At 70.8% G+C, this 114166-nt stretch carries 102 protein-coding genes, 1 tRNA gene and 2 pseudogenes (1 of these 105 cut by a window edge); 69 read left to right on the forward strand and 36 right to left on the reverse strand.

All coding sequences use genetic code 11. The annotated features are described in order from the left end of the window. Positions 1-358 precede the first annotated feature (358 nt). Both ACIP8W_RS11515 and ACIP8W_RS11520 read right to left on the reverse strand, forming a co-directional pair. Entirely contained in the window at positions 359-559 is a 201-nt protein-coding gene (locus ACIP8W_RS11515; RefSeq protein ID WP_401948643.1) for a DUF397 domain-containing protein, read from the reverse strand. Continuing rightward, entirely contained in the window at positions 556-1428 is an 873-nt protein-coding gene (locus ACIP8W_RS11520; RefSeq protein WP_401948646.1) for a helix-turn-helix domain-containing protein, read from the reverse strand. The genes ACIP8W_RS11515 and ACIP8W_RS11520 overlap by 4 nt, the downstream gene beginning before the upstream one ends. A gap of 320 nt (positions 1429-1748) precedes the next feature. Between ACIP8W_RS11520 and ACIP8W_RS11525 the strand changes: the two genes are divergently transcribed. From ACIP8W_RS11525 to ACIP8W_RS11555, 7 genes are all read left to right on the forward strand, one after another. Continuing rightward, on the forward strand, positions 1749-2189 hold the full coding sequence (locus ACIP8W_RS11525) for an ATP-binding protein (protein ID WP_401949488.1): 441 nt from the start codon (positions 1749-1751) through the stop codon (positions 2187-2189). Between the two features lie 220 nt (positions 2190-2409). Next, complete coding sequence (locus tag ACIP8W_RS11530) at positions 2410-2823, forward strand: DUF6302 family protein (RefSeq protein ID WP_402151701.1); 414 nt, start codon at positions 2410-2412, stop codon at positions 2821-2823. 87 nt (positions 2824-2910) lie between these two features. Next, entirely contained in the window at positions 2911-3699 is a 789-nt protein-coding gene (locus ACIP8W_RS11535) for a hypothetical protein (protein WP_402202780.1), read from the forward strand. Continuing rightward, positions 3696-4454: an aKG-HExxH-type peptide beta-hydroxylase gene (locus ACIP8W_RS11540; RefSeq protein ID WP_402151697.1), complete on the forward strand. Its 759-nt coding sequence runs from the start codon at positions 3696-3698 to the stop codon at positions 4452-4454. Before ACIP8W_RS11535 ends, ACIP8W_RS11540 begins: the two co-directional genes overlap by 4 nt. After that, the gene (locus ACIP8W_RS11545; protein WP_401948654.1) at positions 4451-5122 is read left to right on the forward strand and encodes a putative 2OG-Fe(II) oxygenase; all 672 of its coding nucleotides are present in this window, start codon (positions 4451-4453) and stop codon (positions 5120-5122) included. The genes ACIP8W_RS11540 and ACIP8W_RS11545 overlap by 4 nt, the downstream gene beginning before the upstream one ends. Continuing rightward, on the forward strand, positions 5119-5694 hold the full coding sequence (locus ACIP8W_RS11550; protein ID WP_401948657.1) for a hypothetical protein: 576 nt from the start codon (positions 5119-5121) through the stop codon (positions 5692-5694). Before ACIP8W_RS11545 ends, ACIP8W_RS11550 begins: the two co-directional genes overlap by 4 nt. Positions 5695-5726: 32 nt before the next feature. Continuing rightward, the gene (locus ACIP8W_RS11555) at positions 5727-5963 is read left to right on the forward strand and encodes a hypothetical protein (protein WP_401948660.1); all 237 of its coding nucleotides are present in this window, start codon (positions 5727-5729) and stop codon (positions 5961-5963) included. Between the two features lie 129 nt (positions 5964-6092). On the opposite strand, the gene dnaE is transcribed toward ACIP8W_RS11555, so the two are convergent. Together dnaE and ACIP8W_RS11565 are read right to left on the reverse strand one after the other, a co-directional pair. Continuing rightward, on the reverse strand, positions 6093-9683 hold the full coding sequence (gene dnaE, locus ACIP8W_RS11560; protein WP_402151695.1) for a DNA polymerase III subunit alpha: 3591 nt from the start codon (positions 9681-9683) through the stop codon (positions 6093-6095). 244 nt (positions 9684-9927) lie between these two features. Continuing rightward, positions 9928-10104, reverse strand: coding sequence for a hypothetical protein (locus ACIP8W_RS11565; RefSeq protein ID WP_401948665.1), 177 nt, complete (start codon positions 10102-10104; stop codon positions 9928-9930). Between the two features lie 274 nt (positions 10105-10378). Here ACIP8W_RS11565 and ACIP8W_RS11570 point away from each other — a divergent pair, with 274 nt between their 5' ends. The 4 genes from ACIP8W_RS11570 (at position 10379) to ACIP8W_RS11585 (ending at position 14373) form a co-directional block, all read left to right on the forward strand. Beyond that, positions 10379-11608 carry an NYN domain-containing protein gene (locus ACIP8W_RS11570; RefSeq protein ID WP_402154443.1) on the forward strand — a complete coding sequence of 410 codons (1230 nt, stop codon included), beginning with the start codon at positions 10379-10381 and terminating at the stop codon, positions 11606-11608. A gap of 93 nt (positions 11609-11701) precedes the next feature. Beyond that, positions 11702-12673 carry an ABC transporter ATP-binding protein gene (locus ACIP8W_RS11575; protein WP_401949493.1) on the forward strand — a complete coding sequence of 324 codons (972 nt, stop codon included), beginning with the start codon at positions 11702-11704 and terminating at the stop codon, positions 12671-12673. Between the two features lie 172 nt (positions 12674-12845). After that, positions 12846-13676: an ABC transporter permease gene (locus tag ACIP8W_RS11580; RefSeq protein ID WP_401948670.1), complete on the forward strand. Its 831-nt coding sequence runs from the start codon at positions 12846-12848 to the stop codon at positions 13674-13676. Between the two features lie 49 nt (positions 13677-13725). Next, complete coding sequence (locus ACIP8W_RS11585; RefSeq protein WP_401948672.1) at positions 13726-14373, forward strand: DUF2567 domain-containing protein; 648 nt, start codon at positions 13726-13728, stop codon at positions 14371-14373. Between the two features lie 27 nt (positions 14374-14400). Here ACIP8W_RS11585 and ybaK read toward each other — a convergent pair whose 3' ends face one another. From ybaK to ACIP8W_RS11605, 4 genes are all read right to left on the reverse strand, one after another. Next, positions 14401-14931: a Cys-tRNA(Pro) deacylase gene (gene ybaK / locus ACIP8W_RS11590; protein ID WP_401948675.1), complete on the reverse strand. Its 531-nt coding sequence runs from the start codon at positions 14929-14931 to the stop codon at positions 14401-14403. A 95-nt stretch (positions 14932-15026) separates the two neighbouring features. Beyond that, positions 15027-15767: an LON peptidase substrate-binding domain-containing protein gene (locus ACIP8W_RS11595; RefSeq protein ID WP_401948678.1), complete on the reverse strand. Its 741-nt coding sequence runs from the start codon at positions 15765-15767 to the stop codon at positions 15027-15029. Between the two features lie 5 nt (positions 15768-15772). Further along, positions 15773-16042 carry a hypothetical protein gene (locus ACIP8W_RS11600; RefSeq protein WP_401948680.1) on the reverse strand — a complete coding sequence of 90 codons (270 nt, stop codon included), beginning with the start codon at positions 16040-16042 and terminating at the stop codon, positions 15773-15775. Positions 16043-16096: 54 nt separating this feature from the next. Then, positions 16097-17692, reverse strand: coding sequence for an oxidoreductase (locus ACIP8W_RS11605; protein ID WP_401948683.1), 1596 nt, complete (start codon positions 17690-17692; stop codon positions 16097-16099). Between the two features lie 222 nt (positions 17693-17914). On the opposite strand from ACIP8W_RS11605, the gene hisD reads away from it, so the two are divergent. The 11 genes from hisD to ACIP8W_RS11660 all read left to right on the forward strand — a co-directional run bounded on the left by hisD (position 17915) and on the right by ACIP8W_RS11660 (position 27889). Continuing rightward, on the forward strand, positions 17915-19237 hold the full coding sequence (gene hisD, locus ACIP8W_RS11610; protein ID WP_401948686.1) for a histidinol dehydrogenase: 1323 nt from the start codon (positions 17915-17917) through the stop codon (positions 19235-19237). After that, complete coding sequence (locus tag ACIP8W_RS11615) at positions 19234-20391, forward strand: histidinol-phosphate transaminase (protein WP_402202786.1); 1158 nt, start codon at positions 19234-19236, stop codon at positions 20389-20391. Before hisD ends, ACIP8W_RS11615 begins: the two co-directional genes overlap by 4 nt. Then, complete coding sequence (hisB, locus tag ACIP8W_RS11620) at positions 20388-20981, forward strand: imidazoleglycerol-phosphate dehydratase HisB (protein ID WP_401948691.1); 594 nt, start codon at positions 20388-20390, stop codon at positions 20979-20981. Before ACIP8W_RS11615 ends, hisB begins: the two co-directional genes overlap by 4 nt. A gap of 89 nt (positions 20982-21070) precedes the next feature. Next, positions 21071-21193 (forward strand): hypothetical protein, encoded by a 123-nt coding sequence (locus ACIP8W_RS11625; protein WP_401948693.1) that lies wholly within the window; start codon positions 21071-21073, stop codon positions 21191-21193. Next, positions 21190-21357 carry a hypothetical protein gene (locus ACIP8W_RS11630; RefSeq protein ID WP_401948696.1) on the forward strand — a complete coding sequence of 56 codons (168 nt, stop codon included), beginning with the start codon at positions 21190-21192 and terminating at the stop codon, positions 21355-21357. Before ACIP8W_RS11625 ends, ACIP8W_RS11630 begins: the two co-directional genes overlap by 4 nt. Continuing rightward, positions 21354-21989 (forward strand): imidazole glycerol phosphate synthase subunit HisH, encoded by a 636-nt coding sequence (gene hisH / locus ACIP8W_RS11635; protein ID WP_401948699.1) that lies wholly within the window; start codon positions 21354-21356, stop codon positions 21987-21989. Before ACIP8W_RS11630 ends, hisH begins: the two co-directional genes overlap by 4 nt. Then, positions 21989-22711, forward strand: a complete 723-nt coding sequence (gene priA / locus ACIP8W_RS11640) for a bifunctional 1-(5-phosphoribosyl)-5-((5-phosphoribosylamino)methylideneamino)imidazole-4-carboxamide isomerase/phosphoribosylanthranilate isomerase PriA (protein ID WP_401948701.1) — start codon at positions 21989-21991, stop codon at positions 22709-22711. Before hisH ends, priA begins: the two co-directional genes overlap by 1 nt. Beyond that, positions 22708-23124: a RidA family protein gene (locus ACIP8W_RS11645; protein WP_401948704.1), complete on the forward strand. Its 417-nt coding sequence runs from the start codon at positions 22708-22710 to the stop codon at positions 23122-23124. The genes priA and ACIP8W_RS11645 overlap by 4 nt, the downstream gene beginning before the upstream one ends. Further along, the gene (gene hisF / locus ACIP8W_RS11650; RefSeq protein ID WP_401948707.1) at positions 23121-23888 is read left to right on the forward strand and encodes an imidazole glycerol phosphate synthase subunit HisF; all 768 of its coding nucleotides are present in this window, start codon (positions 23121-23123) and stop codon (positions 23886-23888) included. The genes ACIP8W_RS11645 and hisF overlap by 4 nt, the downstream gene beginning before the upstream one ends. A 243-nt stretch (positions 23889-24131) precedes the next feature. Beyond that, a complete protein-coding gene (locus ACIP8W_RS11655; protein ID WP_402153028.1) occupies positions 24132-25070 on the forward strand; it encodes an alpha/beta hydrolase in 939 nt (312 codons plus the stop codon). A gap of 101 nt (positions 25071-25171) precedes the next feature. After that, the gene (locus tag ACIP8W_RS11660) at positions 25172-27889 is read left to right on the forward strand and encodes a LuxR C-terminal-related transcriptional regulator (RefSeq protein WP_402202789.1); all 2718 of its coding nucleotides are present in this window, start codon (positions 25172-25174) and stop codon (positions 27887-27889) included. Between the two features lie 269 nt (positions 27890-28158). Here ACIP8W_RS11660 and ACIP8W_RS11665 read toward each other — a convergent pair whose 3' ends face one another. After that, positions 28159-28794: a TIGR03085 family metal-binding protein gene (locus ACIP8W_RS11665; RefSeq protein ID WP_401948716.1), complete on the reverse strand. Its 636-nt coding sequence runs from the start codon at positions 28792-28794 to the stop codon at positions 28159-28161. Between the two features lie 83 nt (positions 28795-28877). Here ACIP8W_RS11665 and hisI point away from each other — a divergent pair, with 83 nt between their 5' ends. The 11 genes and pseudogenes from hisI to lgt all read left to right on the forward strand — a co-directional run bounded on the left by hisI (position 28878) and on the right by lgt (position 37772). After that, positions 28878-29237, forward strand: coding sequence for a phosphoribosyl-AMP cyclohydrolase (gene hisI / locus ACIP8W_RS11670; protein ID WP_401948719.1), 360 nt, complete (start codon positions 28878-28880; stop codon positions 29235-29237). Between the two features lie 52 nt (positions 29238-29289). Continuing rightward, complete coding sequence (locus ACIP8W_RS11675) at positions 29290-30777, forward strand: anthranilate synthase component I (RefSeq protein WP_401948721.1); 1488 nt, start codon at positions 29290-29292, stop codon at positions 30775-30777. A 23-nt stretch (positions 30778-30800) separates the two neighbouring features. Next, positions 30801-31463, forward strand: coding sequence for a TIGR02234 family membrane protein (locus tag ACIP8W_RS11680; protein ID WP_401948724.1), 663 nt, complete (start codon positions 30801-30803; stop codon positions 31461-31463). 97 nt (positions 31464-31560) lie between these two features. Beyond that, positions 31561-31800: pseudogene (locus ACIP8W_RS11685) on the forward strand (HGxxPAAW family protein); the annotation flags it as partial. Positions 31801-32016: 216 nt separating this feature from the next. Beyond that, on the forward strand, positions 32017-32436 hold the full coding sequence (locus ACIP8W_RS11690) for a DUF2752 domain-containing protein (RefSeq protein WP_401949496.1): 420 nt from the start codon (positions 32017-32019) through the stop codon (positions 32434-32436). Positions 32437-32591: 155 nt separating this feature from the next. After that, positions 32592-33401 carry an indole-3-glycerol phosphate synthase TrpC gene (gene trpC / locus ACIP8W_RS11695; protein ID WP_401948726.1) on the forward strand — a complete coding sequence of 270 codons (810 nt, stop codon included), beginning with the start codon at positions 32592-32594 and terminating at the stop codon, positions 33399-33401. A gap of 9 nt (positions 33402-33410) precedes the next feature. After that, the gene (gene trpM, locus ACIP8W_RS11700; RefSeq protein WP_401948728.1) at positions 33411-33581 is read left to right on the forward strand and encodes a tryptophan biosynthesis modulator TrpM; all 171 of its coding nucleotides are present in this window, start codon (positions 33411-33413) and stop codon (positions 33579-33581) included. Between the two features lie 133 nt (positions 33582-33714). Continuing rightward, the gene (gene trpB / locus ACIP8W_RS11705; protein ID WP_401948730.1) at positions 33715-34953 is read left to right on the forward strand and encodes a tryptophan synthase subunit beta; all 1239 of its coding nucleotides are present in this window, start codon (positions 33715-33717) and stop codon (positions 34951-34953) included. Continuing rightward, positions 34950-35762: a tryptophan synthase subunit alpha gene (gene trpA / locus ACIP8W_RS11710; protein WP_401948732.1), complete on the forward strand. Its 813-nt coding sequence runs from the start codon at positions 34950-34952 to the stop codon at positions 35760-35762. Before trpB ends, trpA begins: the two co-directional genes overlap by 4 nt. A gap of 90 nt (positions 35763-35852) precedes the next feature. Continuing rightward, entirely contained in the window at positions 35853-36737 is an 885-nt protein-coding gene (locus tag ACIP8W_RS11715) for a DsbA family protein (RefSeq protein ID WP_401948734.1), read from the forward strand. A 69-nt stretch (positions 36738-36806) separates the two neighbouring features. Next, positions 36807-37772, forward strand: a complete 966-nt coding sequence (gene lgt / locus ACIP8W_RS11720; protein WP_401948737.1) for a prolipoprotein diacylglyceryl transferase — start codon at positions 36807-36809, stop codon at positions 37770-37772. A 105-nt stretch (positions 37773-37877) separates the two neighbouring features. On the opposite strand, the gene ACIP8W_RS11725 is transcribed toward lgt, so the two are convergent. Together ACIP8W_RS11725 and ACIP8W_RS11730 are read right to left on the reverse strand one after the other, a co-directional pair. Further along, the gene (locus ACIP8W_RS11725; protein ID WP_401948740.1) at positions 37878-38126 is read right to left on the reverse strand and encodes a hypothetical protein; all 249 of its coding nucleotides are present in this window, start codon (positions 38124-38126) and stop codon (positions 37878-37880) included. Beyond that, positions 38123-39328 (reverse strand): ADP-ribosylglycohydrolase family protein, encoded by a 1206-nt coding sequence (locus ACIP8W_RS11730; protein ID WP_402202794.1) that lies wholly within the window; start codon positions 39326-39328, stop codon positions 38123-38125. The genes ACIP8W_RS11725 and ACIP8W_RS11730 overlap by 4 nt, the downstream gene beginning before the upstream one ends. Before the next feature lie 838 nt (positions 39329-40166). Here ACIP8W_RS11730 and ACIP8W_RS11735 point away from each other — a divergent pair. The 6 genes from ACIP8W_RS11735 to ACIP8W_RS11760 all read left to right on the forward strand — a co-directional run bounded on the left by ACIP8W_RS11735 (position 40167) and on the right by ACIP8W_RS11760 (position 51839). After that, a complete protein-coding gene (locus ACIP8W_RS11735) occupies positions 40167-40895 on the forward strand; it encodes a VIT1/CCC1 transporter family protein (RefSeq protein ID WP_401948749.1) in 729 nt (242 codons plus the stop codon). Between the two features lie 566 nt (positions 40896-41461). Beyond that, positions 41462-46021, forward strand: a complete 4560-nt coding sequence (gene gltB, locus ACIP8W_RS11740; protein WP_401948752.1) for a glutamate synthase large subunit — start codon at positions 41462-41464, stop codon at positions 46019-46021. Beyond that, positions 46014-47474 (forward strand): glutamate synthase subunit beta, encoded by a 1461-nt coding sequence (locus ACIP8W_RS11745; RefSeq protein WP_401948755.1) that lies wholly within the window; start codon positions 46014-46016, stop codon positions 47472-47474. Before gltB ends, ACIP8W_RS11745 begins: the two co-directional genes overlap by 8 nt. Before the next feature lie 349 nt (positions 47475-47823). Continuing rightward, a complete protein-coding gene (locus ACIP8W_RS11750; protein WP_402202796.1) occupies positions 47824-49800 on the forward strand; it encodes a GDSL-type esterase/lipase family protein in 1977 nt (658 codons plus the stop codon). A 245-nt stretch (positions 49801-50045) separates the two neighbouring features. Further along, a complete protein-coding gene (locus ACIP8W_RS11755; protein ID WP_401948761.1) occupies positions 50046-51179 on the forward strand; it encodes a methyltransferase domain-containing protein in 1134 nt (377 codons plus the stop codon). Positions 51180-51287: 108 nt separating this feature from the next. After that, the gene (locus ACIP8W_RS11760) at positions 51288-51839 is read left to right on the forward strand and encodes an EF-hand domain-containing protein (protein WP_402150275.1); all 552 of its coding nucleotides are present in this window, start codon (positions 51288-51290) and stop codon (positions 51837-51839) included. Positions 51840-51944: 105 nt separating this feature from the next. Here the strand turns inward: ACIP8W_RS11760 and ACIP8W_RS11765 are convergent, their stop codons facing one another. Beyond that, positions 51945-52151, reverse strand: coding sequence for a DUF397 domain-containing protein (locus tag ACIP8W_RS11765; protein ID WP_402150272.1), 207 nt, complete (start codon positions 52149-52151; stop codon positions 51945-51947). Next, positions 52135-52974, reverse strand: a complete 840-nt coding sequence (locus tag ACIP8W_RS11770) for a DUF5753 domain-containing protein (RefSeq protein WP_402150269.1) — start codon at positions 52972-52974, stop codon at positions 52135-52137. The genes ACIP8W_RS11765 and ACIP8W_RS11770 overlap by 17 nt, the downstream gene beginning before the upstream one ends. A 226-nt stretch (positions 52975-53200) precedes the next feature. Here ACIP8W_RS11770 and ACIP8W_RS11775 point away from each other — a divergent pair, with 226 nt between their 5' ends. The 7 genes from ACIP8W_RS11775 to ACIP8W_RS11805 all read left to right on the forward strand — a co-directional run bounded on the left by ACIP8W_RS11775 (position 53201) and on the right by ACIP8W_RS11805 (position 57643). Further along, the gene (locus tag ACIP8W_RS11775; RefSeq protein WP_401948773.1) at positions 53201-53509 is read left to right on the forward strand and encodes a hypothetical protein; all 309 of its coding nucleotides are present in this window, start codon (positions 53201-53203) and stop codon (positions 53507-53509) included. 1 nt (position 53510) lies between these two features. Then, positions 53511-53969, forward strand: a complete 459-nt coding sequence (locus tag ACIP8W_RS11780) for an ATP-binding protein (RefSeq protein ID WP_402150266.1) — start codon at positions 53511-53513, stop codon at positions 53967-53969. Positions 53970-54039: 70 nt separating this feature from the next. Then, positions 54040-54537, forward strand: a complete 498-nt coding sequence (locus ACIP8W_RS11785) for a pyridoxamine 5'-phosphate oxidase family protein (protein WP_402202799.1) — start codon at positions 54040-54042, stop codon at positions 54535-54537. Between the two features lie 263 nt (positions 54538-54800). Next, on the forward strand, positions 54801-55004 hold the full coding sequence (locus tag ACIP8W_RS11790; RefSeq protein ID WP_402202801.1) for a cold-shock protein: 204 nt from the start codon (positions 54801-54803) through the stop codon (positions 55002-55004). Between the two features lie 108 nt (positions 55005-55112). After that, positions 55113-56666 carry a DEAD/DEAH box helicase gene (locus tag ACIP8W_RS11795; RefSeq protein ID WP_402202803.1) on the forward strand — a complete coding sequence of 518 codons (1554 nt, stop codon included), beginning with the start codon at positions 55113-55115 and terminating at the stop codon, positions 56664-56666. A gap of 163 nt (positions 56667-56829) precedes the next feature. Beyond that, positions 56830-57219: a ribonuclease domain-containing protein gene (locus tag ACIP8W_RS11800; protein ID WP_401948784.1), complete on the forward strand. Its 390-nt coding sequence runs from the start codon at positions 56830-56832 to the stop codon at positions 57217-57219. A 37-nt stretch (positions 57220-57256) separates the two neighbouring features. After that, the gene (locus ACIP8W_RS11805) at positions 57257-57643 is read left to right on the forward strand and encodes a barstar family protein (RefSeq protein ID WP_401948787.1); all 387 of its coding nucleotides are present in this window, start codon (positions 57257-57259) and stop codon (positions 57641-57643) included. A 232-nt stretch (positions 57644-57875) separates the two neighbouring features. Here ACIP8W_RS11805 and ACIP8W_RS11810 read toward each other — a convergent pair whose 3' ends face one another. Then, positions 57876-59408, reverse strand: coding sequence for an ankyrin repeat domain-containing protein (locus ACIP8W_RS11810; RefSeq protein ID WP_401948789.1), 1533 nt, complete (start codon positions 59406-59408; stop codon positions 57876-57878). Positions 59409-59482: 74 nt separating this feature from the next. Further along, the gene (locus ACIP8W_RS11815; protein WP_401948792.1) at positions 59483-60379 is read right to left on the reverse strand and encodes a hypothetical protein; all 897 of its coding nucleotides are present in this window, start codon (positions 60377-60379) and stop codon (positions 59483-59485) included. Between the two features lie 385 nt (positions 60380-60764). Between ACIP8W_RS11815 and ACIP8W_RS11820 the strand changes: the two genes are divergently transcribed. Then, positions 60765-61541 carry a S1 family peptidase gene (locus tag ACIP8W_RS11820; protein WP_401948794.1) on the forward strand — a complete coding sequence of 259 codons (777 nt, stop codon included), beginning with the start codon at positions 60765-60767 and terminating at the stop codon, positions 61539-61541. Here the strand turns inward: ACIP8W_RS11820 and ACIP8W_RS11825 are convergent. The 3 genes and pseudogenes from ACIP8W_RS11825 to ACIP8W_RS11835 form a co-directional block, all read right to left on the reverse strand. Beyond that, the gene (locus tag ACIP8W_RS11825) at positions 61538-61822 is read right to left on the reverse strand and encodes a hypothetical protein (protein ID WP_401948796.1); all 285 of its coding nucleotides are present in this window, start codon (positions 61820-61822) and stop codon (positions 61538-61540) included. The two genes, ACIP8W_RS11820 and ACIP8W_RS11825, sit on opposite strands and share 4 nt — an antisense overlap. Then, positions 61747-62076 carry a beta-galactosidase gene (locus tag ACIP8W_RS11830; protein WP_401948798.1) on the reverse strand — a complete coding sequence of 110 codons (330 nt, stop codon included), beginning with the start codon at positions 62074-62076 and terminating at the stop codon, positions 61747-61749. Before ACIP8W_RS11830 ends, ACIP8W_RS11825 begins: the two co-directional genes overlap by 76 nt. Then, positions 62033-62220: pseudogene (locus ACIP8W_RS11835) on the reverse strand (beta-galactosidase); the annotation flags it as partial. The gene ACIP8W_RS11830 and the pseudogene ACIP8W_RS11835, both read right to left, overlap by 44 nt. Positions 62221-62476: 256 nt before the next feature. Here ACIP8W_RS11835 and ACIP8W_RS11840 point away from each other — a divergent pair. From ACIP8W_RS11840 to ACIP8W_RS11855, 4 genes are all read left to right on the forward strand, one after another. Beyond that, entirely contained in the window at positions 62477-63376 is a 900-nt protein-coding gene (locus ACIP8W_RS11840; protein ID WP_402202806.1) for a helix-turn-helix domain-containing protein, read from the forward strand. Further along, positions 63363-63719, forward strand: a complete 357-nt coding sequence (locus ACIP8W_RS11845) for a chorismate mutase (protein ID WP_401948801.1) — start codon at positions 63363-63365, stop codon at positions 63717-63719. Before ACIP8W_RS11840 ends, ACIP8W_RS11845 begins: the two co-directional genes overlap by 14 nt. Before the next feature lie 175 nt (positions 63720-63894). Further along, positions 63895-66402 (forward strand): aminopeptidase N, encoded by a 2508-nt coding sequence (gene pepN, locus ACIP8W_RS11850; RefSeq protein WP_401948803.1) that lies wholly within the window; start codon positions 63895-63897, stop codon positions 66400-66402. Between the two features lie 180 nt (positions 66403-66582). Beyond that, complete coding sequence (locus tag ACIP8W_RS11855; RefSeq protein ID WP_401948806.1) at positions 66583-68001, forward strand: lysine N(6)-hydroxylase/L-ornithine N(5)-oxygenase family protein; 1419 nt, start codon at positions 66583-66585, stop codon at positions 67999-68001. Positions 68002-68018: 17 nt separating this feature from the next. Here the strand turns inward: ACIP8W_RS11855 and ACIP8W_RS11860 are convergent, their stop codons facing one another. Further along, positions 68019-69824, reverse strand: coding sequence for a bifunctional metallophosphatase/5'-nucleotidase (locus ACIP8W_RS11860; protein WP_401948808.1), 1806 nt, complete (start codon positions 69822-69824; stop codon positions 68019-68021). 215 nt (positions 69825-70039) lie between these two features. On the opposite strand from ACIP8W_RS11860, the gene ACIP8W_RS11865 reads away from it, so the two are divergent. Both ACIP8W_RS11865 and pyk read left to right on the forward strand, forming a co-directional pair. Next, entirely contained in the window at positions 70040-70792 is a 753-nt protein-coding gene (locus ACIP8W_RS11865) for an SIMPL domain-containing protein (protein ID WP_401948810.1), read from the forward strand. Positions 70793-70911: 119 nt separating this feature from the next. Continuing rightward, positions 70912-72345, forward strand: coding sequence for a pyruvate kinase (gene pyk, locus ACIP8W_RS11870; RefSeq protein ID WP_402202808.1), 1434 nt, complete (start codon positions 70912-70914; stop codon positions 72343-72345). Positions 72346-72410: 65 nt separating this feature from the next. Here pyk and ACIP8W_RS11875 read toward each other — a convergent pair. Continuing rightward, a tRNA-Leu gene (locus ACIP8W_RS11875) sits at positions 72411-72493 on the reverse strand. Between the two features lie 95 nt (positions 72494-72588). Here ACIP8W_RS11875 and ACIP8W_RS11880 point away from each other — a divergent pair. After that, entirely contained in the window at positions 72589-73245 is a 657-nt protein-coding gene (locus tag ACIP8W_RS11880) for an ANTAR domain-containing response regulator (protein ID WP_401948815.1), read from the forward strand. A 77-nt stretch (positions 73246-73322) separates the two neighbouring features. On the opposite strand, the gene ACIP8W_RS11885 is transcribed toward ACIP8W_RS11880, so the two are convergent. The 7 genes from ACIP8W_RS11885 to ACIP8W_RS11915 all read right to left on the reverse strand — a co-directional run bounded on the left by ACIP8W_RS11885 (position 73323) and on the right by ACIP8W_RS11915 (position 82726). Then, positions 73323-74039 (reverse strand): ABC transporter ATP-binding protein, encoded by a 717-nt coding sequence (locus tag ACIP8W_RS11885; protein WP_401948817.1) that lies wholly within the window; start codon positions 74037-74039, stop codon positions 73323-73325. After that, a complete protein-coding gene (locus tag ACIP8W_RS11890) occupies positions 74036-74974 on the reverse strand; it encodes an ABC transporter ATP-binding protein (protein WP_401948820.1) in 939 nt (312 codons plus the stop codon). The genes ACIP8W_RS11885 and ACIP8W_RS11890 overlap by 4 nt, the downstream gene beginning before the upstream one ends. 5 nt (positions 74975-74979) lie before the next feature. Continuing rightward, the gene (locus tag ACIP8W_RS11895) at positions 74980-76686 is read right to left on the reverse strand and encodes a branched-chain amino acid ABC transporter permease (protein WP_401949502.1); all 1707 of its coding nucleotides are present in this window, start codon (positions 76684-76686) and stop codon (positions 74980-74982) included. A 5-nt stretch (positions 76687-76691) separates the two neighbouring features. Then, complete coding sequence (locus ACIP8W_RS11900; protein WP_401948823.1) at positions 76692-77627, reverse strand: branched-chain amino acid ABC transporter permease; 936 nt, start codon at positions 77625-77627, stop codon at positions 76692-76694. Positions 77628-77755: 128 nt separating this feature from the next. Further along, on the reverse strand, positions 77756-78985 hold the full coding sequence (locus tag ACIP8W_RS11905) for a branched-chain amino acid ABC transporter substrate-binding protein (protein ID WP_402202810.1): 1230 nt from the start codon (positions 78983-78985) through the stop codon (positions 77756-77758). A gap of 794 nt (positions 78986-79779) precedes the next feature. Beyond that, complete coding sequence (locus ACIP8W_RS11910) at positions 79780-80292, reverse strand: PaaI family thioesterase (RefSeq protein ID WP_402153410.1); 513 nt, start codon at positions 80290-80292, stop codon at positions 79780-79782. A gap of 121 nt (positions 80293-80413) precedes the next feature. Next, positions 80414-82726 carry an FdhF/YdeP family oxidoreductase gene (locus tag ACIP8W_RS11915; RefSeq protein WP_402202812.1) on the reverse strand — a complete coding sequence of 771 codons (2313 nt, stop codon included), beginning with the start codon at positions 82724-82726 and terminating at the stop codon, positions 80414-80416. A 153-nt stretch (positions 82727-82879) separates the two neighbouring features. Here ACIP8W_RS11915 and polA point away from each other — a divergent pair, with 153 nt between their 5' ends. Both polA and ACIP8W_RS11925 read left to right on the forward strand, forming a co-directional pair. Beyond that, positions 82880-85591, forward strand: coding sequence for a DNA polymerase I (gene polA, locus ACIP8W_RS11920; RefSeq protein WP_402202814.1), 2712 nt, complete (start codon positions 82880-82882; stop codon positions 85589-85591). Between the two features lie 153 nt (positions 85592-85744). Continuing rightward, complete coding sequence (locus ACIP8W_RS11925; protein WP_402202816.1) at positions 85745-87496, forward strand: lytic transglycosylase domain-containing protein; 1752 nt, start codon at positions 85745-85747, stop codon at positions 87494-87496. A 93-nt stretch (positions 87497-87589) separates the two neighbouring features. On the opposite strand, the gene hrpB is transcribed toward ACIP8W_RS11925, so the two are convergent. Continuing rightward, positions 87590-90106 carry an ATP-dependent helicase HrpB gene (hrpB, locus tag ACIP8W_RS11930; RefSeq protein WP_401948838.1) on the reverse strand — a complete coding sequence of 839 codons (2517 nt, stop codon included), beginning with the start codon at positions 90104-90106 and terminating at the stop codon, positions 87590-87592. A gap of 63 nt (positions 90107-90169) precedes the next feature. Continuing rightward, positions 90170-91045, reverse strand: coding sequence for a class I SAM-dependent methyltransferase (locus tag ACIP8W_RS11935; protein ID WP_401948841.1), 876 nt, complete (start codon positions 91043-91045; stop codon positions 90170-90172). Between the two features lie 347 nt (positions 91046-91392). Between ACIP8W_RS11935 and rpsA the strand changes: the two genes are divergently transcribed. The 5 genes from rpsA to ACIP8W_RS11960 all read left to right on the forward strand — a co-directional run bounded on the left by rpsA (position 91393) and on the right by ACIP8W_RS11960 (position 96803). After that, positions 91393-92901, forward strand: coding sequence for a 30S ribosomal protein S1 (gene rpsA, locus ACIP8W_RS11940; RefSeq protein ID WP_401948844.1), 1509 nt, complete (start codon positions 91393-91395; stop codon positions 92899-92901). Positions 92902-93169: 268 nt separating this feature from the next. Then, positions 93170-94693, forward strand: a complete 1524-nt coding sequence (locus ACIP8W_RS11945; protein WP_402202904.1) for a flavin monoamine oxidase family protein — start codon at positions 93170-93172, stop codon at positions 94691-94693. A gap of 88 nt (positions 94694-94781) precedes the next feature. After that, positions 94782-95726: a PAC2 family protein gene (locus ACIP8W_RS11950; RefSeq protein ID WP_401948847.1), complete on the forward strand. Its 945-nt coding sequence runs from the start codon at positions 94782-94784 to the stop codon at positions 95724-95726. A gap of 49 nt (positions 95727-95775) precedes the next feature. Next, positions 95776-96381: a dephospho-CoA kinase gene (coaE, locus tag ACIP8W_RS11955; RefSeq protein ID WP_401948849.1), complete on the forward strand. Its 606-nt coding sequence runs from the start codon at positions 95776-95778 to the stop codon at positions 96379-96381. A 56-nt stretch (positions 96382-96437) separates the two neighbouring features. Next, entirely contained in the window at positions 96438-96803 is a 366-nt protein-coding gene (locus ACIP8W_RS11960) for a tetratricopeptide repeat protein (protein WP_401948852.1), read from the forward strand. Between the two features lie 49 nt (positions 96804-96852). Here the strand turns inward: ACIP8W_RS11960 and ACIP8W_RS11965 are convergent, their stop codons facing one another. Both ACIP8W_RS11965 and ACIP8W_RS11970 read right to left on the reverse strand, forming a co-directional pair. Beyond that, a complete protein-coding gene (locus ACIP8W_RS11965; protein ID WP_402202818.1) occupies positions 96853-97218 on the reverse strand; it encodes a DUF6343 family protein in 366 nt (121 codons plus the stop codon). Positions 97219-97292: 74 nt separating this feature from the next. Then, complete coding sequence (locus ACIP8W_RS11970) at positions 97293-97634, reverse strand: hypothetical protein (protein WP_402202820.1); 342 nt, start codon at positions 97632-97634, stop codon at positions 97293-97295. A gap of 236 nt (positions 97635-97870) precedes the next feature. Between ACIP8W_RS11970 and ACIP8W_RS11975 the strand changes: the two genes are divergently transcribed. The 3 genes from ACIP8W_RS11975 (at position 97871) to ACIP8W_RS11985 (ending at position 103289) form a co-directional block, all read left to right on the forward strand. After that, on the forward strand, positions 97871-98884 hold the full coding sequence (locus ACIP8W_RS11975; RefSeq protein WP_402202822.1) for a slipin family protein: 1014 nt from the start codon (positions 97871-97873) through the stop codon (positions 98882-98884). A gap of 275 nt (positions 98885-99159) precedes the next feature. After that, the gene (locus tag ACIP8W_RS11980; protein ID WP_402202824.1) at positions 99160-102045 is read left to right on the forward strand and encodes an SNF2-related protein; all 2886 of its coding nucleotides are present in this window, start codon (positions 99160-99162) and stop codon (positions 102043-102045) included. Beyond that, on the forward strand, positions 102042-103289 hold the full coding sequence (locus ACIP8W_RS11985) for an SWIM zinc finger family protein (RefSeq protein ID WP_401948866.1): 1248 nt from the start codon (positions 102042-102044) through the stop codon (positions 103287-103289). The genes ACIP8W_RS11980 and ACIP8W_RS11985 overlap by 4 nt, the downstream gene beginning before the upstream one ends. A gap of 83 nt (positions 103290-103372) precedes the next feature. On the opposite strand, the gene ACIP8W_RS11990 is transcribed toward ACIP8W_RS11985, so the two are convergent. Together ACIP8W_RS11990 and ACIP8W_RS11995 are read right to left on the reverse strand one after the other, a co-directional pair. Further along, positions 103373-104518: a S1 family peptidase gene (locus ACIP8W_RS11990; RefSeq protein WP_402202826.1), complete on the reverse strand. Its 1146-nt coding sequence runs from the start codon at positions 104516-104518 to the stop codon at positions 103373-103375. Between the two features lie 327 nt (positions 104519-104845). After that, positions 104846-106057 (reverse strand): pyridoxal phosphate-dependent aminotransferase, encoded by a 1212-nt coding sequence (locus ACIP8W_RS11995; protein WP_401948870.1) that lies wholly within the window; start codon positions 106055-106057, stop codon positions 104846-104848. 86 nt (positions 106058-106143) lie between these two features. On the opposite strand from ACIP8W_RS11995, the gene ACIP8W_RS12000 reads away from it, so the two are divergent. From ACIP8W_RS12000 to ACIP8W_RS12010, 3 genes are all read left to right on the forward strand, one after another. Beyond that, positions 106144-106803, forward strand: coding sequence for a winged helix-turn-helix transcriptional regulator (locus ACIP8W_RS12000; protein WP_401948873.1), 660 nt, complete (start codon positions 106144-106146; stop codon positions 106801-106803). Between the two features lie 170 nt (positions 106804-106973). After that, positions 106974-109496 carry a SpoIIE family protein phosphatase gene (locus ACIP8W_RS12005; protein WP_401948876.1) on the forward strand — a complete coding sequence of 841 codons (2523 nt, stop codon included), beginning with the start codon at positions 106974-106976 and terminating at the stop codon, positions 109494-109496. A gap of 110 nt (positions 109497-109606) precedes the next feature. Further along, on the forward strand, positions 109607-110242 hold the full coding sequence (locus ACIP8W_RS12010) for a uridine kinase (protein WP_402202828.1): 636 nt from the start codon (positions 109607-109609) through the stop codon (positions 110240-110242). 82 nt (positions 110243-110324) lie between these two features. On the opposite strand, the gene ACIP8W_RS12015 is transcribed toward ACIP8W_RS12010, so the two are convergent. The 3 genes from ACIP8W_RS12015 to ACIP8W_RS12025 form a co-directional block, all read right to left on the reverse strand. Next, complete coding sequence (locus tag ACIP8W_RS12015) at positions 110325-111233, reverse strand: carbohydrate kinase family protein (RefSeq protein ID WP_401948882.1); 909 nt, start codon at positions 111231-111233, stop codon at positions 110325-110327. Beyond that, positions 111230-112153: a pseudouridine-5'-phosphate glycosidase gene (locus ACIP8W_RS12020; RefSeq protein WP_402202830.1), complete on the reverse strand. Its 924-nt coding sequence runs from the start codon at positions 112151-112153 to the stop codon at positions 111230-111232. Before ACIP8W_RS12020 ends, ACIP8W_RS12015 begins: the two co-directional genes overlap by 4 nt. A gap of 103 nt (positions 112154-112256) precedes the next feature. After that, on the reverse strand, positions 112257-112802 hold the full coding sequence (locus tag ACIP8W_RS12025) for a methylated-DNA--[protein]-cysteine S-methyltransferase (RefSeq protein ID WP_401948887.1): 546 nt from the start codon (positions 112800-112802) through the stop codon (positions 112257-112259). A 324-nt stretch (positions 112803-113126) separates the two neighbouring features. Here ACIP8W_RS12025 and ACIP8W_RS12030 point away from each other — a divergent pair, with 324 nt between their 5' ends. After that, positions 113127-114101, forward strand: coding sequence for an MHYT domain-containing protein (locus tag ACIP8W_RS12030; protein ID WP_402202832.1), 975 nt, complete (start codon positions 113127-113129; stop codon positions 114099-114101). A 51-nt stretch (positions 114102-114152) separates the two neighbouring features. Beyond that, on the forward strand, positions 114153-114166 hold the beginning of the coding sequence (gene uvrB, locus ACIP8W_RS12035; RefSeq protein WP_402202834.1) for an excinuclease ABC subunit UvrB. Its footprint extends 2107 nt past the window's final position; only the first 14 of its 2121 coding nucleotides appear in the window; it begins with the start codon at positions 114153-114155; its stop codon lies off the right edge, out of view.

The following is a 114166-nucleotide window of genomic DNA, read 5'->3' on the forward strand; positions in this document are numbered from 1 at the left end:
GGGGAGATTATCTGGCCGCCACCAGGGACACCCACGAGGCCACCAGCGGGGAAGATCACTGGCCGCCCACGGGGAGCACTACGAGGCCGTTGACACGGGGACGCCCTGTTCTTCAGGCGCGAGCGGAACCCGGATTCCCGTGTGCTGTGAGAGCGGTGGACGATGCGCCGCCGGACGAACCGCTGCCCGTCATGGGAGCCCGGAGAGCGGCTTTCCAGCAGGTGAAGGATCTCGGAGTTGATGAGCGCCGATCGGCTGTCCCCGCTGTGCTCCCAGGAGGGCAGGGAGTCGCTGCTGCATGGCGTTCCTTCCTCGTCGAGTCACTGACCGAGGAAGGGGAACGCTCCTGTTCGCTGGTTCAGTCGGCAACAGTGGGAATGAAGAGTGCCCAGGATGTGGGTGACATGGTCAGGGCGGGAAGGTTTATGTCCTTGGAGTCGCGTACCTTGACCGTGCCTGACGCGAAGGCGACCTCCACACAGGCGTTGCCGCTGCCTTCCGAGTAGGAAGACTTGAACCATGGGCGGTCGGGGAGGTGACGTATCTGTGTGTTGGTCATGTGATCTCTCGCGCTAGTTTTCGGATAAAATCTGGGGTTTCCTCCGGGGGGAGAGCGGACGCGGTGAGCCGCTCGAACCGTCGAGTGAAAACCCCTACATCGCGGGGCTTGCCGGACATCGACAGAGCACCCCACGCGGTATCCACCTGGACTTGGGACGGCAGCACGTCCCCCATGTCCAGAATGCTGAAGTCGCCGGCGAAGCGATAGCGCTTTCCGGCCGAGGGCAGGACCTGGATCGTCACGTTCTTGCTCTCCGAGAGCTTGACGATCTCCTCGCACTGTTCCCGTACGACATCAACGCTGCCCACGATGTGGCGGAACGCCGGCTCCCCGATGATGGCGTGCAGTGTCACTGGATCTTCGTCACGGGTGAGGAACTCGCGACGCCGCATCCTCAGCCTCACGGCCTTGTCCACGGACTCTGTTGTCACTTCCAGCACGGGTTGTTGCATCGCGAAGATGGCGCGTGCGTACCGCTCGGTCTGAAGACTCCCCCAGGGCAGCAGAGGGTGGAACGCCCGAATCATTCGGGCTCCTTCCTCGATACCCACGAACTTCGACATCAGGGGCGGTGTCATCGCGTCCTTGAAGTCCGCCACCCACTCCTCGCTCGATGCCTCCCGCTGGATGCTCAACAGCTCCTCGACGACCTCCTCGTCAGTGACTCCGTACCGTTCGAGGAGGTCACGCAGATGGCTGGACCGGCGCAGGGAGGAAAGGCCCGTTTCGACGCGTTGCAGCATCGCTTCGGAGAACGGCAGTCCGTCCGACGCGTCTTGCAGTGTGAAGCCGGTGGTTGATCGCAGGCGGCGGAGTTCCTGGCCCAGTGCGATGCGGCGGCCGGTTGGCCTCGGTCGAGCTGGCAACTGCTTCCCTCCTCAGCGTATGTGCGCGCCATCATCGCTGACACGCGCAGTCTGCTACCCCACGGGTTCGGTGTGCCGACCCATGGGCGGTCTCTGGCATTTTCCAGTTTAGTCCTCAGAGAGGATTCTGAGGGGATTCTCTTGAATCCTAATGACTCGTTGGGACAGTCTGGTGGAGCGACCTTCTCGGCACGAATCGTCCGGGTACGGGTAGTTGTCAGGCCGATCCGTTGCCCTGGCAACTACCGGTCGTATGGCTCTTGGAGATCCGAGAGCGGTCGGGTCTGGACCCGTCCGCCAGGGAGGGACCTGTGACCGTGATGAGAACCATGCGGATCGGCGCTGTGCCGGTGGCGCGCGTGTGGTCGACGGACTACGCCATGGTGGAGGGGTCGGTGGGTCTCGCCCGGATACATGTCCGCCGAAATCTGACGGCAATGGGTTGGGCCGGTGACGTGGAGGACATGGTCCTCATCGTTTCGGAACTTGTTTCGAATGCGATCAACCACGGCCGGATCGTCGGCGAAACGCTCACCGTACGCGTAGCCGTACTTGAAGAGGGTGGTCTTCTCCTCGATGTGTCCGACCGGCTTGCCGTGTTCCCACACTTTGACGAAGTGCTGGCCTGCCCGCCGGACGATGCCGAGGGCGGCAGAGGACTTCTGGTGATTCGGGCCGTAGGAGCCCAACTTGAGTGGTTCCCGTGCCGGGGCGGTGGCAAGACAGTACGTGCCCATGTAGTTGCCAGGAGGAGGGATTGACCAGAGACCGGATGGCTGCTGAGATCGTCCCGGCCTGTCCCACTCCGGCCTATCCCACCCCGGACTTCGCCGTACCTGTCAGGAAATGGAGTCACGACCTCGCCACTCTGGAACGCGTTCTGGCCCGGCTGAGGGAGTCGCCCTCTGTATCTTCCGCCCGGGACCTTGCCAGTAGGGATGACACCCAGTGAAGGCAACCGCCCCGAGCGTTCCAGCAGCAATGTATCCGCGATCTACGATCAAGGTATGGCCCGCACACGACGCCTATGACTACGAATACCTTGGCGCCGGGCTGGCTGACCGTCGTCTTTTGGACGACAGCGTTGCGATCCAGGTTTTCCGGGCCCCGTTGCTGGCTGTGCCGGTCGGTGGACGGCGACGTGGTGGGTACTTCATCGTCAGCGGTTTGAGTAACGCGAGGGCGGTATGCGATGTGCTTCGGGGCCGCCCCGGTTTTCTCCTGCCACGGCAGAGATGGGCTCCCGCTCCGGACTCGTACTACGTCGTGGAGTGGGGTGAGCGGGGTCCCCGGGGCGATACCGATACGCGAGCGCGATTTTACGGATACGCCGAGGAGGCGATCGTGACCGGGCGTGTCCAACTACCGCCGCTCCCACCTGATCCGTTCTCATAGCGGCTGGAAAGAATCGGTTCGAGAAGGGTCCAGACGAAACGGAATGTTGCACGCTCGCGCCATGCTCGGCTTACTCATGGAGGAACCATGACGCCATCCGTAATCGATGCTGATCAACAGGCCCTAGATACGCTGCTGCGTACTTTCTACACAGTTCCGCGTGTTGGGCGGGAGAAGTTGAGTGATGGTGGAGGACCCTTCGGGTTCGACATCGTCACCGCGATTCAGGTCGACTTCTTGATCCGTGCCTATGGGTGCGATGGAATTGCCGAGGCCGGTTGCTTTCTCGGTGACACAACCGAATATCTGGCCCGTCTCTACCCGCACCTTCCAGTACGCACGTGTGATGTTGATCCACGAAGCGCCGGATTTACACGCCAGAGGCTTCGATGCCGAGAGAACGTGGACGTCTATCTGGGCGACTCGGGCGAACTCATGCTGACCCTCCTCTCTGGCCTGGCGCGGCCTCTTGTGTATCTGGATGCGCACTGGAATTCCCGCTGGCCCCTTCAGGACGAGTTGATCTCCATCATCGCCGGCATCGTCGTCGTGGATGACTTCAACATCGGTCACGCGTCGTTCGGTTACGACCACTACGACGGACTGGTGTGCGGTCCGGAACTGGTTGCACGCACCCTTCCGGAAGTGGATGAGCTGTTCGTCGGGAACCCGTACGCCGGCTATCCCGTTCCTTGCCTTCAGACCGGTCGTCGCTCAGGCACCGGCTATCTCCCCAGATCCCTGGAGGCAGCGCCGCTCGCTCAGTCTCAGATGTTCATCCGTGTTCCTGTACGGCCCAGCGTGATGTTTCCTTCCTGGAAGATCTACGAGCACGACCGGCTGCGGCACACTGCATCGGCGAGGGAGCAGGTATGAGCACCCATCAAAGTCGCCTCGATCTGACGGCTCTTCGGGGTGTGCCCTTTGTCAACGATGACTTTGTGGTATCGAGACTTGCTTCCGCAGCGGTTGCCGTGCGGCAGTATCGCGCCCAGGAGATGAAGCTCACCGGCCTTCCCGGCAAGACTGACTTCGTTTCCTGGCTCTCCCCCGATACAGCAGTAAGGACACGTCCCCAAGCTGTCGTGGTTCAGTCCCGAGAGGTCTCCCGGATCAGGATGCGGAGCGTCGGGGAGGCCACGGAATATCTCTCCGGGATTGTCCCGGCTTGGCGTTCGCTGCTGAGCCTGCCGGTCCGTTATCGGTTGCTGGAGCGTTCGAACCCCGCTCTCTCCGCCTCCTTCTACCTGTGGCCGCAGCACATTCTGCTCTCCGATGCAGCGTTCGACGGCCAGCAGGTTTTGAGGGAACTCCTGCTTCATGAGCAGTGCCATCAATGGCTCTATCTCATTGAGGAACTGTGGCCCCTGGATGTTCCGGAGGCACGCCGTGTGACCCTGCCCTCCGGTACATCCGGTCGAGCGCCCCGAGAGGTCATCGGTGCCGCACACGTTGCCGCCAGCACTGTTCGCATGTACCGGGCGGCCGGTGGAGACTGCCCCGGGGCGGAGGAACGCATCGCATTCTTCACCGAGTACGGACGTGGCTGTCTCGTACTGCTCAACGGTCTGGACAAAGAACTGACCGACACGGGGAGAGCCCTGACCCGCTATCTCCAGGAGGCTTTATGAAGACGACTGTTGTTCCGACAGCGACGACATTCCTGACCTGGCCCACACCGTTCTATCAGGCGGACTTGGCTGCCATGGAAGAACCCGGTCTCGGCCCGGAGACCGTCACCGAGATGAACGACCAACTGCGTACATTGATCCTTGACGCCGAGAAGAAACAGGCGGAATACACCTTCGGCGTGATCGGTGCGCAGAAGTCCAGTCTTGACATTCTGCGTTGGGACCATCCCGCCGTGGACTGGCTGCGGGGACGTATCCTCTCCGCGATCCGTGATCTGACTCGTGACTGTCTCTCGGACAACGAAGAGCTGGCCGGCACTGTCTTCGACAAGTCGGAGATCGAAGCCGAGGGCTGGGCGGTCGTGTATCACGAAGGTGGTAGCCACCGGCAGCACACCCACCACGACTCCGTGTTTTCCGGCACGTATTACATCGAGACCGGCGGTGTCGGTCCCGATGCCGGATTGCTTCAGCTGCTCGATCCCCGTCCCGCAGCCGTCGCGCGCCAAGCCAGCCCTGGTGTCTATGCGGTACAGCCCCGGCCCGGGATCCTCGTCGGCTTTCCTTCCTGGCTGCCTCACTCGGTGAAGGCAACCCTGCATGGAGAGGGCACCCGTATCTGTATCGCCTGGAACGCCGGATTCGGGACGACGGAGGCCCTGTCATGAGTAGCCTCATCAAAACCGGCCCGAAAACGGTCACCCGTCTGTGGGAAACAGCATGTGCGGTCCGCACACTGGATTTGAGCGGCGTAGTTCAAGACCCGGCCCCGGTCATCAGTGTCGATGGCGCGCAGTGTGAAGCGGTTCCCCTCGATGGGCTGCTCCGCGACCCCGACGAACTCCAGGCTCAGTTCCTGGATGCGGTGAAGAGTCTCCAGGGGTATGGGGCCAATGGTGGTCTCCCCGCCATCACGTTTACACCGAGCATCCGTCTGACCGCCGAAATCTGGCGCCCCGGGCATGAGGTTCCACAGGATTCCTCGCCGGACGACCTGATCGGTTGGTGCTTCATCAGCGCGACCGGACCGCGCCATCAAGACTCCGGGTCCGTGGCCCTTCTCGATCCCCGGGCGGGGAGCGAGAGGACCGCGATGCCTGGTCTGCCCTGGGGGCGGGAGTTCACGTTCCGTCCGGTCCCCGGGCTGCTGGCGGTTGCACCTGGCTGGCTCACCAGCACGGTGCGACCGCTGGAAGACGGCCAGACGGCCGTTGTGGTGGTTGCACACGTGACCATCTGACTCGCACATACACCGCACAGAAGGAGACGGATATGAGCGCTTTCGCCACTGGCGATGTTTCAGGCATCGTTGAACCGAAGCCCCTGAGCCTCGACGCACCTGGCCTCGGAGTGACAGCCGCCGATGTGGATGCTTATACAGAACTGGCCTCCATCGGCATCATCGGGGCCGGTGCCAACAACTGCGGTGCTGTCCAGGACAACGCCGCTCTCAGGCCGGAGACCACGGTCAGCCTGAAGTCATCGCTCGCCCGACCCTCCGGACAGTAAGACTCGTGGCACAGAGGCGCGCGCTGACAGGACGTACCTGTCAGCGCGCGCTTTACTTCACCGTTCTTCGTTCAGCCGTTTTCGTACTCGGCCTTCGGCCGAGTCACATCGGCTTCGTACCGCTGTGGTTCACGCGATACCGATCCAGGCGTCCGTTCCGAAGGCTCCCTTGATGTCGGAAGCAACGGCATTGGGGTCGACCAGGTATCCCAGCTCGTACACGACGGTCTTCGCTGGTGTCTGGACGCGCATCCTTACTGGGCTTTCGCCCCTGTGAGCTGTGAGGATGCGCTTCAGCTCGGCTACCGCAAGCTCGTTGACCCGATGTGCGTGGAACGCGAGCTGCACAGGAGGTCTGCCGCCGTGCTCGGCTGAGGAGACGTCGATCACCTTGAGTTCCTGACCGTAGATATTGACGACCCCGTCCCTCTCATTGAGCCGGCCCTCCACCGAGACCACGGTGTCCTCGATCAGGGCCGCCGCGATGAGGTTGTAGACCGCGGGGAAGAAGAGGACCTCCATCGCGCCGTCTCGGTCCGCGAGGTTCACGATTGCCCAGGCGTTGCCTTGCTTGGTCATACGGCGATCCACTCCGGTGATGAGCCCGGAAAGTTTCACGACACCTTCGGTGCGGCCCGAGCCGAGAAGTTCGCTGATCGTCGTGTCTCGGTGGCGGGACAGGATGTGTTCGGTTCCGTCCAGCGGGTGTGCCGAAACATAGAGGCCAAGCATCTCCCGCTCTGTGGCCAAGAGCTGTTTGCGGGGCCACTCGCCCTCATCGATGGCAAAGTCGAGACCGAATGAAGGACCGTCGTCGCTACCCCCACCGATCCCTGCGAATAGATCATCCTGGCCGAATGAGGCAGCCTTTTTCACCGGGATGACCGAGTCGATCGCGTCCTCGTGTACAGCCGACAATCCCTTACGGCTGTGCTGGAGTGAGTCGAAGGCGCCGGCCTTGATCAGGGACTCCACCGCCCGCTTGTTCAGCGCGGCGATTTCGGCCTTGTCGAGGAAGTCCGGGAAGGAAGAATACTTCCCCTTGGACTTCCGGGAGGCGACCAGAGACTCGATCACTCCTTCGCCGACGTTGCGTACCGAGCGGAGGCCGAACCGTACGTTGTCGCCGATGGCGGTGAAGTCGGCAACGGACTCGTTGATGTCCGGGGGAAGAACCTGAACCCCTAGCTTTCGGGCATCAGCCAGATAAATGGCAGCCTTGTCCTTGTCGTCTCCGACCGAGGTGAGCAGCGCGGCCATGTACTCGGCCGGGTAGTTTGCCTTGAGGTAGGCGGTCCAGTAGGAGACGAGTCCATACCCTGCGGTGTGGGACTTGTTGAAGGCGTAGCCCGAGAACGGGAGCATGACGTCCCACAGAGCCTTGATGGACTCCTCGGAGTAGTTGTTGTCCTGCATTCCTCCGTGGAATTTCTCCCACTCGGCTGCCAGTACCTCGGGTTTCTTCTTTCCCATGGCGCGGCGCAACAGGTCGGCGCCACCGAGGGTGTAGTTGGCGAGCTGCCGGGCGATGGCCATGATCTGCTCTTGGTAGACCAGCAGATGGAACGTCGTGCCGAGAATGGGTTCCAGAGCGGACTCAAGCTCCGGATGGATGGGGTCGATGGTCTGACGACCGGTTTTACGGTGCGCGTAGTTGGTGTGAGCGTTGGCCGCCATCGGACCCGGACGGTACAGCGCGAGTGCTGCCGCGATGTCCTCGAATCGGCTCGGCTCCATCAGCTTCAGCAGTGTGCGCATACCGCCGCCGTCGAGCTGGAACACGCCGAAGGTGTCACCGCGTGCCAGCAGTTGGAAGGTGGTGGCGTCGTCCAAGGGAATCGACTGGGCGCCGTTCTGCGGGACAGCATCTGTCGTGATGTTGACCCCACGGTTTTCGCGGACGTTCTGAATCGCCTGATCGATGACGCCCAGGTTCCTCAGGCCAAGGAAGTCCATTTTGACCAGCCCCATGTCCTCGCAACTGGGGTAGTCGAATCCGGTGATTTTCACGCCGTCCTTGGCGCGCATGTGCAGCGGGATACGTTCGGTGAGTTTGGTCTTCGACAGGATGACCGCTGCGGCGTGAACTCCGGTGTTACGGATCAGTCCCTCTACGCCCTTTGCTCCGTCAATGACCTTCCTGACGTCCGGTTCGTTCTCGTACAGTGCCCGGATCTCGCTGGCCTCGCCGTGCCGGGGGTGGCTCGAATCAAAGATTCCGTTGATCGGGATGCTTTTTCCCATGACATCCGGAGGCAGGGCCTTCGTGATCCGTTCGCCATGTGAGAAGGGGTAGCCGAGAAGTCGCGATGTATCTTTGATCGCGTTCTTTGCCTTGAGCTTTCCGAAGGTATTCACCATGGCGGTGTATTCATCGCCGTACTTCGAGACGACATAACGCACCATGGCATCGCGCTGGCGGTCGTCGAAGTCGAGGTCGACATCCGGAGGGTTGATGCGCTCGGGGTTCAGGAACCGCTCGAAAAGAAGTCCGTGCTCCAGCGGGCACAGCTCGGTGATACGGGTGGCGTACGCGACGATCGAACCGGTGGCAGATCCACGACCGGGACCGACGGGGATCTTGTTGTCGCGGGCATGTCGACAGATGTCGGCGACAACAAGGAAGTACGAGGAGAAACCCATCGGGCCGATGACCGTCATCTCGGTCTCGAACCGTTCCATGACATGATCGGGGATCGGTGACCCGTAGCGCATCTCAAGGCCCTTGAGGACATCCTTGCGCAGCCACGATTCCTGGGTTTCCCCCTCGGGGACATCCGGGTACTGCGGCATCTCGTCCTCGGGGGTGAAGACCTCTTCGTACGACTCGATGCGCTCTGCGATCAGTAGTGTGTTGTCGCATGCCTCGGGAAGTTCGGAGAACAGCTCCCGCATCTGGGCGGCCGTCTTGAGGTAGTAGCCGCTGCCGTTGAACCGGAAGCGATTCGGGTCGTCCTTGTTCTTTCCCACGCCAATGCACAGGAGGTTGTCGTGGGCGTCAGCGTGCTCTTCGAGAACGTAATGAGCGTCGTTCGTGGCCAGCAGCGGAATATTGAGATCCTTTGCCAGTCGCAAAAGATCGGCGCGGACATTGCGCTCCAAGTCCAGTCCGTGGTCCATCAGTTCGAGGAAGTAGTTTTCTTTCCCGAAGATGTCCTGGTATGCCCCGGCGACTTCCCGGGCCTCGTCGTATTGGTTCAGGCGCAGCCTGGTCTGGATCGCTCCGGAAGGACAGCCGGTTGTCGCAATGATTCCGCTGGAGTTCTCGGAGATCAGCTCCATGTCCATGCGAGGCTTGCCGGCCGGGAACTGGCCCGTGTACGACGCTTCGGTCGACATGTAGAAGAGGTTTCGCAAACCCTGGACATTCTGTGCCCACATCGTCATGTGGGTAAAGCGACCGCCTCCGGAGACATCCTTCGATCCCTCGCCGTCGTCAGACATCGCCCGGACTCCACCAGGTCCCCAGAACTCCTGCTTGCGGTTGCGGCGTGATGACGGCGCGACGTACGCCTCGATGCCGATGATCGGCTTCACACCGTCGAACTTCTTGGCCACCTGCTGGAACTCGTACGCTCCGAACATGTTGCCGTGATCGCTCATGGCGATCGCCGGCATCTCCTGACGAGCGACCTCGGCGAACATCGGACCGAGCCGCTGGGCGCCGTCGAGCATTGAGTATTCGGTGTGATTGTGCAGGTGAACAAAGCTGTCGGCCACCGGACGGGCTCCTCCGAGGAAGGTTCGTGGGAAGCGCCCACCCTATCCCTCGGTTCCCGGTGAAGCCCTGAGCCCCAGGGGCCCCGAGGCGACCGCCGGGACGGTGAAACGGTGACCTCGGACTATCACGCAAAGTTGCTCCGGGGCTCTTGCGTGTAGCGACCCGGCCGGGCGGACATCGGTACGGCGGTGAGGGGCGCGCCCGGTTGTGGGCGCGCCCCTCATCCGTATGGGCGGGTCGGCGTCAGTTGTGGCCGAAGCGCTTCTGCCGCTTGTGTGCCACGTCCGTCGGCGCTATCTGCGACAGCCGTTGTTCGGAGCGGTCCTCCATGGACGAGGTCTTCGAATCCTCGGATCCACGCTCCGCTTCCGAACGCGGGTTCTGTTTATTGGCGCGATCGCGATTCTTGTGCTTGGCCATGGTGATGCCTCCTGCGGGTATGTTCGAGGGACGTCGGCCGCATTCAGCCTCACATAGCCCGCTAAACGCCGCATTTTGGATCATCACCGTGTGGAGTGGCACCTCTTCATCGGAGCGGACCGGTAATACGCCACGCCGATGATCGAGTTCCGGACGTTAAGCATCTCGCGGTCGGGCAGACTCCAGGGAAACCCTGAGTAACCCCGGACGATTGACCCCCAGCCTCCCGATCTTCGGGTCCCGAGGTTCCGAAGCCCGAGGTTCCCGAAAGAAGGTGGAACACGTGGACCGCTGCGTCGTCCTGGTGGACGCCGGATATCTGCTGGGTGCCGCCGCGAGTCTCCTCGCCGGAGAACCGGCCCGTTCCCGCATCACCGTCGACCACGCCGCCCTCATCCAGGGACTGCGAGAACGGGCCGAGGCGGATACGGAACAGCCGCTGCTCCGTATCTACTGGTTCGACGGCGCCCCCGACCGGGTCCCGCAGCCCGAGCACCGGAGGCTGCGGGTGATGCCCCGCGTCACCGTCAGGCTCGGCGCGCTGACCCGCAGCGACGGGCGCTGGGCACAGAAGGGCGTCGACGCGGCGATGCACGCCGAGCTGACCGAGCTGGCCAGGAACCGCGCCTGCTCGGACGTGGTGCTGGTGACCGGTGACGGCGATCTGCTGCCCGGCCTGATGTCGGCGAAGGAGCACGGCGTCGCCGTCCACCTCTGGGCCGTACAGGCCGCCGACGGCGACTACAACCAGTCCGAGGACCTGGTCGCCGAGGCCGACGAGCGGCGGGTCCTCGACCGGATCTGGATCACCAAGGCCGTCCGGGCGAAGGAGCTGGGCGGGATCTGCGCGCCCTCGCCGGTGCCGCGCCCGGAGATCGCGGCGATCCTCTCCGCGCCGCTCCCCGAGTCCGGGCAGAGCGGCGGCGGCGAGCGCGACGGCTCGGCCGCGCCGGTGGAGCCGCCCGCCGAGGACAGCCCCGAGAGCCGCTCGGCGAAGGGGGTCGTTCCCACCCCCAAGGACCTGGCGGCCCTGCGCGCCCCCGGCGCCCAGTTGTCCGCCCCCCAGCCCCAGCCCACGGGCGCCACCCTGCGCTGGTCCTCCGACAAGGGCTGGGTCGAGCGCCCCGGCAGCGGTACGGCGGGCGAGCCGCCCGAGACGGCGTCGCTGCCGACACTGGCCCAGCTCACCAGCGCGGAGCAGCGCTGGGCCGACCGCGAGGAGGACATCACCACGGTCGGCGGCGACCCGTTCGAGGTCGGCCAGGTCTTCGCCCGCCGCTGGATGGAACGGCTCCCGGAGACGGGGCACGTACAGAAGCTGTCCGTGATGTACCCGCGCGTCCCGCACCGCATCGACGGCGAACTGCTGCGGTACGCGGCGCGCTTCGGGCTGCTGGCGCACAAGGACGACCAGATCGACGAGCACGACCGGTACGCGATCAGGGCGGGCTTCTGGCGCGAGATCGACGTACGGGCCGACGCGGAGGTGCCGTCCGGCGGCTGAGAGCCGGGTGCTGAGGCCCGGTCGCGGCAGGGAACGGCACCCCCGCCGCCATCGGACGGCGCCGCACCCGTAAGGTCGTTGTTCGTGAGTACGGTGTGTGTGGTGCGCGATCTGGTCAAGACGTACCCCGCCGCGCGCGGCAGGCGAGGGACACCGGCGACGCCGGAGGTACGGGCCACGGACGGCATCTCGCTGGACGTACGGCGGGGCGAGGTCTTCGGGCTGCTCGGCCCCAACGGCGCGGGCAAGTCCACGCTCGTACGGCAGCTCACCGGTCTGATGCGGCCCGACTCGGGCGAGGTCGAGATCCTCGGCCACGATCTGGTGCACCACCCGGAGCGGGCCTCCCGGCTCATCGGCTATCTGGGACAGGAATCGACCGCCCTCGACGAACTGACCGTCTCGCTCGCCGCCGAGACCACCGGCCGGCTGCGCGGGCTCACGCTCGCGGCGGCCCGCGCCGAACGGGACGAGGTCCTCGACGAGCTGGGGCTCACCGAGATCGCGGGGCGGCCCCTGAAGAAGCTGTCCGGCGGTCAGCGCCGGCTCGCCTGCTTCGCCACGGCGCTGGTGGGGGAGCGGCCCGTACTCGTCCTGGACGAACCGACCACCGGCATGGACCCCGTCGCACGGCGGGCCGTGTGGGCGGCGGTGGACCGGCGCCGGGTGGAGCGCGGCGCGACCGTACTGCTGGTCACCCACAACGTCATCGAGGCGGAGACCGTGCTCGACCGGGTCGCCGTGCTGGAGCGCGGCAAGGTCATCGCCTGCGACACGCCGTCCGGGCTGAAGCAGGAGGTCGCGGGCGAGGTACGGGTCGAGCTGGTGTGGCGCGAACGCGCCCCGCTGGAGGTCCCCGAGGTCGCCGCGCTGCGCGGATCCGCGCAGGAGTCGGGGCGCCGCTGGGTCCTGCGGCTCGCCCCCGACGAGGCCCGCGCGGCGGTCGCCGCGGTGACCGGCGGCGCGGCCTTCGCGGCGCTGGACGACTTCACGCTCGCGACACCGAGCCTGGAGGATGTCTATCTGGCGCTCGGCGGCCGGGCGCAGGGGCTGGTGAAGGCATGAGCGGCCGGGCAGGGGGCCGCGCGGAGGGTGCGGGCGGCCGGGCCCGGGGTCCCGGGCGGTCCCCGGGGACGAGCGCGCGGGCCGGGTGCTCCCTGCCCGGGTGGGGCCGGGAGGCCGGTTCCCGTGGCAGGGTGGGGCCCGTCGAGGCCGTAACGACAAGGAGCAGCGCCAGGTGAGCATCGTGCCCGCGGAGGCAGTGTCCCGGAGGATCCGGACCGCGACCGCGCGAGAGAACCATGCCGAGCCGCCCGCGCCCCTCGCGCCCCGGGCGCGGCTGCTGCCCTCGCTCGCCGCCGTCTACCGCGCCCAGCTGTCCCGGGCCAGGGTCGCCCGGATCCCGCTGCTCTTCGTGGCGACCTTCCAGTCGGTCGGGATCATGATCCTGATGCGCGGGGTCGTCGACGGGGGCGCCGAGGCGCGGGCCGTCGTCGCCGGGTCGAGCGTGCTGGTCGTCGCGTTCGTGGCGCTCAATCTGCTGGCCCAGTACTTCGGCCAGCTCCGGGCCAACGGAGGGCTCGACCACTACGCGACGCTGCCGGTGCCGCCCGCGGCGGTGGTGCTGGGCGCGGCCGGTGCGTATGCCTCCTTCACTGTGCCCGGCACCCTGGTCACGGCCGTCACCGGCAGCCTGCTCTTCCAGCTGCCGCTCACGCATCTGTGGGTGCTGGCCGCGGTCATCCCGCTGTCCGGCGCCGCCCTCGCCGGGCTCGGCGCGGCCCTCGGGCTGCTCGCGCCCCGCCCGGAGCTGGCGACGCTCCTCGGCCAGCTGGGGATGTCCGCCGCGCTGCTGCTGGGCGTGCTGCCCGCGGACCGGCTGCCGGAGCCGATCGGCTGGGCGCGGGATCTGCTGCCGTCGACGTACGGTGTCGAGGCCCTCGCCCGTACGTTCGACACGCACCCCGACTGGGCGGTGGTCGCCCTCGACCTCGGGGTGTGCGCGGCGGTCGGGGTCTGTTCGCTGGCCGTGGCGACGTGGGCGTACCGGAAAGCGGCCGTCCGCTGAGCCCCGGTCCGGTGCGGCGGGGCCCCGCCGGGCCTGGCACGATGGCACAGTGACCGCACCCCTGACGCCTCCCCACCAGCCGCCGCACGACGATCCCTGGCAGACACCGCCCGCCGGGGTGTCTCCCTACCCGGTCGCCGCCGATGTGGACGACGGCCCCGGGATGCGGACCGAGGCGCGGCAGGCGGTCGTGGTCCTGGCGGTGCTGGCGCTGGCCGGGCTGGCGCTCGGACTGCTGTGGCTCTGGCTGGCGCCCCGGGTCCCGCTGGTGTCGGACGAGACGGCGGTCTTCCTCAAGGACACGGAGGGCGAGGAGGCCATCGCCGCCGACGGTACGTTTCTGCTGCTGGCCCTCGCGTTCGGCGCGGTCAGCGCGCTGCTGGTCTTCCTCTTCCACCGGCGCGGCGGCGTCGTCCTGGTGGCGGGGCTCGCGCTGGGCGGGCTGCTCGGCGCGGTGGTCGCCTGGAAGTTCGGTACGTCGTTCGGGCCGACCTCGGACGTGGTGGCCCACGCGAAGGCGGTGGGCAAGGGGGCCACCTTCGACGCGCCGCTCGAACTGAACGCGAAGGGCGCGTTGTTGGCGTGGCCGATCGCCGCGATGGTGGTCCACCTGGCGCTGACGGCGCTCTTCGGGCCGCGCGACCCGGAGCCGGAGTGGGACTGGACGCCCACGCCGCCCACCCCGCCGGCGGCGTAGGCGCGGCGCGGGCGGCCGTCGCTGTCCTCAAGCGCCGGAGGGGCTCGATCCCGTCCCCGCCCGAGCCCTCGCGACCGGCGCTGTCACGGCTGCTGTGAGAGCGGCCAGGTCGGCCGGGGACAGCTCCACCTCCAGGCCGCGGCGGCCCGCCGAGACACAGACCGTGGGGTGGGCCGCGGCCGAGGAGTCCAGGACGGTACGGAGCCGTTTGCGCTGGCCGAGCGGGGAGATACCGCCGAGGACATAGCCCGTGGCGCGTTCCGCCGCGGCCGGGTCGGCCAGGGCGGCGCGCTTGCCGCCGACCGCCGCCGCCAGAGCCTTGAGGTCGAGCGACCCGGCGACCGGGACGACCGCCACGGTCAGGTCGCCGTCGACCTCCGCGACGAGGGTCTTGAAGACGCGGTCGGGGGAGACGCCCAGCGCCTCGGCGGCCTCCTCGCCGTACGAGGGGGCGGCCGGGTCGTGCGCGTACGCGTGGAGTGTGTACGGGGTCCCGGCGGCGGCCAGTGCGACCGTCGCGGGGGTGCCCCCGGACTGCTTCTTCGGCTTCTTGGCCAAGGCCGGTGCTTCCTCGTGTCGGTCGGCGGTCGGCGGTGTTGGTCGGTCAGCGGTCAGCGGTCAGCGGTCAGCGGTCGGCGACGGCTGGTCGGGGCTCAGTTGGGGCTGGTCGGCGCGTGGGTCAGGTCCACCGCGGGCAGCGAGGGGAGATGGCGGATGACCGCGGTCTCGGCGCGCAGGAGCTTCAGCTCCTCGCGCAGCCGGGCCGCGATGTCGGGGGCTTCCAGGAGGCGTTGCTTGGTGGGGATGTCGAGTACGGCGGCGGCGGCGACCAGATAGGAGACCACCGAGGCTTCGCGCGGCAGGTCGTCGCTCCTGGAGAGGGAGCGTTCACGCGCTCCGGCCAGCCGCTTCTGGTAGTTCCGGAAGGCGCGCAGCACGCCTTCGGCGAGGGCGTCCGCGCCCTCGCCGGGCTCTTCGGGGAGGTCCTCCAGCTCGCCCGTCAGATACGGGCCGCTCGCGTCGACCGAGCGCAGCCGGACCCGGGTGGTGCCGGTCGCGACCACCTCGAAGCTGCCGTCGGGGCGTTCCCTGATGGTCGCCGCGTCGGCGACACAGCCCACCGGGTGGAAGGAGTCGAGCGGCTCGGGGCCGAAACCGCCGGCCGGGCCGCGTACGGGCGGGGCCGTCCCGTCGGGCATCCCCGGCGCGGTGATCGCCGTCTCGTGCCCGTCACGGATGGCGACCACGGCGAAGCGGCGCGGCTCCGAGTCGTCCGTTTTGAGCAGCTCGCGCATGATCGAGCGATAACGCTCCTCGTAGACGTTGAGCGGCAGGACGAGGCCCGGGAACAGCACCGCGTTCAGCGGGAAGAGGGGGAGGCGTGCGGTGGTCACAACGGTCAAGCGTAATGGCCAGGGGCCCCGGCGCGGTCTGCCCGGTTCCGCAAAGGTGTCGCCGGGGCCACCCGGACCCGTACACCGTCCCGCGTTTCGAGGAAACGGCCCAGCGGATCGTCGGTGAGACAGAGCCACGGGAACGAGGTCGCGTAGGGCCCGATCAGCCGGAGCCGCTCCGGCGCCGCCGTCCAGCGGCCCCGCTCCACCAGGACGTACGCCGGCAGATTGCGCACCTCGGCGGGCCCGGCGGCGTCCGGTGCGTGTGATCGCAAGGCGGTGGGGTGCCCCCCCGGCCGAAGGCCGGGGAGGGACGTTCGCAACACGCCCTAGCCGCGGCGCAGCAGGCGGGTCGCGCCCGCCGCGACCGTGGTCGCCAGGATCCAGCCGACCACGGTCAGGACGGCCGCGGCCCACTGCCAGCCGCCGTACAGCAGCCAGTAGCCGTCCTGGCCGAAGTCGATGACGGGGATCAGCAGGTCGAGCGCGTAGAGGCCGGGGTTCCACACGGGGTGTTCGCCGGGTCTGAGCGGGGCCGGCGGGTGGTGGGCGAAGACGAGGGTGCTGGCGCCCCAGAGGGCGGCCATCCAGAGCGCGGCCCGGCCGGGGCGGTAGCCGTAGGCGACGGTCCAGTCCTGGAGGTAGCCCCAGAGCTTGCCGGCCAGCGGCAGGGTCTCGCGGCGGCGGCGGTGCTTGGCGAGGAGGACCTCGCGGGCGTCGGCGTCCTCGCCGGTGTTGCGCAGGACCTGGGCGAGCCGTTCGTACGGTTCGGGGGAGTACTCGGGGGTCGCCGCGGTCAGCCACTCCAGCCGCCGGACCAGGGGGAAGTGGCCGAAGGGCGCGAGGTTCTCGTAGACGAACCCGCCCATGGCCAGCCCGCCGGGCCCCGGCCAGCTGGTCGACATGTCGACCAGGGTGACGATCCGCGCGCCGCTCAGGACGACGCGGCCCTCCTCCACCCGGTCGCACTTGAAGCGGAGCTCAGGGGTGACGATTCTGCGCAGCGACAGCTCCTCCGTGGGGGAGAGGAAGAACCGGGCCTGGTCCACATCGACCGCGTCACCGAAGCGCCCGTCGTCCAGCCGCACCCCGCCCCGGCACTCGAACCGCTGGAGCCGCGCGCCGAAGAGCGGGCCGGTACCGGTGCCGTACGGCGGGGTGAGCCCGGAGGTGCCGGGGTCCTCGCTGATCCACGCGCCGGTCATGTGGAGCGACCGCTCGACCGTCAGCTGCGGGGCGTTGAACGCGCGCCGCTCCTCGGCGGCGCGCAGCCGGCTGCCGCGCAGGCTCATCGACACACCGATGGTCGCGCCCCGCAGACTGACCTCGCCGTACGTCTCGATCCGGTCGGCCTGGAAGTCCTGGGCGACATACATGCCATCGGCGGCGATGGCCCGGCCGAGCCGGTCGGGACGTACATCGATCTCGCTGATCAGCAGGTCCGTGCCGATGCGGGCGTCGGTCAGCCGGATGCCCCGCTCGACCCGGCAGCGCGGCAGATGGAGATCCCCCTCGGTGTGCAGCCGGGCCGCCTCCAGACGGGGGATCGCGCAGCCCACCATGCGCAGGGTGGTGAAGTGGGACTCGGGCAGCACCACTTCGTTCTCGAACCGGCAGTGGTTCAGCTCCACGTACGGCGCGATCGTGCCGCCCGCGAGGTTGAGCGTCCCGGTGATCTGGACGCCCCGGAGCTTGAGCGCCGCCACCCGGCCGGGGAGCGCGGGCGGGCCGTTGAGCAGCAGCAGGGCGATGACCCGGGCGCGCACACTGCGGTCCGTGCCCCAGGGACGCGGGGCGAAGGGATCGTCGAGCAGCGCGTCGGAGGTGGACAGGTCGTACACACTGCCGTTGCGGAACGACTGCCACATGCCGAGTTCCGCCGGGCTGAGCCAGTCAGGAGATTCGTCGTACTGCGGCTCGGTCACGGCCGCTCCTCTGCTTCCCCGTGTGCGTACAGATGGTCCGAACAACTGATGACAGGCGGTCCGTACAACTGACGACAGCTGCTTCGGTACCACCGTTGTTCCCGCTGTGTGACGTAATGAACGCACTCGGTGACGCGGGTGGTGGGGATCGGCCGTCAGTGGCATGTATCAGCCAGTGATACGGGCGGCGGTGGCCCTGTGGGGTCTGCGAGACTTGACCCTGTGATCTCACGAATCGATCTGCGCGGTGCCGCCCTCCCCGAGGGCGCCGCCCTGCGTGACCTGCTGCCCCGAGCCGAGTTCGATGTGGAGGCCGCGCTGGAGAGAGTGCGGCCGCTCTGCGAGGACGTTCACCATCGGGGCACCGCCGCGCTGATCGAATCGGCTGAGAAGTTCGACGGTGTGACCCTGGAGCGGGTGCGGGTCCCCGTCGCCGCGCTCGGCGCCGCGCTGGAGGCGCTCGACCCGGAGGTCGGGGCCGCGCTGGAGGAGTCGATCCGCCGCGCCCGGCTCGTCCACCGCGCACAGCGCCGTACCTCGCACACCACACAGGTGGTGCCGGGTGGCTCGGTCACCGAGAAGTGGGTGCCGGTCGAGCGGGTCGGGCTGTACGCGCCCGGCGGGCGGTCCGTCTACCCGTCGTCCGTGATCATGAACGTGGTGCCGGCCCAGGAGGCGGGCGTCGGGTCGATCGCGCTGGCCTCGCCCCCGCAGAGGGAGTTCGGCGGCCTGCCGCACCCGACGATCCTGGCCGCGTGCGCGCTGCTGGGGATCGACGAGGTGTACGCGGCGGGCGGCGCGTCGGCCGTCGCGATGTTCGCGTACGGCACCGAGGAGTGCGCGCCCGTCAACATGGTGACGGGCCCCGGCAACATCTGGGTCGCCGCCGCCAAGCGCTACTTCACCGGCCGGATCGGCATCGACGCCGAGGCGGGCCCCACCGAGATCGCCGTCCTGGCCGACGCGACCGCCGACCCGGCGCATGTCGCCGCCGACCTGATCAGCCAGGCCGAGCACGACCCGCTGGCCGCCGCCGTGCTCGTCACCGACTCGGTGGAGCTGGCCGACGCGGTCGACAAGGAGCTGGAGCCGCAGGTCGCGGCCACCAAACACATCGAGGACCGGGTGGCGCCCGCGCTGGCGGGCCGGCAGTCGGCGATCGTGCTGGTCGACTCCATCGAGGACGGGCTGCGGGTCGTCGACGCGTACGGTGCCGAGCACCTGGAGATCCAGACCGCCGACGCCGCCGCGCTGGCCCAGCGGGTGCGCAACGCGGGCGCCATCTTCGTCGGCCCGTACGCCCCGGTCTCGCTCGGCGACTACTGCGCGGGCTCCAACCACGTGCTGCCGACCGGTGGTTGTGCCTGCCACTCCTCGGGGCTGTCCGTGCAGTCGTTCCTGCGCGGCATCCACATCGTCGACTACAGCAAGGACGCGCTCGCGGAGGTCGCCCACCATGTGGTGACACTCGCGGAGGCGGAGGACCTGCCCGCACACGGCGCGGCGGTCAAGGCGCGGTTCGGATGGAAGGTGCCCGGCAAGTGAGTTCCTCCCCACCCCCCGGATCCCCCGGATCCCCCGGATCCCCCGGGACCTTCGGTATCGACGACCTGCCCGTACGCGACGAGCTGCGCGGCAAGTCCCCCTACGGGGCACCGCAGTTGACCGTTCCCGTACAGCTGAACGTCAACGAGAACCCGTACCCGCTGCCCGAGGTGCTCGTCGAGCGCATCGCGGAGCGCGTCCGGGAGGCCGCGCGCGGCCTCAACCGCTACCCGGACCGGGACGCGGTGGAGCTGCGCACCCAGCTCGCCGCGTATCTGACCCGGACCGGGAAGCACCCGCTGACCCTCGCCAACGTCTGGGCCGCCAACGGCTCCAACGAGGTCATCCAGCAGCTGCTCCAGGCGTTCGGCGGCCCCGGCCGTACGGCGATCGGCTTCGAGCCCTCGTACTCGATGCACGGTCTCATCGCGCGCTCCACCAACACCGGCTGGATCTCCGGGCCGCGCGGCGAGGACTTCACCATCGACGTGCCCGCCGCGGTGGCCGCCATCGCCGCACACCGGCCCGAGGTCGTCTTCATCACCTCGCCCAACAACCCCACCGGCACGGCCGTCGACGCGGAGACCGTCCTCGCGCTGTACGAGGCGGCGCAGGCGGCGAAGCCGTCGCTGGTGGTGCTGGACGAGGCGTATGTCGAGTTCAGCCACGGGGACTCGCTGCTGCCGCTCATCGAGGGGCGGCCGAATCTGGTCGTGTCCCGCACGATGTCCAAGGCGTTCGGCGCGGCCGGGCTGCGCCTCGGCTATCTCGCCGCCCACCCCGCCGTGATCGACGCCGTCCAGCTGGTGCGCCTGCCGTACCACCTCTCGGCGATCACGCAGGCCACCGCGCTCGCCGCGCTGGAACACACCGATACGCTGCTCGGGTACGTCGAGAACCTCAAGGCCGAGCGGGACCGGCTCGTCGCCGAGCTGCGCGGGCTGGGGTTCGAGGTCACCGACTCGGACGCGAACTTCGTGCAGTTCGGCCGCTTCGAGGACCCGCACGCGGCCTGGCAGTGGATCCTCGACCGGGGTGTCCTCATCCGTGACAACGGCGTACCGGGACGGCTGCGGGTCACCGCGGGCACCCCGTCCGAGAACGACGCGTTCCTCGACGCGGTACGTGATCTCAAGAAGGAGCAGAACGCATGAGCCGCATCGGCCGCGTGGAGAGAACCACCAAGGAGACGTCCGTCGTCGTCGAGATCGACCTCGACGGCAGTGGAAAGGTCGATGTGGCGACCGGGGTCGGTTTCTACGACCACATGCTCGACCAGCTCGGCCGGCACGGCCTGTTCGACCTCACGGTGAAGACCGAGGGCGATCTGCACATCGACTCCCACCACACCATCGAGGACACCGCCCTCGCCCTCGGCGCCGCCTTCAAGCAGGCGCTCGGCGACAAGGTGGGGATCTACCGGTTCGGCAACTGCACCGTCCCGCTGGACGAGTCGCTGGCACAGGTGACGGTGGACCTCTCGGGTCGCCCGTACCTCGTACACACCGAGCCCGAGAAGATGGCGCCGATGATCGGCGAGTACGACACGACGATGACCCGCCACATCCTGGAGTCCTTCGTCGCACAGGCCCAGATCGCGCTGCACGTCCACGTCCCGTACGGGCGCAACGCCCACCACATCGTCGAGTGCCAGTTCAAGGCGCTGGCGAGGGCGCTGCGGTACGCGTCGGAGCGGGACCCGCGGGCCGCTGGGATTCTTCCTTCGACCAAGGGCGCACTGTGAGCGACGCACGCGTGGCCGCCGGGTCGCTGGTTGGCGCCGATGCCCGCGCCGCTGCGCCGCGTGGGCGGAGAAGCGAACGAGGAAGCACGGTGAGCGACGCACGCGTGGCCGCCGGGTCGCGGATAGGCACGATGATGCCCGCGCCGCTGCGCCGCGTGGGCAGCTATGACATGAGCCGCTGCCGCGGCGGGGCGAACGAGGAAACACTGTGACGGGGCTGTCGTCCATTCTGATCTTCGTCGGGCTCTTCTTCGCCGGTGGCGCGTACTCCTTCCGCAAGCAGAAGCTGCCCACGGGCGTCGTCGCACTGCTCGGTCTGTGCTCCGTGATGTGTCTCGTCGCCGGGGTGCTCCGTATCCAAGGGATCTGGGAATGAGCAAGAACGTCGTTGTCTTCGACTACGGCTTCGGCAATGTCCGGTCGGCCGAGCGCGCCCTCGCCAGGGCCGGTGCCGAGGTGGAGATCACCCGCGACTTCGACCGCGCGATGAACGCGGACGGGCTGCTCGTCCCCGGGGTCGGGGCCTTCTCCGCCTGTATGGAGGGGCTCACCGAGGCGCGCGGGCAGTGGATCATCGGGCGCAGGCTGGCAGGCGGGCGGCCCGTGATGGGGATCTGCGTCGGGATGCAGATTCTGTTCGCGCGCGGCATCGAACACGGTGTGGAGACCGAGGGCCTCGACGAGTGGCCCGGCACGGTCGAGCCGCTCGACGCCCCGATCGTCCCGCACATGGGGTGGAACACCGTCGAGGCGCCGGGCGACAGCGAGCTGTTCGCCGGGCTCGACGCCGACGCGCGGTTCTACTTCGTGCACTCGTACGCGGTACGCGAGTGGGGCCTGGAAGTCACCAACGACAAGATCCGCGCCCCCCGGGTCACCTGGGCCACCCACGGCGAGCCGTTCGTCGCCGCCGTGGAGAACGGCGCCCTGTGGGCCACCCAGTTCCACCCCGAGAAGTCCGGCGACGCCGGCGCCCAGCTGCTCACCAACTGGATCGGAACGCTCTGATGACGCTTGAACTGCTGCCCGCCGTCGATGTCCGGGACGGACAGGCCGTACGGCTCGTCCACGGCGAGTCCGGTTCCGAGACCTCGTACGGCTCGCCCCTCGAAGCCGCCCTCGCCTGGCAGCGCTCCGGTGCCGAGTGGCTGCACCTGGTCGACCTCGACGCGGCCTTCGGCACCGGTGACAACCGCGCGCTGATCGCCGAGGTCGCCGGGGCCATGGACATCAAGGTCGAGCTGTCCGGTGGCATCCGCGACGACGACACGCTCGCCGCGGCCCTCGCCACCGGCTGCCGCCGGGTCAACCTCGGTACGGCCGCGCTGGAGACCCCCGAGTGGGTCGCCAAGGTCATCTCCGAGTACGGCGACCGGATCGCGGTCGGCCTCGACGTACGCGGGACGACCCTGCGCGGGCGCGGCTGGACCCGCGACGGCGGCGACCTCTACGAGACGCTGGCCCGGCTCGACAGCGAGGGCTGCGCGCGATACGTCGTCACCGACATCGCCAAGGACGGCACCCTCCAGGGCCCCAACCTGGAGCTGCTGAAGAACGTCTGCGCCGTCACCGACCGGCCGGTCGTCGCCTCCGGCGGCGTCTCCTCGCTGGACGACCTGCGCGCGATCGCCACCCTGGTGCCCGAGGGCGTCGAGGGCACGATCGTCGGCAAGGCGCTGTACGCGAAGGCGTTCACGCTGGAAGAGGCGCTGGCGGCGGTGGCCGGATGAGCGCGGGCGAGCTGCGCAAGGTCTCGTCGGGCGGCCCGTGGGAGGAGGCCATCGGGTACTCCCGCGCGGTCGAGCTGCCGAACGGGCTGGTGCTGGTCTCCGGCTGTACGTCGGTGGCCGGCGGCCGGATCGCCGAAGGCGGCCCGTACGAGCAGGCCATCACCGCGTTCGGCGTCGCGATCAAGGCGCTGGGGGAGCTGGGTCTCGGTGCGGAGCACGTGGTGCGTACCCGGATGTACCTCACCCACGTACGGGACGCCGACGAGGTCGGCCGCGCCCACAAGGAGCTGTTCGACGCCGTGCGCCCGGCCGCCACGATGCTGGTCGTCGCCGGGCTGATCGACCCGAGCCTGGTCGTCGAGGTCGAGGTCGAGGCGTACCGTCCCGACCCATCCGAAGGGGAGCAGGCATGACACTCGCCGTACGGGTCATCCCGTGTCTGGACGTCGACAACGGCAGGGTCGTCAAGGGCGTCAACTTCCAGAACCTGCGGGACGCGGGCGACCCCGTGGAGATGGCCAAGCTGTACGACGCGGAGGGCGCCGACGAGCTGACGTTCCTCGACATCACCGCGTCGTCGGGCGACCGCGAGACGACGTACGACGTGGTGCGCCGTACCGCCGAGCAGGTCTTCATCCCGCTGACGGTCGGCGGCGGTGTCCGTACGGCCGAGGACGTCGACAAGCTGCTGCGGGCGGGCGCCGACAAGGTCGGGGTCAACACGGCGGCCATCGCCAGGCCGGAGCTGATCCGGGAGATCGCCGAGCGGTTCGGGCGGCAGGTGCTGGTGCTGTCGGTCGACGCGCGGCGGACCCGGTCGGGGTCGTTCGAGGTCACCACGCACGGCGGCCGCAGGGGCACCGGCATCGACGCCGTCGAGTGGGCGCATCAGGCGGCCGAGCTGGGCGCGGGGGAGATCCTGCTCAACTCCATGGACGCGGACGGCACCAAGGACGGCTACGACACGGTGATGATCGAGATCGTGCGCAAGCACGTCACCGTGCCGCTCATCGCGTCCGGTGGCGCGGGCACGCTGGAGCACTTCCCGCGCGCCATCGACGCGGGGGCCGACGCCGTACTGGCCGCGTCCGTCTTCCACTTCGGGGATCTGCGGATCTCGGACGTCAAGGGCGTGCTCAGCGCGACCGGGCATCCGGTGCGCGAAGTGCCGCGCTGATCCAGGGGGTTGGGGCATCGGGTTGACTCTTCGTCACCTTCCGCGCGGACTGCCCGTGTTGGGATCCTCGCCCGCGTGACGCCCTACCGATGAGGCCGGTTCATCAAGACCGGTGAACTTGCCGATGCTTCCGTGTCGGGTGCGCCGGGACAGTGGCGACCGCCAGTGAAATGGCGGTCCCACCCGGTGCATCCCCGAACGGCCTCCGGTGTGGCTCCGTCACGACCGAGAGGATCCCCCATCGTGCGTCAGCACTCCTCACCGCGCGCCTCCATCCGTACCAGCACCGCCGGCCGGCTCTGGGCGGCGGCGGTCACCGCCGGTGCCCTGTTCGCCGCACTGGTCCCCGGCGCCGCGGGCGCCCAGGCGGCTGTCGGTACGGGTGTCCGGGTCGCGGACAACCCGTACGAGCGCGGGCCCGCGCCGACCGTCGCCAGCATCGAGGCCACGACCGGTCCGTACGCCGTCTCGCGGACGACGGTCTCCCGGACGGGCGTCAGTGGGTTCGGCGGCGGCACCATCTACTACCCGACCTCCACCGCCGACGGCACCTTCGGCGCCGTCGCCATCTCGCCCGGCTTCACCGGTACGCAGTCCAGCGTCGCCTGGTACGGGCCGCGCCTGGCCTCACAGGGCTTCGTCGTCTTCACCATCGACACCCTCACCACCCTCGACTTCCCGCCCAGCCGCGGAGCCCAACTCCTTTCCGCACTCGACTATCTGACGCAGCGTTCGACCGTCAGCGGCCGGATCGACTCCGCCCGGCTCGGTGTCATGGGCCACTCGATGGGCGGCGGTGGCAGCCTGGAGGCCGCCAAGAGCCGCACCTCGCTGAAGGCGGCCATCCCGCTGACCGGCTGGAACACCGACACCACCTGGCCCGAGGTACGCACACCCACCCTGCTGGTCGGGGCGGACAACGACAGCATCGCACCGGTCGCCACGCACTCCGAGCCGTTCTACGCGTCGCTGCCGGGCACACTCGACAAGGCGTATCTGGAGCTGAAGGGCGCCAGTCACTCCGCGCCCACCAGCGCCAACACCACCATCGCGAAGTACAGCGTCTCCTGGCTGAAGCGGTTCATCGACAGCGACACCCGCTACGAGCAGTTCCTCTGCCCGCTGCCCCGGCCGGGCGCCACCATCGTGGAGTACCGGGGCACCTGCCCGCACACCTCCTGACCCCAGGGTCCGGGCCGCCGGTGGCGCGCGTGACGGGCCCGGCGGCCCGGCCGTGGACGGAAGGCTTCCGGGGCTGTTTACTCCCCGGTAACGTGACGAGTGTGACCCCATCGACGACCGTGCGCAGTCCCCTCCGGCTGTACGGGCGGAGCGGTGAACTCGCCATCCTGGAAGCCCTGCTGGACCTCACCGGGCGCGGCAGCGCGCTCGTCCTCACCGCGCCGCCCGGCCTCGGCCGCAGCGCGCTCGCCCTGCACGCCGCCGACCACCACCGCGCGGGCCCGGTCCTGTATACGGCGGCGGCGCCCGCCGAACGGCTGCTGCCCTACAGCGGACTGCACGCGCTGCTCTGCTCGGCGCGGACCGCACTGCCGGTGCTCCCCGCCGAAGTCCTGCGCTCCGGCCTCGCCTCCACCGCGCTGCTCGACCTGCTGGCCACGCTCGGCGCCCGTGGCCGGCTGCTGGTCTGCGTGGACGACATCCACGCGTGGGACCCCCGCTCACGGGCCGCGCTGGCCTTCGCCGCCCACCGGCTCGACGCCGGATCCGGTGTCCGCGTCCTGCTCACCGCCGCCGAACGGCACGACGGCGCGGAGGTCTTCGCCGGACTGCCCGCCCTGCGGCTCGCCCCGCTCGACGACGCGGCCGCCGGACAGCTGCTGGAACAGCTGACGGGGCGTCACATCAACTCCGCCGTAAGGGAGGAGCTGCTCCGGGAGGGCGCCGGGAACCCCCGGCTGCTCACCGCGCTCGTCGACGGCCTGACCCAGGCACAGTTGACGGGTCGTCAGCCACTGCCCGAACCGCTCCCCGGCGACGAGGAACTCCTCGACGCCTGCGCCGCCCCGCTCACCCGGCTGCCCGCCGGGACCCGCGCCCTGCTGCTCCTCGCCGCCGCCGCCGAGGAACACGAACCGGACGGCGCGGGCGCCGACACCGGCCTGCTCCTGCGCGCCGCCCGGCTGGCCGGGATCGACCCCGGCGGGCTCACCTCCGCCGAGGCCGCCGGAGTGCTGCGCGGCGCGGGCGGCCGGACCCGCTTCACCCACCGGCCGACCCGCGGAGCCGTACTCCACCGGGCGCCGCCCGACCGCCGCCGCGCCGCCCACCGGCTGCTGGCCACGGCCCTCGACGGACCGCACCACACCCTGCCGCGCCTGATCCAGCTGGCCTGCGCCACCGACGGCCACGACCCGGCGCTGGCCGACGCGCTGACCCTGGCCGCCACCGCGCCGTACCCGCACACCGACCGCGCGGCGGCGCTCACCCGGGCCGCCGCGCTCACCCCGGACGGCGCACCGCGCGGCGAGCGCTACGCCGCGGCCGCCGAACACGCCCGGCTCGCCGGGGAGCCGGGCCGGGCGCGCGCCCTGCTGGCCCGGGTGCGCACCGTCCCCGCACCCGGCCTCGCCCACTACGTACGGGGGCAGCTCGCCCTGCGCGACGGGCCCGCCGCGGACGCCGCGCAGGCCCTGCTCACCGCCGCCGCGCTGCTGGGGCCCGACGATCCGGTACGCCGGCTGGACGCCCTGCTCGCCGCCGCCGAGGCGGCCTGGGCGAGCGGGGACGCGGCGGCCTGCCTGGACGCGCTGCACCGCGTCCCCCCGGACCCCGGCGACCCGGCGCTGGAGCGCTGCCTCACCGGCCTGCGCGCCCTCCTCGAAGGCGACGCCGACCGGGGCCGGGCCCTGCTGTACGGCTGCCTCGGGCCGCCGAGCGGTCCGCCCGAGGGGGCCGCCGCGCAGACCCGGGCCGGGGTGGCCGCGCTGGCACTCGGGGAGGTGGACGCGGCGTGTCTGGCGGGGGCCAGGGCGCTGGCGGCCGTCCGCGCCCATGGGCCCGAGGTGTTGCTGCCGCAGGCCCTGGAGCGGCTCGCCCACGCCGAACTGCGGGCGGGCCGGCACGCCATGGCGCGGGCCCACGCCCTGGAGGGGCTGCGCGCCGCCGACCGGCTCGGGCAGCGCAACGCCGCCGCCCAGCTGCACGCCCTCCTCGCGCTCGCGGCGTCCGTCGAGGGCCCCGCGGCGGCCTGCGCCGCCCACGCGGACGCGGCGCTCGCCGGTGCGGAACCACACGGCCTCGTCCACGCCGCCACCCTCGCGGGCTGGGCCGTGGCCCGCGCCGAACTGGCCGTGGGCCGCTCCGCCGAAGCCGCCGCCCGGCTCGCCCCCCTGGTCGGACACGGGCCGCGCCCCGGCCACTTCGCCTCCCGGATGCCCGCCGTCCCCTGCTTCGTCGAGGCGGCCGTACTGGCGGGCCGGGCGGTCGAGGCGCACCCGGCCGTCGAGGACTTCGCGCACTGGACCGCCACCACCGCCGACCCGCATGCCGCGGCCCAACTGGCCCGCTGCCGTGCGCTGTTGGCCCCGCCCGGCGAAGCCGCCGTACGGTACGAGGAGGCGCTCGCCCACCACGACCGGTACGGCGGGGACTTCGAACGGGCCCGCACCCAACTGCTGTACGGCCACTGGCTGCGCCGACAGCGCAGGACCCGGGAGGCGCGCGGCCCCCTGCGGGACGCCCTGATCGGCTTCGAGCGCTGCGGGGCCCGGCTCTGGTGCGCCCGGGTGCGGGGCGAGCTGCGCGCGGCGGGCGAGGCCGTCGCCGCGACGGACGGGCCGGGTCCGCTGTCCCCGCTCACCCCGCAACAGCAGCGCATCGCGCGCTGTGTCGCGGAGGGCGCCACCAACCGCGAGGTGGCCCTGCGGCTCTCGCTGTCCACCCGGACCGTCGACCACCATCTGCGCAACGTCTTCGCCGCGCTGGGGATCCGCTCCCGTACCGAACTGGCCCGGCTGCTCGACCGCGACGGCCGCTGAGCTTTCCGGCCTCGGACGGCGCTCCTTCTGAGGCACGGCGCCACTTCTGAAGTACGGCGCCACTTCTGAGGCACGGCGCCACTTCTGAAGTACGGCGCCACTTCTGAGGCACGGCGCCACTTCTGAGGCACGGCGCCACTTCTGAAGTACGGCGCCACTTCTGAGGCACGGCGCCACTTCTGAAGTACGGCGCCACTTCTGAGGCACGGCGCCACTTCTGAAGTACGACGCCACTTCTGAGGCACGGCGTTACTTCTGAAGCAACAGCCCTACGCGATGCCCAGCTTCGCGTCCTGAAGCCGCGTCACCGCGTCCTTGTCGCCCTCCAGCACCACATCCGCCACGGACTGCCGTCCGAACGCGAAGAGGATCAGCTCGCCCGGCTCCCCGGTGACCGTCACCACCGGGGCACCCCGATGCGCCACCACCGTCTGCCCGTTCGGCCGGCGCAGCACCATGCCCACCGGGGCCTTCCGCCCCATCAGCCGGCCGCCCTTCTCCAGCTGTGACCAGAGGCTGTCCGAGAAGACCCGGTCCAGCTCGCGCGGCGTCCACTCGGGCTGCGCCCGCCGGACGTCCTCGGCGTGGACATAGAACTCGACGGTGTTCGCGGCCTCGTCCACCTGCTTGATCCCGAACGGGGAGAACTTCGGCGGACCGGTCCGGAGCAGCTGGATCAGCTCCTCGTACGGCTTCGCGACATACTCGGCCTGCACCCGCTCCATACGGCCCCGCAGCACGGGCAGCACCGTCCCGCCCGCCGCGTCGGGGCGGCGCTCGCGGAGCACCGCGTGGGCCGCGAGATCTCTGGCCAGCCAGCCGTCGCAGAGCGTCGGGGCCTCGGGGCCCACGGCCTCCAACAGATCGGCGAACAGGAGCCGTTCACGTTTCGCATGGGTCGACATGCGGGTAAGCCTACGGCCGCGCCGCCCCGTCCGCCCAGTGGACATCGCGTGGGCCCGCCGCGCGGGCGCGGCACAATGGGTGCATGACCAGCACGACCGGTGGGCTCGACCCCGCCATCGCCGCCCGGCTCAAGCGCAACGCCGATGGACTGATCCCCGCCGTGGCCCAGCAGTACGACACCGGTGAGGTGCTCATGCTCGGCTGGATGGACGACGAGGCCCTGCACCGCACCCTGACCACCGGCCGGTGCACCTACTGGTCGCGCAGCCGCCAGGAGTACTGGGTCAAGGGTGACACCTCGGGCCACGTCCAGCACGTGAAGTCCGTCGCACTGGACTGCGACGCCGATACGATCCTGGTCCGGGTCGACCAGACGGGCGCCGCCTGCCACACCGGGGCGCGGACCTGCTTCGACGTCGATGTCCTGCCGCTCGGCCCCTGACCGGCGACCGCCGTTCGGGACGGCCGCGGATCTACCAGTAGGGTCAGCCGCCATGGACCTTGAGACCTTCCGCAAGCTGGCGGCCGACCGCCGCGTCATCCCCGTCAGCAGGCGTCTCCTCGCGGACGGCGACACCCCGGTCGGCCTGTACCGCAAGCTCGCCGCCGAGCGCCCCGGGACCTTTCTGCTGGAGTCCGCGGAGAACGGCGTCGCCTGGTCCCGCTACTCCTTCATCGGGGTACGGTCCGCCGCGACCCTCACCGCCCGCGACGGGCAGGCCCACTGGCTCGGCACCCCGCCGGTCGGTGTCCCCGTCGACGGGGACCCGCTCGACGCCCTGCGCGCCACCATCGAGACCCTGCACACCCCCCGCGACCTCACCTCCGGGATGCCGCCCTTCACCGGCGGCATGGTCGGCTACCTCGGGTACGACATCGTCCGCAGGCTGGAGAAGATCGGCGACCACGCCCGCGACGACCTGGGCATCCCCGAGCTGACCATGCTGCTCACCTCGGACCTCGCCGTCCTCGACCACTGGGACGGCTCGGTCCTGCTGATCGCCAACGCGATCAACCACAACGACCTCGACACCGGTATCGACGAGGCGTACGCGGACGCCGTCGCCCGGCTCGACGCGATGGCCGCCGACCTCGCGGAACCGAGCCGCACCCGGCCCACCGCGCTGCCCGCCTCCGAACTGCCCGAGTACACCGCGCTGTGGGGCGGCCCCGCCTACCAGGAGGCCGTCGAGGACATCAAGGAGCGGATCAGGGCGGGCGAGGCGTTCCAGGTCGTGCCCTCCCAGCGCTTCCAGACCCCGGTCACCGCGAGCGCGCTGGACGTCTACCGGGTACTGCGGGCCACCAACCCGTCGCCGTACATGTACCTCTTCCGCTTCGACGGCTTCGACGTCGTCGGCTCCAGCCCGGAGGCGCTGGTCAAGGTCGAGGACGGGCACGCCATGGTGCACCCCATCGCCGGGACCCGGCACCGCGGCGCCACGCCCCAGGAGGACCAGGCGCTCGCCGACGAACTCCTCGCCGACCCCAAGGAGCGCGCCGAGCATCTGATGCTGGTCGACCTCGGCCGCAACGATCTCGGGCGGGTCTGCGAGCCGGGCAGCGTCGAGGTCGTCGACTTCATGTCCGTCGAGCGGTACTCCCACGTCATGCACATCGTGTCCACGGTGACGGGCCGGGTCGCCCAGGGCCGTACCGCCTTCGACGTCCTGACCGCCTGCTTCCCGGCGGGCACGCTCTCCGGGGCGCCCAAGCCGCGCGCCATGCAGATCATCGACGAGCTGGAGCCCACCCGGCGCGGACTGTACGGCGGCTGCGTCGGCTACCTCGACTTCGCCGGGGACTCCGACACGGCCATCGCCATCCGCACCGCCCTGCTCCGCGACGGGACGGCGTACGTCCAGGCGGGGGCGGGGGTCGTCGCCGACTCGGACCCGGTCTCCGAGGACACGGAGTGCCGCAACAAGGCGGCGGCGGTGCTGCGCGCGGTGCACACGGCGAACCGCCTCGGGAACGTGTGACGCGGTAGGGGATAGTGGGGTGCGTGAGTGCCGTACCCGTACCCCAGCCCCGTACCGCCGTACCGCCGGCCGCCGCCCCCGCGCCCCGGAAGGGCGGCCGCCGCTCGCTCGGCGCCGCCCTGCTCCTCGGCGCGGCCGGTGCCACGGTCGTCCTGCTCGCCTCGGGCCGGCCCTGGGCCGGTGGCACGGCGGCCGTCGGCGGCGGCTCGGTCGCCCTCGACGCCAGCGGCCGGGACATCACCGGGCTGCCGGCGGCCCTCGCCGTCGTCGGACTGGCCGCGCTCGTCGCGGTCTTCGCCGTCCGGGGGGCGGGGCGGCTCCTCGTCTCCGCGCTGCTCGCGCTGGGCGGCGCGGGCGCGGCGCTCTCCGCGGTCCTCGGCGCGTCGGACAGCGCGGCGCTCGACGAGAAGGCGGCGCGGACGACCGGCGACACCGCCGCCACCGTCAGCGCCCTCTCGCACACCGTCTGGCCGTACGTGACGGCGGGCGGCGGCCTGCTGATCCTGCTCGCCGGGGTGCTGGCGCTGGCGTACGGAAAACACTGGCCCGCGATGTCGGGCCGCTACGAGCGCCCCGTCCGCACGGCGCCGGTCGTCGACCCCGACCGGCCCGAGGACCTGTGGAAGGCCCTGGACCGCGGCGAGGACCCGACGCACGGTGACGGCGGAGCGGGACGCGAGAGCTGATTCACACCCACCCCCGGGGTGGTCGGACCGGGTGCGTGCGGGACAATGACCGGTGAGCGTCCGACTCACCACAGCGCGAAGCAACGAGGAGCAACTCATGGCGGGCAGCAGCCACGGACACACCCCGGCGGCCTGGACCGGTGTCATCATCGCCGTCATCGGCTTCTGCGTCTCGGGGGTCGGCATAGTGCTGGTGAGCGCGCTCATCATCGGGGGCGGCTTCGCCGTGGTAGCGCTCGGTGGCGTCGTCGCGGCGGCGATGCGGGCGGCCGGCATGGGCATGCCCAAGGAGTCGCCCGAGCTGGCGGCGGCCCGTGAGGCGGCGGCCAACAAGCAGGTGAACATGTGCTCCGAGGACGTCAAGGCGCAGATCCTCGCCGCCCAGCAGAGCCACGCGCACCACGAGCCGGTGGCCCGGGTCGCGACGCAGACCGTCTGACCGGCCCCGGCCGAGGCGGCGCCCCCGCCGCGTACAGACACACCAGACGCAGTCCGGCGAGGCCGGGCTGCGTCTCTCCGTTCGAACGGCGACAATCACCGGGTGGACGACGCCATGACCCCTCCCGCGCCCGCCCCGGCGCTCGGCCGCCGGCTGCTGGCTCCGCTGGCCACCCTCGCCGGTGTCGTCGCCGCCTTCACCTATGTGGGGCTGGTCGACCCGAATGAATCCGGCCACTATCCGGTCTGCCCGATGTACGCCCTGACGGGGCTCTACTGCCCCGGCTGCGGCGGCCTGCGCAGCGCCCACGCCATCGCGCACGGCGAGGTGGCCACCGCCCTCGGGGACAACGCGCTGGCCGTCGTCGGCTATGCGGCCTTCGCCGTCGTGTGGGTGGTCTGGGCGGTACGGGCGGGAAAAGGGCAGCGTCTGCGGGTCACCCAGCGGCCCGTCTGGTGGTGGTCGCTCGGTGCGGTGATCCTTGTCTTCAGCGTGGTCAGGAACCTTCCGTTCGGGTCCTGGCTGGCCCCTTGAACGGCCGGGCGCGGACATGCCCGGCCGTCCGGATGCGGGTCATCGGGCCTGTTCCGGCTAGCATCAATGTGGCTGATCCTGATCCACCCGGTCACCCGGCCGATCGGGTCGGCTCCATGCTGGAATCCACATCGTCCCGGAAGGGGGCCGCTCGCGTGAGTGTGCTCGACGAGATCATCGAAGGCGTACGCGCCGACCTCGCAGAGCGGCAGGCGCGCGTGGGCCTTGACGAGCTCAAGGAGCGCGCGGCCAGGGCACCGCAGGCCAAGGACGGCGCCGCCGCCCTGGGCGCCGAGGGTGTCCAGGTGATCTGCGAGGTCAAGCGCTCCAGCCCGTCCAAGGGCGCGCTGGCCGCCATCGCCGACCCGGCGGCCCTGGCCGCCGACTACGAGAGCGGCGGTGGCGCCGTCATCTCCGTACTGACCGAGGAGCGCCGGTTCGGCGGCTCGCTGGCCGACCTGGACGCCGTACGCGCCAAGGTCGACATCCCCGTCCTGCGCAAGGACTTCATCGTCACCTCGTACCAGCTCTGGGAGGCGCGGGCGCACGGCGCCGACCTCGCCCTGCTGATCGTCGCCGCGCTCGACCAGCCCGCCCTGGTGTCGCTGATCGAGCGGGCCGAGTCGATCGGGCTGACCCCGCTTGTCGAGGTGCACGACGAGGAAGAGGTGGCGCGCGCGGTCGACGCGGGCGCGCGGGTCATCGGGGTCAACGCCCGTGACCTGAAGACCCTCAAGGTCGACCGGGGTACGTTCGAGCGGGTCGCGCCCGAGATCCCGGCCGGCATCATCAAGATCGCCGAGTCGGGTGTGCGCGGACCGCACGACCTGATCGCGTACGCCAACGCCGGGGCCGACGCGGTGCTCGTCGGCGAGTCGCTGGTCACCGGCCGCGACCCGAAGGCCGCCGTGGCCGATCTCGTCGCCGCCGGGGCCCACCCCGCGTTGCGGCACGGGAGGGACTGACCTCCCGCCATGGACACCGTCCCCGCCCGCACCCCCCACGTGCCGCCGCACGCCGCGCTCGCGCGCGGCTGCCGCCCGCGTGGCTGCCGCGCCCCGGCGCGTCGGGTGCGCGGGCGTCGGGTGCGGTATGTGATCGGGGACGAGCCGGGTCAGGTCAACGGCATGCGATGGCGCGGGTAGCGCGTCCCTGAGCACGGCCGGGTGGACCGGTGTGTTCCGTACGTCTGTGCGGTACGGAACCGGGTCCGTCGGGCTGCCTCGCCGAGGGCGCATACGGTGGCTCCAGCCCGTTGCTTCTGAGGAGAATCCCGGCATGTCCAGCGAGTTTTTCATTCCCGATCCCGAGGGCAGTGTCCCCACCGCCGAGGGGTACTTCGGTGCCTTCGGCGGCAAGTTCATCCCCGAGGCGCTCGTCGCCGCGGTCGACGAGGTCGCCGTCGAGTACGAGAAGGCCAAGGTCGACCCGGCCTTCGCCGCCGAGCTGAACGACCTGATGGTCCACTACACCGGTCGGCCCAGCGCGCTGACCGAGGTCCCCCGGTTCGCCGAACAGGCGGGCGGGGCACGGGTGTTCCTCAAGCGGGAGGACCTGAACCACACCGGCTCGCACAAGATCAACAATGTGCTGGGCCAGGCGCTGCTCACCAAGCGGATGGGCAAGACCCGGGTCATCGCCGAGACCGGCGCGGGCCAGCACGGGGTCGCCACCGCCACCGCGTGCGCGCTGTTCGGCCTCGAATGCACCATCTACATGGGCGAGATCGACACCGAGCGCCAGGCGCTCAACGTCGCCAGGATGCGGATGCTCGGCGCCGAGGTCATCCCGGTGAAATCCGGCAGCCGGACGCTGAAGGACGCCATCAACGAGGCGTTCCGCGACTGGGTCGCCAATGTCGACCGTACGCACTACCTGTTCGGCACGGTCGCCGGACCGCACCCCTTCCCGGCGATGGTCCGGGACTTCCACCGGGTCATCGGGGTCGAGGCCAGGCGGCAGATCTTGGAGCGCGCCGGACGGCTGCCCGACGCGGCCGTGGCCTGTGTGGGCGGCGGGTCCAACGCGATCGGGCTCTTCCACGCGTTCATCCCCGACGCGGGCGTACGGCTGGTGGGCTGCGAGCCCGCCGGACACGGCCTCGACAGCGGGGAGCACGCGGCCACCCTGACCGCGGGCGAGCCGGGGATCCTGCACGGGTCGCGCTCGTACGTACTCCAGGACGAGGAGGGCCAGATCACCGAGCCGTACTCGATCTCGGCCGGTCTGGACTACCCGGGCATCGGCCCGGAGCACGCGTACCTCAAGGACAGCGGGCGCGGCGAGTACCGCGCGGTGACCGACGACGACGCGATGCGGGCGCTGCTGCTGCTGTCGCGCACGGAGGGCATCATCCCGGCGATCGAGAGCGCGCACGCGCTGGCCGGCGCGCTGGAGGTGGGGCGCGAGCTGGGCGAGGACGGGCTGATCCTCGTCAACCTGTCCGGCCGCGGCGACAAGGACATGGACACGGCCGCCCGCTACTTCGGGCTGTACGACGGGGAGGACACCAAGTGAGCGGGAACATCTCCGGTCTCGGCGACACGCTCGCGAAGGCGAAGTCCGAGAACCGCGCGGCCCTGATCGCCTATCTGCCGGCCGGTTTCCCGACCGTGGACGGCGGCATCGCGGCCGTCAAGGCCGTCTTCGACGGTGGCGCCGACGTGGTCGAGGTCGGGCTGCCGCACAGCGACCCGGTCCTCGACGGGCCCGTCATCCAGACCGCCGACGACATCGCGCTGCGCGGCGGGGTGAAGATCGCGGACGTGATGCGCACGGTCCGCGAGGCGTACGAGGCGACCGGGAAGCCGGTCCTGATCATGACGTACTGGAACCCGATCGACCGGTACGGCATCGAGCGCTTCACCACCGAGCTGGCCGAGGCGGGCGGCGCCGGGTGCATCCTGCCCGACCTGCCCGTACAGGAGTCCGCCGTGTGGCGTGAGCACGCCGACAAGAACGGTCTGGCGACGGTGTTCGTGGTGGCCCCGAGCAGCAAGGACGAGCGGCTCGCGAAGATCACCTCGGTCGGCAGCGGCTTCGTGTACGCGGCCTCCCTGATGGGCGTCACCGGCACCCGCGTCTCCGTGGGGCTGGAGGCCCAGGATCTGGTGGGGCGTACCCGCGCCACCACCGATCTGCCGGTCTGTGTCGGGCTCGGCGTGTCCAACGCCGAGCAGGCGGCGGAGGTCGCCGGATTCGCCGACGGTGTGATCGTCGGCTCGGCGTTCGTGCAGCGGATGCTGGACGCGCCGGACGAGGCCGCCGGGCTCGACGCCGTACGGAAGCTGGCGGGCGAACTGGCCGAGGGCGTTCGTCAGCGCTGACGGGCACGGCCCGCCCGCTTTTGTCATCCGTACGGGTGGACCTGGGACCGGGGAGGTGCGAAGGCACCTCCCCGGTTCGTTGCTGTGGGCGTGAGCGAGAAGAACCGTGAGGCAAAGCGGAGCGCCCGAGAGCGGCTCCAGCAGGAACGTGAAGCAGACCGGGTACGCGAGAAGCGCCGGCGCACCCTGGTCGTGTCGGGGGCCGTCGTCGGCGTCCTCGCCCTGGCCGGGGTGGTCGGCGTGGCCGCCGCGAACATGGGCAAGAGCGGGGGCAGCGGCGCGGCGGGCCCGGTGAGCGCGCCCACGGGGGTGAGCGGCAAGGATGATCTGGCGATCCCGGTGGGGGCGGACGACGCGCCGTCGACGCTCACGATCTGGGAGGACTTCCGCTGCCCGGCCTGCGCCCAGTTCGAGAACGGCTTCCGGGCGACCATCCACGACCTGGAGAAGAAGGGCCAGCTCAAGGTCGAGTATCACCTCGCGACCCTCATCGACCGGAACATGGGCGGCACCGGCTCGCTGCGGTCCGCCAACGCCGCCGCCTGCGCCCAGGACGTCGGCAAGTTCGCCCCGTACCACGATGTGCTCTATGTGAACCAGCCGATGGAGACGGACGACACCTTCGCCGAGAACAGCTATCTGCTGAAGCTGGCGGGGAAGGTCGACGGACTGACGGCGGCGCCCGGTTTCCGTAAGTGCGTGGAGGACGGCGCGCACGACAAGTGGGTGGAGAAGTCGGCCGAGGCGTTCCGCACGGGCGGCTTCTCGGGGACGCCGACCGTGCTGCTCAACGGGGAGGCGGTCTTCCCGAAGAAGGGTGACGAAAACATCACACCGGACAATTTGCGCAAGTGGGTAGCGGAGGCGAACAAGGGCAAGAAGGCGGGCACGCTGACGCCTCAGGCCCCGGATTCCGGGCCCGCACAGGGTCCGGCGGCCGAACCGGGCGCGGGTGATCCGGCGCCCGCCGCGTGATCCCGTTACGCAGAAGTTGCCGGGCGGGCCGCCGCGCTTTCCGCCCGGCAATGTAGCGTCGGTGGTGCTATGGACCTTGCCTACATTCCCAGCCCGTCGACCGGAGTCCTCCACCTCGGACCGCTCCCGCTCCGCGGCTACGCGTTCTGCATCATCATCGGTGTCTTCGTCGGCGTCTGGTACGGCGGCAAACGCTGGGTCGCCAGGGGCGGCACAGCGGGCACCGTGGCCGACATCGCGGTCTGGGCGGTGCCCTTCGGGCTCGTCGGAGGCCGTCTCTACCACGTGATCACCGACTACCAGCTGTACTTCGGCGAGGGTCGGGACTGGGTCAACGCCTTCAAGGTCTGGGAGGGCGGCCTCGGGATCTGGGGCGCCATCGCGCTCGGCGCGGTCGGTGCCTGGATCGGCTGCCGCCGCCGGGGCATCCCGCTCCCGGCGTACGCGGACGCCATCGCGCCCGGCATCGTCCTCGCCCAGGCCATCGGCCGCTGGGGCAACTGGTTCAACCAGGAGCTGTACGGCAAGCCGACCGACCTCCCGTGGGCGCTGGAGATCAGCGCGGGCCCGAACCGCGAGGCGGGGCTCTACCACCCGACCTTCCTCTACGAATCCCTCTGGTGCGTGGGCGTCGCCCTGCTCATCGTCTGGGCCGACCGGCGCTTCACGCTGGGGCACGGCCGGGTGTTCGCCCTCTACGTCGCCGCGTACTGCGTGGGCCGGTCCTGGATCGAGTACCTCCGCGTCGACGAGGCGCACCACATCCTGGGCGTCCGGCTGAACGTCTGGACCGCCGGGATCGTCTTCCTGCTGGCCGTGACCTACATCGTGGTGTCGTCGCGGATGCGGCCGGGGCGTGAGGAGGTCGTGGAGCCGGAGCCCGCCGAGGGGGCCGCTTCGGAGGCTTCGGAGGACGGTTCGTCGAAGGCCGGTCTTTCGTCGAAGGCCGATCTCTCCAAGAAGACCGCCGAACCCGAGAAGACCGCAGAACCCGAGAAGACCGACGCGGCGAAGGCCGACGCCGACAAGAGCTGAGCCCCGCCCGGCGGAACGCAGAACGCAGAACGCCGAGAGGCCGTCCGACCCGTGTGTTCGGGGCGGACGGCCTCTCGGCGTACGTACGGCACGCGTACGTCGGGTTCAGCCGGGCAGGGACTCGGCGGCGGGGGCCGGCCCGGCCCGCAGACAGCCGTGTACGTCCCCGGGGCCCGCCGCCGCGATGGCCGCCGCGACCGAGGCGCCCGTGCGGGCCGGGGCCGGACGGCCGCCCGCGGTGTGCCGGCGCAGGGCGATGTCCGTCGCGTCGCGGCCGTCCTCGGACGCCTGGCGCAGCTCGTGGCCGATCAGGTCCTCGGGCTGAGCCCAGGTGAGCCGGAGGGACGCCGTCATCGCGCGTCCGGCGCGGTCAGCCGGGCGAACGCGGCCTCGTGGGCGCGGCGCCGTTCCGTGTCCCGGGCGAAGATCTCGTACGCCACCTCCGTCAACACCCGCGCCGGGGCGTGCAGATCGAGGCGGCTCGCCTCGGCCACCCGCCGCGCCCACTCCCCGGGGACCGCCTGCTCGCCGCCGAGCGCGCCGACCAGGGCGCCGCTCATCGTGGCGATCGAGTCGCAGTCGCGGCCGTAGTTGACCGAACCGAGCACCGTACGGCGGTAGTCGCCCGAGCCGATCAGCAACATGCCCAGCGCGATGGGGAGTTCCTCGATGGAGTGCAGCCGGGAGGGGCGGCGGGCGCCCAGCGACGGGGAGCGGTAGTGCGGGCCGACCGTGTCGAAGGGGGTGACCGCCTCGCGCAGTCCGCGCAGCGCGGACTCGGGGCGGCGGTGGCGGGCGGCGACCTCGCACACCGCCTCGATCGCGGCCCGGGTGCCGTCCTTCGCGAGGGCGAGACAGGTCTCGACGACCGATACCGGTGTGGCGCCGGGAACACACGCCGCCGCGACCGCCGCCGCGAACACCCCGGCCGCCTCCCGTCCGTACGACGACTGGTGCGCGCCCGCGAGGTCGATCGCCTCGGCGTACGCGGCGGCCGGATGGGCCGCGTTGACCAGCCCGACCGGGGCCATGTACATCGCCGCGCCGCAGTTGACGATATTGCCCGCGCCGGCCTCGCGGGGGTCGACATGCCCGTAGTGCAACCGCGTGACCAGCCACTTCTCGGCGAGGGAGAGCCGCTGCAGCGGCAGCGCCTCGGTCTCCAGCTCCGGGATCCAGCGCGGGGCGGAGATCAGGTCGGGCACCAGATGGCTCGCCATCGCGTACGCGTCCAGGTGGTCCCGTACCGACGCGTACACCCGGATCAGCGCGTGGGTCATCAGGGTGTCGTCGGTGGTGTGTCCGTCGCCCTTGTGGTACGGCGCGAGGGGGCGGGCGGTGCACCAGTCCTCGTTCCAGGGGCCGACGATGCCGGTGACCCGGCCGCCGTGGCGCTCCACGATCTGCTCGGGGGAGTACCCCTCGACCGGGCCGCCGAGGGCGTCCCCGACGGCCGCGCCGATCAGGGCGCCGGTGACACGGTCGGCGAGCGGGGGTGCCGGTGGGGACGCGCTGGGCGCCGGGGGAGCCTCCGGCGGGGTACTGAGGGTCGTCATGTCGGAATTGTCCACCCGGGGTGGTCGGTTCCGTGGCTGCGAGCCGCCCGGCGAGTTCCACCGGATCGGTCCCGGCGGGACGGGGCGGCGGGGGGCCCCCGGGGGGGGGGGGGGGGGGCGGGGGGCGCGGGGGGCGGGGCGGGGGCGGGGGGGGGGGGGGGCCGGCGCCCCCGCCCGGGGGGGGGGGGGGTTTGGGGGGGGGGGGGGGGGCCCCCGGGGGGGGGGGGCCCCGGGGGGGGGGGGGGGGGGGGGGGGGGGCCCCGCCGGGGGGGGGGGGGGGCCCCCCCCCCGGCGGCGGGGTCCCCGGGGTGGACGAGGGCGAGGACGGCGGCCCGTACACAGGCCGCGTCGTCCGGGGTGAGCAGGTCCGCGATGTCCAGGACGTGGTGGCCGCGCATCGAGGGGAGGCGGCTGCCGAGGGCCGGGCCGATGGCGGAGGCCCGGGCGGGCGGGAGGGCCGCAGGTTCTCCGCCGGGGCGCCCAGCGCGTCGCCCGCCGCCCGCCGCGAGCACCGCGCCCCGGGACCGGTCGCGCAGCACGCGCGGGGTGGTCGGCTCCATAGGTGGCCCTTTCGCCCGGCCGGCCGTTTCGGGATCTGTCCCACCGCGCGCCCGGCGAGTCCGGGAAACCTCTCTGTCACCCGGTGACATCGGGACAACGGCGCGAGGACCGGCGGGAGCGATCAGGCGGCGATATCGAAGGCGAGCGGGCTTCCGTGCCTGGTAAGTACGGCCTTCCTTGCTGGCGGGAGCGATTTTTCGTGCGTACTTTCGAAAGCGTTGGAGGGTGGAGCACCGGTCCGCGTACGGAGCCGGAACCACCCCACGAGGGGAGAAGCATGTCCATCATCGAGACCGAGGCCACACTCCACGAGGCACACCGCGACAATCACACGCACCGCGATGTGAACGGTGGCTGGCTGCGGCCCGCGGTGTTCGGCGCGATGGACGGGCTGGTCTCCAATCTGGCGCTGATGACCGGTGTCGCCGGGGGCGCCGTCTCGCAGCAGACGCTGGTGATCACCGGGCTCGCGGGGCTGGCCGCCGGGGCCTTCTCGATGGCCGCCGGTGAGTACACCTCGGTCGCCTCCCAGCGGGAGCTGGTCGAGGCGGAGCTGGACGTCGAGCGGCGGCAGCTGATGGGGCACCCGATCGACGAGATGGAGGAGCTGGCCGCGCTGTACGTGTCCCGGGGCGTGGAGCCCGCGCTGGCCCGCGAGGTGGCGATGCAGCTCTCCAGGGACCCCGAGCAGGCGCTGGAGATCCACGCCCGCGAGGAGCTGGGCATCGACCCCGACGGGCTGCCGTCGCCGCTGGTCGCGGCCGTGTCGTCGTTCGGTTCCTTCGCGCTGGGCGCCCTGCTGCCCGTACTGCCGTTCCTGCTCGGGGCCACCGCGCTGTGGCCCGCCGTGCTGCTCGCGCTGGTCGGGCTGTTCGGCTGCGGGGCGCTGGTGGCCCGGGTGACCGCGCGTGGCTGGTGGTACAGCGGGCTGCGGCAGCTGCTGCTGGGCGGGACGGCCGCGGCGCTGACGTACGGGCTCGGCGCGCTGTTCGGCGCGGCGCTCTGAGGCGGGCCGGGGGCGGGGGTGCGGAGGGCGGGAGCCGCGGCGCTCCGGGCAGGCAGGGAGGCGCTCCTGGCAGGCCGGGAGGCGCTCCGGGCAGGACGGGAGGCGCTCCGGGCAGGCAGGGAGGCGCTCCTGGCAGGCCGGGAGGCGCTCCGGGCAGGACGGGAAGGCCGGGAGGCGCGGGCCCCTGGCCCGCGGGCCAGGGGCCCGGCGGTCGGAATCGACCTTTCTGTGACCTGCTTCCCCGATGCTTTCCGGCGTGCGGGATGCGACACTGTGCCGGGCGGCGTGTATACGGACGTTACCCAGCGGTTTCGAGTAGGTAATCGCTGGGCATGAGCTGTAGGCGCCCCAGGCAAAGGAGCCTGCTCCGCCCCAGCCGACCGGACGACGATCTGTCCGTCTGCGTCCCTTCATCCACCGCTACGAGCGGTGTCCACATGCTGGACTGCGTTCCCACTTCCCGAGAAGCTTTCCATCATGTAACCTGCACGAAATTTCCTGGAGGGCCAACGTCGTCCCTCGGTAATTGCATATGCCAAAGCCGAACTACGACGACGGGAGAGCCGATGCGTTCCGACGCCTGGTCGCCCATGGACGGTCGCCCCGCCCCGCAGGGGCTGTACGACCCCCGTAACGAGCACGACGCCTGTGGCGTCGGGTTCGTGGCCACCCTCACCGGTGTTGCCAGCCATACGCTGGTGGAGCAGGCGCTGACCGTACTGCGCAATCTCGAACACCGTGGCGCCACCGGCTCGGAGCCCGACTCCGGCGACGGCGCCGGAATCCTGCTCCAGGTCCCGGACGCCTTCCTCCGTGAGGCCGCCGGGTTCGACCTGCCCGAGGCCGGTTCGTACGCGGTCGGCATCGGCTTCCTGCCCGCCGCCGACGCCACCGACGCCGTCTCGCGCATCGAGACGATCGCGTCCGAAGAGGGGTTGACCGTCCTCGGCTGGCGCGAGGTCCCCGTCGCCCCCGAGCTGCTCGGCGCCTCCGCGCGGGCCACGATGCCCGCCTTCCGTCAGCTCTTCGTGGCCGACGGGGTGAGCGAGGGCATCGCGCTGGACCGCAAGGCGTTCCTGCTGCGCAAGCGCGCCGAGCGCGAGGCCGGGGTGTACTTCCCCTCGCTCTCCGCCCGGACGATCGTCTACAAGGGGATGCTCACCACCGGCCAGCTGGAGCCGTTCTTCCCGGACCTCTCCGACCGCCGGTTCGCGACCGCCGTCGCGCTGGTCCACTCGCGGTTCTCCACGAACACCTTCCCGAGCTGGCCGCTCGCCCACCCGTACCGCTTCGTCGCGCACAACGGCGAGATCAACACGGTCAAGGGCAACCGCAACTGGATGCAGGCCCGGGAGTCCCAGCTCGCCTCCGCCCTCTTCGGCGCGGAGAAGCTGGAGCGGATCTTCCCGGTCTGTACGCCCGACGCCTCCGACTCCGCCTCCTTCGACGAGGTCCTGGAGTTGATCCACCTCGGCGGCCGGTCGCTGCCGCACTCCGTGCTGATGATGGTCCCCGAGGCGTGGGAGAACCACGACTCGATGGACCCGGACCGGCGCGCGTTCTACCAGTACCACGCCACGATGATGGAGCCCTGGGACGGCCCCGCCTGTGTCACCTTCACCGACGGCGTCCAGGTCGGCGCGGTCCTCGACCGCAACGGTCTGCGCCCCGGCCGCTACTGGGTGACCGACGACGGCCTCGTCGTCCTCTCCTCCGAGGTCGGCGTCCTCGACATCGACCCGGCGAAGGTCGTCCGCAAGGGCCGCCTGCAGCCCGGCCGGATGTTCCTCGTGGACACCGCCGAGCACCGCATCATCGAGGACGACGAGATCAAGGCGTCCCTGGCCGCCGAGAACCCGTACCGGGAGTGGCTGGAGACCGGCGAGATCGAGCTGTCGGACCTCCCCGAGCGTGAGCACATCGTGCACACCCACGCCTCGGTCACCCGCCGCCAGCAGACCTTCGGCTACACCGAGGAGGAGCTGCGCGTCCTGATCGCGCCGATGGCCCGCGCCGGCGCCGAGCCGATCGGCTCCATGGGCACGGACTCCCCGATCGCCGCGCTCTCCGCCCGCCCCCGGCTGCTCTTCGACTACTTCACCCAGCTCTTCGCGCAGGTCACCAACCCGCCGCTGGACGCCATCCGCGAGGAACTGGTCACCTCGCTGCGCTCCTCGCTGGGCCCGCAGGGCAACCTGCTGGAGCCGACGGCCGCGTCCTGCCGCAGCGTCACCCTCCAGTTCCCGGTGATCGACAACGACGAGCTGGCCAAGCTCGTCCACATCAACGCCGACGGCGACATGCCCGGCATGAAGGCCGCCACCCTCTCCGGTCTCTACCGCGTCAGCGGCGGCGGCGAGTCGCTCGCCGCCCGGATCGAGGAGATCTGCGCCGAGACCGACGAGGCGATCGAGAGCGGTGCCCGGATCATCGTGCTCTCCGACCGGCACTCCGACGCCGAGCACGCCCCGATCCCCTCCCTGCTGCTCACCGCCGCCGTTCACCACCACCTCATCCGCACCAAGCAGCGCACCCAGGTGGGGCTGCTGGTCGAGGCCGGTGACGTACGCGAGGTGCACCACGTCGCGCTGCTCATCGGGTACGGCGCCGCCGCAGTCAACCCGTACCTCGCCATGGAGACCGTCGAGGACCTCGTCCGCGCCGGTACGTTCATCGAGGGGCTGGAGCCCGAGCAGGCGATCCGCAACCTGATCTACGCGCTCGGCAAGGGCGTCCTCAAGGTCATGTCCAAGATGGGCATCTCCACCGTCGCCTCCTACCGGGGCGCGCAGGTCTTCGAGGCGGTCGGCCTGGAGCAGGCGTTCGTCGACAAGTACTTCAACGGCACCGCCACCAAGATCGGCGGCGCCGGGCTCGGCATCGTCGCCCAGGAGGTCGCCGCCCGGCACGCCAAGGGCTACCCCGCCTCCGGGATCTCCGCCAGCCACCGCAAGCTGGAGATCGGCGGCGAGTACCAGTGGCGCCGCGAGGGCGAGCCGCACCTCTTCGACCCGGAGACGGTCTTCCGCCTCCAGCACGGCACCCGTACCGGCAACTACGAGATCTTCAAGCAGTACACGAGCCGGGTGAACGAGCAGTCCGAGCGGCTGATGACCCTGCGCGGCCTCTTCGGCTTCGCCGAGGGCCGCCGGCCCGTCCCGCTGGACGAGGTCGAGCCCGCGTCCGAGATCGTCCGGCGCTTCTCCACCGGCGCCATGTCGTACGGCTCGATCTCCCAAGAGGCGCACGAGACCATGGCCATCGCCATGAACCAGCTCGGCGGCAAGTCCAACACGGGCGAGGGCGGCGAGGACCCGGAGCGGCTGTACGACCCGGCGCGCCGTTCCGCCATCAAGCAGGTCGCCTCCGGCCGCTTCGGCGTCACCAGCGAGTACCTCGTCAACGCGGACGACATCCAGATCAAGATGGCGCAGGGCGCCAAGCCCGGCGAGGGCGGCCAGCTGCCCGGCCACAAGGTCTACCCGTGGGTCGCCAAGACCCGGCACTCCACCCCGGGTGTCGGTCTGATCTCCCCGCCGCCGCACCACGACATCTACTCCATCGAGGATCTCGCCCAGCTGATCCACGACCTGAAGAACGCCAACCCGCAGGCCCGCATCCATGTGAAGCTGGTCTCCGAGGTCGGCGTCGGCACCGTCGCCACCGGTGTCTCCAAGGCCCACGCCGATGTCGTGCTGATCTCCGGACACGACGGTGGTACGGGCGCCTCGCCGCTCACCTCCCTCAAGCACGCGGGCGGCCCCTGGGAGCTGGGCCTCGCCGAGACCCAGCAGACCCTGCTGCTCAACGGCTTGCGCGACCGGATCGTCGTCCAGACCGACGGCCAGCTCAAGACCGGCCGCGATGTGGTGATCGCCGCGCTGCTGGGCGCCGAGGAGTTCGGTTTCGCGACCGCGCCGCTCGTCGTCTCCGGCTGCGTCATGATGCGCGTCTGCCACCTGGACACCTGCCCGGTCGGGATCGCCACCCAGAACCCGGTGCTGCGCGAGCGCTTCTCCGGCAAGGCCGAGTACGTCGTCAACTTCTTCAACTTCATCGCCGAAGAGGTCCGCGAGATCCTCGCCGAGCTGGGCTTCCGCTCCATCGAGGAGGCCGTCGGCCACGCCGAACTCCTCGACACCGACCGGGCCGTGAACCACTGGAAGGCCCAGGGCCTCGACCTGGCGCCGCTGTTCCACGTACCGGAGCTGCCCGAGGGCGCCGTGCGCCACCGGACCATCGAGCAGGACCACGGTCTGGAGAAGGCCCTCGACAACGAGCTGATCAAGCTCGCCGCCGACGCCCTGGGCGCCGACAGCGCCGAGTCCGCGCAGCCCGTCCGCGCGCAGGTGGCCATCCGTAACGTCAACCGGACCGTGGGCACCATGCTCGGTAACCGGGTGACCAAGAAGTTCGGTGGCGCGGGCCTGCCCGACGACACCATCGACATCACCTTCACCGGCTCCGCGGGCCAGTCCTTCGGCGCCTTCCTGCCGAACGGTGTCACCCTGCGGCTGGAGGGCGACGCCAACGACTACGTCGGCAAGGGCCTCTCCGGCGGCCGGATCGTCGTCCGCCCGGACCGGGGCGCCGACCACCTCGCCGAGTACTCCACCATCGCGGGCAACACCATCGGTTACGGTGCCACCGCCGGCGAGTTGTTCCTGCGGGGCCGTACCGGCGAGCGCTTCTGCGTCCGCAACTCCGGTGCCACGGTCGTCTCGGAGGGCGTGGGCGACCACGGCTGCGAGTACATGACCGGCGGCCGGGCCGTCGTACTCGGCGAGACCGGACGCAACTTCGCGGCCGGCATGTCGGGCGGTGTCGCGTACGTCATCGACCTGAACCCGGACCATGTCAACGCCGGGAACCTGTCGGCCGTCGAGCCCCTCGACGACACCGACAAGCGGTGGCTGCACGATGTGGTGCGCCGCCACCAGGAGGAGACGGGCTCCACCGTCGCGGGCAAGCTCCTCGCCGAGTGGGACGCCGCCGCGGACCGCTTCAGCAAGATCATCCCGTCCACGTACAAGGCAGTGCTCGCCGCCAAGGACGCCGCTGAGCAGGCAGGTCTCTCGGAGACCGAGACCACCGAGAAGATGATGGAGGCGGCGACCAATGGCTGACCCGAAGGGCTTTCTCACCACCGGCCGCGAGGTCGCCAGAACTCGTCCGCCGCAGGAGCGCGTCAAGGACTGGAACGAGGTCTACGTTCCGGGCTCGCTGCTCCCGATCATCAGCAAGCAGGCCGGGCGCTGCATGGACTGCGGCATCCCGTTCTGTCACAACGGCTGTCCGCTGGGGAACCTGATCCCCGAGTGGAACGACTACGCGTACCGCGAGGACTGGACGGCGGCGAGCGAGCGGCTGCACGCCACCAACAACTTCCCGGAGTTCACCGGCCGCCTCTGCCCGGCGCCCTGTGAGTCCGCGTGTGTGCTGGCGATCAACCAGCCCGCCGTCACCATCAAGAACGTCGAAGTCTCCATCATCGACAAGGCGTGGGACAGCGGCGACGTCACCCCGCAGCCGCCCGAGCGGCTCTCCGGCAAGACCGTCGCCGTCATCGGCTCGGGCCCGGCCGGGCTGGCCGCCGCCCAGCAGCTCACCCGGGCCGGTCACACGGTCGTGGTGTACGAGCGCGCCGACCGCATCGGCGGGCTCCTGCGGTACGGCATCCCCGAGTTCAAGATGGAGAAGTCGCACATCAACCGCCGTATCGAGCAGATGCGCGCGGAGGGTACGAAGTTCCGTACCGAGGTCGAGATCGGCCGCGACCTCGACGCGGCGAAGCTGCGCAGGCGGTACGACGGCGTGGTGATCGCGGCCGGTGCCACGATCTCCCGCGATCTGCCCGTCCCGGGCCGCGAGCTGTCCGGCATCCACTTCGCGATGGAGTACCTGCCGCTCGCCAACAAGGTGCAGGAGGGCGACCTCACCGTCTCCCCGATCACCGCCAAGGACAAGCACGTCGTCGTCATCGGCGGCGGCGACACGGGCGCCGACTGTGTCGGTACGGCCCACCGCCAGGGCGCGGCCTCCGTCACCCAGCTGGAGATCATGCCGAAGCCCGGTGCCGAGCGCGCCGGACACCAGCCGTGGCCGACGTTCCCGATGCTCTACAAGGTCACCTCCGCGCACGAGGAGGGCGGTGAGCGGGTCTACTCCGTCTCCACCACCCACTTCGAGGGCGACGAGGACGGCAACGTCCAGTTCCTGCACCTGGTCGAGGTCGAGTTCAAGGGCGGCAAGCTGGAGCAGAAGCCCGGCACCGAGCGGAAGATCCCCGCTCAGCTGGTCACCCTCGCCATGGGCTTCACCGGTACCGACCGGACGAACGGCCTGGTCGAGCAGTTCGGCCTGGAGCTGGACGAGCGCGGCAACATCGCCCGCGACGCCGACTTCGCCACCAACGTCCCCGGTGTGTATGTCGCCGGGGACGCGGGCCGCGGCCAGTCCCTCATCGTGTGGGCCATCGCCGAGGGCCGCTCGGCCGCCGCCGGTATGGACCGTTTCCTGACCGGAGCCAGCGATCTGCCGGCCCCGATCAGGCCGACGGACCGGGCCCTGATGGCCTGACCCCCGAGGGTCCGGCCCTGATGGCCCGACCCGTTCCACCCCGAGCTCCCGTACAACGGCGTACGGGCGGTGTCGGTCCGGGAAGTGTCTTTCCGGACCTCCCGCAAACGCGGCGCCTGCCCACAGTCCCCGACCGGACGAATGGCAGGCGCCGTGGTATTGCGGGGGCACGGCTCCTTTCACAGGGTCTCTTCCTGTCTTGTCGGGCCTCTTCCTGTCGGTTCTCTTCTCGTGGGTGCGCGGAGCGTCTATTTTCTGCTGAGAAAGCGCTTACTCCTCGCTCTTTGTCATGCTCTCGCCACACGCTTCCCAGTCTCCCCACGCTCCACCGAAGAGAAGAGGCCCCCGCATGTCCAGGATGCTCCGGGCGGTGCTCGCCGCCCTCGCCTTCCTCGCCGGGATACTCGCCGCCCCACCCGCCGCCCTCGCGGCCGCCCCGCCGGCCCCGGCCGCCCTCGCGGCGGTCGGTGACGGCAGCCCGTCCGACCCGAACATCGCCTACGCCGGGCGCTGGAACACCTCCGACAGCGCCACCTACACCGGCGGTTGGGCGGCCCCCTACATCCGGGCCGCCTTCACCGGACGTACGGTGAAGATCAAGCTCCGGGACAACGCCAATATCTACGTGAGCATCGACAACGGCCCCGACGTCTTCTACGCGGGCGTCCGTGGCACCGTCGACCTCACCCCCACCCCGCTCGCCTCCGGCACCCACACCATCCGGGTGTTCTTCCGCATCGGCGCCGCCTTCCAGGGCTTCGTCCTCGACTCCGGCGCCCGGACCGTGGCCCCGGCAGTACCGTCCCGGCTGATCGAGTACGTGGGCGACTCGATCACCTTCGGCGCCACCTCCTCCAAGCTGACCGTCTCCTCCTACTCCCGCCTCACCAGCGACCGCCTCGGCGCCGACTACGCCACGATCGCCCGCTCGGGCGCCTGCCTGGTGGAATCGGCGGACGGCTGCTTCGGGCTCTCCGCGCAGTACTTCAAGGACGGCGTCGGCTCCACCCGGGACTGGGACTTCACCCGCTACCGGGCGGCGGCCGTCGTCATCAACCTCGGTACGAACGACGTCGGCCACGCCGTCACCGGCGCGCAGTTCGGCGCCGCGTACACCAAGCTCCTGCGGGACGTCCGCGCCACGTACCCGAACGCCGCGCTCTTCGCCTTCCAGACCTTCCGCAAGCGCTATCTCCCGGAGACCGCCGCCGCCGTCACCACACTGCGCAACGGCGGCGACCGCAACGTCCACTACGTCAACACCGACGGCTGGCTCACCGACGCCGACTACACCGACGGCGGCCACCCCAACGACACCGGCCACCAGAAGATCGCCGACCGCCTCGCCCCGGTCATCTCGGCCGCCGCGCCCGTAGCGTTCGCCGATTCCCTCGCGGCCGGTGACGGTTCCCCCTCGGACCCCAACATCACGTACACCGGCCGCTGGGACACCGCCGCCGCGCCCTACGCCTCGCACTGGACCGGCGCGTACCTCCGTACCCGCTTCACCGGTACGACCGTCAAGCTCAGGCAGCGCAACTCCGTCGAGTTCTGGGCGAGCGTCGACGGCAAGGAGTTCACCAACTACAAGAACGTCAGGGGTACGGTCGACCTGACCCCCACCAAACTCGCGGCGGGCACCCACACGCTGGTCGTCTCCTACCGCCAGATCGCGGGCTCCTACACGGGCGACTCCGTCTTCGGCGGCCTCGTCCTGGACGCCGGAGCGACCACCATGGCCCCCCAAGTCTCGCCGAAGACAGTCGAGTTCATCGGTGACTCCATCACCGCCGGCTCCACCAGCAGCAAGCTCGCCGTCACCTCGTACGGCTGGCTGGCGGCGGAGAAACTCGGCGTCGAGCACACCCAGATCGCCCAGGGCGGCGCCTGCCTGGTCGAGACGGCGGACGGCTGCGTGGGCCTCAGCGAGCGCTTCACCCACCTCAACGCGTACGACACCTCCCCGGCCTGGGACTTCAACCGGTACCGGGCGAACGCCGTCGTCATCAACCTCGGTACGAACGACGTCGGCCACGGGGTCCACACCCCCGAGTTCCAGGCCGTCTACACCACCTTCCTCGCCACGGTCCGCGCCAAGTACCCGCAGGCCGCGATCTTCGCCCTCCAGACCTTCCGGGGCCGCTTCGTCACCCAGACCCGGGCGGCCGTCCAGGCGCGCAACGACGCGGGGGACCGCAACGTGTACTTCGTCAACACCGACGGCTGGATCCCGGACGGCGGGCTGAGCGACTCCGTCCACCCCAACGACCTCGGCCACCGCGCCATCGCCGACCGGCTGGCGCCGATCATCGGCGCGAGGATCTGACCCGGGGGCAGCCCTGATTTCTCCCCTACTGGCCGGCACGGTGGCGTGTGTCGGCCAGTAGGAGATGTTCGATTGCCGGGAGGGCCGGGGCTCTGGAAGCGTGGGTGATCGATCCGTCGCGAGAGAGGAAATGCTGTGGGCGATCACCGTAAGCCGGACCCCGACCTCAGCCAGGGGAAGCCGCCACCCGGTAACTCCGATGGGAAAGTGCCCGATGCGCCACCGCCCAGCGGGACGCGCCGGAAATGATCGTGGATGGGCTTGCCAGGCTCACCGAGCTTCGGCACCGGCTGGTGCGCGCGATGGACGACCGTGGCGACTGGCCCACGGACTCCCCCTGGGTCCGCGACGCGATGGAGGCTGTGCCCCGGCACCTCTTCGCCCCGGACCGGGTGTGGGAGTGGGACGGCTGGGAGTACGTCCCGGTGGACCGCCGAGCGGACCCCGGGCGCTGGGCCGCGCTCGTCCACCCCGAGCCCGACGAGCCCACCATCACCCAGGTCACGGACGGATGGGCGACCTCCAGCCTCTCCTGCCCGTCGATCGTGGCCGACATGCTCGACTCCCTGATGCTCCAACCGGACCATCACGTCCTGGAGTTGGGCACGGGCACCGGCTGGAACGCCGGACTGCTGGCAGCCGGTACGGGACCGGGCCGCGTCACCAGCGTCGACATCGACCCCGGCCTCGCGTCGGCCGCCCGCGAGCGCCTCGACGCGGTGGGCGCGGGGGTCGCCGTCCACACCGGTGACGGCGCGCTCGGTGCGCCCGGAGCGGCCGGGGGCGCGCCGCCGTACGACCGGGTCGTCGCGACGTACGCGGTCGACCGCATCCCCTGGCCCTGGGTCGAACAGACCCGCCCCGGCGGCCGGATCGTCACCCCGTGGGGCCGGCTGGGCCATGTGGCGCTCACCGTCGCGGACGACGGCCGCTCGGCCAGCGGCTGGATGCAGGGCCTCGCGATGTTCATGCCGAGCCGGGGGTACGACCAGGGCCGGCCCTGGGACCGGGTGCGCGGCGCCGGACCGCCCGAGGCGGAGGAGCCCCTCGCCCTCGACGTACGCGCCCTGCACACGGACCGGGACCTGCTGTTCGCGCTCCGCGTCCTGCTCCCGGACATCCGGATCACCACGACCACCGCAGCCCCCGGCACCCCCCTCACCGCCCGCCTCCACGACGGCCACTCCTCCTGGGCCACGCTGGCCGCGTCCGGCGTCACCCACCGGGGCGGCCCCCGCCACCTGCCCGACGAGGCGGCCCGCGCGACCACCCACTGGCAAGCGGCGGGCGCCCCGGGCCTGTACGACTTCGGCCTCACCCGCACCCCGGACCAGCAGTACATCTGGAGCGGCGACAAGGACACGGGCCCGCGCTGGTAGGAACGGTGACACGAAGGAGTGAATGGAGAGCGACTTGAGCACGGGCGGGCTGCGGGGCGCTGACGATGATCTCTCCTATGTCACTCGACTTTCGGAGGATCCGGAGCGATGAGCACGGCCACGCAGGACGCCATCACCACCAAGCTTGAGCGTTCGTTCGAAGCCATGGACGCCGACCAGAACGGCTATGTGGACTGGTCGGACTACCAGCGGCTCGCCGACCGCTACCTCCAGGCGTACAAGCTGGGCAAGGACGACCGCCGGGCCAGGGCGCTCACCGCCTTCTTTCAGATGTACTGGCTGGAGCTGATGCGTCACTCAGGCGCGGAAGGGGACCGGCTCACGAAGGACCAGTACGTCACGGCCAAGCGCCTCACGAGCATCGACACCAGTCGGCTCAATGTGGCGGAAGGAGCCGGGCACGCGATCTTCGACATCATGGATGTCGACGGCGACAACGAGATCAGCAAGGCCGAGTTCGCCCGCTTCCTGAAGGACGTGTGCAGGATCAGCGCGCCCGACGCGATGGAGACGTTCTCCATGCTGGACACCGATGGGGACGGCGCGATCTCGCGCCAGGAGTTCATCCGCGCGGTACGTGAGCACTTCTTCTCGAACGACCCGGACGCGCCGGGCAGCCTGATCCTGGGCCACATCTGAGCTGAGCGGTAGGCGCCCCCACGGGGCGCCGGCAGGACCGGACCGGGAGCCCGCACGACGGGCTCCCGGTCGCGCCATGGGGGCGCGATCCGCGCCCAACCCCCGCTAACCGCGCTTCACGGCACTGACGAAGGTGGCCCAGCCGTCCTTCGGAAAGACCAGCGCGGGCCCGTGGGGGTTTTTGCTGTCACGGACGGGGACGGTGGCGGGGTGGCCGTCGGAGACCTCGACGCACGAGCCGTCCCCGTTGTTGCCGCTGTAGCTGGACTTGCGCCAGGCGGTCAGGGCGGATGCGTCAGGAAGTGTCTTCACTTTCGTAGCCTTTCAGGTATGTGCGGATGAGGTCGAGAGACTTCTCATCGGGCAGTGCCAGAGAGCGGGCGTAATCGAAACATTGCGTCAACTCGATTACCTTCCTTGGCAGCTCCACCGTTTCCCCGGACTTGAAGCTCTCAAGGAAGGCGATCATGCCGCCATCGCGGAGTGTAAGCAAGCTCAGACATCCCCCCAGCATGGGATGTGCTCCTTCATCGAACGGCAGTACCTGAATAATGCGCCGGTGTGGGGCGGCTGTCAGTAGTAGATGACTGAGTTGCTTCGCCATGATCTTGGCGTTGCCCATTGGGCGTCTCAGGGCTGCTTCGTCGAAGATTGCCCAGTAGAGGGGCGGATTATCCCGCTTGAAGAGCTCCTTCCGGCCCATGCGGACAGCCACGGTTTCGTTGAGGTACTCCTCGGACGCGTGCGGCTGCGTCATGCGGAACAGTTCCCGTGCGTAGTCCGCAGTCTGGAGTAGCCCGGGGATACTGCTGCTGGTGAACACCTGGATCCGCTCGGCTTCCTTCTCCTTGGCCGCAACGTACCGGCCGTAGCTGGGGATTGTCTTGTCGTGCGCCAGTTCAAGGATCTCCGCGAGGACCCCATCGGTGTCGAAGAACTCGTCCAGAGAGTCCACCAGGGCCTGGGACGGCAGCTGCTCGCCCAGCTCGACCCGTCCGAGATAGCTGTGCGAGTACCCACCTACCTGTTCGGACAGCTGACGCAACGACAGCCCTCTCCGCTCACGCAGTCTGCGCATTCGGTTACCCAGCCTCACACGGGGTGTGAGCTTGGCTTTTTCGTTGTTCAGCTCCACTCTGATCGAACCTTCTTTCGCGCAACTGGCTGTCCACTCCGGACCTTTGGTGACAGCTCGGATATGTACGCAGTGTGCCCGATAGGAGAAGGTAGTGACTACCCCTTCCGGATATCGGATGTCCCCAAAACGAGGATTCCTGTTCGGAATTCAATAATTGCCGTGGGGTCTATTAGGCATGGCCTGATGCGCCATATGTAAGGGCCCCGCGCAAAGGAGCGTCGACATGGTGAACTTTATCGCCCGTTTCCTCGAATCGCTCCCGCGATTCTTATTTTTGTCCGGGGAACGCCGCTCATCGGCGAACCCCGCGCAACCCACGAACCCCCTTCCCCGCCAGCTCCGTTCGTCCCTGGCCGCCCCGCTGACCGTGTTCGTTCGCGGGTGTCTGCGCGGGCCGAGCGGTGAGCATCGGCTGGTGTTCCTTCCGTACCGCCGTACCGAGTACGAGCGTTGGCAGCGGGCGGTGAACCGGCAACGGCGCCAAGGGCGTCGGGAGCTGTGGCTTGGCCTGTACGAGGGAGAGGTGGCCTGAGATGGAGCACGTACCGGACATTGGCCACCTCCCCGACCACGTCCCCGTCGTCGTCCTGAGATGGAGCCGGCATCCGAGCTGTGTCGGGCTGGCGCGGCTGGAGCTCCGTAAAACACTCGCTCTGTGGGGTATGTCCGCCCTGGAGGACTCGGCGCTGCTGATCCTCTCCGAGCTGGTCACCAACGCCGCCCGGCATGCCCGTGTCTCCCAGGGGCGGGAGATCGAGACGCGGTACATGCAGCACGCGGGGGCGGAGGGTGGACGGGGGCTGCGTATCGAGGTGCATGACGCCTCGGCCGCCGCACCGCGACAGAGGGCGCATGATCCGGATGCTGTGGACGGCAGGGGCTTGGTCATCGTGGACGCGCTGGCCGACGCTTGGGGTGTCAGCGGGCGCAACGGGCCGGGGAAGCTCGTGTGGGCGCACCTGTCCATGACCCCGGCCGGTGGTCACGGCTGACGAGGCGGAGCCCGGTGCGGCAGCGCAAAAGGCGACAGAAGATGTCGGGTATCGGGTATTGGGTGGTCCTATGGCATCCACCGCGACATCCACCTGGGCCGATTTCGTCTCGGCCGAACCGCGCTTCGCCGGGGCCGTTCGGTGCCGCTTCGAGAAGTATCCGCACCATGTCCTCGCCACCGTCCGCAAGGACGGCTCGCCCCGGGTGACGGGGCTCGAAGTCACCTTTCTTTTCGGGGAGTTGTGGCTCGGGATGATGTCGAATTCATGGAAGGCGCGGGACCTGCTGCGCGATCCGCGATGTGCCGTCCATACGAATCCGGGCGCCGGGAACGAGGTGGCGGACGGGGACACCAGGATCGGCGGGCGCGCGGTGGAGGAGGCCGACGCCGCGGTGATTGCGCGGTTCGTCGCGGAGGTGGCGCCGCCGGTGCCGTTCCATCTGTTCCGGGTGGAGCTCGGCGAGGTCGTGCAGACCTGTGTCGAGGGTGATGACCTGGTGGTACGGGCCTGGCGGCCGGGGCGGGCGCTGCGGACCGTGCGGCGGGGGCCGGGCGAGGGGCGGTAGCGGGAGGGTGTGCGCGGGGGTGGTCGGGAGGGGTGCGGGCGTGCGCCACGATCATGTGGCGTACCCCACTCGATCTCTCCGCGGGGTCGTGCTAGGCTGACTTCGTTGCAGTTTTGGTACCCATGAACTTTATGTGCGCCTGACGGGAATGTTCCTCAGGCGCATTATTGTTTTTGCCGGCTTCTCCGGATGGGGCTCAATGCGGCGACGAGGAATTCGTACAGTGCGGATTTCCGGCTCTGCACCTGTTTTAGGAGAATGACATGGCTACTGGCACCGTGAAGTGGTTCAACTCGGAAAAGGGCTTCGGCTTCATTGAGCAGGACGGCGGCGGCGCCGACGTCTTCGCCCACTACTCGAACATCGCCACCCAGGGCTTCCGTGAGCTCCAGGAGGGCCAGAAGGTCTCGTTCGACGTCACGCAGGGCCAGAAGGGCCCGCAGGCGGAGAACATCGTCCCGGTCTAATTCCCGGACGTTGTACCTCGCAGCCGGGACCCGCACCGTCGCAGGTGCGGGTCCCGGCTCGCGCTGTTCTCAGGCCGCTGTTCTCAGGCCCAGGAAGGCTTTTTCCGAATGACTCGATACGAACGGCAGGACCGCGCTGCCCGCCCCGCCGGCAAGCGCCCGGCGACCTCCCGTGCCAAGGGACCCGCGAAGGCGCCGGCGCGTCGCGCTCCCGCGCGCCCGCAGGAATTCACCCTGCCGGAGACCCTTACCCCCGCGCTCCCCGCCGTCGAGTCGTTCGACGAGCTGGACATGCCCGCCGCTCTGCTCAAGACCCTCACCGCACAGGGTGTGACCAGACCGTTCCCCATTCAGGGCGCCACCCTCCCGAACTCTCTCGCGGGCCGGGACATCCTCGGCCGGGGCCGTACCGGCTCGGGCAAGACGCTGGCGTTCGGGCTCGCGCTGCTGGCTCGGATCGCCGGTCGGCGCGCCGAGCCGCGCGCCCCCCTCGCGCTGGTGCTCGTTCCCACCCGTGAGCTGGCGCAGCAGGTGACCGACGCGCTCACGCCGTACGCCACCTCGGTGAATCTGAAGCTCACCACGGTCGTCGGCGGGCTCTCGATCAGCAAGCAGGCGGGTTCGCTGCGGCGGGGCGCCGAGGTGCTGGTCGCGACGCCCGGACGGCTGAAGGACCTCATCGAGCGGGGCGACTGCCGGCTCGACCAGGTGTCCATCACCGTGCTGGACGAGGCCGACCAGATGGCCGACATGGGCTTCATGCCGCAGGTCACGGCGTTGCTCAAGCAGGTCGAGCCGGACGGGCAGCGGATGCTGTTCTCGGCGACCCTGGACAAGAACATCGACCGGCTGGTCCGGCAGTACCTGACGGACCCCGTGGTCCACTCCGTCGACCCTTCGCAGGGCGCGGTCACCACGATGGAACACCATGTGCTGTACGTCCTGGACGAGACGGACAAGAAGGAAGTCACCACGCGGATCGCCGCGCGGGACGGCCGGGTGCTGCTCTTCCTGGACACCAAGCGCTCCGTGGACCGGCTGGTCAAGCGGCTGCTGGCGAGCGGTGTACGCGCCTCCGGCCTGCACGGCGGCCGTTCGCAGCCGCAGCGCAACCGGACGCTGGACCAGTTCAAGACCGGGCTGGTCACCTGCCTGGTCGCGACGAACGTCGCGGCCCGTGGCATCCACGTCGACGATCTCGACCTGGTCGTGAACGTCGACCCGCCCGTCGACCACAAGGACTATCTGCACCGTGGCGGGCGCACCGCCAGGGCGGGCGAGTCCGGCAGTGTGGTGACGCTGGTCCTGCCCGAGCAGCGGCGCGAGATGACGCGGCTGATGGCGGACGCGGGCATCGACCCCCAGTCCGCGCGGATCAAGTCGACGGACGAGGAGCTGGAGCGGATCACCGGTGCGCGGGTGCCCTCCGGGGTGGCCGTCACCATCGAGGTGCCGCAGCCGGTCGTCCAGCAGAAGCAGAAGCCCCGGACCTCGCGTCCGGCCCGCAAGAGCACCGGCTCCGGTACGGGCGCGGGCGGCGCGGGCGGCGCGGGCGCCAGGCAGGGCGGCGGCGGTGGCGGCGGTGGCTCCTCGCGGGGCAGCCGTGGTCGGCGCGGCGGCTCCGGCCGGGGTGCCGAGGGCGGTCGGCGTACCGCTGCCTGAGCAGTGAGCTGATACAGCTGGTACGACGGAGCCCGGTGGCGTGTGCCACCGGGCTCCGTCGTGTGGCGGAGACGTGTCGGGACGGTCGTGGCCGGTTAACTTCCGGGAAACTCCCCGCCGTTGTTATTGACGTGTCCATGTCTACGCGCGTCATGATGGGCGCATGCGAATTCCCCCACGTATCGCCACCCTCGGTGGTCTCGCCGCACTGGTCTCGACCCTCCTCGTCGGCGGGGTCACCGCCACCGCCACCGCGGCCCCCGCCGCCGTCGGCAGTATCTGCTACTCCAAGCTGCCGTCCCAGGCGCACACGACGCTCGACCTGATCGCCCGGGGCGGGCCGTTCCCATACTCGCAGGACGGTTCGGTCTTCCAGAACAGGGAGGGCGTCCTGCCGAGCCAGTCGAGCAGCTACTACCACGAGTACACCGTCGTCACCCCCGGCTCCTCCACCCGGGGCGCCCGCCGCATCGTCACCGGGAACAAGACCGACGAGGACTACTACACCGCCGACCACTACGAGTCCTTCTCCCTCGTCAACTACAACTGCTGACCCGAGCGCGGAAGGAGAGGAAAGGTAGCCTTCGCCCATGACAGTGACCTATGTGATCGATGGGGCGGAGGTGACCGGCCTCGACAGCTTCTGGGCGGTCATCGGCGCGGCCGTGAACGGCCCCGGCGGATACTTCGGGCGCAACCTCGACGCGTTGGCGGACTGTCTGCGCGGTGGGTTCGGTACGCCGGACGACGGCGACTTCGTCATCGAATGGCGCGACCACGACCTCTCGCGCCGGGCGCTCGGCACGGAGGAGACCGTACGCGCGCTCCAGCGACGGCTGGAGCGCGCGCACCTCTCGAACAGACCCGCGCTGCGGGAGCGGCTGGAGGCCGCACGGGCCGGGCGCGGCCCGACCGTCTTCGACGAGCTGGTCGAGGTGATCGAGAGCGAGGTCCCCGGGGTGCTCCGGCTCGGCTGAGAGCCTGTCGGGTGGCCCCGGCCGGGTAGCGGACGCGGTCCGGTGCGCGGCGCTCGCTCCGCCTCGGCGCCTGGATTCGTCCTCCGGATGCCGAGCGTGCTTCGAGGCGGAGGAGGGAGTCGACGCGGAGCGTCGGTGACCGACGACAACGCCGGACGGGGGAGCGCGCGCCGGGCCGCCGGCCCGCCGCCCGGTCAGAGGCCACCCGACAGGCTCCGAGGTCCGCCGGGGGTCAGCGGTGGCGGGGGAGCGTGCGCTCCAGCCGCCGCCGCTCCGGTCCGTGCGGTACGTACCGGACGGCGTCCAGCGCCGTCCGGTGGGCGCGGCCCGCCGGGTCCTCGTCGGTCAGGAGCCGCGCCAGCGCCCCGACGGCACGCGGGTCCTGACGCGTCGCCAGCCCCAGCGCGGCCGTCGCCGCCGTGTCCGCGTCCGGGTCGTCGAGCCGGGCCGCCAGCGCCTCGCGCAGCTCGTACGTATCGGCGGCCATCCCCGTCAGCGCCGCGACCGCCCGGTCCCTGACCGAGGTGTCGGCGTCCCGGCTGAGCAGCACCCCCGCCCGTACACAGTCCTCCTGACCGGCCGGCAGGGGGCCGGCCAGCGCCAGCGCGACCCGGCGGCGGACCCCGGCGTCCGGGTGGCCGGTGTGGCGCAGGACCTCGGGGAGCGCGGCCGGATCGCCGTGCCGGCCGAGGGCGGTCACCACCGCGCGCGCCAGCTCGGGTTCGACGGCCCGCCGGGACAGCTCGCACAGCAGCGGCACCGCGCGGGCGGTGAACGGGTCCGCGCCGTCCGGCCCTTCGGCCGCGCCCAGCCGCCCCAGCACCTCGGCGGCGAACGTACGGCGCTGCGGATCGTCGCTCGCGCACCACGCGGCGGCGGACCGGAAGGTCTCCTCGTCGCCTCGGTGCCACAGCGCGGACACGGCCTCGGTCCAGTCGTCCCGCCCGGGGTCCCCGCAGCGCAGCGCCCGCGCCGCCAGCTCCTCGAACGGGGTCCGCACGCCCAGCTCCGCTTCGAGCAGGGTCGCGACGGCCGCGTGGCCCGTCTGCTGCTCCTGGCCGGCCACCGGCGCGCCGTCCCGCAGCAGTTCGACGACGACGGTCACCGAGCCGTCCCGCTCGATCCGGCGCACCACCGTCTCGTACCCCTCGCCGAAGGAGCGGGTCAGCGAGGCGCGCAGCTCGTGTTCCACCTCGCGCGTCATCCAGCGCCGGGCCTCGGCGAGCGCGGCCTCGCACCGCTCGGGGGGCGCGCCCGCGCCGTAGCGCAGCAGGACCCGTACGGTCGCGGTGGAGCCGCGGCGGGCGGCGAGCAGCAGCGGGGACTCGCCCCGGGGGCCGGGGAGCGTGGGGTCGGCGCCGTACTCCAGCAGCGCTTCCGCCGTGTCGGCGAAGCCCTGCTGGACCGCCCAGACCAGGGCGGTCAGGCCGAACGACTCGCGGAGGCCGGGGCGGGCCCCGGCGGCGAGCAGGGCCCGGACGACCTCGGTGTGTCCGCCGCAGGCCGCCGCGCACAGCGGCAGGTCGCCGCCTTCCGGGCCGTCCTCGGGGCCGCTCGGCCGGTTGGGGTCGGCGCCCGCGGTGAGCAGGAGGCGTACGATCCCCGGTTCGTCGCTGACCGACGCGAGATGGAGGACGGTCTGGCCGTCCTCGTCGGCCGCCTCGGCGGGGGCGCCGGTCCGCAGCAGCCGTACGACGGCGTCGTCCGCGCCTCCGTACACCGCTTCGAACAGGTCGTGTACGCCCGCTGTCGGGTCTTTCCTCATGCTTCGACCTTACGTTCGCCCGTGTGAGGCCGTCGTGCGCGTTTTGTCCGGGGCGGCGGTCCTGTGGCGGTCCGTCAGGTGTCGCAGTCCAGCAGCGTTCCGCACAGACCGCACCGGGCGCGGACCCGTCCCCGGACGGGGACCCTGATGCGCTGGAGACAGGTGGGGCAGGGGAACGAGACGCGCAGTCCGTCCGGGAGGCGCTCGAACGTATACGGCGTGGCGGGGTCGGGTGCGGGGTCCGGGCGGTCGAGGGCGTGGCGGCGGTCCCTGGCGTAGCGGCGCCGGACCAGCCGGCCCGCGGTGGTCAGCGGTGGCTGCCGCTCGTCGCGCACCGCCCGGTCCAGCCCTTTCGTATACGACGTGTAGCCCTGCGGGCTGGTGAACCAGACGCGCGGGTCCTCGTCGAACAGGAGCGCGCGCTTGGCCAGGACGTAGCCGAACTCCTCGGGGGTCAGATAGCCGAGCTTCTGGCTGGAGTCGCGGTCCTCGCGATACGCGTCGAGCAGCAGCCAGCCCGCGCCCAGGTAGGCGGCGGCGGTGTCGGTGAGGATCTCGTTGTCATGGGTGCCGGGGAAGCTCAGCCCGAGCCGGTGCAGCAGGACATGGGTGATCTCGTGGGCGAGGGCGGCGCCGATGTCCTGGCGGTGGGTGCGGAAACGGTTGTTCAGTTCGATGAAGTACTCGGGCCCGGCGGCCAGTTCGACGTTGGCCGCGTGTGTCATCTCCCGGAAACTCGCGATCACGCGCGCGTCCGGCAGCTGGAACTGCTGGAGGAGGGTGCGGGCGACGCGCTGGGTGCCCAGATGAAGATCGTCCAGATCGGTGAAGCCGATATCGGCGCGGGCCACGCTCGGGGCGTACCGGGCGAGGGAGTCGGGGGTCAGCCGCCGGTGGAGCGCGGTGATCGAGGCGCGCACCGTGGCCAGATGCGGATAGCCGTGGACGATCTCGCCGCCGCCGTTCGCCATGTCCGTACCCCCGTGCCTTCCGGTGTGCCTTTCGACGCGCTTTCCGACGTGTTTCCGATGTGCTTCGGCGCGCTTCCGGTGTGCCCTCCGACGGCCGGTCGCTCCGGGGCTCATTTTACGGCGGTCCGCCGGGGATCTGCGGGGTGTGCGGGTTCGGACCGTTCGGTCCACCCGGTTCGTCCGATGATCGGGCGGTGGCTGGAATGCATGCTTTTGCTGGCTTGAAAAGGATCTTGTGGTTCAAGTGTTCGCCTCCGCATAATCCGGATCACGCTTTGTTGTCGGGCCCATGCCAACGTGTCGCAGGATGACCAACGCGCGTTGATCGGGCCTTTCGCGTGTAAGTCGTACATCCCCACGCAAACCCCCCATGAAGGGCAAATCGTTGAGCATTCTGGGTGCCATCAAGAGATTCGCGGCAGTCGGCGCGGTTGTTCTCGCGGCTGTCAGTCTTCAGCCCACCACTGCCTCTGCGGCCCCCCAGCCCGTCGTCGGCGGCACCCGCGCCGTGCAGGGCGAGTTCCCGTTCATGGTCCGGCTCTCGATGGGCTGTGGCGGCTCGTTGTACTCGCCGACCGTCGTCCTGACCGCCGCGCACTGCGTGAGCGGATCCGGCAACAACACCAGCATCACCGCCACCGCGGGTGTGGTGGACCTCCAGAGCAGCAGTGCCATCAACGTCAAGTCCACCAAGGTCCTGCGCGCCCCCGGCTACAACGGCTCGGGCAAGGACTGGGCGCTGATCAAGCTCGCCGCCCCGATCAACCAGCCCACCCTGAAGATCGCCACCAACACCACCTACAACACCGGTACCTTCACGGTCGCCGGCTGGGGTGCGGCGATCGAGGACGGCGCCCAGCAGCGCTACATGCTCAAGGCGTCCGTGCCGTTCATCAGCGACGCCACCTGCCGCGCCGCCGGCGGGGCCTACTCCGACCTCATCGCGAGCGAGGAGATCTGCGCCGGATACGCCGCGGGCGGTACGGACACCTGCCAGGGCGACTCCGGTGGCCCGATGTTCCGCAAGGACAACGCCGGTGAGTACATCCAGGTCGGCATCGTGAGCTGGGGCATCGGCTGCGCCCAGGCCGGAAACCCCGGTGTCTACACCGAGGTCTCGACCTTCGCCTCCGCGATAGCCTCCGCCGCCGCGACGCTCTAGTACCCCCCGTCAGTACCCCTGCTGTTGCCCCTGTAATCACTCGCCGGACGGGCTGTCCTCTGCCCGTCCGGCGAGCCACATGTCCGGCGAGCCCGCCGCCGGCTCCAGCACCCACGGCTCGTTGCCGCCCTCGCGCAGCAGCGGGCCGGGTACGACAGCGAGTCCTGCGGGCCCGCCGACCAGTAGCGGCCCAGGCGGGCGCCGTTCACCCAGACGAAGCCCCGGGTCCAGGCGGGCAGGGTGAGCCGGGCGTCGCCCGCCCCCGTGACCTCGAAGGACACCCGGTACAGCCCCGGAGCGCGTCGAGGACGCGCCGCGGCTCCGGTACGTCCGGCAGCTGGCCCTCCTGGCGCGCGACGTCCTGATAGGCGGCGAACACCTCGCGGAAGAGCCAGAACTTCTCGGTGGGCCGCCCCGCCTCGTCGATCGGCGCGTCATAGTCGTACGAGGTGACATCCGGCTGCCGCCCGCCGCCGTTCAGCTCGCCGGAACGGTTGGCGCCCGTGCAGGTTCCACGGGACGTACGTCTCGACACAGTTGAGGCCCATGGCGCGCATCATGGCCAGCCGGGGGTCCCACTGCTCCTCATGGACCCGGAAGCAGTGCAGCGCCCCGACAGCAGCCGTACGGGACGGCCGTCGATCAGAAAGTCCTCGTTCCCCACGGTGAATGCAGCCACTGCTCTCCGCTCCTGTCCCGCTTGTCCGTTTTCCGGTCTCCCGGTGTCCTGGTTGTCCGATGTGGCCCAGCCTCTCCCTCTGGCGGCGGTCCGGTCCATGGACAAAGATCGTTGATGGTTGGACGCAACGGCGCGGACGGCGCGGACAGTGCGGACAGCCCGGACGGTATGGCGGTTGAGGGCGGGGGCGGTACGGATGGGGCAGGCCAGGGCACGGCACGCCGGGGAGCGGCAGCCCCGGGAGCGGCACACCTGGATGAGGTACTTCACACCCAGCCCCGTCCACCACCGGCTCGGGCTCGTCTGCCTCGGCGTCGGACTCCAGCACGGACCGCTGGACACGGTCGGGCCGCGCACCCTCGACCACCATGTCGCCGTCGTCATCAGCACCGGGAGCGGCTGGTTCCGCTCCGCCGACGGACGGCGCGCCGTCGTCACCGCGCCCGCGCTGCTCTGGCTCACCCCCGGCGTCCGCCATCAGTACGGACCCGACCGGTACCACGGCTGGGACGAGAGCTTCGTCGCCTTCACCGGGCCCGCCACCGCCACCTACACCGAACTCGGCTACATCGAGCCCGACCGGCCCGTCGTCCCGCTCTCCGACGCGACCGGCGCGCGGGCCGTCGTCGCCCGGATCGCCCGCGCGGCCCGCCGGGGCAACCCGCTGCTCGAAGTCGAGACCGGCGCCGCCGTACACGAACTCCTGGTCGCGCTGCGCCGGGCGCGCGCCGGGAGCGACACCCTGACCGACCCCGTACTCCAGGCGCTCGCCCGCGACGCCTGCAGCCCGCTCTCCGTCGCCGACCACGCGGCCCGCAACGGTCTGACGCCCGCCGCCCTGCGCGCGGCGGTGCGCCGGGCCGCCGGATGCAGCACCAGGGACTATCTGCTCGGGATCCGGCTGGGCCGCGCCAAGGAGCTGCTGGCCGCCACGGAGCTGCCGGTCGCCGCGGTCGCCCGGCGCGTCGGCTACGACGACCCGGCGTACTTCTCCCGGCTGTTCGCCCGCCGGGTCGGGATGGCCCCCGTACGCTTCCGTGAACAGGAGGCCCGTGCCGTGCGGGGCGCCCCGCGCCGTACCGGGATCCCGCATCCTGATCACCCTACGGGCGCGGCGGCGGGGGCGTCTAAGCTGCCGGACCATGACCACGAGTGACCCCAAAACCGGCGGGAACAGCGCGAAAGAGGGCATCGACGGATCCGTACAGGCGGAGCTGAACCGTCTGCGCGAGTCCATCGACAACATCGACGCCGCCGTCGTCCACATGCTCGCCGAACGCTTCAAATGCACCCAGCAGGTCGGCGTGCTCAAGGCCGAACACCGGCTCCCGCCCGCCGACCCGGCCCGTGAGTCCCGGCAGATCACCCGGCTGCGCGAGCTGGCGGAGAACGCCCGGCTGGACCCGGCCTTCGCCGAGAAGCTGCTGAACTTCATCATCGCCGAGGTCATCCGGCACCACGAGACGATCGCGGGCGAGGCCCGCGACGGCGAGTGCTGATCAACTGGACGCCGTCCACTGCACGCTGATCGACTGGACGCCGTCCACTGCACGCTGGTCGACTGAATACTGATCCACTGACGCTGGTCTGCTGAACACTGATCCGCCGAACGCCGCGATCCACCGAGGCCGGGCCCCGCTGCGCTGCCCGGGGGCCATCGGGCAGCATGGCCCCATGTCCGTACTGACGCGCGACGAAGCGCAGAGCCGAGCCACTTTTCTCGACGTCCACCACTACACGATCGCCCTCGACCTGACCACCGGCGAGGACACCTTCGACTCCACCACCGCCATCCGGTTCACCGCGCGGGCGGCCGGGGACACCTTCGTCGAGCTGAAGCCGGCCACCCTGCGCTCCGTCACCCTCGACGGCCGGACGCTGGACCCGGCGGAGCTGACCGGGAACCGGCTCGCGCTGACGGGCCTCGCGGAGGGTGAACACGAGCTGCGGGTTGACGCGGCAATGGCGTACTCCCGCACGGGCGAGGGGATGCACCGCTTCACCGATCCGGCGGACGGCGAGACCTATGTGTACACGCAGCTGTTCCTGGACGACGTGCAGCGCGTCTTCGCCGCCTTCGACCAGCCGGACCTGAAGGCGGTCTTCGAGCTGACCGTCACCGCGCCCGACGAGTGGACCGTGCTCGGCAACGGGATCGCGGAACGGACCGACGAGGGCGGCGCGGGAAGCGCGCGCTGGACCCTCGCCCCCACGCTCCCCCTCTCCACCTACCTCGTCGCCGTGGCCGCGGGCCCCTGGCACTCCGTACGCACCGAACACGCCGGACTGCCCTTCGGCCTCCACTGCCGCCGCTCCCTCGCCCCCCACCTCGACGCCGACGAGCTCTTCGACATCACCCGCGCCTGCTACGACCGCTACCACGAGAAGTTCGAGGAGCCCTACCCCTTCGACTCGTACGACCAGGCCTTCGTCCCCGAGTTCAACGCGGGAGCCATGGAGAACCCCGGACTGGTCACCTTCCGCGACGAGTTCGTCTACCGCTCCGCCGTCACCGAGACCGAGCGGCAGACCCGCGCCGTGGTCATCGCCCACGAGATGGCCCACATGTGGTTCGGCGACCTGGTCACGCTCGCCTGGTGGGACGACATCTGGCTCAACGAGTCCTTCGCCGAGTACATGGGCTACCAGACCCTCACCGAAGCCACCCGCTTCGCCGACACCTGGGTCGACTTCGGCATCGGCCGCAAGTCCTGGGGGTACGACGCCGATCAGCGCCCCTCCACCCACCCCGTCGCCCCCGACCCGGACGCCGTCCCCGACACCGCGTCCGCGCTCCTCAACTTCGACGGCATCTCCTACGCCAAGGGCGCCTCCGCGCTGCGCCAGCTCGTCGCCTGGCTCGGCGAGAAGGACTTCCTCGCCGGCATCAACATCCACTTCGCCCGGCACCGGTTCGCCAACGCCACCCTCGCCGACTTCCTCGACTCGCTCGCGGCGGCCACCGACCGCGATGTCCACACCTGGGCCGCCCAGTGGCTCCGTACCACCGGGGTCGACACCCTCACCCCCGGGACCACGGTCACCGAGGGCGCCTGGGCGCTCGATGTCGTACGGGACGGCAGCCGCCCGCACCGGATCGGGGTCGGTACCTACGATGTCGACACGGCGGACACCGCGGACCCGGTCCGGCTCGTCGCCCGCGACCGGTTCGCACTCGACCTGCCGACGGCCGGGCCCACCATCCGCCGGGGCCGCCGCCCCGCCCTCGTCGTCCTCAACGACGGCGACCTCACCTACGCCAAGGTCAGGCTCGACCCCGAGTCCTGGGACACCGCCCTGCGCGCGCTCTCCGGAATCCCCGACGCGCTCACCCGCGCCGTCCTCTGGAACGCCGCCCGCGACATGGTCCGCGACGGCCTGCTCGAACCCGCCGCCTACCTCGACGCCGCCCGCACCCACCTCCCGCACGAGACCGACCTCGCCCTCGTCCAGGGCGTCCTCGGCTTCGCCTCCGGCCAGATCGCCGACCGCTACCTCCGTACGGAGGACAGGCCCGCCGCCCTCGCCACGCTCACCGCCCTCTGCCGCGACCTCATCCGCCGCACCGAGGACGGCCGCGCCCCCGGGCTGCGCCTCACCGCCGTACGCCACCTCGCCGACGCCGCCGCCCAGCCCGACGTCCTGCGGGACTGGCTCGGCTCGGACAGCGTCCCCGGCGGGCCCGAACTCGACCCCGAGCTGCGCTGGCGCGTCCTCACCCGGCTCGCCGTGCTCGGCGCCGTCGACGCCACCGCCATCGAGGCCGAACTCGCCCGCGACCCCAGCGCCACCGGCCAGGAAGGCGCCGCCCGCTGCCTCGCCGCCCTGCCCGACCCCGCCGCCAAGGCCGCCGCCTGGGCCCGGCTCTTCGCCTCCGACGACCTCTCCGCCTACCTGTTCAGCGCCACCGCGCAGGGCTTCTGGCAGCCCGAACAGGCCGACCTCGTCGCCGCGTACGTCCCCCGCTACTACCCCGAGGCCATCGCCCTCGCCGCCCGCAGGGGCCCCGCCATCGCCGACGCGGCCGGACGCTACGCCTTCCCGCTGACCGCCGTGGACGAGGAGTCGCTGCGCCTCGGCCTGGAATACCTGGACGGTACGGAGATGATCCCGGCCCTGCGCCGCAAGCTCACCGACCAGCTGGACGACCTGCGCAGGGCGCTGCGGGTCCGTACGGGCTGAGCCGCTCCCGTACCCGAATCGCTCGGCTCTTGTCCGTCGCCCCGGTAAACCCCGGGGCGACGGCGTTTATCAGCCTTTTCACGCCGGGCTCGGTGCGCGCCCATACCTCTTGCCGCTCCGGATCGTTGTGCCTCACTGGAACGACCTGTGCAATGACTCGTGGAAGGCAGCACTCCGCCGATGACCGCTCAGCTCAACGACCTCGACCAGCCCCACGACCTGGTGGGCGTCGGCATCGGCCCGTTCAACCTCTCGCTCGCGGCCCTCGCGGACGGTATGCGCCGCCCCGGCGGCCCCCTCGCCGCCGTCTTCTACGACCAGAGCGCCGCCTTCCGCTGGCACCCCGGGCTGCTCATCGACGGCGCCACCCTCCAGGTCCCCTTCCTCGCGGACCTGGTCACCCTCGCCGACCCCGCCAGCCGCTGGTCGTTCCTCAGCTACCTCAAGACCCGCGACCGGCTCTTCCCCTTCTACTTCGCCGAGCGCTTCCACATCCAGCGCGCCGAGTACGACGCCTACTGCCGCTGGGTCAGCGAGCAGCTCCCCGCGCTGCGCTTCGGCCACCAGGTCGACGCCGTCCGCTGGAACCCCGAACGCGACCTCTTCGAGGTCGACTTCACCCAGCTCGACCGGGACGGCGAGGTCGAGGCGCTGGGGCGCGCGTACACCCGTAACGTCGTGCTCGGCATCGGCACCGAGCCGTACGTCCCCGACCCGCTCCGGCCGCTCATCGAAGCCCCGGCCGTCCCCGTCATCCACTCCGCCGACTACCTCGCCCACCGCGAACGGCTGCTCGCCGCCGGGCACATCACCGTCATCGGATCGGGGCAGTCCGGGGCCGAGGTCTTCCTCGACCTGCTGCGCGCCCGCCCCGCCGGGGCCGAGCGGATCCACTGGCTGGCCCGTACGGAAGCCTTCGCGCCCATGGAGTACTCCAAGCTCGGCCTGGAGCAGTTCACCCCCGACTACACCCGCTACTTCCACGCCCTGCCCGAGCACGCGCGCGACGATCTCCTCCCGCGTCAGTGGCAGCTCCACAAGGGCATCGACGCCGACACGATCGCCGCCATCCACGACGAGCTGTACCGGCGCACGCTCCACGGCGGCTGGCCCGACGCCGTCCTCACCCCCGGGGTCTCGGTCCGTACGGCCGGGCGCGTCGCCACCACCAGGATCGAGCTCCACCTCGAACACGGCAGACAGGCCACCCGCTCCCGGCTCACCACCGACGCCGTCGTCCTCGCCACCGGCTACCGGGAGCGCTCGCCCGACCGGCTGCTGGCCGGGCTCGACCCGTACATGCGCAGGGATGCCGCCACCCGCGCCCGGATCGACCAGCACCACCGGCTCGTACTCGATCCGAGCGTCACCGGCTCCGTCTACGTGCAGAACGCGGAGCGCCACAGCCACGGCGTCGGAGCCCCCGACCTCGGGCTGGCCGCCTGGCGCAGCGCCACCATCCTCAACCACCTCACCGGCGGCGAGCCCTACCCGCTGCCCCGGCGCACCGCGTTCACCAGCTTCGGGCTCGACGGACGGGACCGGACCCGCACGGTGCCCGCACCGAGGGGTCTGGTCCCGCTCAGCGAAGTCCGCTGAACCGGTGGTCACCCAGGTCAGAAGACCGGCGTGCCGTCCCGCGTCAGCTTCCAGTCCACCGAGGCGAACGACGCGGGGTCGATCGTGCCCGCCGCCCGCACCCAGGCGATGATCGTGTTGCGGATCTCGTCCGAGTTGGCCCACAGCTGGCGCGTCGAGGCGATCCCGGGGAAGTTCCCGCCCCCGCTCGCCCGGTAGTTGTTCACCGCCAGGACGAAGGACGCGGCCGGGTCCAGCTCCTTGCCCCCGTGGCGCAGGTTCACGATCCGCGAACCCGCGGGCCTGGCGATGTCGATCTCGTACGTCAGCCCCGACACCACGTCGTAGTTGTAGTCAGGGATACCGTCCGCGTTCGTCAACTTGGCGGTGTCCACCGCCGCGCCCGCGGCCGTCTGCACGTAGTACTTCGCGGAGAACTCCAGATAGGCCCTGATCTGCGCGCCCGTCACGAGCCGCGCCTCCAGGGTGTTCTCGAAGAGGTACAGCCCCGCCGCGTCCTTGAGGGTCACCTCGCCCGCCGGGATCCTCGCCGTACGGGAGAAGCACGAGGCCTGCGACAGCACCGGCAGCGCCGCCCACTCGCCACCCGCGAGCGCGGCCTTCACGGTCTCGGCCTGGACATGGTTGATCAGGTCGATGATCGGCTCGTCCTTCCACGGCGCGTCCACGGTGGACATCGCGGTGGTGGAGGTGCCGATCACCTGGTTGACGTACGCGACGACCTTGCGCTGCTCGTCCGCGAGCAGCTTGACGATCTTCTTGTCCTCGTCGACCGTGTTGGCGTTGAGGACCCTGGCGCCGGCCTTCTCGACCGTCCAGCGGCCCCGCTCCCACACCACGTCGAAATCGAAGAGCGTCAGCCGCTGCCCCCACTTGAGCGGCTCGGACAGGACGACGTCCTTGCCGGTCTTCTTGTTGGTCACCCGGTGCTCGGGGATCTCGACATGCGCGTGCCCGACCAAGATCGCGTCGATGCCCGGCACCTGCTCCGCCACCAGCCCGGCCGCGTTCTCGACGTACGGCACCTGGTCGCCGTACGACGACGTACCGCTCGAACCCGAGTGCGCGGAGACGATGACGACGTCGGCGCCCATGGAGCGCAGCTTCGGCACCCACTTCGCCGCCTGCTCCTCCAGCCCGGGGAACGTCATCTTCCCCTGGACGTTGGCCTTGTCCCAGATCGCGATCCCGGGGTTGGTCAGCCCGAGGACGGCGACCTTCACCTCATGGCCGTGCGGGGTCCGCAGCCGCTTGATCACGTACGGCGGGAAGGCGGGCTTGAGGGTCTTGGCGTCCAGCGCGTTGGCGCCGAGCAGCGGGAAGTGGCACTGCTCCTCGAACTTGCGCAGCACCGGGATGCCGTAGTTGAACTCGTGGTTGCCGAGCGCCGCCGCGTCGTAGCCGATCGCGTTCATCGCCTGCGCCATCGGGTGCACCGGGCCGTGCTTGGCGGTGATCGGGTCGATCTTCGCGTAGTAGTACGAGAGCTGGGTGCCCTGGATGGTGTCGCCCGCGTCGATCAGCAGGGTGTTCCGCCGGCCCTTCTCCTCGCGGACGTTGTTGACCAACGTGGAGATCTTGGCGAGCCCGACGTCGTTGTGGGCGGCGTCGTCGAACTCCTTGTCCGTGAAGTAGTCCCAGTTGAAGACATTGCCGTGCAGGTCCGTCGTGCCCATCACGGTGAACGAGTACCGCTTGCGCGGACGCCCGTGGACAGGCCCGTGGCCGGCGGCCTCGGCGGGCATCGCCGCTCCTCCCACCAGCGCCACCCCGGCACCGGCGGCAGCCGAGCTGCCCAGGAACGTCCTTCGATTCAGCGGCATTTCTTCTCCCTTGATCCATCGGTCCCGTCGCGCGACGGCCCACCCGCCCGGCGTATCGCACAACGCGCGTAGATTCTGGCTCAAAGAGGATGGGGAGCAACACCCCCGCAGGGTTTCGATCAGGTGACTGCCAGAGGTCGCGCGCCGGTCGGGGGACCCGGTTGTCGTACCCGGGTGCGAGAGTGTTCCCAGTCGGCCGTGGAGCGCGGACCGTGATGTCGTACGTACGAGGGAGCCCTGCCGTGACCATCGACGCATACCCCGCCCAGGCCGCGCCCTACGGGACCCCGGAGACACCCAGGGTCGCCGTGCGCGGTGAGGCGCGGCTGGAAGTCGACCCCGAAATCGCCAGAATTACCGTCACCGTGGGCGCCAGGGGGACCGACCGGCGGGCCGCGCTCGACGACCTCACCCGCCGCAACACCTATGTTCTCGCGATGATCAAGTCTTATGGCGCGGCGGTCGAGAAAGTGGAGACCGGCGCTTTCTCCATCAGTCCGGAACTCGCCAAACATGGCCGGGGCGAACGTATTCGCGCCTATCACGGTCGTGTACATCTCAATGTCGAGCTGAACGATTTCACCGCCCTCGGCGAACTCACCACCCGGCTCGCCGATCTCGAACTCACCGCGGTCAGCGGCCCCTGGTGGGGGTTGCGCCCCGACTCGCCCGCGCACGGCGAGGCCCGCCGCCAGGCGGTCGGGGAAGCCGTCCAGCGGGCCCGTGAGTACGCGGAGGCGCTCGGGGCGCGGCTCGCCGCACTGGTGGAGCTGGCCGACCTCGGCGCGGAGAACGCGGTGGCGTACGGAATGCCCGCCGCTCCCGGCGGAATGCGCCGGTCCGCGGCGTACGGAACGGCCCCATCGGAGGAGGCGGCCCCCGCGCTCGATCTCGAACCGCAGCGCCAGTCGGTCTACGCGCAGGTCAACGCGCGATTCACAATGACGCCGCCCAATCTGAACGGCTGAAGTTCATCAGGAGCGGTCCCGCGCACAATGAACACTTGTCAATAACCCTTCAATGGAAGGTTGTTGAGTAGTCATGCACCGATAATTCCCTACCCGTCGGTAAGCTCTAGGCTCGATATATGCGCCGAGCAAAGATCGTCTGTACCCTGGGGCCCGCCACCGACTCGTACGACCAGATCAAGGCATTGGTCGAAGCCGGAATGGACATCGCCCGCCTCAACCTCAGCCACGGCGGCTACGCCGAGCACGAGGAGCGCTACCAGCGCGTACGCAAGGCGGCCGAGGAGACCGGCCGCAGCGTGGGGGTCCTCGTCGACCTTCAAGGTCCGAAGATCCGCCTCGGCCGTTTCCGCGAAGGTCCCGTACTCCTTGAACGCGGCGACGAGTTCACGATCACCGTCGAGCCCCTCGAAGGCGACCGCACCATCTGCGGTACCACCTACGACGGGCTCGCCGCGGACGTCACCGCCGGGGAGCGCATCCTCGTCGACGACGGCAAGGTCACCCTCGAAGTGACCTCCGTCGAAGGCCCCCGCGTCCACACCCTGGTGATCGAGGGCGGCATGGTCTCCGACCACAAGGGCCTCAACCTCCCGGGGGTCGCCGTGTCCGTCCCCGCGCTCTCCGCGAAGGACATCGAGGACCTCCGCTGGGCGCTGCGCACGGGCGCCGATGTCATCGCCCTCTCCTTCGTACGCGGCGGGGCGGACATCGCCGACGTACACCGCGTCATGGACGAGGAGCACCGGCGGCTCCCGGTGATCGCCAAGATCGAGAAGCCCCAGGCCGTCGAGAGCATCGAGGACATCGTCGCCGCCTTCGACGGCATCATGGTCGCCCGGGGGGACCTCGGCGTCGAGATGCCCCTGGAGCAGGTGCCGATCGTGCAGAAGCGCGCGATCAAGCTGGCCAGGCGCAACGCCAAGCCGGTCATCGTCGCCACCCAGATGCTCGACTCGATGATCGACAACTCCCGGCCCACCCGCGCCGAGGCGTCCGACGTAGCCAACGCGGTGATCGACGGTACGGACGCGGTGATGCTCTCCGGCGAGACCAGTGTCGGCAAATACCCCGTCGAGACGGTCAGGACGATGAGCCGCATCGTCGAGGCGGCGGAGGAGGACCTCCTCGCCAAGGGGCTGCCCGCCCTCACCGAGCGCACCAAGCCCCGCACCCAGGGCGGCGCGGTCGCCCGCGCGGCGGCGGAGATGGGCGACTTCCTCGGCGCGAAGTTCCTGGTCGCCTTCACCCAGTCGGGCGACACCGTCAAACGGCTCTCCCGCTACCGCTCCCCGATCCCCCTGCTCGCCTTCACCCCCGACCCGGCCACCCGCGCCCAGCTCAACCTGACCTGGGGCGTGGAGGCGTTCCTCGGCCCGCACGTCGACTCCACCGACGCGATGGTCGACCAGGTCGACGAACAGCTCCTGAGGATCGGCCGCTGCGCCAAGGGCGACATCGTCGTCATCACGGCGGGCTCCCCGCCGGGCGTCGCGGGCACCACCAACCTGGTACGCGTCCACCACATCGGCGAGGACGACAGCCCGAAGTGACGGGGTGACCCCCGGCAACGAGAAAGCGGATGTTCACCAGGGTGAACATCCGCTTTCCGCTTCGGTACCGGGTGCGGGACTCGAACCCGCAAGCCCTCACGGGCAGAGGTGTTTGAGACCTCCGTGTATACCGTTCCACCAACCCGGCTCGGCGCGTGCGAGGAAGTGTACCGGGTCATCGGACCTTGGCGCCTCTGGGTACGCTCAGGGGGAGCAGAACCCTGCCTGGAACGAGGAGCCCCCGTGACCGCCCCCGAGTCGCCCCAGCCCGTAGACGATGACGACAAGTCGCACGTCCCGCCGCTGACGACGCGAGTCGTCATCGCCGAGGACGAGGCGCTGATCCGCCTCGATCTGAAAGAGATGCTTGAGGAAGAGGGCTACTCGGTCGTCGGTGAGGCCGGTGACGGCGAGCAGGCCGTGGAGCTGGCGCGGGAGCACCGGCCGGATCTGGTGATCCTGGACGTGAAGATGCCGGTGCTGGACGGGATCTCCGCCGCCGAGAAGATCGCGGAGGAGTCCATCGCGCCGGTGCTGATGCTGACCGCGTTCTCGCAGCGCGATCTGGTCGAGCGGGCCCGGGACGCCGGGGCCATGGCGTATCTGGTGAAGCCGTTCAGCAAGAGCGATGTGGTGCCGGCCATCGAGATGGCGGTGTCGCGGTTCGCGGAGCTGAAGACGCTGGAGAAGGAAGTCGCGGACCTGTCGCTGCGGCTGGAGACCCGCAAGCTGGTCGACCGCGCCAAGTCGGTGCTCCAGACGCAGTACGGCCTGTCGGAGCCGGCGGCGTTCCGCTGGATCCAGAAGACGTCGATGGACCGCCGGATGTCGATGCAGCAGGTCGCCGAGGCGGTCATCGAGGACGCGGCGGAGAAGAAGGCGGGCGGCAAGAGCCAGTAGTTCGGCCCGCGGGGTACGGCGAGAGGCCCGGCGCACCGTTTCGTACGGTGTGCCGGGCCTCCTCGTTTCCGTACGGCTCAGTCCTCGCCCAGATATGCCTTGCGCACGGACTCGTCGTGCAGCAGGTCCTGGCCCGTGCCCGAGAGGACGACCTTGCCGATCTCCATGACATGACCCTGGTCGGCCAGGGACAGGGCCGCCTGGGCGTTCTGCTCGACCAGCAGGATGGTCGTGCCCTGGGCCTTCAGCTCGACGATGGTCTCCATGATCTTCTGCATCATGATCGGGGAGAGGCCCATGGAGGGCTCGTCCAGCATCAGCAGCTTGGGCTGCGACATCAGGGCGCGTCCCATGGCGAGCATCTGCTGCTCACCGCCGGAGAGGGTGCCCGCCGCCTGCTTCCTGCGCTCCCCGAGGATGGGGAAGAGGTCGTAGGCGCGCTGGATGTCCTTTTCGATACCGGGCTTGTCGGTCCGCAGAAACGCTCCGAGCTGGAGGTTCTCCGTGATCGTCAGCCGGGGGAAGATATGCCTGCCCTCGGGGGAGTGGGCCAGCCCCAGCGCGACGATCTTGTGGGCGGGGACCCCGTTGAGGGGCTTCCCGTCGAAGACGATCCGGCCCGCGGTGGGCTTGAGGAGCCCGGAGAGGGTCCGCAGCGTGGTGGTCTTGCCCGCGCCGTTCGTCCCGATGAGGGTGACGATCTGGCCGGCCTCGACGCTGAAGGAGATGCCCTTGACGGCCTCGATCTTGCCGTAGGCGACCTTGAGGTCCTCGACCTCCAGAAGTGCGGTCACTTCGCGTCCCCTTCCGAACCGGTGCTGCTGGTGGTGCCATCGGATCCGCCGGGGCTGTCGGCCGGGACTGCGTCGGCGACGGCCTCCGCGGCCCGTGCCTCCGCCGCCTCGACCTCGGCCACTTCCTCCGCGCCGGGCGCGTTCTCCATGGGGGTGCCGAGATAGGCGGCGACCACCCGCTCGTCGCCCTGTACCGCTTCCGCGGTCCCTTCGACGAGCTTCTCGCCCTGGACGAGACAGGCGACCCGGTCGCACAGATTGAAGATGAACCGCATGTCGTGCTCGATGACGAGCACCGCGATCCCCTGGTCCCGGATGGCGAGGACCAGCTCCTCGGTGACCCGTGTCTCCTGCGGGTTCATCCCGGCGGTGGGCTCGTCGAGGAGCAGCAGACCGGGCTCGCTCGCCAGCGCGCGGGCGATCTCCAGCTTGCGCTGGTCGCCGTAGGGCAGATTGCGGGCGAGCTGGTCGGCCTTGTCCTGGAGCCCGATGAACTCCAGCAGCTCCATGGCGCGCTCGTGGGAGGCGGCCTCGGCACGTTTGAAACCGGGGCCGCGCAGAAGCGCGGACCAGAGACCTTCCTTGGTCCTGGTGTGACGTCCGACGAGGACGTTCTCCAGGACGGTCATATTGGCGAAGAGCCGGATGTTCTGGAAGGTACGGGCGATGCCCGCCTGGGTGACGAGGTGGGGCTTGGGCGGCAGGACGGTGCCCTTGTAGCTGACGGTGCCCTCGGTCGGTACGTACAGACCGGTCAGGCAGTTGAAGAACGTCGTCTTCCCGGCGCCGTTGGGGCCGATGAGGCCGACGATCTCGCCCGCGTTGACGGTGAGGTCGACCGAGCGCACGGCGGTGAGACCGCCGAACCGCATCGTGACGCCGCTGGCGTCCAGCACGGTCGTGCCCGTGCCCTTGGCGGCAGTTGTGGTGGTCATGTCGTTCACGCCCCCGCCTTGGCGGTGCTGACGCCCGCACCCGGTGTGGTGTCCGGTGCGTCGGACTGGTCGGTGTCATGGAATTCCAGCTGCGCGCGCCGGTTGGCGATGAGGCCCTCCGGACGGAAGCGCATCAGCAGGATCAGCGCGATACCGAAGCCGAGAAGCTGGTAGTCCTGGAGGAACTGGAGCTTCGCGGGGATCAGGTAGAGCAGCGACGCGCCGAGCAGCGGCCCGGTGATGGTGCCCATGCCGCCGAGGATGACCGCGGCCAGCAGGAACGCGGAGTTGGGCGGCACCGGCCCGGCGAAGACGTACATCTCCGGTACGACGGTGTGCTGGACGTGCGCCTGTACGGTGCCGGCGAGACCGGCCAGGGTGGCGCCGAGGGCGAAGGCGATCAGCTTGACGCGGAAGCCGTTGATGCCCATGGCGGTGGCGGCGGTCTCGTCCTCGCGGATGGCGACCCAGGCGCGGCCGATACGGGAGTCGCCCGCGCGGCTGAAGACGATCACCACGAGGACCATGGCGAGCAGCATCAGCAGGTAGTAGTTGGCGTACGCGCCCAGCTCGAAGCCGAGGACGGTGTGGGACTCGCCGAAGTTGTACCCGAAGAACTCCAGGTCGGGAATGTTCGGTACGCCGTTGGGGCCGTTGGTGATCCGGGGTCCCGAGACGCCGTCGAGATTGCCGACGGCGATGCGGAAGATCTCCCCGAACCCGAGGGTGACGATGGCGAGGTAGTCGCCGCGCAGCCGCAGGGTCGGTGCGCCGATGAGGACGCCGAAGATCAGGGAGACCACGGCGCCGGTGAGGACCGCCGCCCAGAAGGGGAAGCGCACGTCGAACACGGACGCGGTCGTGCCGGAGACGAGCGCGGCGGTGTAGGCGCCGACGCCGAGGAAGGCGACGTACCCGAGGTCGAGCAGTCCGGCGAGGCCGACGACGATGTTCAGACCGAGCGCGACGGTGGCGAAGATGAGGATGTTGACCGCGATCAGCGTGTACTGGTCGGTGCTCTGGGTGAAGGGGAACGCGGCGGCGGCGACGAACGCGGCCGAGACCGCGATCATCCGGTACTTGCTGGTGAGGCCGTTGAGCCGGGCGATCAGCCCGGCCCGGAAGAAGCCGATGGCCGCGAAGATCACCGTGATGAGGTAGCCGGTGAAGAGTTCGGCGTACTCGGTGTCGATGCCGTACGTGAAGGTGGACAGCCCGAGGGCGAAGACCGCGACGATGATCAGGATCTCGGCCCAGGAGGGCAGCTCCCGCGGGCGCCTGGCCTGCCGGGTGTCGTCGGGGAGCCCGAGGAAGAAGGTCGCGACGACCGGGACGGCGGAGGCCGCGGCGGCGACGTAACCGCCCGGTTCGAGATTGATCAGCCCGCCCAGCTCGACGGCGATGGCGATCAGGGTGAACCAGGTGGTGCCGAGGGCGCCGAGCGCGAGGTACTGGAGCGCCTTGGTCGACCCCGTGGGGGTGAGCCAGCGCAGGCCCTTGACGTCCAGCGCGGACAGCGCGAAGAGCGCGACGAGCAGGCCCGCGATCAGGGTGAGGACCTGGAGACCGCCGGGGTACCCGTAGACCGTGAGGTCACCGGGGAAGTCGGAGGTGTACGTCCAGGCGAGGAAGGTGCTGGCCACGGTGGCGATACCACCGGCGAGGGTGAGCAGGCGCAGCTGCTCGGCGCGGCCTGTTGCCTTGTCGGTCATCGCGCTCACGCCCGATCCGCGACGCGCTCGCCGAGCAGACCTTGGGGCCTGACCAGGAGGACGACGATAAGGAGTACGAAGGCCCAGACGTTGGCCCAGGCGCCGCCGCCGAGCTGCTGCATGCCGGGGATCTCCTCGATGTAGGCGATCGACAGGGCTTCGGCGAGGCCGAGCACGATACCGCCGACCATCGCTCCGTAGATGTTGCCGATACCGCCGAGGACCGCGGCGGTGAACGCCTTGAGACCGAGGAGGAAGCCCATCTCGAAGTTGATCTGGCCCTTGTCGAGCCCGTAGGCGACGGCCGCGACCGCGGCGAAGGCGGCGCCGATGGCGAAGGCCATCACGATGATGCGGTCGGTGTTGATCCCCATCAGCTTGGCGGTGTCCCGGTCCTGGGACGTGGCCTGCATGGCGCGGCCGGTGCGGCTCTTCGAGACGAAGATGCCGAGGATCAGCATGCAGAGCGGGGCGATGACGAAGAGGAAGGCGTCGGCGCGCTGGATGTACAGGTTGCCGGTCAGCTGGAAGGACTCGCCCTGGAACTCGGGGAAGCTGAGAGCCTTCTTGGCGTCCGGGTAGAACGCCCAGATGAGCTGCTGGAGCGTGATGGACAGGCCGATCGCGGTGATCAGCGGAGCCAGCCGGGGTGCCCCGCGCAGCGGGCGGTAGGCGAAACGTTCCGCCGCAGTGGCTACGGTGACGGAGGCTATGGCGCCGCCTATGATCATGAGCGGTATCGCCACCACCAGTGGGGTGCCGCTGGGCAGTACCCACGTATAGGTGGCGAGGGCGCCGAAGCCCCCGATCATGAAGATCTCGCCATGGGCGAAGTTGATGAGCTGGACGATGCCGTAGACCATGGTGTACCCGATGGCGATCAAGCCATAGAGAGCGCCGAGGGCCAGGCCGTTGGCCAGCTGTTGCGGCAGTTCGTTCACCGCAGGGCCTCCGATGAGCGTGTCGGATGTGACACCGCGCGAGGGCGCTGTTGCGCCCTCGCGCGGGTTCGGTCGGGTGGTACGTGCGGTGCCGTGGGGTCGCGGCCGGATTGTCCGGCGCGGGTGGGTCAGTCCTCGAACGTGGCGCTCTTGACGTCCGTCCAGGCGCCGTTGACCACCTTGTATACGGTGAGCTGCTTGTTCGTGGTGTCGCCGTACTTGTCGAAGGAGACCTTGCCGGTCACACCGTCGAACGCGACCTTGGAGGTGGCCTCGGTGACCTTGGCGCGGGCGTCGTCGGGGAGCTTGCCGCCGTTCGCGGCGACGACGGCCTTGACGGCCTGGACGACGGTCCAGGCGGCGTCGTACGAGTAACCGCCGTAGGCCGCGTAGGCGTCCTTGTAGTTGGCGGCCTTGTAGTCGGTGATGAACTTCTTGGCGGTGTCGAGCTTCTCCACCGGGTAGCCGATGGAGGTGGCGAAGTCACCGTCGTTGGACTCGCCGGAGGCCGAGATGAAGTTCGGGTCGTAGACGCCGTCGCCGCCCATGACGGGGATCTTCGCGCCGGTCTTCTTGATCTGGTCGGAGAGCAGACCGCCCTCGGGGTACTGGCCGCCGAAGTAGACGGAGTCCGCGCCGGAGGACTTGACCTTGTCGGCGGTGCTGGAGAAGTCGGTCTCCTTGACCGTGACATGGTCGGTGCCGACGACCGTGCCGCCGAGGCGCTTGAACTCCGCGGCGAAGATCGAGGCGAGACCCGCGCCGTAGGTCTGCTTGTCGTCGACGACGAAGACCTTCCGCTTCTTGGCGTCGTTGTAGTAGTACTGCGCGGCGAACTTGCCCTGGACGACATCGGTCGCGGCGGTGCGGAAGTAGGTCTGGAACGGCCGCTTGTAGTCGCCCGTGCCCCAGTTGTCGCCCTGGCTGAGCGCCGGGTTGGTGTTGGCGGGGGAGACCTGGAGCAGGTTCGCCGAGTTGAAGACGCCCTGCATCGACTGGGCGACACCGGAGTTCAGCGGGCCGACGACGCCGAGGACGTCCTTCTCGCCCACGAGCTTGGTGGCGTTGGCCTGGCCGGAGGCCGGGACGGCCTGGTCGTCGAGGGCCTCGATCTTGAACTCGACGCCGGGGACCTCGTTGGTCTTGTTCGCCGTCTTGGCGGCGAGGTCGACGGAGTTCTTGATGCCCTGGCCGAGCGCGGACAGCGATCCCGTGAGCGGTGCGTCGACACCTATGACGACGGTGATCCTGTCGCTGTCACCGGTGCTCTTGCCCTCGTCGCGAGAGCCACAAGCGGTGAGGGTGAGCGCTCCTGTGGTGATCACGGAGGTGAGGATGAGCAACGAACGGTGTCGCACGGGCGAGTCCTTTCCCTGGTGCGGCCTCCTCTGATGAGGTGCCGTTGCGGTCGCCGAGTTGTACGTCTCGGTGGTGTGCGCGTTGGTACAGGCCTGGCAGGTCGCGGTGACTGGCCGTGACTCTAAGCGCAGGGTGGGGGAGGTGTGGAGGAGCGGGAGCAGGATGTGACTGTCTTGTTATGCCAAGAACAAAGATGGAGGGTTATAACTTGGATACTTAGGACATTTCGTCAATTCTGGGCCTGCTCGCATAGTGAGAACGTGCAGTTCCGCTAAGGGGTTTGAGCTTTTTTACTCCTGTCGCCGGATTCGGGCACGGCGAAACATGGAGGCGGCTACGCGGGTGCGGAAGCGGACGGCCGGGGTGGGGAAACAGGCGGTGTCCGGATTTCCGTTCACCTCGATGTTACGCAGGGTGACTTCGAGCGTGACATGAACGACGTGAAGTAGGGGCGGGTTCGGCCGGGGGCGCGCCAGTTCTCCGTACTGCCGGTGGCACCGCCGAGCGCGGCACACCGTTCCTTCTACGAGACCAGTGAGGCGCGCGGTTCGGCCGGGATGGTGCGATGCGGGGCGGGGCGCCGGAGGCTTCCGCGCCGCGCTCATCGGCGCAGGCGGTCACGGCCGCGCGCAGGAGGAGGGCGCGGCACACGCTCCTCGCGGGGCTGCGCTGCCCGGCCGGACTCATGTCGGCACGGTAGGTGTTGCCCGCCGTACGGACAAGGGGTACGACGAGAACCGGCCGGGCACGCGCTGCGGACGGGACGTACCCCGTCGGGCTGCCGCCGTCGGTCCTACCGCGCGGGGTCGGTCTTCGCCGGGCCGCTCTTCGCCGGGCCGGTCGGGTCGCCGGGGCCGGCGTCGCGCAGCAGGCAGGTGAGCCGGGCCGTGCAGACCCGCTTGTCCCGCTCGTCGGTGATGACGATCTCGTACGTCGCGGTGGAGCGCCCCCGGTGCACAGGCGTCGCCACGCCCGTGACCAGCCCGTCGCGCACGCCCCGGTGGTGGGTGCAGTTGAGGTCCACGCCCACGGCGATCTTGGTGACGCCGCCGTGCAGCATCGAGCCGACCGAGCCCAGGGTCTCGGCCAGCACGGCGGACGCGCCGCCGTGCAGCAGTCCGTACGGCTGGGTGTTGCCCTCCACGGGCATGGTGCCGACGACGCGGTCCGCCGACGCCTCGACGATCCGCACGCCCATCCGGGTGCCGAGGTTCCCGGCGGAGAAGAGGGCGGGGAGATCGACGCCGAGTACGGCGTACTCGTCGACGATCTCCTGCGGGAACTGCACGGTGGTCTGCTCACCCATGGGCCGGGCTCCGATGCTGTCGAGTGCGTGCTGTCTGGATCACCCTGCTTACCAGATGGGTGAGCGGACGCTTAGCGGCGCATGGTCACCCGGCCCCGCCCGCCCCCGCCGTCTCTCCCGACTACCCTGCTTCCTCCGCCTTCTCGAACCTGACCACGACGGACTTGCTCGTCGGCGTATTGCTCGTGTCCGCCGTGGCGTCCAGCGGCACCAGCACATTGGTCTCCGGGTAGTACGCGGCGGCGCAGCCGCGGGCGGTGGGGTAGTGGACCACCCGGAAACCGGGCGCGCGCCGCTCCACGCCGTCCTTCCACTCACTGACCAGATCGGTGTACGAGCCGTCCGCCAGGCCGAGTTCCACCGCGTCCTGGGGGTTGACGAGCACGACACGGCGGCCGCCCTTGATGCCCCGGTAACGGTCGTCGAGGCCGTAGATCGTGGTGTTGTACTGGTCGTGCGAGCGCAGGGTCTGGAGCAGCAGCCTGCCCTCGGGCAGTGCCGGGAACTCGACGGGCGCCGCGGTGAAGTTGGCCTTGCCCGTGGCGGTCGGGAAGCGGCGCTCGTCGCGCGGCGGATGCGGGAGCGAGAAGCCGCCGGGCCGCGCGACCCGGGCGTTGAAGTCCTCGAAGCCGGGGACCACCCGGGAGATCCGGTCGCGGATGCTCGCGTAGTCCTTCTCGAACTCCTCCCACGGCGTACGGGACCCGGGCCCCAGGGTGGCGCGGGCGAGCCGGGAGACGATGGCCGGCTCGGACAGCAGATGGGGACTGGCGGGCGGCAGATTGCCCCGGGAGGTGTGGACCATGCCCATGGAGTCCTCCACGGTGACGACCTGCCGGCCGCCCGCCTGGACGTCCTTGTCGGTACGGCCGAGGGTGGGCAGGATCAGCGCACGGGTGCCCGTCACGGCGTGCGAGCGGTTGAGCTTGGTGGAGACGTGCACCGTGAGCCGGGCGCGGCGCATCGCGGCCTCGGTGACCGCCGTGTCCGGGGTGGCGCCGACGAAGTTGCCGCCCATCGCGAAGAAGACCTTGGCCTTGCCGTCGCGCAGCGCCTCGATGGACCGGACGACGTCATAGCCGTGGTGGCGCGGCGAGGTGATGCCGAATTCCCGGTCGAGGGCGTCGAGGAAGGCGGGGGCCGGGCGCTCGAAGATGCCCATGGTGCGGTCGCCCTGCACATTGGAGTGGCCGCGCACCGGGCAGACCCCGGCGCCGGGGCGGCCGATGTTGCCGCGCAGCAGCAGGAAGTTGACGACCTCGCGGATGGTCGGCACGGAGTGCTTGTGCTGGGTCAGGCCCATCGCCCAGCAGACGATGGTGCGCTTCGAGGCGAGGACCAGGGACAGGGCCCGCTCGATCTCGGCGCGCTCCAGACCGGTGGCGGCGAGGGTCTCGTCCCAGTCCGCCGCGCGGGCGGCGGCGGTGAACTCCTCGTACCCATGGGTGTGTTCGGCGACGAAGGTCTCGTCGACGGCGCCGGGCGTCTCCACGATCAGCTTGTTCAGCAGCCGGAAGAGGGCCTGGTCGCCGCCGATGCGGATCTGGAGGAAGAGGTCGTTGAGCGCAGCGCCCTTGATCATGCCCTGCGGGGTCTGCGGATTCTTGAATCGCTCCAGCCCCGCCTCGGGCAGCGGATTCACCGAGATGATCTTCGCGCCCGCGGCCTTCGCCTTCTCCAGGGCGGAGAGCATCCGGGGGTGGTTGGTGCCCGGGTTCTGCCCGGCGACGATGATCAGATCGGCCTGGTGCATGTCCTCCAGGGAGACGCTGCCCTTGCCGATGCCGATGGTCTCCGAGAGCGCGGAGCCGGACGACTCGTGACACATGTTGGAGCAGTCCGGCAGATTGTTCGTACCGTACTCACGGGCGAAGAGCTGAAGCAGGAACGCGGCTTCGTTGCTGGTGCGGCCCGAGGTGTAGAAGAGGGCCTCGTCGGGGGAGTCGAGGGCGGTCAGCTCCTCCGCGATGATCGCGAAGGCGCGGTCCCAGCTCACCGGCGTGTAGTGGTCGGCACTCGCGCTGTCGGCGCCCTCGCCGTCGGCGGGCCGCTCCAGCAGCATCGGCTGGGTGATCCTGCCCTGCTGGCCCAGCCAGTACCCGCTGCGGGTGGCGAGGTCGGACACCGAGTGCTCGGCGAAGAACGCGGGGGTGACCCGGCGCAGCGTGGCCTCCTCGGCCACGGCCTTCGCGCCGTTCTCGCAGAACTCGGCCGTGTGCCGGTGGTCACCCTCGGGCCAGGCACAGCCGGGACAGTCGAAGCCGCCCTTCTGGTTGACCTTGAGCAGTGTCTGAGCGGTGCGCCGCACCCCCATCTGCTGCTGCGCGATCAGCAGGGTGTGTGCGATGGCGGGAAGGCCCGCGGCCGCGTGTTTGGGTGCTGTGACCTGCGGTGCGTCCTGGACCGGATCTCCTGCGGGCGGCTTGCTCGCCATCACGCTCTCCCTCGGGCCTGTGATTCGTTCGGAAACACGTCTCTCATTCGAATACACATCGATCCTTTCACGGGCCACTGACATGCGTCGGACGAGACCGGCCTCCGGATGGGCCGGTCGGGATTGTCGGTGGGGCGTGGCAGGATCGGGGGCGTGGTTGAGACAGCATCGAAGAACACCGCAGACAACCGTCCCCGCCTGCTCCTCATGGACGGGCACTCCCTGGCGTACCGGGCGTTCTTCGCGCTGCCCGCGGAGAATTTCACGACCGCCAACGGGCAGCCGACGAACGCCGTCTACGGCTTCACGTCGATGCTGGCGAACACATTGCGTGACGAGTCGCCCACGCACTTCGCCGTCGCCTTCGACGTGTCCCGCAAGACCTGGCGCTCCGAGGAGTTCCCGGAGTACAAGGCGAACCGCTCGAAGACCCCCGACGAGTTCAAGGGGCAGGTCGAGCTGATCGGCGAGGTGCTGGACGCGATGCGCGCGGACCGGTTCGCGATCGACGGCTTCGAGGCGGACGACGTCATCGCCACCCTCGCCACCCAGGCGGAGGCCGCGGGCTTCGAGGTGCTGATCGTCACCGGTGACCGGGACTCCTTCCAGCTGATCACCGAGCACACCACGGTGCTGTACCCGACCAAGGGCGTCTCCGAGCTGACGCGCTTCACCCCCGAGAAGGTCCAGGAGAAGTACGGGCTGACCCCGTCGCAGTACCCGGACTTCGCGGCCCTGCGCGGCGACCCGTCCGACAATCTCCCCGGCATCCCCGGGGTGGGGGAGAAGACCGCGGCGAAGTGGATCAACCAGTTCGGTTCGTTCGCCGAGCTGGTGGCGCGCGCCGACGAGGTCAAGGGCAAGGCCGGGCAGAACTTCCGGGACCATCTGGAATCGGTCACGCTCAACCGCAGGCTCACCGAGATGGTGCGCGACGTCGAGCTGCCCAAGGGCCCGCAGGACCTGGAGCGCGCTCCGTACGACCGCACGGCGCTCGCCGGTGTGCTGGACGTACTGGAGATCCGCAACCCCAGCCTGCGGGAGCGGCTGCTCGCGGTGGACCCCGGCGCGGCCGGGGACGAGGCCCCGGCGCCCGCCGCCGGGGTGGAGCTGGACGGCTCGGTCCTGGCCTCCGGAGAGCTGGCGCCCTGGCTCGCCGAGCACGGCGCGCAGCCGCTCGGCGTCGCCCTGGTGGACACCTGGTCGCTGGGGACGGGAAGCGTCAGCGAGGTCGCGCTCGCCGCGGCCGGCGGCGCCGCCGCCTGGTTCGACACCACACAGCTCGACGAGGCCGACGAGCGGGCGTTCACCGCCTGGCTCGCCGCCCCGGACCGCCCCAAGGTCATGCACAACGCGAAGGGCGCGATGCGCGTCGCCCCCGAGCAGGGCTGGCGGATCGCCGGGGTCACGATGGACACGGCCCTGGCCGCCTATCTGGTCAAGCCAGGCCGCCGCTCCTTCGCGCTGGACGCCCTGGCGGTCGAGTATCTGGGCCGCGAGCTGGCCCCCGCCTCGGCCGCCGACGGACAGCTCGCCTTCGGTACGGACGAGCAGGCCGAGGCCGAGGCGCTGATGACCCAGGCCCGCGCCGTCCTCGACCTGGGGGACGCGTTCACGGCCAGGCTCGCCGAGGTCGGCGCCACCGACCTGCTCCACGGGGTGGAGCTGCCGACCTCCGAGCTGCTGGCCCGGCTGGAGCGGCACGGCATCGCCGCCGACCGGGCGCATCTGGTCGCCCTGGAGGAGCAGTTCGCGGGCGCCGTCCAGCAGGCGGTCAAGGAGGCGCACGCCGCCGTCGGCCACGAGTTCAACCTCGGCTCGCCCAAGCAGCTCCAGGAAGTGCTCTTCAACGAGCTGGGCCTGCCCAAGACCAAGAAGACCAAGACCGGTTACACCACCGACGCCGACGCGCTGGCCTGGCTCGCGGGTCAGACGGAGCACGAGCTGCCCGTCATCATGCTGCGCCACCGCGAACAGGCCAAGCTCCGGGTCACCGTCGAGGGCCTGGTCAAGTCGATCGCGGCGGACGGCCGGATCCACACGACGTTCAACCAGACGGTGGCGGCGACCGGTCGGCTCTCGTCCACCGAACCCAATCTGCAGAACATCCCGGTCCGCACCGACGAGGGCCGGGCCATCCGCCGCGGCTTCGTCGTCGGCGAGGGCTACGAGTCGCTGATGACGGCCGACTACAGCCAGATCGAGCTGCGGGTGATGGCGCACCTCTCCGAGGACGCGGGGCTGATCGAGGCCTTCGCCTCCGGGGAGGACCTCCACACCACCGTCGCCTCCCAGGTGTTCGGCGTGGACAAGTCCGCCGTCGACCCCGAGATGCGCCGCAAGATCAAGGCGATGTCGTACGGACTGGCCTACGGGCTCTCGGCGTTCGGCCTCTCCCAGCAGCTGAACATCGACCCGGCCGAGGCGCGCGGGCTGATGGACACGTTCTTCGAGCGCTTCGGCGGCGTACGGGACTACCTCCAGCGCGCGGTGGTGGAGGCCAGGGCCACCGGGTACACCGAGACCATGCTCGGCCGCCGCCGCTATCTGCCCGATCTCAACAGCGACAACCGCCAGCGCCGTGAGATGGCCGAGCGCATGGCACTCAACGCGCCCATCCAGGGCACCGCCGCGGACATCGTCAAGGTCGCCATGCTGAACGTCGCCCGCGCGATGGCCGAGGCCGGTCTGACCTCCCGGATGCTGCTCCAGGTCCATGACGAAATCGTGCTGGAGATCGCCCCGGGCGAGCGCGAGCGGGTGGAGGAGCTGCTGCGCCGCGAGATGTCGGCCGCGGTCGAGCTGCGCGCGCCGCTGGACGTCTCGGTGGGCGTGGGCCCGGACTGGGAGTCGGCGGCACACTGACGCGGGACGGCGACCGGGCGACCCCCACGTGGCGAAGTGGTGAAAACGGGTTACCGGCCGGTGTGCCAGGAGCGGGAGTTGGCATAGGGTCGCCCAAGCGTTCGCGTGGGGAAGCGCGGACAGCCGTTGTGACAGGGGAGGGGCCAGATACATATGGCAGCGCTATTCGGCAGCCGACTGCGCAGAGGGGCGACCACCACCGCCGTGGCCGCGGTCGCCATCGCGGCGCTCTCCGCCTCCCAGCCGCCCGGCGCCCTTCCCACGGGCGCGGGCGGCGCGCAGGCGGCCGACGCCACCCCGCCCCCGGGCACCCCGGTTTCGGGCAACTCCTCGTACTACACGGAGCTTCCGCCGCTGACGACGCCCGACAAGCCGGGCACCTCGATAGACCTGCCGGCCACAGGGCCGGCGGAGGCGGGCATTCCGGCGACGGTGCTCGCCGCGTACAAGCAGGCGGAGCAGACCCTCGCGGAGTCCAAGCCCCACTGCAATCTGCCCTGGCAACTCCTCGCGGCGATCGGCAAGGTCGAGTCGGGCCAGGCGCGCGGCGGTCAGGTCGACGACAACGGTACGACCCTGGCCCCGATCCTCGGCCCGGTCCTCAACGGCGTCGGCTTCGCCAATATCTCCGACACCGACAAGGGCCAGTACGACGGCGACTCCACGCACGACCGCGCGGTCGGCCCGATGCAGTTCATCCCCTCCACCTGGGCCACCTGGGGCCAGGACGGGAACGGCGACGGCAAGAAGGACCCGAACAACATCCACGACGCGGCGCTGGCGGCCGCGTACTACCTCTGCAACGGGGACCGCGACCTGTCGGTCGAGGCGGACCTCCACAAGTCGATCCTCGGCTACAACCACTCGCGGGAGTATCTGAACACGGTCCTGACCTGGTTCGCGTACTACAAGAACGGCTCGCACGAGGTCCCGGACAGCACCGGCACGCTGCCCGTCTCCACCCGCCCGGTCACCCCCATCACCCCGGCCACCCCGAGCACCGGTGCCGGTGCGGCCCCGAGCGCCGGCACCACCACTCCGGGTGCCACCGTCCCCGGCCCGGCCGTGCCGGACACGGGCACCAGCCCCACGCCCACCACGCCCCCGAAGCCGGCCGAGCCCACCGAACCCGGTACCAGCCCCACGCCGCCCACCCCGCCCGCGCCGACCCCCACCCCGCCGGCGCCCGCGCCCACGCCGGTCGTCAAGCGGATCGAGAAGGCCGGACCGAAGACGCTCACCGCCGTGGCGGGCGGCGTCTTCGCCGACCGGCCCGCCGTCCGGGCCGTGGACGCGGTGGGCAAGCCCGTCGCCAAGGTGCCGGTGCGCTTCGAGATCGTCGGCGACACGGACGCCCGCTTCATGTCGGGCGCGTCCTCGACCTATGTCGCGACCGGTGCGGACGGCACGGCGAAGGCCCCGGCCCTCCGGGCGGGCGAGGTGACCGGCGAGTTCACGATCCGGGCCACCGTCGCCGTCAAGGGCGTCGCCGCCGTCGACCACACCGCCACGGTCACGGCCCGCCAGGCGGACGGACTCACGAGGATCACCGACCCCGGCACGGATCCGGACACGGACCCGGGGCCGACGGCCGAGCCCGGCGCGGAGTTCACCACCCCGGTCGAGATCAAGGCCACCTACAAGGGAGCGGCGGCCCCGGGCGTGGCGGTGACCGCCGCCATGATCACATCGGCCACCGACCCCACGACGCCCACCGCCGGGCCGTACTTCAAGGATGCCGAGGGCAATCCGCTCCGGACGCTCACGGAGCTGAAGACCGACGCCAAGGGCGTGCTCCTGCTGCCGGAGATCTACGCGGACGACACGGAGGGCACCTTCCTGCTCCGGCTGGAGACCACGGGCGGCGCGACGCTGACCGTGGAGCTGACGGTCGCCGCAGCCTGACCGTACGGTCGTATGAATGTCGTACGACACCGAAGCCGCCCCCGTGTCCGACCGGACCGGGGGCGGCTTCACGGTCCGTACAGCGGACGGCCGTCAGCGACGGCCGTCCGGGGCGCGGCTGTTCAGCCGGCGCGTCGCCACCGCCGTCGACGGGTCCTCCGGCCACGGATGGCGCGGATAGCGGCCCCGCAGCTCCGCCCGCACCGCCCGGTAGCCGTCCTGCCAGAAGGACGCCAGATCCGCCGTCACCGCGGCGGGCCGCCCGGCCGGGGAGAGCAGATGTACCAGCACCGGAACGCCCGCGACCCTCGGTGTCTCCCGCAGCCCGAACAACTCCTGGAGCTTCACGGCCAGTACGGGCTGCGGACCGCCGTATTCCACCCGCACCCGGGAGCCGCTGGGCACCTCGATCCGCTCCGGAGCCAGCTCGTCCAGCCGCGCCGCCTCACCCGTCGTCCAGGGCAGCAGCCGCCGCAGCGCCTGGCCCGCGTCCAGCCTGCCCAGATCGGCGCGCCGCCGCGCCCGGGACAGCTCGGGCTCCAGCCACGCGTCGGCCCGCTCCAGCAGCGCCGCGTCCGAGACATCCGGCCAGCCGCCGCCCAGCTCCCGGTGCAGGAAGCCGAGCCGCTCGCGCAGCCCCCGCGCCTCCCGGGTCCAGCGCAGCAGCTCCGGGCCCTCCCGGCGCAGCCCCTCCAGCAGCGCCGTACGCACCAGCCGCGGATCGGGTGAGGACAGCGCGCGTACGGACAGGTCGACCGCGCCGAGCCGCTCCACCCTTCTGGCGACGACATCGCCGTCCTCCCAGTGGACCTCCTCGCCCGCCACCCGCAGCCGCCCGGCGGCGGCCCGCGCCGTGTCCTCGTCGATCACCGCGGCCAGCCGTACCCGCGCGGACGCCGCCGTGGCGGGCCGGTCCGCGACCGCCACCGCCAGCCAGGTGGCGCCGCGCAGCCCGGAGCCCTCGGCCAGTTCGCCGCCGGTGCCCGACACCATCAGATACGCGCCCTCCCCGCGCGCCCTGGCCACCCGCTCGGGGAAGGCCAGCGCCGCCACCAGCCCGGCCACCGTGTCGTCGGCGGCGCCCGGGGCCGTACCGGAGGAGTCCGTTCCGGCCGCCGACGCCAGTCGGCGCGCCTCCTGCCGCCAGCGGGCCGCGTAGCCGTCGCCGCCCCGGCGCGCCGTACGCCAGGCCGCCGCCAGATCGTCCCCGTACGCCCTCGGAGGTTCCTCGCCGAGCAGCGCCACCACCTCCGCCGCCCGGCGCGTTCCCACCTGGCTCGCGCCATCGAGGAGCGCCCGCGCGAGCCGGGGGTGCAGCCCGACCCGGGCCATCCGGCCACCGCGCTCCGTCACCCGCCCGTCCCGGTCCACCGCGCCGATCGCGGACAGTACGGAGCGGGCCGCCGCCAGCGCCCCGGCCGGGGGCGGGTCCAGCAGCGCGAGGCCCGCCGCCGAGGGATCGCCCCAGCACGCGGCCTGGAGCGCGAACGCCGCGAGATCCGCGACCCTGATCTCGGGGGACGGGAAGCGGACCAGCCTGCCGTCCTCGGCCTGCGACCAGCAGCGGTAGACCGTCCCCGGGGCCTCGCGCCCGGCCCGCCCGGCCCGCTGCCGGGCCCCCGCCCGGGACACCCGTACCGTCGTGAGGGCGGACAGCCCGCGCGCGTGGTCGGTCCGGGGCTCCCGCGCGAGCCCCGCGTCCACGACGACCCGCACCCCCGGCACCGTCAGGCTCGACTCCGCCACCGCCGTCGCCAGCACCACCCGGCGCCCCGCGGACGAACCCGCGAGCACCGCGTCCTGCACCTCGGCGGGCGCCCGCCCGTGCACCTGGAGGATCTCGGCGCCGGCGTCGCCCAACTGGCCCGCCACCCGGCCGATCTCCCCGACCCCCGGCAGGAAACAGAGCACATCGCCGTCCCGCTCCGCCAGCGCCCGCCGGACGACCGACGCCACATGCGTCAGCAGCGCCGGATCGACCCGCATGCCGTGCGGCGGCCGTACGGCCTGGGCGGGCGGCGCCCACACCGTCTCCACCGGGTACGACACGCCGTGCGCCGTCACCACCGGAGCATCGCCCAGCAGCCGCGCCCAGCCCTCCGCGTCGGTGGTCGCGGACGCCGCCACGAGCCGCAGCTCGGGCCGGAGCGCCGCCCGTACGTCCAGCAGGAACGCGGCGACCGTGTCCGCGTCCAGATGGCGTTCGTGGCACTCGTCGAGGATCACCACATCGACCCCGGCCAGCTCCTGGTCGCGCTGGAGCCGCTGGAGCAGTACGCCGGTGGTCACCACCTCCACCACCGTCGCGCGCCCCACCACGCGCTCCCCGCGCACGGTGAAGCCGACGCGCTCCCCGACCCGCTCGCCGAGCAGCCAGGCCATCCGGCGGGCCGCCGCCCGCGCCGCGATCCGCCGGGGCTCGGCGACGACCACCCGCCGTACCGGAGCACCGTCCCCCACCAGCCCCGCCAGCACCAGCGGGACGAGCGTGGTCTTGCCCGTCCCCGGCGGCGCGCACAGCACCGCGCACCCGTGCTCTTCGAGGGCCCGCTCCAGCGCGGGCACGGCGGTATGTACGGGGAGGCTGCCGAGGATGTCGTCGCGGATCACCCGCCCAGTGTCGTCCCCCGGCAGCCCCCGCCGTACGCCGGTTCCCTGCAGCCGGCCCGTACCTCAGTCCCGTACGCAGACGAAGATCGCCGTCCCCGGGATCAGCCGGCCGCGCAGCGGGGACCAGCCGCCCCACTCCTGGGTGTTCCAGGCGGGCCACTCCGGCTCCACCAGGTCGACCAGCCGGAAGCCGCCCGCCACCACGTCCCGCACCCGGTCGCCGACCGTCCTGTGGTGCTCGACGTAGACGGCGCGCCCCTCCTCGTCCTGCTCCACATAAGGGGTGCGGTCGAAGTAGGAGGCCGCGGCCGTCAGCCCCTCGGGGCCCGGCTCGTCGGGGAACGCCCAGCGGACCGGGTGCGTGACGGAGAAGACCCAGCGGCCGCCGGGCCGCAGGACCCGCCGTACCTCGCGGAACACCTTCACCGGGTCGGCGACGAAGGGGATCGCGCCATAGGCGGAGCAGGCCAGGTCGAAGGAGCCGTCCGCGAAGGGCAGCGCCCCCGCGTCCGCCTGCACCAGCGGGAACGTCCGTGAGCTGTCCGCGCCGATGCGCAGCGCGTGCTGGAGCTGGCGGTGGGAGAGGTCGAGCGCCACCGGGCGCGCGCCCTGCGCCGCCAGCCAGCGCGAGCACTGGGCGGCGCCGGCCCCGATCTCCAGGACGTCGAGACCGCTCAGCGACTCCTGGGGTCCCAGTAGGGACGCCTCCACCTCGTCCAGGCCCTCGGGGCACCAGACGAAGCGGTCGTCGCCGAGGAAGGTGCCGTGCTCGATCTGGTACTCGTCGGCGTTCCGGTCCCACCAGCCCCGGTTGGCCCGGCTGCTCTCGGTGGCGCCGGAGTCGCGCCGCGTGGCCTCCGGCTCGGGCTCGGCTCCGGCTTGGGGTCCGTTTTGGGGACTGGTGACCGGTTCTTGGGCTGTCTGCTCTTGGATCATCATGTCCGTCGTCGTAGTCTGCGTAGTCCGCGAGGGGCTGTCTCGTACGGCCGCTGTGGCCTCACCAAACGCTTGTTGCGCCGGGTATGGGGGGTTCCGCCCCGGGTGTGCGCCTTCGCGCATTGACCGTGCCCGGCTGCCCCCGTATGCTAAAGGTTGCGCTGCGGGCTTGCGCGCCTCAGACGTAGCAGCCGCGCTCGCATCTGTATGCAGTTCCTCGGTTGTCGAGGCGCTTTCCCTGTTGTAGAGGGGCGGCGCTTCCTTGGCTGTCCGGCTTCTACAGGTGGCGATACGGGCTCCCGGCGTAGCAGTACCTACGACTCACTGTCCGCACCGGAGCCCTTTCCCACATGACGAGCAGCACCGAGACCACCGCCACCACTCCGCAGGTTGCGGTCAACGACATCGGTAACGAGGAAGCCTTCCTCGCCGCGATCGACGAGACGATCAAGTACTTCAACGACGGCGACATCGTGGATGGCGTCATCGTGAAGGTCGACCGGGACGAGGTCCTGCTCGACATCGGTTACAAGACCGAAGGCGTCATCCCGTCCCGCGAGCTTTCGATCAAGCACGACGTCGACCCCAATGAGGTCGTCAAGGTCGGCGACGAGATCGAAGCCCTTGTTCTCCAGAAGGAGGACAAGGAAGGCCGCCTGATCCTCTCGAAGAAGCGTGCCCAGTACGAGCGCGCCTGGGGCACCATCGAGAAGATCAAGGAAGAGGACGGCATCGTCACCGGCACCGTCATCGAGGTGGTCAAGGGTGGTCTCATCCTCGACATCGGCCTCCGTGGCTTCCTGCCGGCCTCGCTCGTCGAGATGCGCCGCGTCCGCGACCTCCAGCCCTACGTGGGCAAGGAGCTCGAAGCCAAGATCATCGAGCTGGACAAGAACCGCAACAACGTGGTCCTGTCCCGCCGTGCCTGGCTGGAGCAGACCCAGAGCGAGGTCCGCCAGACCTTCCTCACGACCCTGCAGAAGGGCCAGGTCCGCTCCGGCGTCGTTTCCTCGATCGTCAACTTCGGCGCGTTCGTGGACCTCGGCGGCGTCGACGGTCTCGTGCACGTCTCCGAGCTGTCCTGGAAGCACATCGACCACCCCTCCGAGGTTGTCGAGGTCGGTCAGGAAGTCACCGTCGAGGTCCTCGACGTCGACATGGACCGCGAGCGTGTCTCCCTGTCGCTCAAGGCGACGCAGGAAGACCCGTGGCAGCAGTTCGCCCGTACGCACCAGATCGGTCAGGTCGTCCCGGGTAAGGTCACGAAGCTCGTTCCGTTCGGTGCGTTCGTGCGCGTCGACGAGGGCATCGAGGGCCTGGTCCACATCTCCGAGCTGGCCGAGCGCCACGTGGAGATCCCGGAGCAGGTCGTCCAGGTCAACGACGAGATCTTCGTCAAGGTCATCGACATCGACCTGGAGCGTCGCCGCATCAGCCTCTCGCTGAAGCAGGCCAACGAGGCGTTCGGTGGTGACCCGGCCTCGGTCGAGTTCGACCCGACCCTCTACGGCATGGCCGCGTCCTACGACGACCAGGGCAACTACATCTACCCCGAGGGCTTCGACCCCGAGACCAACGACTGGCTCGAGGGCTTCGAGACCCAGCGCGAGGCGTGGGAGGGCCAGTACGCCGAGGCGCAGACGCGCTTCGAGCAGCACCAGGCCCAGGTCATCAAGTCCCGCGAGGCCGACGAGGCCGCTGCCGCCGAGGGTGCTGCCGCACCCGCCGCCGGTGGCAGTGCTCCCGCCGCCTCCGGTGGTGGCTCGTACTCCTCGGAGTCCGACGACAACTCCGGCGCCCTGGCGTCGGACGAGGCGCTGGCCGCTCTTCGCGAGAAGCTCGCCGGTGGTCAGAGCTGACGCTCCGACCTCCTGAGCGGTAGGTGAACCGCACGTAAGGCCCGTCCCCTCCGGGGGGCGGGCCTTACGCGTGTCCGGACCCGTGAGCGGAGAGCAACGAGCGGGACACGCCACTGGCTGACGGTCCGTAACATCCGGTTGCCACGATCCCGGCACAGCTGAAGACCGGAAGGGGTACCGGGATATGAGTCATGGCACCGACACCACCACGGGCACCAGTCGTCGCGACTTTCTGCGCCAGGTGGGCGCCAGCGGAGGAGCGGGCGCGATGCTCGCCACCATGGGCGCCCTGGGGCTCGCGCCCACCGCCGAGGCCGCGAGCCGCGAACCCGTCTTCCACGCGCCCCGCACGGGCGACTTCACCCTCGCCGGCCGGGGCGCGGCCAGGGTCGTCGTTGTCGGCGGTGGCATCGCCGGGCTCACCGTCGCGTACGAACTGGGCAAGGCGGGCTACGACTGTACGGTCCTGGAGGCCCGGGAACGTACGGGAGGGCGGAGCCTCACCGTCCGGGGCGGGGACTCGACCACCGATCTGTACGGCAACCGCCAGACGGCGCGCTTCAGCGACGGCCAGTATCTGAACGCGGGGCCCGCCCGGATACCGCAGTGGATGGTCACCATGGACTACTGCCGCGAACTGGGCGTCCCTCTGGAGGTGTTCACCAACGTCAACGCCAACGCGTACCTCTACAACGAGAAGGCGGGGATGACCGCCCCGGTGCGTTACCGCACCGCCAAGGCCGATGTATACGGCTATGTCGCGGAGTTGCTCGCCAAGGCTACCGGAGCGGGATCGCTCGACGCCGATCTCACCGCGGACGACCGGGAGCGGCTCCTCGAATTCCTCAAGAGTTTCGGGGACATCGGCGCCACCCTGTCGTACGACGGCAGCACGCGCCGCGGTTACCGCGTGGACCCGGGGGCGTCCGGCACCCCGGGGGCCGAACTGGGGCCCGTGCCCAGCGCGTCCGAGGTCTTCGCCAGCGGGGTGGGCCGCTACTTCTCCTTCGAGTTCGGCTACGAACAGGCGATGCTGATGTTCCAGCCGGTCGGCGGCATGGACCGGATTCCCGCCGCGCTGACCCGGGCGGTCGGCGGACACCGTATCCGTACCGGCGCGGTCGTCCAGCGGATCACCGACACGGCGCGCGGGGTGACGATCGCCTACACCCGGGGCGGCACGGTCCGCGCCATCGACGCGGACTACTGCGTCGCCGCCCTGCCGCCCAACATCCTCGCCAGGACCGGACACAACCTGGGCGCGGAGGTGCAGACGGCCCTGGAGGCATGCGCACCGTCCTCGGCGGGCAAGATCGGGCTCGAATACCGCAGCCGCTGGTGGGAGAGCGACCACCGGATCTATGGCGGCATCACCGAGACGGATCTCGACCTCGGCCATGTCTGGTACCCGTCGTACGGTCATCATGGCCGGCGTGGTGTGATCGTCGGCTACTACAACACGGGTGCGGCGTCCGACGCGTACGCCCGGCGCTCCCCGCGCGAGCGCGAGGAGCGGGCGGTGGCCCAGGGCGTGAAGATCCACGGCGCGAAGTACCGTGACGAACTGGCCGCTTCCTTCTCGCACCACTGGCGGCAAACCCCCTATCTGGAGGCATCCTGGCATTCCATGGCAGGCGGCCCCGACGCACCCGTCTTCGGCCCGCTCAACAGGCCCGCCGGACACGTCTACTTCGCCGGTGACCACCTGTCGTACGCCGACGCCTGGCAGCACGGGGCCTTCACCTCGGCGCGGAAGGTGGTCACCGCACTGCACACGCGGGTCCTCGCCTGACGTTCCGGCCCGCGCCGCCGTGGGGCACGGGGAATGCCCGCGCCCCGTGGTGTGTTCTTCGGTATGGACACGAGGAGGAGCGGTAATCGTGCTTGATCCGCAGGGTTTGTACGAGTGGGAGCCCAAGGGCCTCGCCGTTGTCGACATGGCACTGGCGCAGGAGTCGGCGGGCCTGGTCATGCTGTACCACTTCGACGGCTATATCGACGCGGGGGAGACCGGCGACCAGATCGTCGAGAACCTGCTGGAGTCGCTGCCCCACCAGGTGGTGGCCCGCTTCGACCACGACCGGCTGGTCGACTACCGCGCGCGGCGTCCGCTGCTGACCTTCCGGCGTGACCACTACAGCGCGTACGAGACACCGACGCTCGACGTCCGGCTCGTCCAGGACGCCACGGGCGCCCCGTTCCTGCTGCTGTCGGGCCCCGAGCCGGACGTGGAGTGGGAGCGCTTCGCCCTCGCCGTAGGGCAGATCGTGGACCGGCTCGGAGTGCGGCTGTCCGTCAACTTCCACGGCATCCCGATGGGCGTCCCGCACACTCGCCCCGTCGGCATCACCCCGCACGGCAACCGCACCGACCTCATGCCGGGCCACCGCAGCCCCTTCGACGAGGCGCAGGTGCCCGGCAGCGCCGAGGCGCTCGTCGAGTACCGGCTGATGGAGTCGGACCACGATGTCCTCGGTGTCGCCGCGCACGTCCCGCACTACGTCGCCCGCTCCTCGTACCCGGACGCGGCGCTGACCGCGCTGGAGGCGATCACGGCCGCGACCGGCCTGGTGCTGCCGAGCGTCGCGCACTCCCTCCGTACGGAGGCGCAGCGCACCCAGACCGAGATCGAGCGGCAGCTCGGCGAGGGCGACGAGGAACTGGTCACGATGGTGCGGGGACTTGAGCACCAGTACGACGCGATCGTGGGCGCCGAGACCCGGGGCAACCTGGTCGCGGAGCCCACGGAGCTGCCTTCGGCCGACGAGATCGGCCGTGAATTCGAGAAGTTCCTCGCCGAGCGGGAGGGCGAGAGCGGTCTGTAGTACCGCTTGTAGGGGTGGTGCGGCATGGGCACGGCCTTAGGCTGTGCCCATGCTGAGGTTGGGACTTACGGGCGGAATCGGTGCGGGGAAGAGCGAAGTCTCCCGTTTGCTGAGCGGCTATGGAGCCGTGCTGATCGACTCCGACCGGATCGCGCGGGAAGTGGTCGAGCCGGGTACCCCCGGACTGGCGGCCGTCGTCGCCGAGTTCGGCCCCGGGGTGCTGACCGGGGACGGCGCCCTCGACCGTCCGAAACTCGGCGGGATCGTCTTCGGCGCCCCCGACCGGCTGCGCGCGCTGAACGCGATCGTGCACCCGCTGGTACGGGCCCGCTCGGCCGAGCTGGAGGCGGGCGCGGGCCCGGACGCGATCGTGGTGCACGATGTGCCGCTGCTCGTCGAGAACGGCATGGCGGGCCTGTACGACCTGGTCGTCATCGTGGAAGCCGCGCTGGAGACCCGGCTCGACCGGCTCGTACGGCTGCGGGGCATGGCCGAGGACGAGGCGCGCCGGCGGATGGCGGCGCAGGCGACCACCGAGGAGCGCCGGGCCGTGGCGGATGTCGTCATCGACAATGACGGCCCGCTGGAGGAGCTGGAACCGCAGGTCCGCGCGGTCTGGCAGCGGATTGCCGAACAGGTGTCCGGGCAGGTGTGAGGAATAGCGAGGCTGGTTCCGGCGTTGAACGCGCGGAGTCAGGGAAGGATGCGACCGTGCAGGAGAGCCCCGAGACCCACGTCATCGACTTTCGCGCGGCCGAACAGCTGCTGGCCGCGCGGGATCCGCGCGGTGCCGTGAAGCTGCTCGACTCGGTGATCGCCGCCCACCCCGAGAACACCGCCGCACGGCTGCTGCGCGCCCGCGCGTTCTTCGCCGCGGCCCAGCTCCGCCCCGCCGAGCTGGAATTCGAACTGGTCCTGGAGCGCGAGCCGGACAACGCCTTCGCGCACTTCGCGCTGGCCCGCACCTTCGAGCGCTCGGGCCGGTCCGAGCAGGCAAAACGCCACTTCCGGCTGGCGGCGGCGCTGGATCCCAAGCCGGAGTATCTGAAGGCCGCGCGGTTCGACTCCTCGGAGTGAGCCGCGCCGGCCTGGTGGGCCGAGCGGGTGGGACGGGTGCGGGGCATGTTCAGTGGCGGCTGCCGCGCGCGCCCCGGTCCACACCGATCCCCCGCCGGTTGCTCCGCTGCCGGGCCAGATCGCGCTTGCGCTCCCGGCCCTGCTCCAGGAGTACGTTCGGACCGTGGCCCGGTGGGTACGGAGGGACGTCCCGGCCCGGCTGGAAGCGCGGCCCCTGCCGGATCCGGCGCCTGACCACGATCAGGTCGGCCAGGACGACCAGCAGGAGCAGACCGCAGGCCAGCGCCCACCCGGGATGCCCGGCCAGCGCGAACACCGCGGTGCCCCCGGCGGCCCAGAACAGACCCGACAGGCTCAGCCAGAACCGCATGCGCAGCGGGCTGCGTGCGGTGAGGGGCTCGTTTCCGGTGCGCATAACCCTTGTACCTCCCATCCGTTATGTACCCCCGGACGGGCTGTTCGAATACCGTTTCGCGTCGCGTCCACGGGTCAGTGCACCGTGGTGTAGCTGCGCCACGGCCCGGCGCCGGGGGCGATCACATCGGAGAGCGTGGTGCCGAGATAGGTGCTGTTCCGGCCGGTGCAGTCGTGTGTCGGATACAGCACGAGATCGACCGTGGTGCGGTTGGTGACCTTGACGGCCCCACCGGACGCCAGTCGGTGGCAGCCCTTGACCGAGGGGCTGGTCACCTGGATCTCCCGCTTCCCCCCGGTGTCGTACGCGATGGTGCCCACGGCCGTCCGGCCCAGGCCGGAACAGCCCGCGACGGCGAGAGCGAGGACGGCGGCCCCTGCGGCGGCGCCGAGGCGCCGGTGATCGGTCACGGACATGGGCGGGGTCCTCGTCTGTGCGGATGTACGGGCGGGTGGAATGCGCGGAAGGTGGGGAACCGGGCAGTGTCTGTGGCCACCCTGCCAGGTCCCCCGGGCGGCGGCACCCGGTGCGCGTCCGGCCGGGTTACCGCTGTCGACCGACGGTCATACAGGGCATACCGTTGTTATTGAGCACCTCGTGTTATCAAGCACCTCGTCATCGAACATCTCGGTCCGGCGTCAGGGGGCCCATCATGGTCGAGGAACTGGTCATAGCGGTCATAGCGGTGGTATGTGCGTGCGGGCTGTACGCGATGGCCGCCGCACGAGTCGTCAAGCAGTACGAGCGCGGCGTGGTCCTGCGCCTCGGCCGGCTGCGGGAAGGTGTCCGAGGACCCGGATTCACGACGGTGATCCCGTTCGTGGACAAGCTGCGCAAGGTCAATATGCAGATCGTGACGATGCCGGTGCCCGCCCAGGACGGCATCACGCGCGACAACGTCACCGTGCGGGTGGACGCGGTGATCTACTTCAAGGTCGTGGACGCGGCGGACGCGGTGATCCGCGTCGAGGACTACCGGTTCGCGGTGTCGCAGATGGCGCAGACCTCGCTGCGGTCGATCATCGGCAAGAGCGATCTCGACGATCTGCTGTCGAACAGGGAGAAGCTCAACCAGGGCCTGGAACTGATGATCGACAGTCCGTCGATCGGCTGGGGCGTGCAGATCGACCGGGTCGAGATCAAGGACGTGTCGCTGCCGGAAACCATGAAACGGTCGATGGCGCGCCAGGCCGAGGCGGACCGTGAGCGGCGCGCGCGGGTGATCAACGCGGACGCGGAACTCCAGGCGTCGAAGAAGCTCGCCGAAGCGGCCAAGCAGATGTCCGGACAGCCCGCGGCGCTTCAGCTGCGGCTGTTGCAGACCGTCGTGGCCGTGGCGGCCGAGAAGAACTCGACCCTTGTCCTGCCGTTCCCCGTCGAGCTGCTCCGTTTCCTGGAACGGGCCACACCGGCGCAGGCCGTACAGGCCGTGCAGGCTGTCTCGGAAGCCGTACAGCCGGTTGCGCCGACTCCTGCGGCTGCGGCTCCTCCTCCGGTTCAGGCTTCGGAGGAAGTAGAGGAAGCGAAGGAAGTGAAGGAAGCGGAGGGAGTGGAGGGAGTGGAGAAAGTAGAGGAAGTAGAGGAAGCGGAGGAAGTGGAGGGAGTGGAGAAGGTGGAGACGAAGGCCGCCGGACCCGCTGGAGCCACGGCCGCTGAGCGGCGCTGAGCGGGTGTCGCGCTGCCGTGCGCTGCCGTCCGACTTGCTCTGTTCCGGCCTGCCCCGACCTTGCCCCGACCTTGCCCCGACCTTGCTCTGATCTGCCCCTGACTGCCCCCCTGACCTGCTCTGCCCTGAGCTGCTACGCCCCTGCTCCGACCTGCGGAAACAATGGGCCGGAGTCGGTGGTCGGACCCGACTGTCAGACCCCCCGCCTAGACTCGCAGAGGTAGTCGGGTCCTGCCGGATCCGAGGTGTCCAGAGGTGGGAGGGGACCGGTGTCGATGGTGCGAGCAGCACATTCCGTACGCGTGGATTCCGCCGCGCAGCCGCCCGTTCCCGGCCTCGCGCGGTGTGCCGCTGTCTTCCTGCCCGCCGGACTGCCACGCGAGGGCCGGGTCGCCTTCTGGGCGCCGGCGGGCGGGCTGCCCGCGGGGGTGGAGGCGCGGGAGCTGACGGTCGTCCGGCGCCATGGGGCCGGTGTCCGTGCGCGGGAGGTGCCGGCCGTGCTGCTGTCCGTGGCCGACGCGGTCCCGGTGCTGGTCGCCGCCCGGGGCGACCGGGCGGCGCACCCGGCGGCGGCCTGCTGGGGCGCCGCCGCGCTGCACGCGCTGCACCTTGCCGCGCGGGGCAGACTCCTTCCCGGTCTCACCGCGTCCGACCATGACGCGTGGCGGGCCGGCCCGCTCGACGCCGATGACATCGCGCAGCTCAGGGCCATCGCCGCAGCCATGCCGCCCGAGGCCCACGCCGTACCGGCGGCGGAGTCGCGCCCGCTGCTGCTGCCGGATCCCGAGGCCCTGGTGCGGGCCTTCCTCGACGCGGTGGCGGACTCCCTGCCGCGTACTCCCGCCGCCGCGTTCGCCGCGGGAGCGCCGTTCGCCGCCCGGGCCGCGCAGCATCTGCCGGGCGCCCGCACCTGGGCGGCGGAGGCCGCGGCGGGCATGGACGCGGGGGTGCGGGTCTCGCTGCGCCTCGACCTGTCGGCGTACGACCTCTTCGACCACGAGGAACCCGCCGGGGCGGATGATGACGCGGGCGTCGAGCGGCGGGCCGGAGCGGCCCTCGTCCAGATCCACAGCCTGGCCGATCCGACCCTGGTCATCGACGCGTCCCGGCTCTGGGCGGGGGACGGCGCCGAGAGCTTCGGGGCGCGAGCCCGGATCGACGCGATGCTCGCCCTGCGCAGGGCGGCCCGGGTCTGGACACCGCTCGCCCGGCTGCTGGAGCGCGATGTGCCGGACGTGCTGCCGCTCTCCGAGCACGAGCTGTACGAGCTGCTCGGCCCGGGGGCCGCGGGGCTCGCCGCCGCGGGCGTCGCCGTGCACTGGCCCAGGGAGCTGGCCCGTACGCTCACCGCCGCCGCCGTGGTCAGGCCCGCGCCCGGGTCCGCGACGGACGGCACGCCCTTCTTCGACAGCGCGGAACTGCTCGCGTTCAACTGGCAGCTGGCGCTCGACGGGGATCCCCTCACCGCACAGGAGATGGACGCGCTCGCCGAGTCGCACCGTCCGATCGTGCGGCTGCGCGACCAGTGGGTGGTCGTCGACCCGGCGCTCGTCCGCAAGGCGCGCAAGCGGGAGCTGGGGCTGCTGGAGCCCCTCGACGCGCTGGGCGTCGCCCTCACCGGCACGGCCGAGGTCGACGGCGAGACGGTGGAGGCGGTCCCGGAGGGCTCGCTCGCCGCCCTGCGGGACCGGCTGGTCGGCGGGCCCGCAGCGATTCCCCAGCCACCGGCGCTGGCCGCCACGCTGCGCGACTACCAGCTGCGCGGGCTCGCCTGGCTGGACCTGATGACCTCGCTGGGCCTCGGCGGCTGTCTCGCGGACGACATGGGCCTCGGCAAGACGATCACTGTCATCGCCCTCCATCTGCACCGCGCCCGCCCGGCACCGACCCTGGTGGTCTGCCCCGCCTCGCTCCTCGGTAATTGGCAGCGCGAGATCACCCGCTTCGCCCCCGGCGTCCCCGTCCACCGCTTCCACGGCACCGGGCGCAGCCTCGAAGAGGTGACGGGCGGCTTCGTCCTCACCACGTACGGCACGATGCGCGGCAGCGCCGAGATCCTGGCCGCGCACCCCTGGGGGATGGTCGTCGCCGACGAGGCGCAGCACGTCAAGAATCCGTTCTCGTCGACGGCCAGGGCGCTGCGCACGATCCCGGCGCCCGCCAGGGTCGCCCTGACCGGCACCCCCGTCGAGAACAACCTCTCCGAGCTGTGGGCCCTCCTCGACTGGACCACCCCCGGTCTCCTGGGACCGCTCAAGGCGTTCCGGGCCCGTCACGCCCGGATCGTCGAGAACGTGGAGAACGCCAAGAGCGCCGGCGTCAGGGACGCGGAGAACGCGGAGGCGGTGGAGCGGCTGTCCCGGCTGGTCGGACCGTTCCTGCTGCGCAGGAAGAAGTCCGATCCCGGCATCGTGCCCGAGCTGCCGCCCAAGACCGAGACCGATCACCCCGTGGCGCTCACCCGGGAACAGGCGTCCCTCTACGAGGCGGTCGTCAGGGAGACCTTGGCGGCCATCGAGGCGGCCGAGGGCATCGCGCGCCGGGGCCTGGTCATGAAGCTGCTCACCGCGCTCAAGCAGATCTGCAACCACCCCGCGCAGTATCTGAAGGAGGACGCCGCCCGGCTGACCGGCCGTTCCGGCAAGCTCGCCCTCCTGGACGAGCTGCTCGACACGATCCTCGCGGAGGACGGCTCCGTCCTGATCTTCACGCAGTACGTATCGATGGCCCGGCTGATCTCCGCGCATCTGACGTCCCGCGCGATCCCGTCCCAGCTCCTCCACGGAGGCACCCCGGTCGCGGAGCGCGAGCGCATGGTGGACCGGTTCCAGTCCGGCGGGACACCGGTCTTTGTCCTCTCGTTGAAGGCGGCGGGCACCGGCCTCAATCTGACCAGGGCCGGCCATGTCGTCCACTTCGACCGCTGGTGGAACCCGGCCGTGGAGGAGCAGGCCACCGACCGGGCGTACCGCATCGGCCAGACCCAGCCCGTGCAGGTCCACCGGCTGATCGCGGAGGGCACGGTCGAGGACCGGATCGCCGGGATGCTCGCCGCCAAGCGGGCGCTCGCCGACGCGGTCCTCGGCGCGGGCGAGACCGCCCTGACCGAGCTGACCGACCGTGAGCTGAGCGATCTGGTCTCCCTGAGGAGGGTGTCATGAGGCCGCCGCGCACACCCCGGCACGACGACCGCCGCCGTACGTTCCCCGCCCTGCCCTCCCGGCCCGGCACCGAGGGCGACTTCGCGGTCACCTGGTGGGGCAACGCCTGGGTGCAGTCGATGGTGGAGACCGCCCTCGACCCGGCCAGGCTCCGGCGCGGCCGGGCCTACGCGGACCGGGGCCTGGTCGACGCGATCACCGTCACCCCCGGCCGGGTCATGGCGTACGTCCATGGCTCCCGGCCCCGCCCGTACCGTACGGAGATCCGGCTGCGGACCCTCGACGGGGCCGACTGGGAGGACCTCCTCGACGCGGCGGCGGCCCGGCCCGACCACATCGCGGCCCTGCTCGACAAGGACATGCCGCACACCCTCGCGGCCTCGGCGGAGCTGCTGCCCGGCGGGAGCGATCTCACGCCCGACTGCTCCTGCCCGGACGACGGTTACCCCTGCAAGCACGCCGCCGCGCTCTGCTACCAGACGGCCCGGCTCCTCGACGAGGACCCGTTCGTCCTCTTCCTGCTGCGCGGCCGTGGTGAGCAGGAGGTGCTCGCCGACCTGACCCGGCGCAACGCGGCTCGCGCGGCCACCGAACGGACCGCGCAGGCGCCGCCGATGCCCACGGTCGAGGCCCGCGCCGCCTTCGGCCCGCGGACGCTCCCGATGCTGCCGCCGCCGTTCCCCGTGCCCCCGCGGCCGGGGCGTCCGCCCGCCTATCCGCAGCTCTCCGGAGCGCCCGATCCGCTCGCTCTCGATCTCCTCGCCACCGAGGCGGCGGCTCGCGCGCACACCTTCCTCACCACCGGTCTGGACCCGGTCGGCGCGCTCGACGCGTGGCAGGACGCGGTACGGCTGGCCGCCGCGCACCCGGGATCCGGACTGACCGCCTCCACCCGCGCCCTCTACCGGGATCTGGCCGCCGCCCTCGGCCGTACGCCCACCGATCTGGCCCGCGCGGTCGCCGCTTGGCGCCAGGGCGGCCTCGCGGGACTCGCCGTACTCGAAGAGGCGTGGGATCCGCCCGCGGGCCCCTTCGACCGGGCGCGTCCGGCCCTGGTGGCCGCCGATTTCCCGCAGTTCCGGCCCTGGCGCAACCGGCTCTCGACCCGGTCCCGGCAGCTCCGGTTCGGCCGTGACCTCCTCTGGTACGGCTATGAGTCGGACCCCGACCGGGAGGACTGGTGGCCGCGCGGCACCCCCGACACCGACCCGGTGGGCGCCCTCACCGCGCTGCTCGGCGGATGACCGGCGGCCGGGGCGGCAGCGCGCCCGCCACCGTCGGCCGGGTGGCGGGCGCGAGCCGTGCGAGGGATCAGGGGGCGGGGAGGTCAGGCGGTGTGGAGGGTCAGACCGTACCGGCTGAGGATCGGATTGATCGGCTGGTAGAACGTGGTGCCGCCGCTGGTGCAGTTGCCGGATCCACCGGAGGTGACGCCCTGCGCCTGGTCACCGGAGATGTACGAGCCGCCCGAGTCGCCGCCCTCCGCGCAGGCGCTGGTCTGGGTCAGTCCGTAGACGAGCGCGCCGTTGCCGTAGTTGACCGTCACGTTCTTGTTCTGGACGGTGCCGCAGCGCCAGTGAGTCGTGGAGCCGGAGCGGCAGATGGAGGAGCCGATCGGGGCCTCGCTGGAGCCACGGACCAGCCGGTCGGGGATGGTGCCCCAGCCGAGGACCACGGGCACGGTCCACCAGCCGCTGCCCACATTGACCCACGCGTAGTCGTTGACGGGGAAGGACGAGCCCTGGAAGTTGCCGATGTACGAGTTGTCCCAGCCACGGACCGAGGCGCCGGCCTGGCCGCAGTGGCCGGCGGTGACGAAGCCTCCGCGCACCGAGAAGCCGATGGAGCAGCGGACGTTGCCCGTGTAGTAGGGGTCACCGCCGACGGTTCCGGCGGCGAAGGTCGTCGGTGCCTCGGCGGACGCCTCGACGGTGACGGGCCCCGCCTGCCGGGCACGGGCCACGAAGGCGCGTACCGCGGTGTCGTTCTGCCGCGAGGCGACGACCTCCACCACGACCCGGTTGGCCCGGGTGTCCACGTGCCAGCCGCCGACGCCGTCCGGCGCGGAGAGCGCGTCGATCTTCTCCTTGACGGCGTCGAGCTGTCGCGCGCTGTGCTTCACCAGACGTACGGTCGCGCCCGTCGCCCGTACGGCGGCGGCCTCGCGCGCGCTGGTGAGAGCGACCGTCAGGGTGTTGTCGTCCGGGTCGAACCAGGAGCCGCCGTACGACGATCCGGCTGCCCGCCGCGCCTTTCCTTCGACAGCGGTCGCTGTCTTCTCGGCGGCCAGCCGCGCCGTGGCCCGGCTCTCCGTCAGACCCAGGTCCGACCGCATCGCGGAGAGCATTCCGGCGGAGGCCGGTGCCTTGGGGGAAGGGGCGGCCGCGGCCGCGGGGGCGAACCCGGCTGTCGCCCAGGTTCCGACGAGGAGGAGCGCGGACAGGCCGGTGCGTATGACTGTCGTGCGTCTCAAGGAGGTTGGCCCTTCTGTGTCCCGTGGGTGAGGTGGAACAGCGGATGCCCGGGAGCGCTCTTCCGGGCGCCGCCAGCCGGGAGCGTAGCCAAACGGGCATTGGCAGGTCCATACCAATGCGCGAGAGTGGCCGATATCGTCGCAGGGCCCGTCTCTTGTGGCCGGATGCGGGAGGGGGCATCCGGGCAGGCCGGCGTGGGCGAGCGGTGGCGTCACGGGGCCGCTCCACGTCCGGGGCCGGGCACGTCCGGGGCCGGGCGCGGGCCGGGCGCGGGGCCATGGTGCCCGGCCGGGCCCCTGTTCCGGGGCCGGGCCGCTGCGCTGGGGCTACTGGCGGTAGCCGCTGAGGAAGCGGCCGATCCGGCTGATGGCGGCGTCGAGATCGTCGGCGTACGGGAGGGTCAGGATCCGGAAGTGGTCGGGGCGTGGCCAGTTGAAGCCCGTCCCCTGGACGACCTGGATCTTCTCGCGCAGCAGCAGATCCAGGACGAACCGCTCGTCGTCGTGGATCTTGTGGACCTTGGGGTCCAGCCGGGGGAAGGCGTACAGCGCGCCCTTCGGCTTCACGCAGGAGACGCCGGGGATCTCGTTGAGTTTCTCCCAGGCGCGGTCGCGCTGTTCGTACAGCCTGCCGCCGGGCGCGACGAGTTCCTTGATGGACTGCCGGCCGCCGAGCGCGGCCTGAATGGCGTACTGCGCGGGCGCGTTGGGGCACAGCCGCATCGAGGCGAGCATCGTCAGCCCCTCGAGGTAGCTGCGCGCGTGCTGTCGGGGGCCGCTGACGACCAGCCAGCCGGACCGGAAACCGGCGACCCGATAGGTCTTCGAGAGCCCGCTGAAGGTCAGGACGACCAGATCGGGGGCGAGGGCGGCGGCGGTGTGGTGGACCGCGTCGTCATAGATGATCTGGTCGTAGATCTCGTCGGCGAACACCATGAGCTGGTGGCGGCGGGCGAGATCGAGCATGGCCTCGACGATCTCGCGCGGATAGACCGCCCCGGTGGGGTTGTTGGGGTTGATGATCACGAGCGCCCTGGTCCGGTCGGTGATCTTCGACGCCATGTCGTCCAGGTCCGGGTACCACTCCGCGGACTCGTCGCACAGGTAGTGCACGGCGCGGCCCCCGGCCATCGTGGTGACCGCCGTCCAGAGCGGGAAGTCGGGGGCGGGGATCAGGACCTCGTCGCCGTCCTCCAGCAGGGCCTGGACGGCCATCGTGATCAGCTCGGAGGCGCCGTTCCCGAGGAAGACGTCGTCCACGGTGACATCGGGCAGCCCCAGGGTCTGATAGCGCTGGGCGACGGCACGGCGCGCGGAGAGGATGCCGCGCGAGTCCGTGTAGCCGTGTGCCTGCGGAAGCATCCGGATCATGTCCTGGACGATCTCCTCCGGCGCCTCGAAGCCGAAGAGCGCGGGGTTGCCGGTGTTGAGGCGCAGGACGCTGTGGCCCGCCTCCTCCAGGGCGTCGGCTTGTTCGATCACCGGGCCGCGGATCTCGTAGCAGACCTCGCTGAGCTTGCTCGACTGCCGGAATTCCATGCGGTGGCCTCCCAGACCTTGATGCGATACTTGGTTTTACCAAGTATGAGCTTGGAAAGTCCAACGACATGTCTAGACTGAGTCGCATGCCACGCCGCCGAAGCTACGACCAGTACTGTTCCGCAGCCCGCGCCCTCGACGCCGTGGGTGACCGCTGGACCCTGCTGATCGTCAGGGAACTGCTGGCGGGTCCCCGCCGCTACACCGATCTCCACGCCGACCTGCCGGGCGTCAGCACGGATGTGCTCGCGTCCCGGCTCAAGGACATGGAGCGCGACGAACTGACCACCCGTCGCAAACTGCCCCCGCCCGCCGCCGCCTTCGTGTACGAGCTGACCGGGCGCGGCCGGGCACTGCTCCCGGTCCTCGTGGCGCTGGCGGAGTGGGGCTCGCCCGCGCTGGAGGAGCGCAGGCCCACCGATGCCGTACGGGCGCACTGGTTCGCCGTGCCACTGCTGCGGGTGCTCGCGGGACCGGCCGGGCCCCGGACGGAAGGGGTGGTGGAGGTCCGGCTCGACGAGGGCGTGTTCCATGTGCGGCTCGGCCCCGGCGGATCGTACGAGGACGGCGGGGGGCCGGTGTACGGGGACGGGCCCGCCGAGCGCCCCGACGCCTGTCTGGCCCTGGACTCCGCTACCTGCCGCGCGCTGGGCGAGGGGACGCTGACGGTCGGGGACGGGGTGCGGGACGGTCGTATCGAGGTGTCGGGCGACGGGGCGCTCGCCAAGGCGCTGCGGGGGGAGTGAGAGCGGGGGTGATCGGGTCCGGATCCGACGGCCGTCCGATCCGTCGGGCCTGCCGGGCCCGTCCCGGGCCGGGCGGTTCATCGGCGCGCGGAAAGTCTGTTGTTGTGGCTAATGTCATACTTGAAGGCGTCCGTAGCAGCCGGTAGCCCGCAGGGGTGGGATGAGCGACGATGAGGCAACCGGAGGAGCCCACGGCCAGGGTCACCATTGACGCGCGCGGCATCCTCAAGGCATGGAACGAAGGGGCCCGCCGGCTCCTGGGCCACCGGCCCGGCCAGATCGTCGGCCACCCGGCCGCGGAGCTGCTCGCCGACCCCGCGACCGCCCCGTCCCTCGCCGGACTCGCCGGGCTGACCAGGTGGAACGGGACCCTGACACTGCTGCGCGAGGACGGCGCGGAGACGGCCGTACGGCTGCTGGCGCACCGCCTCACCAGGGACGACGGCGCCACCGAGTGGCTCGTCGTCTCGCCGGGGAGCGCGGACGCCACCCCGACCCCGGGGAGCGCGGAGGCCCCCGCCACCGCCGGGGACGAGGCGCCGGAATCGTACGAGGAGATGGCCGAGCAGTCCTTCCGCCAGTCCCCGTGCACGATGGCGATCTACGACGGGTCCCTGCGGCTGCGCGGCCTGAACCAGGACATGGAACGCGTCCTGGGCCTCACCGTGGACGAGGTGTACGGGCTGAGGCTGCCGGATATGGTCCCCGGCGCCGACAGCGAGATCGTCCAGCGGAGCATGCGGCAGGTGCTGCGGACGGGCGTACGCCGGCACCACGAGTCCGCCGTACGGCTGGAGGGGTACGAACACGTATCGGCCTGGTCGGTCTTCCTCGCGCCGCTGCGGGACACCGCCGGACGGGTGTGGGGGGTGATCCTGTCCGCGCACGACATGACCGTCCAGCACACGGCCCAGCGGCGGCTGCTGCTGGTCAACGAGGCCAGCACCCGGATCGGCGCCAGCCTCGACCTCGTGAGCACCGCGCGGGAGCTGGTCGCCGTGACGGTCCCGGACTTCGCCGACTTCGTCACGGTCGATCTGCTCCCGGCCGTCGTCGGCGGGGTGGACGAGCCGTCGCCCGGTCCGCTCTCCGGCCATGTCGTCCTGCGGCGGGTCGCGTGCCGGTCCGTCCTGGAGGGCTCCCCCGAGGCCGTCGTCCAGGTCGGCGGCACCGCCTTCTACCCCGACGCGTCCCCCGCCGCCGAGTGCCTGATCACCGAGCGGGGGATCCTGCACCAGGTGACCGACCCCGGTGTGAACCGGTGGGCGGCGCAGGCGCCCGACCGGGCGGCCAGCATGCGCCGGTTCGGCTTCCACTCCACGATGGCCGTCCCGCTGCGGGCCCGGGGTACCACGCTCGGTGTGGCCACCTTCTCCCGCCACCGGAGCCCGGACCCCTTCGAGCAGGACGATCTGCTGCTCGCCGAGGAGATCACCGCGCGGGCGGCCGTCTGCATCGACAACGCCCGCCGCTACACCCGCGAACGCGAGACGGCGCTCACGCTCCAGCGCAGCCTGCTGCCCAAGGTGCTGCCCGAACACGCGGCGGTCGAGGCGGCCTTCCGCTACCTCCCGGCGGACTCGGGGGCCGGGGTGGGCGGCGACTGGTTCGATGTGATCCCGCTGTCCGGCGCGCGGGTCGCGCTGGTCGTGGGCGATGTCGTCGGCCACGGGGTGCAGGCGTCGGCCACGATGGGACGGCTGCGTACGGCGGTACGGACCCTGGCCGATGTCGACCTGCCGCCCGACGAACTGCTCACCCACCTCGACGACCTCGTCAACCACCTGTCCATGGAGGCGATGGGACGTCCGGGCCGCTCCGCCCGGCCGAGCGGCCGGCGTACGGACGGGGAGGCGCGGGGCGAGAGCGCCGGGAGCGGTGCGGAGAGCGCCGGGGACGTCGGCGCCACCTGCCTCTACGCGGTCTACGACCCGGTCTCCCGCCACTGCTCGGCGGCGCGCGCCGGGCATCCGCCGCCCGCCGTGGTCAGCCCGGACGGGACGGTCGAATTCCTCGACGTACCGGCGGGGCCGCCGCTCGGTCTGGGCGGTCTGCCGTTCGAGACCGTCGAGACCGAGCTGGCGGAGGGCAGCCTTCTCGCCCTCTACACCAACGGCCTCGTCGAGTCACGGGAGCGCGGCGGGGACGAGTCGACGGCCGCCCTCCGCGCGGCCCTGGCCCGGCCCGCCGAGCCGCTGGAGGACATCTGCGACGCCGTGCTCAAGGCGCTGCTCCTGGACCGGCAGACCGACGATGTCGCCCTGCTTCTCGCCCGGACCCGCGCGCTCGACGCCCATCAGGTGGTCACCTGGGAGCTGCCCTCCGATCCGGCCGTCGTGGCCAGGGTCCGCAGGGACGTTTCCGCGCAACTGACCGCCTGGGGGCTGGAGGAGGCCGTCTTCACCACGGAGCTGCTGGTCAGCGAACTCGTCACCAACGCCATCCGGTACGCGGAGGCCCCCATCCAGCTGCGCCTGATCCATCACCACAGCCTGATCTGCGAGGTCTCCGACGGCAGCAACACCGCCCCGCATCTGCGCCGGGCGCGGGTCTTCGACGAGGGAGGGCGCGGGCTGCTGCTCGTGGCCCAGCTGACCCAGAGCTGGGGCACCCGCCAGGGCGGGGTGGGCAAGACCATCTGGGCCGAACAGACCCTCCCGGTGGTCGAACGGACTTTTTCCATGGGGGAGTAGACCTTTTCGTAGTGGAGCGGACTTCCGTAGTTGAGTGGACTTCCACGGTGGAGCGGACCTTCTGTGGGACGGCCGACCGGCCGGTCCGCGGCCGGGCGCATGATGGGCGGGTGCGACTCGAAGCGATCACCTGGGAGCGGCTGACCGAGACACTCGCCGAGCGCGTGATGTCCCTCGGCCCGGCGGAGGACGGCGGCCCGTGGCCACGTGTCGCCATCGACGGGCCCCCGGCCGCCCGGACCGGCGAACGGGCCGGGGCGCTCGCCGAGGCGCTGCGCCTGCGCGGCCGGCCGGTGCTGGTGGTGGGGGCCGCCGGGTTCCTGCGCCCGGCCTCGCTGCGGTACGAGTACGGCCGCGAGGACCCCGAGACGTACTACAGCGGCTGGTTCGACACCGGGGCACTGTGGCGGGAGGTTTTCGCGCCGCTGGAGCGGGGCGGCTCCGGGCGGGTCCTGCCCGACCTCTGGGACCCGGCCACGGACCGGGCGACCCGCAGCCCGCACGTCGTCCTCCCGCCCGGCGGGGTGCTGGTGCTGCACGGGCCGCTGCTGATGGGCCACTGGTTCCCGTTCGACCTGACAGTCCATCTGCGGCTCTCGCCGGGGGCGCTGCGGCGCGGCACCGCCGAGGACGCGCTCTGGACGCTGCCCGCCTTCGAACGGTACGAGGACGAGGTGGACCCGGCGGCCACGGCGGACGTCGTCGTACGCGCCGATGATCCGCGCCGTCCGGCGTGGGGCGGCTGAGCGCGTACGGGCCGGGCGCGCCCCGGTGCCGTACGCGCTCGGGCGGGGCGGGCCGGGGCACGTCCGGGCCGGGCCGTACGGGCTACGGTGTCTCGGGGCGGCCGCCCGTCAGGGCCACCGCGTTCGCGCCCGCCCGGCAGCCCGCCGCCGCGGCGGCCGCGGGATCCGCGCCGGCGAGGCGGGCCGCCAGGAACGCTCCGGTGAAGGCGTCGCCGGCGCCCGTGGTGTCCACGGCCCGCGCCGGGACCGGCGGGACCCGGGCCACCGGGGCGCCCGCCTCGGCGACCAGCGCGCCGTCACCGCCCAGGGTCACCACGGCCACCGGCACCCGGCGGCCCAGCGCGGCGGCGGCGTGCGCCGGGTCGGTCAGCCCGGTCAGCAGCCTGGCCTCGTCCACATTGGGGAGCAGGGTCTCCACGCCCTCGACGGCGGCCAGGAAGCGGTCCGCGCCCAGCTCCTTGAGGAACCCGGCCGAGGCGGGGTCCACGCTCACCGGAACCCCGCGCTCCGCCGCCGAGGCCAGTGCGGCGGCGGCCAGTCGGCGGCTCGTACCGGTGAAGAACAGATAGCCGGACAGATGCAGCCGGCCGACGCCGTCCAGCAGGGACGGCGACCAGTCGGCGGGTGACAGGCACAGGGTGGCACCGCTGTCGGTGAGCAGGGTGCGCTCGGCGTCCGCGTCGACCAGGCAGATCACCGTACCGGTCGGCCGGCGGTCGTCGACGACCAGCCGCGCGCGCACCCCCGCCCGGCGCAGCCGCTCCTCGTGCCAGTCGTGGGCGTCGGCGCCCACCCGGGCCAGCAGCCGTACATCGGCGCATCCGGAGCGGGCGGCCCAGCAGGCCGCGTTGGCCCCGGCGCCGCCCGGCAGGGTCCGGATCTCGGCCGCCGTGTCCGTACCGTGCGCGAGCGGGGTACGGAAGCGCGCCACCACATCGGTGACCACGTCCCCGACCACCAGCAGCGCGCCGCCGTCCGGCGCGCCGCTCAACGGTCCGTCCCGGGCCGGGCCGCGGCGATCCGCGCGGCGAGCAGCACATTGCCGCGCACCGCCGCGAGATTGGCCTCCAGCGAGGCGCCGCCGGTCCGCCGCATGAGCTGGTCCAGCAGGAACGGGGTGACGGCCTGTCCGGTGATGCCCCGGTCCCGGCAGTCGTCGAGGGCCTCGGCGAGCACCCGGTCGTGCAGCGCCGGATCGAGCTGAAGCTCCTCCGGTACGGGGTTGGCCACCAGCAGCGCCGTCTCCGGGCCGCCGAGCGCGTCCTGTGCCGCCATCACCGCCGCCACCTCCTCGGGCGTACCGACCGTCCAGTCGACGGGCTCGCCCGACGAGGCCAGATAGAAGCCCGGGAAGCGGTCCGTCCCGTAACCGAGGATCCCGACGCCGAGCGTCTCCAGCCGTTGGAGCGTCGCCGGTACGTCGAGGATCGACTTGACGCCCGCGCAGACGACCGTGATCCGGGTCCTGGCCAGCAGCCGCAGGTCGGCCGACTCGTCCTGGGTCTCGGTCCAGCCACGGTGGACCCCGCCCAGGCCGCCGGTGGCGAAGACCCGGATCCCGGCCCGCGCGGCCAGGAACGCCGTGGCGGACACGGTCGTCGCGCCACTGGCCCCCGCCGCGAGCGCGGGCGCCAGATCGCGGTGCCCGAGTTTGCGTACGGAATCGTCCTCGGCGACCCGCTCCAGCTGGTCCTTGGCCAGCCCCACACAGGGCCTGCCGTCCAGCACGGCCACGGTGGCGGGCACGGCCCCGCCGGACCGTACGAGCGCCTCCAGCTCTCGGGCGACCGCCAGATTGCGCGGGCGCGGCAGCCCGTGCGCGATGATCGTCGACTCCAGGGCCACCACGGGCCGGCGCGCGGCGAGTGCCTCACGTACCTCGGGGGAAAGGTGCAATGCGGTCTCTGACATGTACCCATCCATGGCACGCCCGGGGCCCGCGCAAACGTCGGGGCGCCCGCGCCCGCTCCGTACGACCGGATCAGGTACGCCGGGCGGGCTCCGCCGCCCGCGCTCAGAACAGCGGCTCGGGGAGGACGCCTTCCAGGGTCAGCAGCCGTCGTTTCGTCTCCAGCCCGCCGCTGAAGCCCCCCAGCCCACCGTCGCTCTCCACCACCCGGTGGCACGGCACCACCACCGGCAGCGGGTTGGAACCCATCGCCGCGCCGACCGCCTGGGCCGCCCCCGGACTGCCCACCCGCTCGGCCAGCGTGCCGTACCCGACGACCGTGCCGTACGGGACGGTCGTCGCCAGCTCGCGCAGCACCTGCCGGTTGAAGCCCGAGGAGAGCGACCAGTCCAGCGGCAGCGCGAAGTCCCGCGGCTCGCCCGCGAAGTACGCCGACAGTGCGCGTATCGGCCCGGCGAGCAGATCGGACGCGGACTCGGCGGGCCGGACGCCGAACCGCTCCTCGATCCGGCCGAGTGCCTTCTCCCGCGCCGCTCCCTCGGCGTGGAAGGTGACGCTCACCAGACCCTGGTCCGTCGCGGCCAGCAGCAGCGGCCCGATGCCGCTCGCCACGACGGTCCACTCCACCCGTGACTGCCCGTGTTCGTTCATGCGGACCACGGTACGGCCCACCACTGACAAAGGGGCCGGCGGTACCGGGACGCGGGTGTCCCCGGGCGAGGACTTGGTCACCCTGTGGCCACCACATCAAGCCGGTGCGGATGACCGCCATTGATTCACAGTATGGGCACATGTCGGCCAGGGAAACTCCTTGGACCTGCGGTTCTGTCGAACGGACGGCTGCGCGCGGCCGTCCGGCCACCGCCATAAATCGACAAAACGGCAGAGACGTGTTTGATTCCGGTGGCTGCCGTCCTACCCTCCCGGAACCAGCGCATCCGTACAGTGAGCACAAGGGGCGAAGGGCAAACCACTATGCAGGGCACAATCGACGGATTCAGCTACGGCCTCGTCACACCCGTGGCGGCCTTTCTCATGGCCTGGCTCGGCGCGGCACTGGGCCTGCGCTGTACCGCGAGATCCCTGCGCGCCCGGCGCCCGTGGAAGGCCGGCGGGCTCGCGCTCGGCGCGGCCTCGCTCGGCTCCGGTGTCTGGACCATGCACTTCATCGCGATGATGGGCTTCTCCGTCGTCGAGACACCGATCGGCTACGACATACCGACCACGCTGGCCAGCCTGCTCCTGGGCGTTCTCATGGTCGGGATCGGGATCTTCATCGTCGGCTACCGGGGGATGACCGGGATGGCCCTGGTCACCGGCGGCACGATCACCGGCCTCGGCATCGCCACCATGCACTATCTGGGCATGGCCGGACTGCGGATGCACGGGCGGGTCGGCTACGACACCGGGACCGTCGCGCTCTCCGTCCTCATCGCCGTCGCCGCGGCGACGGCGGCGCTCTGGGTGACCGTCTCGCAGCGGGGGATCCTGGCGAGCCTGACCGCCAGCCTGGTGATGGGCATCGCATCGACCGGCCTGCACTACACCGGGATGTCCGCCGTCCACGTTCATCTGGAGAAGGCCGCCGGAGTCCCCGACGGCACCCCGGCCACCGAACTCCTCGTCCCCATGCTGCTCGGCCCCGCGGTCTTCCTGCTGCTGGCGGGGGTGGCGGTGTTCTACGACCCGAAGCTGGTGACCGGCGGCCGGATCTACGAGCGCCACATCCTGGCCGGGAGCGAGGTGTGCGGACGCGCCGGGGTGCCCGCGCAGCGGCTGCGGCCGAGCGCCGGCCACCGCGGGTACGGGGAGCGCGGGTACGGCGGTCGCGGGTACGGCGGGTACGGCGGTCGCGGATACGGAAACCACGAGTATGGAAACCGTGAGTACGGCGACCGCACCGCCGTCCGATCCGTGCGGCGGGGCTCCCCGGACCTCCACGACCGGTGAGCCGGGGCCGCTCGCGGCCCGGTTGTCAGTGGGGGGTCGTACGGTGGATCCATGCGGCCCGTTTC

The sequence above is a fragment of the Streptomyces sp. NPDC088554 genome, assembly GCF_044752945.1.
Taxonomy (GTDB): domain Bacteria; phylum Actinomycetota; class Actinomycetes; order Streptomycetales; family Streptomycetaceae; genus Streptomyces.

What these genes read in the sequence shown, in the direction of transcription:
- ACIP8W_RS11895 (WP_401949502.1), bottom strand. Translation starts at nt 76,686, where the DNA reads ATGACCGACAAGGCAACAGGCCGCGCCGAGCAGCTGCGCCTGCTCACC.
- ACIP8W_RS11805 (WP_401948787.1), top strand. Translation starts at nt 57,257, where the DNA reads ATGACAGTGACCTATGTGATCGATGGGGCGGAGGTGACCGGCCTCGAC.
- ACIP8W_RS11845 (WP_401948801.1), top strand. Translation starts at nt 63,363, where the DNA reads ATGACCACGAGTGACCCCAAAACCGGCGGGAACAGCGCGAAAGAGGGC.
- ACIP8W_RS12000 (WP_401948873.1), top strand. Translation starts at nt 106,144, where the DNA reads ATGCCACGCCGCCGAAGCTACGACCAGTACTGTTCCGCAGCCCGCGCC.
- lgt (WP_401948737.1), top strand. Translation starts at nt 36,807, where the DNA reads ATGGACCTTGCCTACATTCCCAGCCCGTCGACCGGAGTCCTCCACCTC.
- ACIP8W_RS12020 (WP_402202830.1), bottom strand. Translation starts at nt 112,153, where the DNA reads ATGTCAGAGACCGCATTGCACCTTTCCCCCGAGGTACGTGAGGCACTC.
- ACIP8W_RS11865 (WP_401948810.1), top strand. Translation starts at nt 70,040, where the DNA reads ATGTCGTACGTACGAGGGAGCCCTGCCGTGACCATCGACGCATACCCC.
- coaE (WP_401948849.1), top strand. Translation starts at nt 95,776, where the DNA reads ATGCTGAGGTTGGGACTTACGGGCGGAATCGGTGCGGGGAAGAGCGAA.
- ACIP8W_RS11775 (WP_401948773.1), top strand. Translation starts at nt 53,201, where the DNA reads ATGGTGAACTTTATCGCCCGTTTCCTCGAATCGCTCCCGCGATTCTTA.
- ACIP8W_RS11965 (WP_402202818.1), bottom strand. Translation starts at nt 97,218, where the DNA reads ATGCGCACCGGAAACGAGCCCCTCACCGCACGCAGCCCGCTGCGCATG.
- ACIP8W_RS11675 (WP_401948721.1), top strand. Translation starts at nt 29,290, where the DNA reads ATGGACCTTGAGACCTTCCGCAAGCTGGCGGCCGACCGCCGCGTCATC.
- ACIP8W_RS11910 (WP_402153410.1), bottom strand. Translation starts at nt 80,292, where the DNA reads ATGGGTGAGCAGACCACCGTGCAGTTCCCGCAGGAGATCGTCGACGAG.
- ACIP8W_RS11515 (WP_401948643.1), bottom strand. Translation starts at nt 559, where the DNA reads ATGACCAACACACAGATACGTCACCTCCCCGACCGCCCATGGTTCAAG.
- hisH (WP_401948699.1), top strand. Translation starts at nt 21,354, where the DNA reads ATGAGCAAGAACGTCGTTGTCTTCGACTACGGCTTCGGCAATGTCCGG.
- ACIP8W_RS11555 (WP_401948660.1), top strand. Translation starts at nt 5,727, where the DNA reads ATGAGCGCTTTCGCCACTGGCGATGTTTCAGGCATCGTTGAACCGAAG.
- ACIP8W_RS11810 (WP_401948789.1), bottom strand. Translation starts at nt 59,408, where the DNA reads ATGAGGAAAGACCCGACAGCGGGCGTACACGACCTGTTCGAAGCGGTG.
- ACIP8W_RS11750 (WP_402202796.1), top strand. Translation starts at nt 47,824, where the DNA reads ATGTCCAGGATGCTCCGGGCGGTGCTCGCCGCCCTCGCCTTCCTCGCC.
- ACIP8W_RS11985 (WP_401948866.1), top strand. Translation starts at nt 102,042, where the DNA reads ATGAGGCCGCCGCGCACACCCCGGCACGACGACCGCCGCCGTACGTTC.
- ACIP8W_RS11855 (WP_401948806.1), top strand. Translation starts at nt 66,583, where the DNA reads ATGACCGCTCAGCTCAACGACCTCGACCAGCCCCACGACCTGGTGGGC.
- pyk (WP_402202808.1), top strand. Translation starts at nt 70,912, where the DNA reads ATGCGCCGAGCAAAGATCGTCTGTACCCTGGGGCCCGCCACCGACTCG.
- ACIP8W_RS11760 (WP_402150275.1), top strand. Translation starts at nt 51,288, where the DNA reads ATGAGCACGGCCACGCAGGACGCCATCACCACCAAGCTTGAGCGTTCG.
- ACIP8W_RS11665 (WP_401948716.1), bottom strand. Translation starts at nt 28,794, where the DNA reads ATGTCGACCCATGCGAAACGTGAACGGCTCCTGTTCGCCGATCTGTTG.
- hisF (WP_401948707.1), top strand. Translation starts at nt 23,121, where the DNA reads ATGACACTCGCCGTACGGGTCATCCCGTGTCTGGACGTCGACAACGGC.
- ACIP8W_RS11935 (WP_401948841.1), bottom strand. Translation starts at nt 91,045, where the DNA reads ATGATGATCCAAGAGCAGACAGCCCAAGAACCGGTCACCAGTCCCCAA.
- ACIP8W_RS11565 (WP_401948665.1), bottom strand. Translation starts at nt 10,104, where the DNA reads ATGGCCAAGCACAAGAATCGCGATCGCGCCAATAAACAGAACCCGCGT.
- ACIP8W_RS11890 (WP_401948820.1), bottom strand. Translation starts at nt 74,974, where the DNA reads ATGACCACCACAACTGCCGCCAAGGGCACGGGCACGACCGTGCTGGAC.
- ACIP8W_RS11840 (WP_402202806.1), top strand. Translation starts at nt 62,477, where the DNA reads ATGAGGTACTTCACACCCAGCCCCGTCCACCACCGGCTCGGGCTCGTC.
- ACIP8W_RS11995 (WP_401948870.1), bottom strand. Translation starts at nt 106,057, where the DNA reads ATGGAATTCCGGCAGTCGAGCAAGCTCAGCGAGGTCTGCTACGAGATC.
- ACIP8W_RS11645 (WP_401948704.1), top strand. Translation starts at nt 22,708, where the DNA reads ATGAGCGCGGGCGAGCTGCGCAAGGTCTCGTCGGGCGGCCCGTGGGAG.
- trpM (WP_401948728.1), top strand. Translation starts at nt 33,411, where the DNA reads ATGGACACCGTCCCCGCCCGCACCCCCCACGTGCCGCCGCACGCCGCG.
- ACIP8W_RS12030 (WP_402202832.1), top strand. Translation starts at nt 113,127, where the DNA reads ATGCAGGGCACAATCGACGGATTCAGCTACGGCCTCGTCACACCCGTG.
- ACIP8W_RS11755 (WP_401948761.1), top strand. Translation starts at nt 50,046, where the DNA reads ATGATCGTGGATGGGCTTGCCAGGCTCACCGAGCTTCGGCACCGGCTG.
- hisB (WP_401948691.1), top strand. Translation starts at nt 20,388, where the DNA reads ATGAGCCGCATCGGCCGCGTGGAGAGAACCACCAAGGAGACGTCCGTC.
- ACIP8W_RS11860 (WP_401948808.1), bottom strand. Translation starts at nt 69,824, where the DNA reads ATGCCGCTGAATCGAAGGACGTTCCTGGGCAGCTCGGCTGCCGCCGGT.
- ACIP8W_RS11540 (WP_402151697.1), top strand. Translation starts at nt 3,696, where the DNA reads ATGAGCACCCATCAAAGTCGCCTCGATCTGACGGCTCTTCGGGGTGTG.
- ACIP8W_RS11785 (WP_402202799.1), top strand. Translation starts at nt 54,040, where the DNA reads ATGGCATCCACCGCGACATCCACCTGGGCCGATTTCGTCTCGGCCGAA.
- ACIP8W_RS11790 (WP_402202801.1), top strand. Translation starts at nt 54,801, where the DNA reads ATGGCTACTGGCACCGTGAAGTGGTTCAACTCGGAAAAGGGCTTCGGC.
- ACIP8W_RS11915 (WP_402202812.1), bottom strand. Translation starts at nt 82,726, where the DNA reads ATGGCGAGCAAGCCGCCCGCAGGAGATCCGGTCCAGGACGCACCGCAG.
- ACIP8W_RS11725 (WP_401948740.1), bottom strand. Translation starts at nt 38,126, where the DNA reads ATGACGGCGTCCCTCCGGCTCACCTGGGCTCAGCCCGAGGACCTGATC.
- ACIP8W_RS11690 (WP_401949496.1), top strand. Translation starts at nt 32,017, where the DNA reads ATGACCCCTCCCGCGCCCGCCCCGGCGCTCGGCCGCCGGCTGCTGGCT.
- ACIP8W_RS11795 (WP_402202803.1), top strand. Translation starts at nt 55,113, where the DNA reads ATGACTCGATACGAACGGCAGGACCGCGCTGCCCGCCCCGCCGGCAAG.
- ACIP8W_RS11530 (WP_402151701.1), top strand. Translation starts at nt 2,410, where the DNA reads ATGTATCCGCGATCTACGATCAAGGTATGGCCCGCACACGACGCCTAT.
- ACIP8W_RS11815 (WP_401948792.1), bottom strand. Translation starts at nt 60,379, where the DNA reads ATGGCGAACGGCGGCGGCGAGATCGTCCACGGCTATCCGCATCTGGCC.
- ACIP8W_RS11970 (WP_402202820.1), bottom strand. Translation starts at nt 97,634, where the DNA reads ATGTCCGTGACCGATCACCGGCGCCTCGGCGCCGCCGCAGGGGCCGCC.
- ACIP8W_RS11550 (WP_401948657.1), top strand. Translation starts at nt 5,119, where the DNA reads ATGAGTAGCCTCATCAAAACCGGCCCGAAAACGGTCACCCGTCTGTGG.
- ACIP8W_RS11545 (WP_401948654.1), top strand. Translation starts at nt 4,451, where the DNA reads ATGAAGACGACTGTTGTTCCGACAGCGACGACATTCCTGACCTGGCCC.
- ACIP8W_RS11980 (WP_402202824.1), top strand. Translation starts at nt 99,160, where the DNA reads ATGGTGCGAGCAGCACATTCCGTACGCGTGGATTCCGCCGCGCAGCCG.
- ACIP8W_RS11945 (WP_402202904.1), top strand. Translation starts at nt 93,170, where the DNA reads ATGCTCGCCACCATGGGCGCCCTGGGGCTCGCGCCCACCGCCGAGGCC.
- ACIP8W_RS11730 (WP_402202794.1), bottom strand. Translation starts at nt 39,328, where the DNA reads ATGACGACCCTCAGTACCCCGCCGGAGGCTCCCCCGGCGCCCAGCGCG.
- rpsA (WP_401948844.1), top strand. Translation starts at nt 91,393, where the DNA reads ATGACGAGCAGCACCGAGACCACCGCCACCACTCCGCAGGTTGCGGTC.
- ACIP8W_RS11535 (WP_402202780.1), top strand. Translation starts at nt 2,911, where the DNA reads ATGACGCCATCCGTAATCGATGCTGATCAACAGGCCCTAGATACGCTG.
- ACIP8W_RS11735 (WP_401948749.1), top strand. Translation starts at nt 40,167, where the DNA reads ATGTCCATCATCGAGACCGAGGCCACACTCCACGAGGCACACCGCGAC.
- ACIP8W_RS12025 (WP_401948887.1), bottom strand. Translation starts at nt 112,802, where the DNA reads ATGAACGAACACGGGCAGTCACGGGTGGAGTGGACCGTCGTGGCGAGC.
- pepN (WP_401948803.1), top strand. Translation starts at nt 63,895, where the DNA reads ATGTCCGTACTGACGCGCGACGAAGCGCAGAGCCGAGCCACTTTTCTC.
- ACIP8W_RS11525 (WP_401949488.1), top strand. Translation starts at nt 1,749, where the DNA reads ATGAGAACCATGCGGATCGGCGCTGTGCCGGTGGCGCGCGTGTGGTCG.
- ACIP8W_RS11780 (WP_402150266.1), top strand. Translation starts at nt 53,511, where the DNA reads ATGGAGCACGTACCGGACATTGGCCACCTCCCCGACCACGTCCCCGTC.
- ACIP8W_RS11925 (WP_402202816.1), top strand. Translation starts at nt 85,745, where the DNA reads ATGGCAGCGCTATTCGGCAGCCGACTGCGCAGAGGGGCGACCACCACC.
- hisI (WP_401948719.1), top strand. Translation starts at nt 28,878, where the DNA reads ATGACCAGCACGACCGGTGGGCTCGACCCCGCCATCGCCGCCCGGCTC.
- ACIP8W_RS11745 (WP_401948755.1), top strand. Translation starts at nt 46,014, where the DNA reads ATGGCTGACCCGAAGGGCTTTCTCACCACCGGCCGCGAGGTCGCCAGA.
- ACIP8W_RS11800 (WP_401948784.1), top strand. Translation starts at nt 56,830, where the DNA reads ATGCGAATTCCCCCACGTATCGCCACCCTCGGTGGTCTCGCCGCACTG.
- gltB (WP_401948752.1), top strand. Translation starts at nt 41,462, where the DNA reads ATGCGTTCCGACGCCTGGTCGCCCATGGACGGTCGCCCCGCCCCGCAG.
- ACIP8W_RS12005 (WP_401948876.1), top strand. Translation starts at nt 106,974, where the DNA reads ATGAGGCAACCGGAGGAGCCCACGGCCAGGGTCACCATTGACGCGCGC.
- ACIP8W_RS11975 (WP_402202822.1), top strand. Translation starts at nt 97,871, where the DNA reads ATGGTCGAGGAACTGGTCATAGCGGTCATAGCGGTGGTATGTGCGTGC.
- priA (WP_401948701.1), top strand. Translation starts at nt 21,989, where the DNA reads ATGACGCTTGAACTGCTGCCCGCCGTCGATGTCCGGGACGGACAGGCC.
- trpB (WP_401948730.1), top strand. Translation starts at nt 33,715, where the DNA reads ATGTCCAGCGAGTTTTTCATTCCCGATCCCGAGGGCAGTGTCCCCACC.